At 54.9% G+C, this 114,719-nt stretch carries 106 protein-coding genes, 1 tRNA gene and 2 pseudogenes (2 of these 109 cut by a window edge); 73 read left to right on the top strand and 36 right to left on the bottom strand.

The window, feature by feature from the left end; translation table 11 throughout:
* Window positions 1-304 carry the start of a carbohydrate ABC transporter permease gene (locus tag BCF11_RS01285; protein WP_098493142.1) on the bottom strand. Its footprint begins 650 nt before the window's first position, so the window shows 304 of its 954 coding nt (coding positions 1-304); the start codon lies at window positions 302-304; its stop codon lies off the left edge, out of view.
* Window positions 305-482: 178 nt separating this feature from the next.
* Window positions 483-1,736 (bottom strand): ABC transporter substrate-binding protein, encoded by a 1,254-nt coding sequence (locus BCF11_RS01280; protein WP_098493141.1) that lies wholly within the window; start codon window positions 1,734-1,736, stop codon window positions 483-485.
* A gap of 383 nt (window positions 1,737-2,119) precedes the next feature.
* On the opposite strand from BCF11_RS01280, the gene zwf (BCF11_RS01275) reads away from it, so the two are divergent.
* Together zwf (BCF11_RS01275) and BCF11_RS01270 are read left to right on the top strand one after the other, a co-directional pair.
* Window positions 2,120-3,589 (top strand): glucose-6-phosphate dehydrogenase, encoded by a 1,470-nt coding sequence (gene zwf / locus BCF11_RS01275; RefSeq protein WP_098493140.1) that lies wholly within the window; start codon window positions 2,120-2,122, stop codon window positions 3,587-3,589.
* 112 nt (window positions 3,590-3,701) lie between these two features.
* Window positions 3,702-5,687 (top strand): glucokinase, encoded by a 1,986-nt coding sequence (locus tag BCF11_RS01270; RefSeq protein WP_098493139.1) that lies wholly within the window; start codon window positions 3,702-3,704, stop codon window positions 5,685-5,687.
* Window positions 5,688-5,739: 52 nt separating this feature from the next.
* On the opposite strand, the gene BCF11_RS01265 is transcribed toward BCF11_RS01270, so the two are convergent.
* From BCF11_RS01265 to pgi, 7 genes are all read right to left on the bottom strand, one after another.
* Window positions 5,740-6,267 carry a cytochrome b gene (locus tag BCF11_RS01265; protein WP_098497266.1) on the bottom strand — a complete coding sequence of 176 codons (528 nt, stop codon included), beginning with the start codon at window positions 6,265-6,267 and terminating at the stop codon, window positions 5,740-5,742.
* A gap of 259 nt (window positions 6,268-6,526) precedes the next feature.
* Window positions 6,527-7,654, bottom strand: coding sequence for a porin (locus tag BCF11_RS01260; protein WP_098493138.1), 1,128 nt, complete (start codon window positions 7,652-7,654; stop codon window positions 6,527-6,529).
* A gap of 403 nt (window positions 7,655-8,057) precedes the next feature.
* Window positions 8,058-9,014, bottom strand: a complete 957-nt coding sequence (locus BCF11_RS01255) for a carbohydrate kinase (RefSeq protein ID WP_233212329.1) — start codon at window positions 9,012-9,014, stop codon at window positions 8,058-8,060.
* A 38-nt stretch (window positions 9,015-9,052) separates the two neighbouring features.
* A complete protein-coding gene (locus BCF11_RS01250; RefSeq protein ID WP_098493136.1) occupies window positions 9,053-10,273 on the bottom strand; it encodes an AGE family epimerase/isomerase in 1,221 nt (406 codons plus the stop codon).
* 46 nt (window positions 10,274-10,319) lie between these two features.
* On the bottom strand, window positions 10,320-11,174 hold the full coding sequence (locus BCF11_RS01245; RefSeq protein WP_061946325.1) for an SIS domain-containing protein: 855 nt from the start codon (window positions 11,172-11,174) through the stop codon (window positions 10,320-10,322).
* Window positions 11,175-11,189: 15 nt separating this feature from the next.
* Entirely contained in the window at window positions 11,190-12,662 is a 1,473-nt protein-coding gene (gene zwf, locus BCF11_RS01240; RefSeq protein WP_098493135.1) for a glucose-6-phosphate dehydrogenase, read from the bottom strand.
* Between the two features lie 122 nt (window positions 12,663-12,784).
* Window positions 12,785-14,446, bottom strand: coding sequence for a glucose-6-phosphate isomerase (gene pgi, locus BCF11_RS01235; RefSeq protein ID WP_098493134.1), 1,662 nt, complete (start codon window positions 14,444-14,446; stop codon window positions 12,785-12,787).
* 313 nt (window positions 14,447-14,759) lie between these two features.
* Between pgi and edd the strand changes: the two genes are divergently transcribed.
* The 7 genes from edd to BCF11_RS01200 all read left to right on the top strand — a co-directional run bounded on the left by edd (window position 14,760) and on the right by BCF11_RS01200 (window position 22,388).
* Window positions 14,760-16,649 (top strand): phosphogluconate dehydratase, encoded by a 1,890-nt coding sequence (edd, locus tag BCF11_RS01230; RefSeq protein ID WP_098493133.1) that lies wholly within the window; start codon window positions 14,760-14,762, stop codon window positions 16,647-16,649.
* A complete protein-coding gene (locus tag BCF11_RS01225; protein WP_098493132.1) occupies window positions 16,646-17,302 on the top strand; it encodes a bifunctional 4-hydroxy-2-oxoglutarate aldolase/2-dehydro-3-deoxy-phosphogluconate aldolase in 657 nt (218 codons plus the stop codon). The genes edd and BCF11_RS01225 overlap by 4 nt, the downstream gene beginning before the upstream one ends.
* 591 nt (window positions 17,303-17,893) lie before the next feature.
* Window positions 17,894-18,610 carry an ABC transporter permease gene (locus BCF11_RS01220; RefSeq protein WP_098493131.1) on the top strand — a complete coding sequence of 239 codons (717 nt, stop codon included), beginning with the start codon at window positions 17,894-17,896 and terminating at the stop codon, window positions 18,608-18,610.
* A 29-nt stretch (window positions 18,611-18,639) separates the two neighbouring features.
* Window positions 18,640-19,554 (top strand): glycine betaine ABC transporter substrate-binding protein, encoded by a 915-nt coding sequence (locus BCF11_RS01215; RefSeq protein WP_098493130.1) that lies wholly within the window; start codon window positions 18,640-18,642, stop codon window positions 19,552-19,554.
* A gap of 10 nt (window positions 19,555-19,564) precedes the next feature.
* Window positions 19,565-20,218: an ABC transporter permease gene (locus BCF11_RS01210; RefSeq protein ID WP_098493129.1), complete on the top strand. Its 654-nt coding sequence runs from the start codon at window positions 19,565-19,567 to the stop codon at window positions 20,216-20,218.
* Window positions 20,215-21,345 (top strand): ABC transporter ATP-binding protein, encoded by a 1,131-nt coding sequence (locus BCF11_RS01205; protein ID WP_098493128.1) that lies wholly within the window; start codon window positions 20,215-20,217, stop codon window positions 21,343-21,345. The genes BCF11_RS01210 and BCF11_RS01205 overlap by 4 nt, the downstream gene beginning before the upstream one ends.
* Before the next feature lie 179 nt (window positions 21,346-21,524).
* Window positions 21,525-22,388, top strand: a complete 864-nt coding sequence (locus BCF11_RS01200) for a DMT family transporter (protein ID WP_098493127.1) — start codon at window positions 21,525-21,527, stop codon at window positions 22,386-22,388.
* Window positions 22,389-22,494: 106 nt separating this feature from the next.
* Here BCF11_RS01200 and BCF11_RS01195 read toward each other — a convergent pair whose 3' ends face one another.
* Window positions 22,495-23,904, bottom strand: coding sequence for a DEAD/DEAH box helicase (locus tag BCF11_RS01195; RefSeq protein ID WP_098493126.1), 1,410 nt, complete (start codon window positions 23,902-23,904; stop codon window positions 22,495-22,497).
* A 503-nt stretch (window positions 23,905-24,407) separates the two neighbouring features.
* Here BCF11_RS01195 and BCF11_RS01185 point away from each other — a divergent pair.
* A complete protein-coding gene (locus BCF11_RS01185) occupies window positions 24,408-24,938 on the top strand; it encodes an OmpA family protein (protein ID WP_098493124.1) in 531 nt (176 codons plus the stop codon).
* A gap of 91 nt (window positions 24,939-25,029) precedes the next feature.
* Here the strand turns inward: BCF11_RS01185 and fabI are convergent, their stop codons facing one another.
* From fabI to gloB, 3 genes are all read right to left on the bottom strand, one after another.
* Entirely contained in the window at window positions 25,030-25,812 is a 783-nt protein-coding gene (fabI, locus tag BCF11_RS01180; protein WP_098493123.1) for an enoyl-ACP reductase FabI, read from the bottom strand.
* A 220-nt stretch (window positions 25,813-26,032) separates the two neighbouring features.
* A complete protein-coding gene (locus BCF11_RS01170) occupies window positions 26,033-27,541 on the bottom strand; it encodes a transglycosylase SLT domain-containing protein (protein ID WP_098493121.1) in 1,509 nt (502 codons plus the stop codon).
* 224 nt (window positions 27,542-27,765) lie between these two features.
* On the bottom strand, window positions 27,766-28,581 hold the full coding sequence (gene gloB / locus BCF11_RS01165; protein ID WP_098493120.1) for a hydroxyacylglutathione hydrolase: 816 nt from the start codon (window positions 28,579-28,581) through the stop codon (window positions 27,766-27,768).
* Between gloB and BCF11_RS01160 the strand changes: the two genes are divergently transcribed.
* From BCF11_RS01160 to BCF11_RS01145, 4 genes are all read left to right on the top strand, one after another.
* Window positions 28,580-29,365, top strand: a complete 786-nt coding sequence (locus tag BCF11_RS01160; protein WP_098493119.1) for a class I SAM-dependent methyltransferase — start codon at window positions 28,580-28,582, stop codon at window positions 29,363-29,365. The genes gloB and BCF11_RS01160 overlap by 2 nt on opposite strands.
* A 107-nt stretch (window positions 29,366-29,472) precedes the next feature.
* Entirely contained in the window at window positions 29,473-29,907 is a 435-nt protein-coding gene (rnhA, locus tag BCF11_RS01155) for a ribonuclease HI (protein ID WP_098493118.1), read from the top strand.
* An 85-nt stretch (window positions 29,908-29,992) separates the two neighbouring features.
* Window positions 29,993-30,730, top strand: coding sequence for a DNA polymerase III subunit epsilon (dnaQ, locus tag BCF11_RS01150; protein ID WP_098493117.1), 738 nt, complete (start codon window positions 29,993-29,995; stop codon window positions 30,728-30,730).
* A gap of 66 nt (window positions 30,731-30,796) precedes the next feature.
* Window positions 30,797-30,873: transfer RNA gene (locus BCF11_RS01145), tRNA-Val, on the top strand.
* A gap of 80 nt (window positions 30,874-30,953) precedes the next feature.
* On the opposite strand, the gene BCF11_RS01140 is transcribed toward BCF11_RS01145, so the two are convergent.
* Complete coding sequence (locus tag BCF11_RS01140) at window positions 30,954-32,087, bottom strand: site-specific integrase (RefSeq protein ID WP_098493116.1); 1,134 nt, start codon at window positions 32,085-32,087, stop codon at window positions 30,954-30,956.
* Between the two features lie 133 nt (window positions 32,088-32,220).
* Between BCF11_RS01140 and BCF11_RS01135 the strand changes: the two genes are divergently transcribed.
* From BCF11_RS01135 to BCF11_RS01125, 3 genes are all read left to right on the top strand, one after another.
* The gene (locus BCF11_RS01135) at window positions 32,221-32,622 is read left to right on the top strand and encodes a hypothetical protein (RefSeq protein WP_098493115.1); all 402 of its coding nucleotides are present in this window, start codon (window positions 32,221-32,223) and stop codon (window positions 32,620-32,622) included.
* A gap of 30 nt (window positions 32,623-32,652) precedes the next feature.
* Window positions 32,653-33,321, top strand: coding sequence for a helix-turn-helix domain-containing protein (locus BCF11_RS01130; RefSeq protein WP_158229122.1), 669 nt, complete (start codon window positions 32,653-32,655; stop codon window positions 33,319-33,321).
* A 457-nt stretch (window positions 33,322-33,778) separates the two neighbouring features.
* On the top strand, window positions 33,779-34,462 hold the full coding sequence (locus BCF11_RS01125; RefSeq protein WP_098493113.1) for a hypothetical protein: 684 nt from the start codon (window positions 33,779-33,781) through the stop codon (window positions 34,460-34,462).
* 245 nt (window positions 34,463-34,707) lie between these two features.
* Here BCF11_RS01125 and BCF11_RS01115 read toward each other — a convergent pair whose 3' ends face one another.
* Window positions 34,708-34,929: a hypothetical protein gene (locus tag BCF11_RS01115; RefSeq protein WP_143751225.1), complete on the bottom strand. Its 222-nt coding sequence runs from the start codon at window positions 34,927-34,929 to the stop codon at window positions 34,708-34,710.
* Window positions 34,930-35,171: 242 nt separating this feature from the next.
* On the opposite strand from BCF11_RS01115, the gene BCF11_RS01110 reads away from it, so the two are divergent.
* From BCF11_RS01110 to BCF11_RS28565, 3 genes are all read left to right on the top strand, one after another.
* Entirely contained in the window at window positions 35,172-36,278 is a 1,107-nt protein-coding gene (locus BCF11_RS01110) for a hypothetical protein (RefSeq protein ID WP_143751224.1), read from the top strand.
* 27 nt (window positions 36,279-36,305) lie between these two features.
* Window positions 36,306-37,514 carry an FAD-binding oxidoreductase gene (locus BCF11_RS01105; RefSeq protein WP_158229121.1) on the top strand — a complete coding sequence of 403 codons (1,209 nt, stop codon included), beginning with the start codon at window positions 36,306-36,308 and terminating at the stop codon, window positions 37,512-37,514.
* A gap of 578 nt (window positions 37,515-38,092) precedes the next feature.
* Window positions 38,093-38,515, top strand: coding sequence for a CVNH domain-containing protein (locus BCF11_RS28565; protein WP_369827719.1), 423 nt, complete (start codon window positions 38,093-38,095; stop codon window positions 38,513-38,515).
* A 446-nt stretch (window positions 38,516-38,961) separates the two neighbouring features.
* On the opposite strand, the gene BCF11_RS01100 is transcribed toward BCF11_RS28565, so the two are convergent.
* Window positions 38,962-40,386 (bottom strand): MFS transporter, encoded by a 1,425-nt coding sequence (locus BCF11_RS01100; RefSeq protein ID WP_233212328.1) that lies wholly within the window; start codon window positions 40,384-40,386, stop codon window positions 38,962-38,964.
* A 141-nt stretch (window positions 40,387-40,527) separates the two neighbouring features.
* On the opposite strand from BCF11_RS01100, the gene BCF11_RS01095 reads away from it, so the two are divergent.
* Both BCF11_RS01095 and BCF11_RS01090 read left to right on the top strand, forming a co-directional pair.
* The gene (locus BCF11_RS01095) at window positions 40,528-41,436 is read left to right on the top strand and encodes a LysR family transcriptional regulator (protein WP_199110699.1); all 909 of its coding nucleotides are present in this window, start codon (window positions 40,528-40,530) and stop codon (window positions 41,434-41,436) included.
* Between the two features lie 374 nt (window positions 41,437-41,810).
* The gene (locus BCF11_RS01090) at window positions 41,811-43,349 is read left to right on the top strand and encodes an IS3 family transposase (protein ID WP_098493107.1); all 1,539 of its coding nucleotides are present in this window, start codon (window positions 41,811-41,813) and stop codon (window positions 43,347-43,349) included.
* An 86-nt stretch (window positions 43,350-43,435) separates the two neighbouring features.
* On the opposite strand, the gene BCF11_RS01085 is transcribed toward BCF11_RS01090, so the two are convergent.
* Complete coding sequence (locus tag BCF11_RS01085) at window positions 43,436-44,188, bottom strand: SDR family oxidoreductase (protein ID WP_098493106.1); 753 nt, start codon at window positions 44,186-44,188, stop codon at window positions 43,436-43,438.
* 141 nt (window positions 44,189-44,329) lie between these two features.
* Between BCF11_RS01085 and BCF11_RS01080 the strand changes: the two genes are divergently transcribed.
* From BCF11_RS01080 to BCF11_RS01055, 6 genes are all read left to right on the top strand, one after another.
* Window positions 44,330-45,241 (top strand): LysR family transcriptional regulator, encoded by a 912-nt coding sequence (locus tag BCF11_RS01080; RefSeq protein WP_098493105.1) that lies wholly within the window; start codon window positions 44,330-44,332, stop codon window positions 45,239-45,241.
* A 6-nt stretch (window positions 45,242-45,247) separates the two neighbouring features.
* Window positions 45,248-45,538 carry a hypothetical protein gene (locus BCF11_RS01075; RefSeq protein ID WP_098493104.1) on the top strand — a complete coding sequence of 97 codons (291 nt, stop codon included), beginning with the start codon at window positions 45,248-45,250 and terminating at the stop codon, window positions 45,536-45,538.
* The gene (locus tag BCF11_RS01070) at window positions 45,538-46,044 is read left to right on the top strand and encodes a hypothetical protein (RefSeq protein ID WP_098493103.1); all 507 of its coding nucleotides are present in this window, start codon (window positions 45,538-45,540) and stop codon (window positions 46,042-46,044) included. The genes BCF11_RS01075 and BCF11_RS01070 overlap by 1 nt, the downstream gene beginning before the upstream one ends.
* A gap of 226 nt (window positions 46,045-46,270) precedes the next feature.
* On the top strand, window positions 46,271-47,821 hold the full coding sequence (locus BCF11_RS01065; protein WP_098493102.1) for a glycoside hydrolase family 18 protein: 1,551 nt from the start codon (window positions 46,271-46,273) through the stop codon (window positions 47,819-47,821).
* 322 nt (window positions 47,822-48,143) lie between these two features.
* A complete protein-coding gene (locus BCF11_RS01060; RefSeq protein ID WP_098493101.1) occupies window positions 48,144-48,344 on the top strand; it encodes a hypothetical protein in 201 nt (66 codons plus the stop codon).
* Window positions 48,341-49,378 (top strand): LPD1 domain-containing protein, encoded by a 1,038-nt coding sequence (locus BCF11_RS01055; protein WP_098493100.1) that lies wholly within the window; start codon window positions 48,341-48,343, stop codon window positions 49,376-49,378. The genes BCF11_RS01060 and BCF11_RS01055 overlap by 4 nt, the downstream gene beginning before the upstream one ends.
* Here the strand turns inward: BCF11_RS01055 and BCF11_RS01050 are convergent.
* Both BCF11_RS01050 and BCF11_RS01045 read right to left on the bottom strand, forming a co-directional pair.
* Complete coding sequence (locus BCF11_RS01050) at window positions 49,326-49,697, bottom strand: type II toxin-antitoxin system VapC family toxin (RefSeq protein WP_098493099.1); 372 nt, start codon at window positions 49,695-49,697, stop codon at window positions 49,326-49,328. The two genes, BCF11_RS01055 and BCF11_RS01050, sit on opposite strands and share 53 nt — an antisense overlap.
* Complete coding sequence (locus tag BCF11_RS01045) at window positions 49,694-49,891, bottom strand: type II toxin-antitoxin system VapB family antitoxin (RefSeq protein ID WP_098493098.1); 198 nt, start codon at window positions 49,889-49,891, stop codon at window positions 49,694-49,696. The genes BCF11_RS01050 and BCF11_RS01045 overlap by 4 nt, the downstream gene beginning before the upstream one ends.
* Before the next feature lie 542 nt (window positions 49,892-50,433).
* On the opposite strand from BCF11_RS01045, the gene BCF11_RS01040 reads away from it, so the two are divergent.
* The 9 genes from BCF11_RS01040 (at window position 50,434) to BCF11_RS01010 (ending at window position 63,473) form a co-directional block, all read left to right on the top strand.
* Window positions 50,434-53,163 carry a type VI secretion system Vgr family protein gene (locus tag BCF11_RS01040; RefSeq protein ID WP_143751223.1) on the top strand — a complete coding sequence of 910 codons (2,730 nt, stop codon included), beginning with the start codon at window positions 50,434-50,436 and terminating at the stop codon, window positions 53,161-53,163.
* Window positions 53,160-54,995 carry a DUF3274 domain-containing protein gene (locus BCF11_RS01035; protein ID WP_158229120.1) on the top strand — a complete coding sequence of 612 codons (1,836 nt, stop codon included), beginning with the start codon at window positions 53,160-53,162 and terminating at the stop codon, window positions 54,993-54,995. Before BCF11_RS01040 ends, BCF11_RS01035 begins: the two co-directional genes overlap by 4 nt.
* A 297-nt stretch (window positions 54,996-55,292) precedes the next feature.
* A complete protein-coding gene (locus tag BCF11_RS01030) occupies window positions 55,293-56,651 on the top strand; it encodes a DUF2875 family protein (protein WP_158229119.1) in 1,359 nt (452 codons plus the stop codon).
* Window positions 56,652-56,927: 276 nt separating this feature from the next.
* Window positions 56,928-57,194 carry a PAAR domain-containing protein gene (locus tag BCF11_RS01025; protein ID WP_098493094.1) on the top strand — a complete coding sequence of 89 codons (267 nt, stop codon included), beginning with the start codon at window positions 56,928-56,930 and terminating at the stop codon, window positions 57,192-57,194.
* Between the two features lie 20 nt (window positions 57,195-57,214).
* A complete protein-coding gene (locus BCF11_RS27345; RefSeq protein WP_143751222.1) occupies window positions 57,215-57,484 on the top strand; it encodes a hypothetical protein in 270 nt (89 codons plus the stop codon).
* A 141-nt stretch (window positions 57,485-57,625) separates the two neighbouring features.
* On the top strand, window positions 57,626-58,627 hold the full coding sequence (locus BCF11_RS27340; RefSeq protein WP_143751221.1) for a hypothetical protein: 1,002 nt from the start codon (window positions 57,626-57,628) through the stop codon (window positions 58,625-58,627).
* Between the two features lie 125 nt (window positions 58,628-58,752).
* A complete protein-coding gene (locus BCF11_RS01020; protein ID WP_098493093.1) occupies window positions 58,753-60,291 on the top strand; it encodes a hypothetical protein in 1,539 nt (512 codons plus the stop codon).
* Window positions 60,278-61,108, top strand: coding sequence for a hypothetical protein (locus BCF11_RS01015; protein WP_098493092.1), 831 nt, complete (start codon window positions 60,278-60,280; stop codon window positions 61,106-61,108). The genes BCF11_RS01020 and BCF11_RS01015 overlap by 14 nt, the downstream gene beginning before the upstream one ends.
* 1 nt (window position 61,109) lies before the next feature.
* Window positions 61,110-63,473: a hypothetical protein gene (locus BCF11_RS01010; protein WP_098493091.1), complete on the top strand. Its 2,364-nt coding sequence runs from the start codon at window positions 61,110-61,112 to the stop codon at window positions 63,471-63,473.
* A gap of 27 nt (window positions 63,474-63,500) precedes the next feature.
* Here the strand turns inward: BCF11_RS01010 and BCF11_RS01005 are convergent, their stop codons facing one another.
* Entirely contained in the window at window positions 63,501-64,739 is a 1,239-nt protein-coding gene (locus BCF11_RS01005) for a patatin-like phospholipase family protein (protein WP_098493090.1), read from the bottom strand.
* 320 nt (window positions 64,740-65,059) lie between these two features.
* Between BCF11_RS01005 and BCF11_RS01000 the strand changes: the two genes are divergently transcribed.
* The 5 genes from BCF11_RS01000 to BCF11_RS00980 are packed head-to-tail and all read left to right on the top strand — an operon-like array spanning window position 65,060 to window position 68,033.
* Window positions 65,060-65,548, top strand: coding sequence for a hypothetical protein (locus BCF11_RS01000; RefSeq protein WP_098493089.1), 489 nt, complete (start codon window positions 65,060-65,062; stop codon window positions 65,546-65,548).
* 5 nt (window positions 65,549-65,553) lie between these two features.
* Entirely contained in the window at window positions 65,554-66,039 is a 486-nt protein-coding gene (locus BCF11_RS00995) for a hypothetical protein (RefSeq protein ID WP_098493088.1), read from the top strand.
* 3 nt (window positions 66,040-66,042) lie between these two features.
* Window positions 66,043-66,936 (top strand): hypothetical protein, encoded by an 894-nt coding sequence (locus BCF11_RS00990; RefSeq protein ID WP_098493087.1) that lies wholly within the window; start codon window positions 66,043-66,045, stop codon window positions 66,934-66,936.
* Window positions 66,937-66,938: 2 nt separating this feature from the next.
* A complete protein-coding gene (locus BCF11_RS00985; protein ID WP_098493086.1) occupies window positions 66,939-67,532 on the top strand; it encodes a hypothetical protein in 594 nt (197 codons plus the stop codon).
* Between the two features lie 21 nt (window positions 67,533-67,553).
* Window positions 67,554-68,033, top strand: coding sequence for a hypothetical protein (locus BCF11_RS00980; RefSeq protein ID WP_098493085.1), 480 nt, complete (start codon window positions 67,554-67,556; stop codon window positions 68,031-68,033).
* A 22-nt stretch (window positions 68,034-68,055) separates the two neighbouring features.
* Here BCF11_RS00980 and BCF11_RS00975 read toward each other — a convergent pair whose 3' ends face one another.
* Window positions 68,056-68,730, bottom strand: a complete 675-nt coding sequence (locus BCF11_RS00975; RefSeq protein ID WP_098493084.1) for an ImmA/IrrE family metallo-endopeptidase — start codon at window positions 68,728-68,730, stop codon at window positions 68,056-68,058.
* 257 nt (window positions 68,731-68,987) lie between these two features.
* Between BCF11_RS00975 and BCF11_RS00970 the strand changes: the two genes are divergently transcribed.
* The 11 genes from BCF11_RS00970 (at window position 68,988) to BCF11_RS00920 (ending at window position 77,229) form a co-directional block, all read left to right on the top strand.
* Complete coding sequence (locus BCF11_RS00970) at window positions 68,988-70,661, top strand: hypothetical protein (protein WP_098493083.1); 1,674 nt, start codon at window positions 68,988-68,990, stop codon at window positions 70,659-70,661.
* A 27-nt stretch (window positions 70,662-70,688) separates the two neighbouring features.
* Window positions 70,689-71,117 (top strand): hypothetical protein, encoded by a 429-nt coding sequence (locus tag BCF11_RS00965; protein WP_098493082.1) that lies wholly within the window; start codon window positions 70,689-70,691, stop codon window positions 71,115-71,117.
* A 9-nt stretch (window positions 71,118-71,126) separates the two neighbouring features.
* Window positions 71,127-72,746, top strand: a complete 1,620-nt coding sequence (locus tag BCF11_RS00960; protein WP_143751220.1) for a hypothetical protein — start codon at window positions 71,127-71,129, stop codon at window positions 72,744-72,746.
* A gap of 28 nt (window positions 72,747-72,774) precedes the next feature.
* Entirely contained in the window at window positions 72,775-73,476 is a 702-nt protein-coding gene (locus BCF11_RS00955) for a hypothetical protein (protein WP_233212327.1), read from the top strand.
* Between the two features lie 82 nt (window positions 73,477-73,558).
* Complete coding sequence (locus BCF11_RS00950) at window positions 73,559-74,377, top strand: hypothetical protein (RefSeq protein WP_098493080.1); 819 nt, start codon at window positions 73,559-73,561, stop codon at window positions 74,375-74,377.
* A 19-nt stretch (window positions 74,378-74,396) separates the two neighbouring features.
* The gene (locus BCF11_RS00945) at window positions 74,397-75,188 is read left to right on the top strand and encodes a hypothetical protein (protein WP_098493079.1); all 792 of its coding nucleotides are present in this window, start codon (window positions 74,397-74,399) and stop codon (window positions 75,186-75,188) included.
* A 1-nt stretch (window position 75,189) separates the two neighbouring features.
* On the top strand, window positions 75,190-75,390 hold the full coding sequence (locus BCF11_RS00940; RefSeq protein ID WP_199110697.1) for a hypothetical protein: 201 nt from the start codon (window positions 75,190-75,192) through the stop codon (window positions 75,388-75,390).
* A gap of 58 nt (window positions 75,391-75,448) precedes the next feature.
* A complete protein-coding gene (locus BCF11_RS00935; protein ID WP_098493078.1) occupies window positions 75,449-75,808 on the top strand; it encodes a holin in 360 nt (119 codons plus the stop codon).
* Window positions 75,792-76,058, top strand: coding sequence for a hypothetical protein (locus BCF11_RS00930; protein WP_098493077.1), 267 nt, complete (start codon window positions 75,792-75,794; stop codon window positions 76,056-76,058). The genes BCF11_RS00935 and BCF11_RS00930 overlap by 17 nt, the downstream gene beginning before the upstream one ends.
* Window positions 76,055-76,711 (top strand): glycoside hydrolase family 19 protein, encoded by a 657-nt coding sequence (locus BCF11_RS00925; protein ID WP_233212326.1) that lies wholly within the window; start codon window positions 76,055-76,057, stop codon window positions 76,709-76,711. The genes BCF11_RS00930 and BCF11_RS00925 overlap by 4 nt, the downstream gene beginning before the upstream one ends.
* On the top strand, window positions 76,708-77,229 hold the full coding sequence (locus BCF11_RS00920; protein WP_098493075.1) for a hypothetical protein: 522 nt from the start codon (window positions 76,708-76,710) through the stop codon (window positions 77,227-77,229). The genes BCF11_RS00925 and BCF11_RS00920 overlap by 4 nt, the downstream gene beginning before the upstream one ends.
* Before the next feature lie 10 nt (window positions 77,230-77,239).
* Here the strand turns inward: BCF11_RS00920 and BCF11_RS00915 are convergent, their stop codons facing one another.
* The gene (locus BCF11_RS00915; RefSeq protein WP_098493074.1) at window positions 77,240-78,274 is read right to left on the bottom strand and encodes an AraC family transcriptional regulator; all 1,035 of its coding nucleotides are present in this window, start codon (window positions 78,272-78,274) and stop codon (window positions 77,240-77,242) included.
* 784 nt (window positions 78,275-79,058) lie between these two features.
* Here BCF11_RS00915 and BCF11_RS28560 point away from each other — a divergent pair.
* Window positions 79,059-83,516 (top strand): YadA-like family protein, encoded by a 4,458-nt coding sequence (locus BCF11_RS28560; protein ID WP_098497262.1) that lies wholly within the window; start codon window positions 79,059-79,061, stop codon window positions 83,514-83,516.
* Between the two features lie 193 nt (window positions 83,517-83,709).
* On the opposite strand, the gene BCF11_RS00900 is transcribed toward BCF11_RS28560, so the two are convergent.
* The gene (locus BCF11_RS00900) at window positions 83,710-84,693 is read right to left on the bottom strand and encodes an IS5 family transposase (protein ID WP_098493072.1); all 984 of its coding nucleotides are present in this window, start codon (window positions 84,691-84,693) and stop codon (window positions 83,710-83,712) included.
* A 354-nt stretch (window positions 84,694-85,047) separates the two neighbouring features.
* Here BCF11_RS00900 and BCF11_RS00895 point away from each other — a divergent pair, with 354 nt between their 5' ends.
* The 3 genes from BCF11_RS00895 (at window position 85,048) to BCF11_RS00885 (ending at window position 87,462) form a co-directional block, all read left to right on the top strand.
* Window positions 85,048-85,545: a transposase gene (locus BCF11_RS00895; RefSeq protein ID WP_098493071.1), complete on the top strand. Its 498-nt coding sequence runs from the start codon at window positions 85,048-85,050 to the stop codon at window positions 85,543-85,545.
* Window positions 85,546-85,598: 53 nt separating this feature from the next.
* Window positions 85,599-86,834 carry an AraC family transcriptional regulator gene (locus tag BCF11_RS00890; RefSeq protein WP_143751219.1) on the top strand — a complete coding sequence of 412 codons (1,236 nt, stop codon included), beginning with the start codon at window positions 85,599-85,601 and terminating at the stop codon, window positions 86,832-86,834.
* Between the two features lie 355 nt (window positions 86,835-87,189).
* Window positions 87,190-87,462 carry a hypothetical protein gene (locus tag BCF11_RS00885; RefSeq protein WP_098493069.1) on the top strand — a complete coding sequence of 91 codons (273 nt, stop codon included), beginning with the start codon at window positions 87,190-87,192 and terminating at the stop codon, window positions 87,460-87,462.
* A 640-nt stretch (window positions 87,463-88,102) separates the two neighbouring features.
* Here BCF11_RS00885 and BCF11_RS00880 read toward each other — a convergent pair.
* Window positions 88,103-89,164: an Arm DNA-binding domain-containing protein gene (locus tag BCF11_RS00880; RefSeq protein ID WP_098493068.1), complete on the bottom strand. Its 1,062-nt coding sequence runs from the start codon at window positions 89,162-89,164 to the stop codon at window positions 88,103-88,105.
* 412 nt (window positions 89,165-89,576) lie between these two features.
* On the opposite strand from BCF11_RS00880, the gene BCF11_RS00875 reads away from it, so the two are divergent.
* Window positions 89,577-89,909: a hypothetical protein gene (locus BCF11_RS00875; protein WP_143751218.1), complete on the top strand. Its 333-nt coding sequence runs from the start codon at window positions 89,577-89,579 to the stop codon at window positions 89,907-89,909.
* Here the strand turns inward: BCF11_RS00875 and BCF11_RS00870 are convergent.
* The gene (locus BCF11_RS00870; protein ID WP_369827717.1) at window positions 89,906-90,223 is read right to left on the bottom strand and encodes a winged helix-turn-helix transcriptional regulator; all 318 of its coding nucleotides are present in this window, start codon (window positions 90,221-90,223) and stop codon (window positions 89,906-89,908) included. The genes BCF11_RS00875 and BCF11_RS00870 overlap by 4 nt on opposite strands.
* A gap of 182 nt (window positions 90,224-90,405) precedes the next feature.
* Between BCF11_RS00870 and BCF11_RS00865 the strand changes: the two genes are divergently transcribed.
* From BCF11_RS00865 to BCF11_RS00850, 4 genes are all read left to right on the top strand, one after another.
* On the top strand, window positions 90,406-91,266 hold the full coding sequence (locus tag BCF11_RS00865; RefSeq protein ID WP_098493065.1) for an SDR family oxidoreductase: 861 nt from the start codon (window positions 90,406-90,408) through the stop codon (window positions 91,264-91,266).
* A gap of 176 nt (window positions 91,267-91,442) precedes the next feature.
* A complete protein-coding gene (locus BCF11_RS00860; RefSeq protein ID WP_098493064.1) occupies window positions 91,443-91,823 on the top strand; it encodes a cytochrome-c oxidase in 381 nt (126 codons plus the stop codon).
* A gap of 88 nt (window positions 91,824-91,911) precedes the next feature.
* On the top strand, window positions 91,912-92,559 hold the full coding sequence (locus BCF11_RS00855) for an NAD(P)-dependent oxidoreductase (protein ID WP_098493063.1): 648 nt from the start codon (window positions 91,912-91,914) through the stop codon (window positions 92,557-92,559).
* Window positions 92,560-92,589: 30 nt separating this feature from the next.
* Window positions 92,590-94,440 carry a peptidase M61 gene (locus BCF11_RS00850; RefSeq protein WP_098493062.1) on the top strand — a complete coding sequence of 617 codons (1,851 nt, stop codon included), beginning with the start codon at window positions 92,590-92,592 and terminating at the stop codon, window positions 94,438-94,440.
* Between the two features lie 346 nt (window positions 94,441-94,786).
* Here the strand turns inward: BCF11_RS00850 and BCF11_RS00845 are convergent, their stop codons facing one another.
* The 6 genes and pseudogenes from BCF11_RS00845 to BCF11_RS00820 all read right to left on the bottom strand — a co-directional run bounded on the left by BCF11_RS00845 (window position 94,787) and on the right by BCF11_RS00820 (window position 100,025).
* Window positions 94,787-95,239, bottom strand: a complete 453-nt coding sequence (locus BCF11_RS00845) for a hypothetical protein (protein ID WP_143751217.1) — start codon at window positions 95,237-95,239, stop codon at window positions 94,787-94,789.
* A gap of 131 nt (window positions 95,240-95,370) precedes the next feature.
* A pseudogene (locus tag BCF11_RS00840) lies at window positions 95,371-95,739 on the bottom strand (helix-turn-helix domain-containing protein); the annotation flags it as partial.
* A gap of 194 nt (window positions 95,740-95,933) precedes the next feature.
* A complete protein-coding gene (locus BCF11_RS00835) occupies window positions 95,934-96,791 on the bottom strand; it encodes a cytolethal distending toxin subunit B family protein (protein WP_158229118.1) in 858 nt (285 codons plus the stop codon).
* Window positions 96,792-96,802: 11 nt separating this feature from the next.
* Window positions 96,803-97,378 carry a hypothetical protein gene (locus tag BCF11_RS00830; RefSeq protein WP_098493059.1) on the bottom strand — a complete coding sequence of 192 codons (576 nt, stop codon included), beginning with the start codon at window positions 97,376-97,378 and terminating at the stop codon, window positions 96,803-96,805.
* A 216-nt stretch (window positions 97,379-97,594) separates the two neighbouring features.
* Entirely contained in the window at window positions 97,595-98,266 is a 672-nt protein-coding gene (locus tag BCF11_RS28535; RefSeq protein WP_098493058.1) for a response regulator transcription factor, read from the bottom strand.
* Window positions 98,267-98,937: 671 nt separating this feature from the next.
* A protein-coding gene (locus BCF11_RS00820) for an IS3 family transposase (protein ID WP_098493057.1) occupies window positions 98,938-100,025 on the bottom strand; the annotation gives its coding sequence in 2 pieces (ribosomal slippage) (window positions 98,938-99,773 and window positions 99,773-100,025; 1,089 coding nt in all).
* Between the two features lie 708 nt (window positions 100,026-100,733).
* Between BCF11_RS00820 and BCF11_RS00815 the strand changes: the two genes are divergently transcribed.
* Window positions 100,734-100,979 (top strand): hypothetical protein, encoded by a 246-nt coding sequence (locus BCF11_RS00815; protein ID WP_098493056.1) that lies wholly within the window; start codon window positions 100,734-100,736, stop codon window positions 100,977-100,979.
* A gap of 196 nt (window positions 100,980-101,175) precedes the next feature.
* Here the strand turns inward: BCF11_RS00815 and BCF11_RS00810 are convergent, their stop codons facing one another.
* Both BCF11_RS00810 and BCF11_RS00805 read right to left on the bottom strand, forming a co-directional pair.
* Window positions 101,176-101,604: a hypothetical protein gene (locus BCF11_RS00810; RefSeq protein ID WP_098493055.1), complete on the bottom strand. Its 429-nt coding sequence runs from the start codon at window positions 101,602-101,604 to the stop codon at window positions 101,176-101,178.
* 1,082 nt (window positions 101,605-102,686) lie between these two features.
* On the bottom strand, window positions 102,687-103,640 hold the full coding sequence (locus BCF11_RS00805; protein ID WP_098493054.1) for a LysR family transcriptional regulator: 954 nt from the start codon (window positions 103,638-103,640) through the stop codon (window positions 102,687-102,689).
* 124 nt (window positions 103,641-103,764) lie between these two features.
* Here BCF11_RS00805 and BCF11_RS00800 point away from each other — a divergent pair, with 124 nt between their 5' ends.
* Window positions 103,765-104,757 (top strand): MBL fold metallo-hydrolase, encoded by a 993-nt coding sequence (locus BCF11_RS00800; protein WP_233212324.1) that lies wholly within the window; start codon window positions 103,765-103,767, stop codon window positions 104,755-104,757.
* A gap of 146 nt (window positions 104,758-104,903) precedes the next feature.
* Here BCF11_RS00800 and BCF11_RS00795 read toward each other — a convergent pair whose 3' ends face one another.
* Window positions 104,904-105,740 carry an IclR family transcriptional regulator gene (locus tag BCF11_RS00795; RefSeq protein WP_098493053.1) on the bottom strand — a complete coding sequence of 279 codons (837 nt, stop codon included), beginning with the start codon at window positions 105,738-105,740 and terminating at the stop codon, window positions 104,904-104,906.
* Between the two features lie 185 nt (window positions 105,741-105,925).
* Between BCF11_RS00795 and BCF11_RS00790 the strand changes: the two genes are divergently transcribed.
* The 8 genes from BCF11_RS00790 to BCF11_RS00755 all read left to right on the top strand — a co-directional run bounded on the left by BCF11_RS00790 (window position 105,926) and on the right by BCF11_RS00755 (window position 113,448).
* Entirely contained in the window at window positions 105,926-107,002 is a 1,077-nt protein-coding gene (locus tag BCF11_RS00790) for an ABC transporter ATP-binding protein (RefSeq protein WP_098497260.1), read from the top strand.
* Entirely contained in the window at window positions 106,995-107,870 is an 876-nt protein-coding gene (locus tag BCF11_RS00785; RefSeq protein WP_098493052.1) for an ABC transporter permease, read from the top strand. The genes BCF11_RS00790 and BCF11_RS00785 overlap by 8 nt, the downstream gene beginning before the upstream one ends.
* A 17-nt stretch (window positions 107,871-107,887) precedes the next feature.
* The gene (locus tag BCF11_RS00780) at window positions 107,888-108,685 is read left to right on the top strand and encodes an ABC transporter permease (protein ID WP_098493051.1); all 798 of its coding nucleotides are present in this window, start codon (window positions 107,888-107,890) and stop codon (window positions 108,683-108,685) included.
* Window positions 108,686-108,713: 28 nt separating this feature from the next.
* The gene (locus tag BCF11_RS00775; protein WP_098493050.1) at window positions 108,714-109,010 is read left to right on the top strand and encodes a (2Fe-2S)-binding protein; all 297 of its coding nucleotides are present in this window, start codon (window positions 108,714-108,716) and stop codon (window positions 109,008-109,010) included.
* Window positions 109,003-110,400, top strand: coding sequence for an FAD/NAD(P)-binding oxidoreductase (locus tag BCF11_RS00770; protein WP_098493049.1), 1,398 nt, complete (start codon window positions 109,003-109,005; stop codon window positions 110,398-110,400). The genes BCF11_RS00775 and BCF11_RS00770 overlap by 8 nt, the downstream gene beginning before the upstream one ends.
* Window positions 110,397-111,518: an FAD-binding oxidoreductase gene (locus tag BCF11_RS00765; protein ID WP_098493048.1), complete on the top strand. Its 1,122-nt coding sequence runs from the start codon at window positions 110,397-110,399 to the stop codon at window positions 111,516-111,518. Before BCF11_RS00770 ends, BCF11_RS00765 begins: the two co-directional genes overlap by 4 nt.
* An 88-nt stretch (window positions 111,519-111,606) precedes the next feature.
* A complete protein-coding gene (locus tag BCF11_RS00760) occupies window positions 111,607-112,653 on the top strand; it encodes an ABC transporter substrate-binding protein (RefSeq protein ID WP_233212323.1) in 1,047 nt (348 codons plus the stop codon).
* 387 nt (window positions 112,654-113,040) lie between these two features.
* Window positions 113,041-113,448 carry a hypothetical protein gene (locus tag BCF11_RS00755; RefSeq protein ID WP_098493046.1) on the top strand — a complete coding sequence of 136 codons (408 nt, stop codon included), beginning with the start codon at window positions 113,041-113,043 and terminating at the stop codon, window positions 113,446-113,448.
* A 21-nt stretch (window positions 113,449-113,469) separates the two neighbouring features.
* On the opposite strand, the gene BCF11_RS00750 is transcribed toward BCF11_RS00755, so the two are convergent.
* Both BCF11_RS00750 and BCF11_RS00745 read right to left on the bottom strand, forming a co-directional pair.
* Window positions 113,470-113,898, bottom strand: a complete 429-nt coding sequence (locus BCF11_RS00750; RefSeq protein ID WP_098493045.1) for a hypothetical protein — start codon at window positions 113,896-113,898, stop codon at window positions 113,470-113,472.
* Between the two features lie 72 nt (window positions 113,899-113,970).
* Window positions 113,971-114,231 (bottom strand): hypothetical protein, encoded by a 261-nt coding sequence (locus BCF11_RS00745; RefSeq protein ID WP_098493044.1) that lies wholly within the window; start codon window positions 114,229-114,231, stop codon window positions 113,971-113,973.
* A 378-nt stretch (window positions 114,232-114,609) separates the two neighbouring features.
* On the opposite strand from BCF11_RS00745, the pseudogene BCF11_RS28555 reads away from it, so the two are divergent.
* Window positions 114,610-114,719, top strand: a pseudogene (locus BCF11_RS28555) (RusA family crossover junction endodeoxyribonuclease); it runs 291 nt beyond the window's last position.

The following is a 114,719-nucleotide window of genomic DNA, read 5'->3' as shown; positions in this document are numbered from 1 at the left end:
ACAGGCCGCCAAAGATGCCCAGGTTGGCGGCAGCTACCCACCAGCGGTCCAGGCCGAACAGCGTGACATATTGATTGAAGCCGGAAATTTCGTAATTCGGCAGCATCCGCGAATTGGTCAGCGACAGCCAAGCGGTGACGGCGATGAAGCCGTATACGAAGACCAGCGAGAGGATGATAGTGGGTGACAATACCAGGCGTGGCAGCCAGGCATCGGCGATTGCCGCAATCCGCCCTTGCTGCTTGGGCGTGTGGCTTGGACTCCCGACAGCGGCGGCTGTATAGGGGAGGGTGTGATCGGACATGCAAGTCTCCTGAAGCAGGATCAAAACCGTGTCCGGCAATGCGGTGCTAGCCATTGCCGGACAGGGCGGGGGCCGGGATCGATCTTACTCGCTCCGGCCCCTGTTCTCATTTACGATGCTTATTTACGTTGCTAATTTACGTTAATCAAGTAACAAAACTAAGCAATAAAATAACGGCTTATTGTGTCTTTGCTGCTTTTGCCAGCGCCTGTACCGCGGCCTGCGAAGTCATGTTGGAGTTCATGAACTTCGAAACCACGTCCAGGATAGCGCCTTGTACGGCAGAGTTGACCGCCATGCCGTGCGCCATGCTTGGCTCCAGCGTGCCGGCTTTGCTGGAGGCAGCCATGTCATCCATCGACTTGGTGGCGCAGCTGTCGAACTTGGTGCGCGGGATATCAGGACGGACCGGGATCGAACCCTTGTTCAGGTTGAAGACTTCCTGGAATTCCGGGCTCATGATGGCGGTGGCCAGAGTCAGCTGCGCTTTTTGCGAATCAGGATTCTTGACCTTGAACATGGCGATCGAGTCGATGTTGTAGGTATACGACTTGTCGGTGCCAGGAGCTGCGACGCACAGGAAGTCCTTGCCTGGCTGTTTGCCGGCGGCAGTGAATTCGCCCTTGGCCCAGTCGCCCATGAACTGCATGCCGGCCTTGCCGTTGATGACCATGGCGGTCGCCAGATTCCAGTCGCGGCCGGCGGCGTTCTTGTCGATATAGCCCTTGATCTTGCCCAGCGTGTCGAAGGTCTTGACCATGGTCGGGCCGGTCAGGGTGGCCGGATCGAGCTTGACCAGCGCCTTGTTGTAGAAGTCGGCGCCGCCTACGCCCAGCGCGACGGTTTCAAACATGGTCGCGTCTTGCCAAGGCTGGCCGCCTTGGGCGACAGCGATAAAGCCTGCTTTCTGGATCTTGTCTGCGGCGTCGAAGAATTCAGGCCATGTGGTCGGCACTTTGGCGCCAGCCTTTTTCAAGACTTCAGGATTGATCCAGATCCAGTTGACGCGATGGACGTTGACCGGCGCTGCCACGTAGTGGCCCTGGTACTTCATGGTGTTGGAGACAACCTTAGGCAGCAGCGAGTCCCATTTGCCGGCAGTGGCAGCGGCATCGATGTTGGCCAGCACGCCTTCCTGACCCCATTCCTGGATCGAAGGTCCCTTGATCTGCGCCGCTGTCGGAGGGCTGCCGGCGATGACGCGGGCTTTCAGCGCGGTGGTCGCGTTTTCACCGGCGCCGCCAGCGACTGCGAAGTCCTTCCAGGTCACGCCCTTGGCTTCCATGATCTTTTTCAGCTCGGCGACCGATTTGGCTTCGCCGCCGGATGTCCAGTAATGGAGTACTTCAACTTCAGCCGCGTGGACTGCCGCGGCGCTGGACAGCAATGCAGTGGTGGCGAATACCGATTTTATTATTTGACTCAGTTTCATTCTTGTCTCCTGTGTTGAAAAAATGCATGTGATGCATGTGATTAAGCGCTTGGTCATTGCTGCCTGATCCGCACGCCTGATCTGATTGTCGCCCTGCCTGCCTCTCTCCGGGAGCGGTCATGCCTGGCTGCCTTTGTTGCTCCTACCTGAAAATCCGTTCCAATGTGCTGCGGAACGCCAAACCGTCGCAGCACCAGCTGTTTGCGCAAAGCCGGGCTCTGCGAACATGCCCGTCCATGTGTATCATGTGAAAACTAGTAAAACTACATGCGATCTTGAGTTTACCTGCAAATATCGGGGTTTTACTCTCTTCGCCGCTTGTAATTGTAGTAATGCTACATTAATATTGCAATATAAGTTTTTTATTTATTACAAAAATTTTGATGCAACCTAATATTCCTTTTACATTCACCTTATTTGGCGCTACCGGCGATTTGTCGATGCGGAAGATTCTTCCTGCGTTGTTTGTTGCTCATAGGGAAGGAAAGTTGCATCAGGACGGGCACATCATCTGCGTCGCCAAACAGGATTTCAGCCAGGACGACTATCTGGCCTGGGTCAGCAAGAGCGCCGCGCCCTATGTCAAGGGCGGCGGCGTGCAGGATGAGGCCGTATGGCAGGCTTTCCTGGCGCGCCTGACTTATCTGCCGCTGGACCTGCTGGACAGCGACGGTTACCAGGTCCTGGCGCAGAAGCTGGCCGCCGGCAACGCGGTTTCGGTGTTTTATCTGGCGACCGCACCCGCGCTGTTTGAACCGATTTGCGCCAACCTGGCTGCCAGCAAGATCGATCTGTCGCAAGCCCGGGTGGTGCTGGAAAAGCCGCTCGGCCACGATTTGCTGTCTTCGCGCGCAATCAACGACGCGGTAGCGCGCGTATTCGCCGAAGAACAGATTTACCGCATCGATCATTACCTGGGCAAGGAGGCGGTGCAAAACCTGCTGGCCCTGCGCTTTGCCAATTCGCTGTTCGAGCCTTTGTGGCGGCGCGAGTCGGTGGCCCATGTGCAGCTGACGATCGCCGAGCAGCTGGGCGTCGAAGGACGCGGCGATTTTTATGAAGGCACCGGCGCCCTGCGCGACATGGTGCAAAACCATCTGCTGCAATTATTGTGCATGGTGGCGATGGAGCCGCCGACGTCGATGGATGCCGATGCGGTGCGCGACGAGAAGCTGCGGGTATTGCGCGCCCTCAAGCCGTTCTCGCCGGAAGACATGGAGCTCAAGGCGGTGCGCGGCCAGTACGCTTCCGGCGCGGTGGAAGGGCAGTCGGTGGCCGGCTACCAGCAGGAACCGGGTGTGGCGCCGCAGTCGCGGACCGAAACCTTCGTCGCCCTGCATGCCGAGATCAACAACTGGCGCTGGGCCGGCGTGCCGTTCTTTTTGCGCACCGGCAAGCGCCTGGCGCAGCGTACAGCGGAAATCATCATTACCTTCCGGCCTATCCCGCACGCCATCCTGCCGATGCCAGGCGGCCAGGCCGGGGTCAGCAGCAATCGGCTGGTGATCCGGCTGCAGCCGGACGAATCGATCCAGCTGCATTGCCTGGCAAAACAGCCGGGCGACGGCATGACGGTGCAGCCGGTGGCGCTTGACCTGGCGTTCGACCAGGCTTTCAAGCAGCGCCGGGCAGAAGCCTATGAGCGCTTGCTGGTGGATGCGATCCGCGGCAATTTGTCGCTGTTCGTGCGGCGTGACGAGCAGGAAGCCGCCTGGCGCTGGGTCGAGCCTTTGCAGCGCTACTGGCAGACCAGCAGTGCGGCGCCCAAGCCTTATATGGCCGGCAGCTGGGGGCCGACCGCATCGTTTGCGATGATGGAGCGGGCCGGCGCCCAATGGCCGGAAGACCGTTGAAGAGCGCATCCTGATTGAAGATTTTGACGAATCGAGAAACAAATTTAGAAGCGAGCAGAAATCTTGCCATCGCCTCGTCCTACTAACAGTATTTAAGTGAAAGTTTTACACCATGTCTTCATCCACGATCATGAACGCTAGCGAGATTTCGGCGACTAGCTATCTGGATGGTCCGCGCCTGCTGGCGGATGTCGGCGGCACCAATGCGCGCTTTGCACTGGAGCGTGCGCCGGGCCAGATCGACACGATACAGACCTTGCGCTGCGCCGATTACGCGGAGTTCGCGCAGGCGGTAGAGGCTTACCTGGCTTATAGCGCGACACAAGGCGCTCGCGCCCAAGTGCGTCATGCCGCCATCGCGATCGCCAACCCGGTGCAGGGCGACGACATCAAGATGACCAATCACCATTGGGAATTCTCGATTGAAAACACACGGCGCCGCCTGAACCTGGACACGCTGCTGGTAGTCAACGATTTCACCGCATTGTCGATGTCATTGCCGCATCTGGAACAATCGCATTGTGTCCAGATCGGCAGCGGCAGGGCGCTCAGCGGCGGCGTGGTCGGGCTGGTTGGCGCTGGCACCGGGCTTGGCGTCGGCGGCCTGATCCCTACCGAAGGGCGCTGGATTGCGCTGGGCAGCGAAGGCGGCCACGTCACCTTCGCCCCCGGCGATGCGCGCGAGGCGGCGGTGCTGGCTTACTGCTGGCGTACTTATTCGCACGTCTCGGCGGAACGCCTGGTGTCCGGCCCCGGTATCGAAATGATTTATCAGGCATTGGCCGAGCTGCAAGGCGTCGTCAAGCCCGAGCCACTGCAGACGGCGCAAATCGTCGAGCGCGCCTTGCAGGGCCAGGACGGCTTGTGCATGGAAGTGGTCGAATGCTTCTGCGCCATGCTGGGTACGGTGGCGGCCGACGTCGCCGTCACCCTGGGCACCTTGGGCGGCTTGTACATCGGCGGCGGCGTGGTGCCGCGCCTGGGCGATTACTTCGCGCGTTCGCCGTTTCGCGCCCGTTTTGAAAACAAGGGACGTTTCAGCAGCTATCTGGCGAAAATCCCGACCTTTGTCATTACCGCTCCGTATCCGGCGTTTGTCGGCGTCGCCGCGATTCTTTCCGAGCACCTGGGCGGCGGCAACGCCGTGCCCATCCTGGAAAAGATCCGCAAGGCGCGCGACCAGTTTTCACCGGCCGAGCAGAAGGTCGCCAGCCTGATCCTGGCGCATCCGCGCGCCGTGATGAGCGAGCCGATTTCGGAAATCGCCCGCCGTGCCGATGTCAGCCAGCCGACCGTGATCCGTTTCTGCCGTACCATGGGCTGCCAGGGGCTGGCCGATTTCAAGCTGAAGCTGGCCTCGGGCGTCACCGGCACGGTGCCGGTCGCGCATAGCCAGGTGCATGTGGGCGATTCTTCGCTCGACGTCGGCGTGAAAGTGGTCGACAACACCATTTCCGCCATGATGGAAGTGCGCGATAACCTCAACGCCGATACCCTGTCGCGCGTGATCGAAGTGCTGAGCCAGGCTCGCCGCATCGAATTCTACGGTTTCGGCAGCTGCGGCCTGGTGGCGGAAGACGCCCAGCAAAAATTCTTCCGCCTTGGCATCCCGTCCTCGGCCTACACCGACCCGCAGCTGCAGGAAGTGTCTGCCGCCATGCTGAAGAGCAGCGATGTGGTGGTGGTGATTTCGAATTCCGGACGCCTGCGTCATCTGGCGCCGGCGGTGGAGGTGGCGGTGCATTCCGGCGCCACCATCATTGCGCTGGCGCCAAGCAATTCGCAGCTGGCCAAGCGAGCCCATTACACGCTGGCGGTCGAGCACGATGAAAGCAGCATGATGCATATCCCGATGGTGTCGCGGATCTTGCTGCTGCTCTTGATCGACGTGCTGGCGGTCGGCGTCTCGCTTAACCGTTCCAGTCCTTTTGCCGAACTGCAGCGCCAGGCCAAGCGCGGCATCCTGACTCACATCGCCTCGTTGGGCGAGTCGGACAGCGACAAGATCGCCGCCGAAGGCGACGGCAAATCGGCGCAATCGGCGCGCGGCAACCAGGAAGTGACCCTGTCGCCAAACGTCATCTCGCACATCAAGTAAATCGCCATGCGGCTGCCGGGCCTCTTTCTTGAAGGAGGCAGGCCATGCCTGCCTAGATGATCCGGCGCAAGGTATTGTCGCGTTTGACAAAGTGATGCCATAGCGCCGCCAAGGCATGCAAGCCGATCACCCAGTAAAAAACATTTCCCAACGTCTCGTGAATGTCCTTTACTGATTTACCCAGATCATGATCGGGGCCGACTACCGTAAACGAACCCAGCCCCGCCAGGTTTATCGGATGGCCGGCGAGGTTGACGGTCAGAATGCCGAGTATGGGCTGGGCGATAATGAATATATATAGCAATAGATGCGAAGCCGTGGACAGGAATTGCAGGATAGGCGGAGCCGTCACGGGCGCCGGCGGCGATTTATAGCTGCGCCAGGCGACGCGCGCAAGCGACAGTATCAGCACGCTACAGCCGGCCCAGAAATGGGTCGCAGTCCAGAATGCGCGCGAGTCGCTGCCTTTGGGGCCGCGCATTTCAATCGCCAGGTAAGCCAGGGCAACCAGCAGGAAAATAGCCCAGTGCAACAGGATTGCCGGCCGTGAGAAGCGTTCTTGCTGGGAGGGGATTGGCATGGTCGCCATTCTGTAGAATTTGCGAGCGGTGATTCTGGCACACGGGGTTGGCAAAAACAATGCTGCCTGGCGATTGCCTGCCGCAACAAAGCTGTCGCCCACAAAAAATGCCCATTCGCACGCGAATGGGCAAAGTCTGGGAGTTACCCAGGGACGTCTTTCACTAATGCCACTCTTCGCAGCAAGCACTACAAGGCAGTACTAACAAGAACGATTGACGCGCCGAGCTCAAGCGGCGCGCCAACCATGCTTGCTATCTTTAGAACGAGTGGCTGATACCAGTGTAGAACGTGTTTTGGTTCTGTCCAGTCAGGCCAGTGCTGTCGCCGGTTTGCACTTGGAAGTCTGTATTGGAACCATTGCGGATGGTACCGATGCTCGCGTACAGCAGAGTGCGTTTGGACAGGCTGTAGTTGGTGCCCAGCATGAACAGGTTTGCGCTGCCGACGTCGTGGTTAAGCTTGACGTGATATGCCGCGCCGATCAGTGTCAGGGCCGGTGTCACTTGGTAGTTTGCGCCGAGCCAGAATTGATTGGCTTTATTGGCTGCGCCTATGCCGCTAGTCGTCAGAGGTTGTGCCGGCGCCGACAGATTTTGCCAGCCAGCGTACAGTTTCGCTGGACCGAAGGTCACGTTGCCGCCGACAGTGATTTCCTTGGAGCGCGAGAACAAGTTGTCGAAAGTGCCGTTTTCGTCGCGCGCGGTGTCATACATCGCCAGCAATTCATAGGTAGGCTGTACGAAACCGATTGCGAGGCCGGTGCTGTTGCCGATCCCTGAACCAGCTGGTCCGCGGGTAGTCGATCCTGCTGCTTCGCCGGCGCCGTACATGGCGTGGACGTAGAGGCCACCCATGGTATCAGGTGTGACGTACTGAATCTGGTTGCTGGTTTGCGGCCAGTTGCGGCCTTTGAACAGAGTCGAAGTGCTCATGTTCTGTTGGCCGGTCGGGTCGATGCTCCATACGCGGTCGCTTGGCAGTGCCAGATCGCGGCCGATTTTGACGGTACCGAAGCCACCGTTCAAACCAACGGTCGAACGACGATTAAACAGGCCAGTGCCGTTGAAGCGGCCAGTGTCGGCCTGGAATCCGCTTTCCAGGGTGAAAATCGCTTTCAAGCCGCCGCCCAGATCTTCGGTGCCCTTGAAGCCGATCATGCTGGTGCCCCATTCGTTGCCGCCAACACCCCATTGACCGCCACGGATGGTGTTGCCGTTAGCGTCTTTGCCTACTTGATTGCTTTGATAGTTGATGCCTGCGTCAACACGACCGTAGATGATCACATTGGTTTGCGCTTGGGCCTGGCCGACTAGGGCGCATGCCAGGGCAGCTGCAACCGCGAGTGGCTTGGCCAACGGCATGGCTTTCAGAACAGATTTTCTCATTTCATCTCCTAAGTAAAAATGTGGCGTTGACCACTGCTTTCCGAGTCTTGTGTAGCTCGAAATTCTTGAATCGGACTTTGCTTATTGCTGGTACTTGCTTGCTGTACTTTGCGTTCAATTGATGCCGATTTCTTTGTTGGTAAGAATGGTAAACCGATTTATGAAATTTTTGTTTTATTTGTGTAGTTTTACTATATTTCTGTTGCTAATTTACAGCACTGTTTGATTTTCCATGCGTGCAGCGGCTAGCTGTGGCAACCAGGAGGTCTATCAAGAGTGCCAGGATTTTGTGGTTTTTTATTTTGTTTTCTTATGGAAACGTTTTTTACTGTATTTTTACTACAAGTAATTTTGATACATTTGCGCGCATCGGGACGTCCTTGCTGCTGCGGCTATAGTAATCCTAGGTTTTTCCCAGCAAGGCATGCACCTGCGCCAGTTGCGGCGGCTTGGCGCCGGCATTCAGGCAGGCGGCCGAACCGCAGGCGACCGAAAATTGCAGATGCTGCAACCAGTCGGGGCCGGTGGCGCGGGCGGCAGGAGCTGCATTGGATTCCTGTATCAGCGAATAGATCAGTCCGGCGATGCCGGCGTCGCCGGCGCCCACCGTGTCGACCACGGTGATGGGCGGCGGCGCCACCTGCCAGTACTCGGCGCCGGCATGGATCGCCGCGCCCTTGGCGCCCAGTGTCAGCAGCACAGTGGCTGAGGGGTTGTAGTTGCGCAGGGTCGCCAGGGCAGCTTCGGTATCGTCATTGCGGAACAGGCCGGCCAGGTCTTCGTCCGAAACCTTGATCACATCCGCCAGCTGCGCCATTTTTTTCAGTACGCTGTCGTAGCGCTGGTCCATCACATTACGGAAATTCGGGTCGTAGCTGATCTTGACGCCGCGCCCGTGCAGGTCCTCGGCCAGTTCGATCAGGTGCCCGGCCAGCGGCGCGCGGGTCAGGCTGATGCCGCCGAAATGCACCCACTGCGCCGCCTGCTGCCAGCCTTCGGGCAGCAGCGCGGGATCGAAGGCAAGGTCGGCGCTGTTGTCGCCGATGAAATTGTATTGTGGCGGCGTGGTTTCATAGACCACCGCCAGCAAGGGTGAACGTGCGGCGCGCTGCAGGAAGCGCAGGTCGAGCCCGGCGGCCTGGCTGGCGGCGTACAGCTCGTCGCCGAACCAGTCCTGGCTGATGGCGCCGGCAAAGGCGGAAGGCGCGCCCAGGCTGGCGGCGGCGCGCGCCACGTTCCAGGTCGAGCCGCCGGTCTTGCTCAGCCATTGGTCGGCGCCGACCCGTATCAGGTCGGTGAGCGCTTCGCCGGCGCTGACGAATTGGGGCAGGGAGTGTGCGGGTTTGCTTGTTTCAGACATGACGGCATCCATGCAATGTGAGGTGTGATTTATATTATTTATTCAAGCGGGCTGCCGACAGCTGCTAGTGCTTCCAGGTAGGCGCCCATCGGATGATAGAAATCGGTCTTGCCGTGCGGCGGTTTTTCCGGGCCGTAGCGCCGGTTGTCGCGGTGGAGGATGCGATACCAGCCGCCGCGCTCCTGGTCGATCAGATGCGCGTCGCTGTAGGTCCATAATTTTTCGTAGCTGACCCAGTACGCGGCGTCGCCGCTGCGCTGGGCCAGCAGGGCGGCAGTCGCCAGCGATTCGGCTTGCACCCAGAAGTACTTGTCGCTGTCGCAAACGCTGCCGTCCGGCGCCAGGCCATACACCAGGCCGCCGGATTCCTGATCCCAGGCGGCCGGCATGGTGAGGTCGAACAGCGCGCACGCACGCGGTAGCAGCCAGCCGGCATCGCCTTGCAAGTGCTGGCTATGGCGTTCTAGCAGCAACAACAGTTTCGACCATTCCGTCATGTGGCCGGGCTGGAAACCCCATGGGCGGAACATATTGCTGCTGTCATGCCGGTTGTATTCCCAGTCTATGCTCCAGTCGGCATGATAGTGCTCCCAGATCCAGCCGTCCGCCATGGCGGCTTGCCGCACGGTGATGTTACGCGCCAGCAGTTCGGCGCGCAGCAGATAGCGCCGCTCGCCGGTTGCTTCAAAGGCGGCGATCAGGGCTTCGCAACTGTGCATGTTGGCATTTTGGCCGCGGTAGGGCGACAGCACGCCGTCCGGCGTCGCTTCATCGGCATACAAGCCGTCGGCTTCCGACCAGAACAGCTTTTCCATCAGTTCAAAGGTGGCGCTTATGCCGTCGGCCGCTTCGCTGATGCCGATGCGTGCCGCGTGCGCATGCGCCAGCAGCACGAACGCCAAGCCGTAGCAATGCTGGGTGCGGTCAACGGCGACGCCGTTTTCCAGCACCCAGGCATAGCCGCCGTACGACGGCCGCCAATGCTGTTGCTGCAGGAAGCGCAGGCCATGCCGCGCGGCTTCACGATATTCTTCCTTGCCGTCCAGGCGGCAGGCCAGCGCATAGCAGAACACCATGCGGCTGCTGTTCACCAGATGGCGGCTGGCGCTGTCGTAGACGCTGCCGTCGTCATTCAGGTAATGGAAGAAGCCGCCATGCGGGTCAATCGCGCGCGGATGGAAAAAAGCAATGTCGCGCCGCATGCGGTCGCGCAGGAATTCAGGATCGCGATAGTCAGGTGCGGAAGAAACTGGTCTCATGTCTGTGTTTTGTAGGCGCTTGCAGATGAGGGCTGGCTGCGGGCCGTCAGCGGAAAAACGAATCGAACTGCATGTCGAACTGCTGCAGGGCTTTTTGGGCGTTCTGCATTTTCTTGCGGAATTCCGGGCCGCGCTTGAGCGCCAGGCCGACCGCCAGGATGTCGATCACCACCAGGTGCGCCAGCCGCGCCGAGATCGGTGTATAGGGATCGATATTGAAGCTGAGGTCGATCGGCACCAGCACCGTCGCCAGTTCCGCCAGCGGCGTGCCGCTCGGTCCCAGCACGATGATGTCGGCGCCGCCCTTCTTGGCCAGCTGCACGCTGCGCAGCAAGGCGGCATTGCCGCCGCGCTGCGAGATGGCGACCACCGCATCGCCCGGCTGCAGCAGCGAGGCGGCGATACTGTGGATATGCGGATCGGAGTAGGCGACCGTGGGAACGCCAGAACGGAAAAACTTGTGCTGAGCGTCGGCCGCGACTATCCCGGAGGTGCCCTGGCCGTAGAATTCGATCTTGTTGGCCTTGAGCAGGACGTCCAGCGCTTTCTGGATGGCGTCGGCGCTCAGATGGTTGCGCAGGTCGAGCAGGGTGTTGATGGAGCGGCTGCAGATCTTGTTAACCAGGTCGGCGGCGATATCGTCCTGCGCCAGCATCTCGTTGGCGCCCGGCAGCGCCACCGCCAGGCTCTGCGCCAGCTTCAGCTTGAAGTCGTGCCAGCCTTCGTAGCCGATGGCGCGGCAAAAACGCACCACCGTCGGCTCCGATACCTGAGCATTTTTCGCCAGGGCGGTGATGTTTTCCGCCAGCGCCAGCTGCGGGTTGTCGAGAATGGTCAGGGCGACCTTTTTCTCCGACTTCGAGAGCAGGTCGATCTGGGTCTTGATCGCGTCCAGCAGCATTGTCATGCCGTGTCCTTAAAGCTCAGGCAGCGCTTCTTCGCGCCATTGCAAGCCATCGCGCGCAATCAGGGCGCTGGCCGCGGCCGGGCCCCAGGTACCGGCGGTGTAAGGAATCGGGTCGTCTTCTTCCTGGTCCCAGAATTCCAGGATAGGCTCGACCCATTCCCATGCCGCTTCCAGTTCGTCGCTGCGCATGAACAGGGTCAACTGGCCGCGCAAGACGTCCAGCAGCAGACGCTCGTAGGCTTCCATGCGTGGCGACTTGAAGCTTTCACGGAAATTCAGTTCCAGCTCAACCGGCTTCAGGCGCATGCCGTCGCCCGGCGTCTTGGCCATCAGGTTCAAGGTCAGGCCTTCGTCCGGCTGCAGGCGGATCACCAGGCAATTTGGCTCGAAACTGCTGTTCGGCTGGGCAAAAATCGAATGCGGAATGGTCTTGAAGCGGATCACGATTTCCGCCAGCGAATCGGCCATGCGTTTGCCGGTGCGCAGATAAAACGGCACGCCGGCCCAGCGCCAGGTGTCGACTTCGGCTTTCAACGCGACAAAGGTTTCAGTGCGCGAATGCGGATTGGCGTCGGTTTCCTTGCGGTAGCCGGGTACGGCAACGCCTTCGACGTGGCCGGAACGATATTGTCCGCGCACCACGTTTTGCGCCAGCGTGGTGGGCGTGAAGCGTTTCAGCGAGCGCAGCACCTTGAGCTTTTCATCGCGCACCGCATCCGGCGTGATCGATACCGGCGGTTCCATGGCGACGATGCACAACAGCTGCAGCAAATGGTTTTGCAGCATGTCGCGCAAGGCGCCGGAGGTCTCGTAATAGCCCATGCGGTTGCCGACGCCGAGTTCTTCGGCGATGGTGATCTGGACGTCGGAAATCCATTCGCGGCGCCACAGCGGTTCGAACAGCACATTGCCAAAGCGCAGCGCCAGCAGGTTTTGCACGGTCTCTTTGCCGAGGTAGTGGTCGATGCGGAAAATCTGCGATTCGGCAAACACCTGGCCGACTTCGGCATTGATTTGCTTGGCGCTGGCGAGGTCGCGGCCAAGAGGCTTTTCCAGCACTACGCGCGAGTTGGAGGTGGCCAGGCCGCTGGCAGCCAGGTTCTTGCAGATTTTCGAGAACAGGCTGGGCGGGGTCGCCAGGTAAAACACATTGGTGATCGCGTGGTCGGGCCGCATGGCTTCCACCAGCGCTTTGTAGGACGAGGCATCGGTGGCGTCCATGCCGACGTACTTGATGCGCTGGCAGAAGCGCGCCCAGACGGCGGCGTCGAAGCTGTCCTTGCTGATATGCGGCTTGGCGTCCTGTTCCACGTGCTTGAGGAAGTCGGCGTCGCTGCTGTCGTGACGGCCTATGCACAGGATGCGGGCCTCCGGCGGCAGGTCGTTGGCGCGGTCGCGCGCATACATTGCCGGCAGCAATTTGCGCATTGCCAGGTCGCCGGTACCGCCAAAGATTGCCAAATCAAATTCTGCAAGAGCCATTGTTTTCCTTTGCGGGGCAGCGTTCAAGAGCTGCCATGCGTGGCAGATTGCGCCGTCCTCAACTATTTAAGTGAAACTGAGTGAAATATTAAACTGCAACTGAATTGTTTAAACCTGCGTGGCTACAGGGCCGCACGCGCCATCGCGATCAAGCCGTTGGTCGAGCTGTCGTGGCTGTTGTTCTGGTGTAGCGCCGGCGTGCCGGTCAGTTCGCCGAGGATATTGCTGGCCAGGACCTTGCCCAGTTCGACACCCCATTGGTCGAAGCTGTTGACGCCCCAGATTACACCTTGTACGAATACCTTGTGCTCATACAAGGCGATCAGCGCGCCAAGGTTTGCGGGTGTCAGCGCATCCATCAGGATGGTGTTGCTGGGACGGTTGCCGGGGAAGGTGCGGTGCGGCAGCAGGGCGGCGATCTGCTCCGCCGGCATGCCCTTGGCCTGCATTTCCGCTTGCACTTCATTCGCACTCTTGCCGCGCATGAAGGCCTCCGACTGGGCGAAGCAGTTCGCCAGCAGCGCGGCCTGGTGGCCGGGCAGCCGATGGCTGGCGTTCAAGGTAGCAATGAAGTCGACCGGCGTGATGTCGCTGCCCTGGTGCAGCAGCTGGAAATAGGCGTGCTGGCCGTTGGTGCCGACATTACCCCAGATGATAGGGCAGGAGGCCACTTCCAGCGGGCTGCCGTCCAGCGCGACGCGCTTGCCGTTGCTTTCCATTTCCAGCTGTTGCAGGTAGGAAGGGAAATTGCCCAGGTCCTGGTGGTAGGGCGCAATCGAGATCGAGCGATAGTCGAAGAAGTCGCGGTACCAGATGCCCAGCAAGGCCATGATGACAGGCATGTTCTGTTCCAGCGGTGCGCTCTCGAAGTGGCGGTCCATGGCGTGGGCGCCGGCCAGGAATTCGCTGAAGCGTTCAAAGCCGACCGCCAGCGCCACCGACAGGCCGATCGACGACCACACCGAGTAGCGGCCGCCGACCCAGTCCCAGAATGGGAACATATTGGCCGTATCGATGCCGAACGCAGTGACGCCTTCGACATTGGTGGAGACCGCGGCAAAATGCCTGGCCAGGTCGGACTCGCTCGCTGCGGCGCCGTTTTGCAGGAACCAGTTGCGCGCGGAGTGCGCGTTCATCATGGTTTCCGCGGTGGTGAAGGTTTTGGAGGCGATCACAAACAGCGTTGTTTGCGGATTGACTTGCTGTAGCACGGCGTCGAGGTCATCGCCATCCACGTTGGAGACGAAATGCAGATGCAGGCCGGCCTGCTGGTAAGGGCGCAGCGCCTGGCACACCATCTTGGGGCCGAGGTCGGAGCCGCCGATGCCGATGTTGACGATGTCGGTGATCGGCTTGCCGCTATATCCCAGCCAGGCGCCGGAACGCACCGCTGTTGTGAAAGTCTGGATCCTGTGCAGCACCGCGTGCACATCGGCGCTGACCTGCTGGCCGTCGACTACCAGCGCCGGCAGGGGCGGTGCGCGCAGGGCGGTGTGCAATACGGCACGCTGTTCGGTGGTGTTGATCTTTTCACCAGCAAACATCGCCGCGCGCCGGCTTTCGACCTGGCGTTCGCGCGCCAGGGCAAACAGCTGCGCCATGGTGTCCGCCGTCACATTGTTCTTTGCGTAATCCAGGAACAGGCCGGCGGCCTTGAGCGAGAATTGTTCAAAGCGGGAAGGGGCGGCAGCGAACAGCTCGCGCAACGGCCGCTCTTTGACGGTTGCGTAATGTTCATGCAAGGCTTGAAAGCTGGCGGTAGTATTGAGCGCTGTCTGTGGCATATCCGGAGTCTTCATGGTAGGTCAGGAATTTATATGACTATACAACGTTGAAGGTAATTTCACTACAAATTATTTTGTAGTTTGCTGAAACCGGGATAATTTACGCTGGCCGGGCGAGTTTTTCCCTGATTACTGTCTTGCCTGTTTCTGCGCCATTGCTATTGTCCGTCGTGAGGCTAAACTGGTTGTTTCATGCAGGTGCCGCCTGCTTTCAAAAAACCACAACGGCAGCAGGAATGGGTTTGCAAATTAGCGTCGAACTGCTATTTTGTAGTAAAATTTCAATTCGTCTACTGTTTCAAGGATTTTAATCATGTCTGTTCAAGCCAGCGTAGCCAAAGTCACCGAGCGTATTGTTGCACGCAGCCAACCTTACCGCAGCGCCTACCTGGCGCGCCTGGAACATGCGCGCCGCCAGGATGTGCAGCGTGGCGCGCTGTCCTGCACCAACCTTGCACACGGTTTTGCCGCATTTCCAGTCAATGACAAGTTGAAGCTGAAACAGGACAAAAGTTCATCGATTGCGATTGTATCTTCCTATAACGACATGCTGTCGGCGCACCAGCCGTTCGAGCATTATCCGCAGATCATCAAGGAAGCAGTGCGCGCCGCCGGCGGCGTCGCCCAGTTTGCCGGCGGCACGCCAGCCATGTGCGATGGCGTGACGCAGGGCCAGCCGGGCATGGAGCTGTCCCTTTTTTCGCGCGATGCGATCGCCATGGCGACCGCGATTGCGCTGTCGCACAATATGTTCGATGCCGCGGTCTATCTCGGCATCTGCGACAAGATCGTTCCCGGCCTGCTGATCGGCGCCCTGCATTTCGGCCACCTGCCGGCAGTGTTCATTCCCGGCGGCCCGATGACTAGCGGCATGAGCAACAAGGAAAAAGTGCGGATTCGCCAACTCTATGCGGAAGGCAAGGTCGGCCGCGCGGAACTGCTGGAGGCGGAGGCGCAGTCGTATCACAGCGCCGGCACCTGCACTTTCTACGGCACCGCCAACAGCAACCAGATGCTGATGGAAGCGTTGGGCCTGCATTTGCCGGGCTCGGCCTTCATCACTCCTAACACGCCATTGCGCGATGCCCTGACCGCGGAAGCCGCGCGCCAGGCTTTGCGGATTACTGATCGCGGTAATCAGTACCTGCCGGTCGGCCATGTCGTCAGCGAAAAGAGCATCGTCAACGCTATCGTCACCTTGCTGGCCACCGGCGGCTCCACCAATCACACCTTGCACCTGGTGGCGATTGCCAAGGCCGCCGGCATCGTCATCGACTGGAACGATTTCGATGCATTGTCGGCCGTGGTGCCGCTGGTCACTCGCATCTATCCGAACGGCGACGCCGACGTCAATCACTTCCATGCCGCCGGCGGCACCGGTTTCGTGATCCGCGAACTGCTGGATGCCGGCCTGATGCATGAAGATGTCAAAACCATTTTGGGCGACAGCCTGCGCGCGCATTGCGCCGAACCGTTCCTGCAAGGCGAGACAGTAGTGTTCAAGCCAGCGCCGGAAAAGAGCGGCGACGATTCTGTGCTGCGCACTGCCGGTGCGCCGTTCTCGGCGGACGGCGGCTTGCGCCTGCTGTCCGGCAACCTGGGCCGTTCGGTGATCAAGATTTCCGCCGTCAAGCAGCAGCACTGGGTGGTGCAGGCGCCAGCCATCGTCTTCCATTCGCAGGAAGCATTCATGGCGGCGTTCCGCGCCGGCGAGCTGGACCGCGATTTCATCGCCGTACTGAGCCATCAGGGGCCGCGCGCCAACGGCATGCCCGAACTGCACGCGTTGACGCCGGCGCTCGGCATCCTGCAAGATGCCGGCCGCCACGTGGCGCTGGTCACCGACGGCCGCATGTCGGGCGCTTCCGGCAAGGTGCCGGCGGCGATCCACGTCACTCCGGAAGTGCTGGCCGGTGGTCCGCTGGGCCTGGTGCGTAACGGCGACATGATCCGCCTCGATGCCGAGAAAGGTATACTGGAAGCCTTGGTGCCGGCCGAAGAATGGGCGCAGCGCCAGCCGCAGGCAACCGACCTGTCAGCCAACCATGTCGGCATGGGGCGCGAACTGTTTGCCATGTTTCGCACCACGGTCAGCGCGGCGGAAGAGGGCGCCACCTGCTTCGGCCTGCCGCCAGCGATGCCGACGGCGGCAGAAGCCGCAGAGTCGGCACATTCAGAACAACCACAGAAAGCAACGATATGACATCCTCAAATCTCCTATACGGTAATCAGTTGTTAGACATCATGCGCGCTTCGCCGGTGATTCCGGTGATCGCCATCGACGACATTGAGCATGCAGTGCCGCTGGCCAAGGCGCTGGTGGCAGGCGGCATCCGCGTGCTGGAAGTGACTTTGCGCACTGCGCATGGCTTGCCGGCCATCCGCGCGATCGCAGAGCAGGTGCCGGGCGCCATCGTCGGCGTCGGCACGCTGACCCAGGCCGATGAATTCGTCGCCGCGCGCGATGCCGGTGCGGTATTCGGTGTCTCGCCAGGACTGACGCCAGCGCTGATCGCCGCCGCCAAATCCAGCGGCTTGCCGCTGTTGCCCGGCGTCATGACGCCGTCCGAAGTGATGGCGGCGCGCGAAGCCGGCTTCCGCCAGCTGAAGCTGTTCCCGGCGGTGCCGGCCGGCGGCGTCGGCATGCTGAATGCGATTGCCGGTCCCCTGGGCGACGTGACCTTCTGCCCGACCGGCGGCATTTCGCTAGAAACGGCGCCGGATTTCCTGGCCTGTAAAAACGTCGCTTGCGTCGGCGGCTCCTGGCTGACCCCGAAAGACTTGCTGAAGGCGGGTGACTGGGCTCGTATTACCGCGCTGGCCGCTGCCGCAAGCAAGCTGCGCAAGGCGCTCTGATCGGATTTCCCCTCCTGAGCCTGCCGGCATGGTTTTTCAGCCATGCCGGCAGGTTCGACCAGGCCTTGCGCCATCTTTTCTACAAACTCTTCCGTCGCATTTCTTCTCGGATTAATCCTATATTTTTTAGTAAAAAGCCATGTTATTCTGGCCTTCAGACATTCCGGTAATAGCTTTTGCGAATCCCATTACTGGACGTCATCAAGAAAAGTTGTTAGAATAGCTGGCTCTCAACAACATCGTGCTTTCTCAACGGCACATTTTTGGGTTTCGTGGCTCGCGTCAGCGGGTTGTCTCATGCTTCGGCAGCGCCGGAGTTTCATCAAGCGTCGGGGAATTCATCCTCGCATTCTGTACCGCCCCATGCGGTAGTCGGCTCGTTCAATGTCCTCCCCGCGGGAAGACCGGACGGGATCATAAAAAATTGTTTGTATGTCGCGCTGACAGGTTCCGGCTATTCCGGTACGTGCTCGGCGGTCATTCAATATGCATCGCCAGACAAAGTCGGATTCGCGGTCACGGGCTAGCGCCTGCGCCAGGCTCTTGCGCACCGCAGACTTTTTCCGGCCATGCTTATGGAAGGAAAAAAGCATGACAAATCGCTATCGCAGCGCCGTGATAGGCGCTGTCGCTACCGTGCTGGTGGTGGCTGCCATTGGCTGGGCTATCGGCCCCGCGGTGATCCGTCAATATCAGGGCGACCTGATCTACTACACCGGCCGTCACCTGGTACTGGTGGGGTGGTCGCTGTCACTGTCTCTGCTGTGCGGCATCCCGGCTGGCATCTTGCTGAGCCGGCCTTACTTTGCCCGTCATGCGGAAAAGTGGATGCAGCTTTTCAACATCGGCAACACCATTCCTTCGATGGCGGTGCTGGCGCTGGCGCTGGCCTTGTTCGGCATCGGCGACAAGCCGGCCATCATCGCCTTGTGGCTGGCGGCGCTGCTGCCCATCGTGCGCAATACCTATGAAGGCCTGAAGCAGGTGTCGCCGTCCATGAAAGAGGCGGCCAAAGGCATCGGCATGAAGCCGCTGCAGGTGCTGTTCCGGGTCGAGCTGCCGAACGCCTTGCCGATCATTGTCGGCGGCGTCCGCACCGCGCTGGCGATTATTGTCGGCACTGCGCCATTGTCGATCCTGATCGGCGGCGAAAGCCTGGGCGGCCTGATCTTCCCCGGCATCTACTTGAACAACCAGGGCCAGCTGCTGCTGGGCGCTGCCGCCACCGCGGTGCTGGCCTTGCTGCTGGATGCGATCGTCTCGCTGGGCAGCAATGCTTACCTGAGCAAGCGCGGACTGCTGCGCTGATCTATCCCAACCGGACAAGGAAAAACCAAATGCAGAATTTATCTCAAGCCGCATCGCGCATCGCTGCGCTGCTGGCCGTGGCGCTGGGCTTCATGGCGCCGGCCGGCGCCAGCGACCTGGTGGTCGGCGGCAAGAACTTCACCGAACAGTTGATCCTGTCGTCGATGACCCAGCAATACCTGAGCGCCAAAGGTTACAAGGTCGATCTCAAGAACGGTCTCGGCACCACCATCATGCGCCAGGCGCTGGAAAGCGGCCAGGTCGATATCGTCTGGGATTACACCGGCACCGCGCTGATCGTCTATAACAAGATCGATGAAAAGCTGGACCAGGATCAATCCTATGAGCGCGTCAAGCAACTGGACGCCGCCAGGAATCTGATCTGGCTCAAGCCGTCGGCCTTGAACAATACCTACGCCTTAGCGGTGCCGCAAAAGCGCGCTGAGGAGGATGGGCTTCACACGATCGAGGATCTGGCCAACAAAATCAACCAGAGCCGCCAGCAGGATCCTGATAAAAAATACCTGATCGGGGTCGATTTTGAATTCGCCTCGCGCCCTGACGGCCTGGAGCCATTGCTGGCTCTATATGGTTTCGCTTTCGAACGCAGCGAAGTGAAGCAGATGGACCCTGGTCTGGTCTACACCGCCTTGCATAACGACCAGCTAAATGTCGGTCTGACCTATTCGTCCGACGGCCGGGTGCAGGGTTTCAACCTGAAGCTGCTGGAAGACAGCAAAGGCTTCTTTCCGTTCTACAGCGCCACGCCTATCGTGCGCAAGGAAATCCTCGACGCTAATCCGCATCTGGCCGAACAGTTGAATGTGCTGTCGGCCAAGATCGACACCGCAAAGATGACCGAGATGAATAAAAAAGTGGATATCGACCAGTTGCCGATCGCCCAGGTTGCCGCGGATTTCCTGCGCGCCGAAGGCTTGCTATGAGAGGCGCACCATGACATTTTTTAACTACCTGTTAAGCGCCTGGCCGGAAATCCTGCATCTCACCATCCAGCACCTGATGCTGGTGGGGATAGCGGTGGGCATGGCGATCCTGATCGGCGTGCCGCTGGGCATAGTGATGATCCGTCACCGCTGGCTGGCCAGCCCGCTGATGGGCCTGGCGACTGTGATCCTGACCTTGCCCTCGATTGCTTTGTTCGGCCTGATGATCCCGCTGTTTTCTCGCTTTGGCCAGGGGCTAGGCCCGCTGCCGGCGATCACCGCGGTGTTCCTGTACTCGCTGCTGCCTATCATGCGCAATACCTATCTGGCGCTGGACGGCATTGAACACGGCATCAAGGAGGCTGGCATCGGTATTGGCATGACATTCTGGCAGCGCCTGCGGCTGGTCGACTTGCCCTTGTCGGTGCCGGTGATCCTGGGCGGCGTGCGCACCGCGGTCGTCATGAATATCGGCGTGATGGCGGTAGCGGCGATTATCGGCGCCGGCGGCCTGGGCGTGCTGATCCTGCATGCCATCAGCCAAAGCAATATGCAAAAACTCGTTATCGGCGCGGTACTGATCAGCTTGCTGGCGATTGTCGCCGACCTGCTGCTGCAATGGCTGCAGCGCCTGCTTACACCGAAAGGAATGCAAAAATCATGATTCAACTCGACCAGCTCAGTAAAGTATTCACACAAAAAGACGGCGCCAAGGTGAAGGCGGTGGATCAGGTTGACCTGACGGTTGCCGAAGGCGAGATCTGCGTTTTCCTCGGGCCTTCCGGCTGCGGCAAGACCACCACCCTGAAGATGATCAACCGTTTGATTGCGCCGACCTCCGGCCGCGTCTTGTTAAACGGCGAAGATACCACCGATATCGATGAAGTCAGCTTGCGGCGCCAGATCGGCTATGTGATCCAGCAGGTCGGCCTGTTCCCCAACATGACGATCGAAGAAAACATTACCGTGGTGCCGCGTTTGCTGGGCTGGGACAAGAAGCGTTGCCACGAACGCGCCACTGAACTGATGGCGATGGTCGCGCTCGATCCGAAGCGTTTCCTGAGCCGCTATCCACGCGAGATGTCGGGCGGCCAGCAGCAGCGCATCGGCGTGATCCGCGCGCTGGCGGCCGATCCGCCGGTGCTGTTGATGGATGAGCCATTCGGCGCGGTCGATCCGATCAACCGCGAATCGATACAGAACGAATTCTTCCAGATGCAGCGGGCGCTCAACAAGACTGTCATCATGGTCAGCCACGATATCGACGAAGCTATCAAGCTGGGCGACAAGATTGCGATCTTCCGCGCCGGCAAGCTGGTGCAAGTGGATCATCCGGATACCTTGCTGGCGCGGCCCAAGGATGAGTTCGTTGCTTCTTTCGTCGGCCAGGACGCCACCTTGAAACGTCTGCTGCTGGTGCGTGCCGGCGATGCCGCCGCCAACTCGGCCACCGTGCTGGAAGACGCCAGCCTGGCGGCGGCCTATGGCGTCATGGATGACAACGACTACCGCTACGTCACCGTGACGAATGCCGCCAATCATGCGCTGGGGTATGTGGCGCGGCGCGATGCGCGCGGCGGGCAGGGCGCCTGCAGCGACAAGATGAAGCCGTTTACGGTCAGCGCGGCGCCGGATGAAAATCTGCGCGTGGTGCTGTCCAAGATGTACAAGCACAGCACCAGCTGGATGCCGGTGATCGGCCAGGACAACAGCTACCTCGGCGAGGTTACCCAGGATTCGATCGCCGATTATCTCAGTTCCGGCCGCACGCGCAGCAGGGTAGGCATGTAAGCCCACCTGCGACCGCTGCTTCACCAACGGCGCTGTCGTTGTCGCAGCGCGTCGGCAATAAGACTCGTCCACCCTGTCGCGCGAACCCCGCTTAGCATTTACAATAGACGGTTTTAGCACTTAGCGCCGTCATATATCTCTATGCGTGGTTACTCAAGGTGGTTCAGCGGGGCTAGCGCATGACGGCTGGCGTGATTGCTCTGGTGCTGTGCGCGGCCTTGCTGCATGCATCCTGGAACGCCATGCTGAAAAGCAGCGGTGACCGTTTATGGGCCATCACCCTGATGACCATAGGCTCCGCGGTGGCCGCCGTGCCTATCGTCCTGTGGGCGCCGCTGCCGGCGGCGGCCAGCTGGCCCTATATCCTGATGTCGGTGGCGCTGCATGCCGGCTACAATCTGTTCCTGGTACGCGCTTACCGGGCCGGCGATTTCGGCCAGTCCTATCCAATCGCGCGCGGCTCCTCGCCTTTGCTGGTGTCGCTGGGAGCGGCATTCTTCGCCGGCGAACAGCTGGGGACCCTGACCCTGATCGGAGTCGCCCTGATCTCGGCCGGTATTGTCAGCCTGGCGCAGATCAAATTCAAACGAAACGGCAACGCCGCTGGCGGCTACCGCCAATGGGATGCGCCTCTGTCGGCATTTACCACAGGCGTGTTCATCGCCGGCTATACCATCGTCGACGGCCTCGGTTCGCGTCTGGCCGGCAGCGCCGCATCTTACGCCGGCTGGATGTTCCTGCTGGATGGCTTACCCTTGCTGGTGATTTACCTGTCGCTGCATGGCCGGCTGTCGCTAGCGCTGAATACCCGCGCCAGCTGGAATGCGCTGGGCGGCGGCATGATGTCGCTGCTGGCGTATGGCATTGTGATCTGGGCGATTACCCTGGCGCCGATGGGGCCGGTGTCGGCCTTGCGCGAAACCTCGGTGCTGTTTGCGGCATTGATCGCCCGCATGTTCCTGGGAGAAGCCCTGACCCTGCGCCGGCTATTGTCGTGCTCGGTGATTGCAGCGGGGGCTGTGATGCTGGGATGGGCGGCCTGAAGTGATATTGAGAGCCTGTCCCAATGAAAAAGGCCACTGGAACTCTTCCAGTGGCCTTTTTATTTGTTACGTGGCGATCATGCGATCGCCCGACTTGCCTGGCTGATTAACGGTCGCCAAACGAGCGACGCGCGCCGCTGTCGTTGGAACGGTTGCCCTTGTAGCCACCGCCGCCGCCTTCTTTGCGCGGTGCTGCACCTGGCTTGCTGAAAGTACGGCCGCCCGGCTTTGCGCCGCCACGGTTGTCGCCTGGTTTCCAGCCGCCTGGTTTGTGGTTCGAGCGCGGAGCCGAAGCCGAACGCTTTGGTTCGAAGCCTTCAACTACATCGACCGGGATCAGTTGCTTGGTGAAACGTTCGATACGCTTGACGTTGACGCCTTCAGCGTGGTTCACCAGCGATACCGCAACACCGTTACGGCCGGCACGGCCGGTACGGCCGATACGGTGGACGTAGTCTTCCGGGAATTTCGGCAGATCGTAGTTGAATACGTGGGTGATTGCCGGGACGTCGATACCGCGGGCGGCAACGTCGGTAGCAACCAGCACACGGACTTGGCCGCGACGCAGGCTGTCCAGGGTGCGGTTACGCGCGCCTTGATGCATGTCGCCATGCAGGGCGGCAGCAGCGAAACCGGCGATGTTCAGACGGTCAGCGATGGTGTCGGCATCACGCTTGGTAGCAGTAAACACAACTGCCTGGTCCATGGTGACGTCGCGCAGCAGGTGGTCCAGCAGGCGATTCTTGTGCGACAGGTCGTCGACGAAGTGAACCTTCTGTTGAATGTTTTCGTGCTTGGTGGCGGAACCGGCGATCTGGATGATCATCGGGTTCTTGGTGATGCGCTTTGCCATGTTGCCGACAACGCCGTCCAGAGTAGCCGAGAACAGCATGGTTTGACGCGACTCAGGAGTAGCGTCGACGATCTTTTCGATGTCGTCGATGAAACCCATGTCCAGCATGCGGTCAGCTTCGTCCAGCACCAGGATCTGCAGTTGCGAGAAATCGATCTTGCCCGATTCCATGTGGTCGATCAGACGGCCAGGCGTGGCAACCAGGATTTCCGGGTTCTTGGCCAGCAATTGCATCTGCTTTGGATAAGGCATGCCGCCCAGGATCGAGATCGCCTTGACGCGCTTCATGTGCGAACCGTACTTGTCGGTCGCGGTGGTTACTTGCAAAGCCAGTTCACGGGTCGGTGTCAATACCAGCATCTTAGGCTGTGCTGGCTTGAAACGTGGACGCTCGCCACGTGAACGGGAGGCTTGCATTTCTTGATTCGGGGTCTTGCCGACTGCAGGAGCAGGGGCAGCTGGTTGCTCGGAAGCGAATTTGTGCAGCGCTGGCAGCATGAATGCCGCAGTCTTGCCGGAACCGGTTTGCGAGGAAACCAGCAGGTCACGGCCTTCGATTGCGGCAGGGATAGCTTGTTCTTGAACGCTAGTCGGCTTGGTGTAGCCAGCCTCGGTCAGTGCTTTGATAACGGACGTGTGGAGGCCAAGTGATTCAAAAGTCATTTTTCTTCTTTCGTAAAGTGCAGCGTCATAAGCTACAAATAATCGCGCAAACAATCGACCATGCGATGAATGCAGCGAACGCAAAAAAGCAACGCCAACCAACGAAATGACTAAGAGACAAATACAAAGAAATTTCGGCACAAAAGCTTTGCGCCGGGACGGTGTCAGGATCGACACACAAGGCGGGAGGGCTTTTACAATGCAATGTCCTACAGAGATCAGGACACGCCTAGGCTTGCGCAGCTACATATTATTTTTACAGCAGGTTTTTACAGAGCACCAGAAACTGGATATGATCGTGAAGCAGTGCACTGTCCGCGTCCGTTATTGCAACGCAGCACAGAATAATACAATACTTTCAGACTTGGTGCAGCATATTCATGTAATTGCTGGGAATATGTCGTTGATTTGTCGCTATATCGTTGTTTGCAGGTAGTACGTTTTGGTCTTTTGCAAATTCGGATACAATAAAATATTTACTAATTAACAATAGGAGTGCTTGCATGGAAAATAACGATAGCGAACAAAAGGCAGCATTGGGAATCGTCTGGACCATCGTTGGCGTGGTCGTGGTGGCAATGCTGTTCCTGGCAGGCTACTTTGGCCTTACCTCAGGCAAGGGCGGCAGCAAGCCGGCGACAACGGTGTCGGCGCCCCAGAGTGCGGATGCCCCGGCTGTCGCTAGCGTTGCAGCGAGTGCGGAGCAGGCCGCTGCCGGCGTTCCTGGCGCTGTCAAAATCTTCTTTGAAACAGGCAAGTCCGAAGCGCCGGCCAGCGCAGGCACCGACGTCGCCCCCATCGTCATGTACCTGAAGGCGAATAGCGCCGCGACCATCGCCGTCTCCGGCTACCATGACGCCAGCGGCAACGCCGATGTCAATGCAGACGTGTCGAAAGAGCGCGCCAAGGCAGTGCGCGCCGTGCTGATCGCCGCCGGCGTCGAAGAAAACCGCGTCGTGCTGGACAAGCCGCAAGTCTCGTTGGGTGGCAACGACGCCGATGCGCGCCGGGTGGAAGTGACTGTGCATCAGTAAAACGCGCAGTACGGTTCTCCAAAAAAAATCCCGGCATGCGCTGCCGGGATTTTTTTCGGCCTCGCATTTCTGCGCAGCCCTGTTTCCAGAATTACTCGGCGATGCCGCCCACCACGTGCGAGAAGCCGCCGTCGACGTAGGTGATTTCGCCAGTGATGCCGCTAGACAGGTCGGACAGCAGGAAAGCTGCCGCATTGCCGACATCTTCCACGGTCACGTTGCGGCGCAGCGGCGCGTGCTCGGCGACGAAGCCCAGGATCTTGCCGAAGCCCTTGATGCCGCTGGCGGCCAGGGTCTTGATCGGCCCCGCCGAAATGCCGTTGACGCGGATGCCTTTCGGGCCTAGGGAACCGGCCAGGTAACGCACGCTGGCTTCCAGCGACGCCTTGGCCAGGCCCATGGTGTTGTAGTTGGGGACAACCCGCTCCGAACCGAGGTAGGTCAGGGTCAGCAGCGCCGAATTCGGACGCAGCAGCGGGATCGCCGCCTTTGCCATGGCCGGGAAGCTGTAGGCGGAAATGTCATGCGCGATCTTGAAGCCTTCACGCGACAAGCCGTCCAGGAAATCGCCGGCAATCGCATCGGCGGGGGCGAAGCCGATCGCGTGCACCAGGCCGTCCAGATGGTCCCAGGATTTGCCGAGGTCGGCAAACAGCGCATTGATCTGCTCGTCGCTGCCGACGTCGCAGTCGAAAATCAATTCGCTGCCGAATTCTTTCGCAAAATTGGTGATGCGTTCCTTGAAGCGCTCGCCGACATAGGTGAACGCCAGTTCGGCGCCTTCGCGTTTGCAGGCTCGTGCGATGCCATAAGCGATCGAGCGGTTAGACAGCAAACCGGTGATCAGAATTTTTTTGCCTTGCAGGAATGCCATATTGACTCCAGATGTGCGCGCCGTTTGTAGTGCGGGCGGGTGTGTGCTTGAGGTTGTTAGCGAACAGGGCAAGATTGTAGGGGTTCGGCGGGCGGAGGGCAACCATGTCGCTGCCCAGTCCGATATTGCATTTTCGATAATTTCCGGGATTTTAAAAAAGACCCCTGCCGCTGGCAGGCCAGCGGCAGGGGTCTTTTGGCAGCAGCGCTGAAGATAAATATCAGCTACGCGAGCCGCGGGATGAGGCCAGCACCACCGGCTTGCCGTTCTTTTTCACGGCCACCTTGTTTTTGCTGCTGCCGCGGCTGGCGACGGCAGTGTGATAGCGCACATTGTGGCCGGCTTTCTTGCCGCCGGAGCTGGACGCCACCATGCGGTTAGGCACTTGCAGCTGCAGACTCTGGCCGCGGCTGACGCCGTCGTGATACAGGCCGTTCCAGGCCTTCACCTGGCTGACGCTGACGCGATAACGCGCGGCGATCGAGGCCAGCGTATCGCGCTTGCCGACCTTGACATAGATGCGGCGGCTTTCGGGCGCATCCGGCGTCACCGCCATGGTGGCGTTGTCGGCGACTTCGGCCGTGATGTCGCTGTTGGCTTCTTCGGTTTTCGGCACCAGGATGGTGGAGCCGGCTTTCAGCAGCATTCTTGGCGGGATATGGTTGACTTCGCGGATCACGGCCGGCGTGGTGTCGAACTTGGCGGCGATGGTTTCAATCCGTTCGCGCGCGCTGCCGACGGTGTGGGAGGTCCAGGATGACAGCGTGTGGGTCCACTTGGTCAGGTTGTTCTTGAATTTCTCGGCATTGCTTTCCGGCAGCAGGATCTTGGTGTCGGAGCTGCCGATGATGACCGGGCGGTTGAACTGCGGGTTAAGCGCCTTGAATTCGTCCAGCGACAATTCCGCCAGCTGCGCGGCGACCTTGACGTCGATGTCGCGGGTCTTGCCGATGGTGACGAAGTAAGGCTGGTTGTCGATCTTCGGCAAGGCGATGCTATACATGTCCGGCGCTGCGACGATGTTCTTGACCGCTTGCAGCTTGGGGACGTAATTGCGGGTTTCGGCCGGCATCAGCGGCGCCAGGCTGTTGAAGTCAGTTGGCAGGCCGGCGGCCTGGTTCTTGTTGATGGCGCGCTGCACCGAGCCTTCGCCCCAGTTATAGGCAGCCAGCGCCAGTTGCCAGTCGCCGAACATGCCATACAGTTTCTGCAGGTAGGTCAGCGCCGCATCGGTCGAGGCCAGGACATCGCGGCGCTCATCCTTGAACATGTTTTGCTTGAGATTGTAGTCGCGCCCGGTGGACGGCACGAACTGCCACATGCCGGCCGCCTTGGCGCTGGAATAGGCTTGTGGATTGAAAGAGGATTCGATGAACGGCAGCAGCGCCAGCTCGGTCGGCATGCCGCGTTTTTCCAGCTCTTGGACTACGTGAAACAGATAGGGCGAGGCGCGCAAGGTGGTGCGCTCAAAATATTCCGGCCGGGCGCTGTAGAAATCGGTCTGGTTGACCACCTGCTGGTTATCCAGGTCCGGGATGCCAAAACCCTTGCGTATGCGCGCCCAGATGTCGACTTGCTCCATGCCAAGCATGCCGGCGCTGGGGTCGTTCGGGTCGATCAGGCTGAAAGTGGGGGTGTAGATGGAAATGTCGTTGGCTTGAGCCAAGAGCGGAGTGCCGAAAAAAGCGAACGCGGCAAAGGCGAATGTCTTGAGTTTTAGCTGGTACATGGGTTCAATTTATGTAACCGGGATGTCATCGACCGGTAATAATGGATTAGACGCAGTGTACGTAAGGCGGTTTTCTCCCGTCAAGCAGAAATTGCACTGTTACATGCGATAAGTGATTGATTTATTAGGTATTACTATCTGGAAGTCGATATGCGGAGACTATCTGACAATCTCCAACGATCGATCACTATCAATCTTTGCGGCAGGCATTGCGCTCTGCCGGATTATTTGAAAGTGTTTTTCCATTCTCGCAGTGCGGCGAAAGCCGCCACCGGCCCGTCTTTTTCAGCGAGGCGGCCGCTGTCTTGCAGGTTGGCAACGATGGTTGGCTGCCGATAGCGCAGGAACGGGTTTGTGGCGTTTTCCAGTGCGATGGTCGACGGTACGGTCGCTTGCTGACGGGCGCGCTTGGCTTGCTCGTTGGCCATGCGTTCGACCAGTCGGGCATTGTCCGGCTCGACCGCCAAGGCGAAGCGCAGGTTCGAGATGGTATATTCATGGGCGCAATAGACCAGGGTGTCGCCCGGCAAGCCGCTCAGCTTTGCCAAGGAGGCGACCATCTGCCCCGGGCTGCCTTCAAACAGGCGTCCGCAGCCGCCGGCGAACAGGGTGTCGCCGCAAAACAGCCAGGGCTGGCCCTGCGCCACATAGGCGATATGGCCGCTGGTGTGGCCTGGCACATCCAGCACCGACAAGCTCAAGTTCAACTCGGGCAGGGCGGCGATATCGCCTTCGCGCAGCGGCCTGGTGACGCCGGCGATGGCTTCTCCGGCGGGGCCGAACACCGGCACCTTATAATGCTGCAGCAAAGTTTGTACGCCGCCGACATGGTCAGCATGGTGATGAGTCAGTAAAATAGCGGCAAGAGTCAGTCCATGCGCGGCCAGTGCGGCCAGGATCGGCTGGGCGTCGCCGGGGTCGACTGCGGCGGCCAGGCGGCCATCGTGGATCAGCCAAAGATAATTGTCGTTAAAAGCCGGCACCGCCAATACACTTAGCGACTTATTTTCATCCAGTGGTTTATCGAACAAGGCAGGCATGGCAAATCCGTCAGCAGAAAAGTCCATTATAGCGCTCGGCCCCTGGCTGCAGACGCCCACCGGCAGTTACATGCTGGAATGGGAGCAGGCGCGCCTGGATGCGATGACGGCGGATATCTTCGGCTTCAACGCGATGCAGATCGGCGTGCCGCAGATCAAGGCCTTGCAGGCCAATCGCATGCGCCATAAATGGCTGACCGACAGCCGCTTGCCTGAAGTGGGCGGGGCGCAGTCCAGGGTGGTGGTGACCCACGATTTCGCCGAACTGCCGTTCGCCTCGCAAAGCCTGGACCTGGTGGTGCTGCCGCATGTGCTGGAATTTGCCGCCGAGCCGCACCAGATCCTGCGCGAGGTGGAGCGGGTGCTGATTCCGGAAGGGCAGGTCATCATCTGCGGCTTCAATCCAGCCAGCCTGTGGGGCATCCGGCAAACCATGGGGCGCATGTCGGGCGCGCATTTCCTGCCGCAGAACGCCGAATTCATCAGCTTGCTGCGGCTGAAGGACTGGCTGAAGCTGCTGAACATGGAAGTCAACCGCGGCCATTTCGGCTGCTATGCGCCGCCGTACGCCAGCAGCAAATGGCTGCATCGTTCCGCTTTCATGGAGAAGGCAGGCAACCGCTGGTGGCCATATTTCGGCGCGGTATATATTGTGCAGGCGATCAAGCGGGTCAAGGGCATGCACCTGATCGGCCCGGCGTTCAGCAAGCAGGCGATCAAGGCCGGGCGCGGCGTGCCGGCCACCAACAAGATCCACAAGGCGGATCAGAGCGGCGCGGAGTAGGCGCGCAATAAGAACTCAATTAAGTACTCAATTAAGCATACAACCACGATTTCCAGAGAATGGCCTGCGCTGCAGGCTATCCCGATAACAGAGTAATGAAAGACAGCATGGATAAAGTAGAAATTTTTGCCGACGGCGCCTGCAAAGGTAATCCTGGCACCGGCGGCTGGGGTGCGCTGCTGGTAGCGGACGGCAAGGAAAAAGAATTGTTCGGCGGCGAGCGCAACACCACCAACAACCGCATGGAGTTGAAAGCCGTGATCGAGGCGCTGACCGCCTTGACCCGGCCTTGCGAAGTCATCGTGTTTACCGACAGCCAGTACGTGCAAAAAGGCATCAGCGAATGGATACACGGCTGGAAAGCGCGCGGCTGGAAAACCGCGGCGCGCGAGCCGGTGAAAAATGTCGACCTGTGGCAGGCGCTGGACGCCGCCCAGGCCCGGCACAAGATCGAATGGCGCTGGGTCAAGGGGCATGCCGGCCACGTCGGCAACGAGCGCGCCGACCAGCTCGCCAATCGCGGCGTCGCCACGGTTGTATAAGCGCGATGAGGGCGTCGGCAGCATTGCCTGAGGCGCCGTTGCCTCAAGTATTTTTTTTAGTAATTGTTTGTATTGAAGAGTGACCATGCGACAAATTGTTCTGGATACCGAAACCACCGGCCTCAACCCGCGCACCGGCGACCGCATCATCGAAATCGGCTGCGTCGAGCTGCTGAACCGCCGCCTGACCGGCAATAATTTTCATCGCTACATCAATCCCGAGCGCGATTCGGAAGAGGGCGCGCTGGCAGTCCATGGCTTGACCACCGCCTTCCTGAGCGACAAGCCGAAGTTCGCCGAGATTTTCGAGGAGCTGCGCGAATACACCCGCGGCGCCCAGGTCATCATCCATAACGCCCCCTTCGACCTGGGTTTCCTGGACGCCGAATACAAGCACCTGGGCAAGGGGCTGTTCTCGGCTGATATCGCCGGCGTCATCGACACGCTGGTGCAAGCCAAGGAAATGTACCCCGGCAAGCGCAACTCGCTGGACGCCTTGTGCGACCGCTACGGCATCTCCAACGCCCACCGCACCTTGCACGGCGCGCTGCTGGACTCGGAATTGCTGGCCGAGGTATACCTGGCCATGACCCGCGGCCAGAACAGCTTCAGCATCGATGTCGGCGGCAGCCACGGCGATGCCGATGGCAGCGGCGCAGCGCTGGAACTGCTGCCGCTGGCGGAAATCGTGGTGCGCAGCGCCAGCGAGGACGAGCTGGCGGCGCATGAGTTGCTGCTGAACGGCCTGGACAAGGATGCCCGCGGCACTTGCATATGGCGCCAGACTTCCGTCGAACCGGCGGAAAACACGCCGCAAAAGTAATCTTGTAAAAAATATTCACAAGACACTAGCCACGAATCAAAAATGCCCTTATAATTTCGCTTCTTTAGGCGCGTAGCTCAGCTGGTTAGAGCACTACCTTGACATGGTAGGGGTCGTTGGTTCGAGTCCAATCGTGCCTACCAGTATTCTCGATGTTTGCGGGGGTGCTGGGATAAATTTGGGTTAACTCCGAATTTATTTTATGAAAATTGTTGATAGCAAATTATGAATGGAAGCGCAGTACGGCTTCCATTTTTGCTTTTTCCCTTCCGCGATCTGCGGCATCAATCCACTTGGCATAGACCGTAAATAACATTTTGGCATTTGCATGGCCAAGCTGTCTAGCGATGTAAGCCGGATTTACGCCGGCCATTAGTGCGGTCGTCGCATAGGTGTGCCGGGTCTGATAGGCTCGCCTGGTTCGTATCCCCAATTTTTTAAGACATGGCTTCCAGTAATGGTCCCGTTGTGAACGTTCGTCGTGCCATGGCTTGCGCGTGACCGGATTTTCAAAAATCTCCGCTCGTTTCATATAAGTAAACCGTTTTTGGGCTTGAAGCATATTAACGGCCCGATCAACCAGGTCGACGTCGCGGACCTCGCTCGTTTTCAGATCCTTGAATCCGCCTTTGAACGTTTTTGCTCGTGCGACCCTAATTGTTCGATTGTTCCAATCGACGTCATCCCACCGTAGGGCAATGATTTCCTCAGGGCGCATACCTGTAAGGAACGCAAAAGTGAAATAGTGAGCCACCTGCACGTGGAATCGCTCAATCATATCGGCTAGGACGCGCTCCATCTCCGCGATCGTTAGTGGATCAGGCGGCGTTTTCTGGTGCTTTGAATTGTTGATCCCATCTAGTGGATTGAGCAATTCCTGCATATCACGGCCGGCAAGTATAAAAGTGCCGCGTAACGGTATAAGATAATTGTTGCACAGCTTCGCCGATGGCCAGGGATGAGATCCGACGGCTGCTGCGATTTTTCCATGCGTGATCAAGTCAATCCGCGTTTCAGTGCCAAATTTCAATTTCCAGAATTCAAGTGCGTTTTTGTACTGGGATTGCGTCGCAGCGGCCAGACGTCCTTTAGTCTCAAGCCAAAGAGCGCATGCGGAACTAAAAGTAGGGACTTCGCTGGGAGTTTCCGTCGCATTTGTAGAATTTGGGAAGTAGAACCGGTAGTCGAAAGCTCCTACAGAGATTTTGACTTTTATTTCAGCCGCCAAACGCTCGGCATAGCGCACGTTCGCCGGTGTTGGTTCCAAATCCAACCGTTCCTTCCGCTGTTTACCTCTCCACATAAAGAGAATTCGGATACTTTTTTTCCGAATTTCTATGCCCCTTGCTCGACCCATTTGTAATATTCCTCAACGTTCATTGTTATATGCCCATCCGGCGCGCGCCGGTAGTGCGGATAGTCGCTAGTAAGCATTACGCCGGGCGCCCGTTCGCCGCGGTTGGCGTTGCTCCCGTGGGAGCGGAATCGTAATGGCCGGCACCAAGCGTCCCCGCAAGGCATACAAGCCGAGAGGAGCATTCGTTCCGATGATGCGATGCACGCGCAACGACTTGGCGCTGGAGCTGCGGCTGGCAATCGAACTGCTGATTGCAGAACCCAGCCCAGATGCCTACAACCAGCTCTCGAAGATGCTCCTGGCTATGGGGAATACTGGCGCCCGCGGCGAGTCGCTGGCACGAGCGAACAACACCATGCTGGCAATCTGTGATCGCTTCGATAGGGTTGGGAAGGTTGGCCTGTCTGCTGATGAGGCGGCATCGCTGCGTTGTGCCGCCGGCGGGCTGGATGAAATGCTCAGTCACATCCCGATCAACGTATTTAGCGCCGCAGTCGCTGTAGTGACTGCGCAGTGCATAGAGCTGGGCGTATGAACGAATTGCAAAATGAAGGCGGAGGGCACTATGGGATACGTTAATGACATTGCGGCGTTTTCGGCGTCAGCGGAAAGGCGTGCTGGTGCGGGCGCCCAGGTCAGCGATAGAGGAGAAGAGATCTGCCGCCGGCTTATTTTGGCCAGAAAGCTCAACCACCTCGACCAGCGCGAGGCGGCCAAGACTTTAGGCTATAGCAATTCGTCGCAGCTATCCAAGATTGAAGCCGGCCAGGCCAGCGTATCGAGAGAGTTCATTGTGCGTGCGGCAATCGCCTATGGAGTGAGTACCGATTACCTGTTGGGCTTATCGAATGAGCCGGAGAGGGATCCGCGCACCGCTGAGCAGGTGGCAGTGTTGCGGTCGGTGCAGGGAACGGTTGAGCAGAACGTCGCGGCGATGGTCACGGTCCTGCTGAAGAACGCGGGAGAGGTGGCACCATTGCGTTCGCACCTGGAGAGTTTGACCCAACGAATCAGCCAGCTGCAAGAGGCGTACGACAAGGTATGTCGCAAGAACGAGGCATTCCAGAACGATGTCCTGGCCGGTTCCATTCTGGAGAGTGCGGTAACCGCTGCCGGTGACGCCGCGTGCAAGGCAAAGCAGTTTGTAGAGCGACGTTCGATGATTGCGGATTTCCGCGCAAAAGCGGCAACGGACGACGGTAGCTATCCATTATTTGTGTTGGCTCAAACTTGACTTGACAACTGCGAACGTCATATCGGGGAATGTCAGATCCGATCGCGACTACTAGACATTAACATGCAATAGTTTCATTCTGTTCTTGAAATCGCGCATGTCGTCGCTTTGAAAAAGACACTTTGAGCGCAAATAACGTCGCGATTTGCGTGGTGTTCTTCACCAAGCGCCGGTAGTGGGTCTTGAGGAAATTGAACTGACAATTGCCTTATGGAAATTCTAAAACATTTGTCCTATAGTTCACTCGTGGTTTGGGTTCGACTTCGTCCGACCCCCTTTTGCGCTGCAAAAATGCAAGTGTGTTGCTGGGCAATAAGGGGCCGCTTGCGGTGATTATGCCCCCGGCCCAGCTCGTCATCGGATTTTGATTTGGATTGCGACGGTATCTCGGTGCGTTTATGTTTTGCTCTAGCACCGCCTATTGAATGGAATATGAAAGCTGCACATCGGAGGAACGATGATGGAAAGCGAGAGAAAATTCCTGAGTCTTGAATCGCGTCTGGCCGCATATAATCTTCGAGATCGGATTGACCGACTGCCCGATCTCCGGGTTGAGCCAAATGAAACAGTTGTACTCACCGCGGATGAAGAGGAACTACACCCGCACCTGGTTCGCTTGCGACCAGACTCAGCCCACGATCTCAAACGGTGGCTGGGAGTTCCCGACCATGCTGCCAGATCGACCCTCTCGCCGAGTACGGAAAACATCGGAATAGGGGCGGCAGCATCCGTGCCCGGCCAAATCTTTATTCCGCGTCCGCCAATCGATCGGATTGACCCTGAAATGCAAACGAATCTCTATAATTTTTTATTTAACAATACACGTGGAGTGAGCGACGAGAGTCTCCAAGTTTTCAAAAAGTACATTGACCGTGTTCAAATGCTCGTTAGTCTATTTCTCTTTCACGATATTTATGTCTCGCGTCACTCGCGGCTTGTAATAGATAGAAAGGTTCAGGTGTTGTTTGCGCGATATATCACGGTTGAACACACAGGCATCCTCGAGATGCAAGCGCCTTACGCCAGAATCGATTGCGCAGGCATCCGGACCGCGAGCGCTTTTAACATCGGTGAAAACCTTACGGCTGCTGTGACAATCTCAAGCGGTGCAACGAGTAAGGTCAAATCACTAAAAAATTAGCACGAGGAGAAATTGAAATGGCAGATCCTGCAGTTTTAGGTAAAGCACCGGATGTACCAAAGCAACCGGCGGCGCCTCCTACTCCGTTCGACTTTTCAGGCCCCTCACAGGATGGACGACCCGCTACTTGCACAGGAGCTTGGAACCCGATTCCAGATACGAAACCGGACGGTGGGTCGGATGGCGGTCAGGGAGCCCAAGGAGGGGATGGAATCCCTGGTCTTTCGGGTGACAATGGCAATATCCTAAGTATTGCTGTCAGTGAGTTTCTTGATGGTGTAACAGTACTTCTGCCTGGTGGTCAAGGTGGACAGGGCGCGGATGGCGCGGTAGGTGGTAGGGGGCAGGATGGTGGACAGGGTGGTTCGGGACGTGACTGCGAGGACGATGCCGATGGCGGCAAAGGTGGCAAAGGCGGCACAGGTGGCAGAGGTGGTGATGGCGGCAAAGGTGGGAATGGCGGACACTTGATCATCGCATACCATACTCCCATCAAAGCGAGCGATCTCAAATTTCAGATTCTGGGCAGTCGTGGCCGGGGAGGTGATCCCGGCAATGGAGGTGCCGGCGGACCGGGCGGACTAGGCGGTCAGCGCGGCGGAACGGGTGCGCGAAGAGAGGGTGGGCAAACGGGCGATCCGGGCGCTATTAATCCAAGCCACGGTCCCGACGGGGACAAAGATGCAGATTACGTTCTTTATGAAATTAAATGAGCCGTGCAACCATGGGACAAGGTGCGGTGGAGGCAGTTGCATCTCCCGCCATTCCATCTGCGAATGGATATCAAGTCGTATTCAAACAGGCGGAGACCCTTTTAGATGCGCAGTCTATTCCGCGACAACCGGCGCTTGGTCTGATCCACACTTTCTCTGCTGAAGGACTTGAGGGGCCGTTCAAAAAACCAAGACGATTCTCTGCGATAAATGGGGACGGTTTTCCCTTCCAATGGTCGGTTTCGTTAGGTAGGCAGACCGCAAGCTTGCGTTTCCTTACTGATTGTGGAGTTCCTGGAAGTCGTATCTCAGAACGGATAAAGCACACACGAGCCAGACTTGGAGATGTGGCGGTACAGCTCGGACTTACGGATTCCCTTCCTCATCTGGATTCTGCTCTGGCGCAGCTTTTACCCGAAGCATCTGCGCTGGATGCCTCGTTAATGGGTCTTTGTCTCGCGGTTGAATTGGATTCCAGTGGTGGGGTTGGGATAAAGGTCTATGTGAATAGTGAGGTGGGAGACGTAGGAGAACGCTATGACCGTTTCGAACGTTGTCTTGATTTCCTAGGGCGGCCTGGCGCGGTCAAGCGCTTACGAACATTACAAATGACCTTTGGGGGATCTATTGCACCTGCTTTTTCCGCGCTTGATCTAGTTCCTAAGGGGATCGGACGGATCAAGCTCTACTTTCGTCCCACGGATGGTAACGCCCGCTTTGCTGCGCTCGCCGCTCAAGCGGTAGGATGCGACCAAGCCGAGTCGCAGCTGTTGCCGCTACATCGAGCGTTCTGCAATGGTGAGGGTTATCCTGCACAAGCAGTAGACTTTTCAGTGGAGTTTCCTCCGGAGGGTCTTGCAACAGGATTCAAATTGGACCTCAATACCGGTCTCCTTTTTGGGAGCGATGCTGAGGTGGATGAACGTGTGTTGAACTTGCTGAATGAATTAAGCTTCGATTCCCAACCTTATGCGCTGGTTCGTGAAATTGTCGCGGGCAGTTGTTCCAACGAACATGTACGTTCCATTCTCTTTGTAGGATTAGCTGTGCGTGGGTTGGAGCGCAAGGTAAATGTCTATTTCCATCCCTTTCCGGCACACTAACCCGCGGGCGGTTTGAAAGGAAATACCTTGCAGGATACCTTGCCCACAGCGGAGCGCAGCCCACAATCTCTCAGTGCTCTTTTTTTTGAATATACACCCCAAGTGGTTACCGAGCCGCTCACCGATTTTTCAGGAATCAAGAGGGGTACCGCGCCGTTTTGCCAGGTTGCGCCTGGGTCACTCCAGGAGGTTCTCGGAATCATAGACCTTGCCGCTCAAGAGAGTATCCCACTGCGAGTGCGCGGGATGGGGCATGCACTTAACGGATCGAGTTTGTCTCAAGCCGGCGAACTGACTGTGTCTACGGCCTGCTTGAATTGGGTCCGGTATGAAGAGGTGGGAACAGTGACCGCGGGGGGAGGGATTGACTTGTGGTCGCTCCGCGATCTTGTCCAAGGTACGCATTTCACGTTACCCGTAGTCAATGATGGCTATGCCGGACCTTCGGTCGGAGGATTTGTGGCAGCTGGCGGGTTTGGACCGGGATCGGCAGATTTTGGCGGATTTTGGGAGAATGTGGCCGAAATCAGTCTCGTCGCTACCACTGGCTTGAAACGAATCAGGCGGCAGGACGAGCTTTTCCCGTGGCTATTTGGTTCCATGGGACAACTCGGAATCATAGTTGAGGCACGCTTGGACTTGGTCCCCTATGCTGTCGATAAAACACCCGCTTATCCATTAGGCAGATCCATTTCTATGTCTGCCATCGAGGACGCGTCCAGACGTGTAATGACGGCTCCCCCCGAAGAGATTGGAACACGGTTGTACTGGTTTACCTTGTTTGTTGCACAAGAACGCCTTGATGACGCGCTTGCGCATCTTGCAACGTTAGAGACAAAGCACAGCGGAGTTTTTCACTACCGCGAACGATACCGTTACCTGATCCGGCATCGCAATCTCGTCGTCGCCCCATTGATTTATCCTCATGCTTCTTCGTTCTTTGCGGTAGGGACGTGGGGTTTCCAACAAGATCAAACTCCCGCTGGTTTGGCACAACTAAACGCGTTTGAGCAAGATTTTATGCAGCTTGCACTGGATCATGGTTTTCAGCGCTATATTCAAAGTGAACTTGCGTCAGGTGTTTCGTTGTACCGTCGGTATTTCGCACCCGATATCTTTGCCCGATTCGGGGCGGCAAAGCTCTCCGTTGATCCTCAATCCATTTTCAATCGGGGTTGGGTATTCCCTTTCGATACTGGAATCACAGGTCTCTCTGTCCTTCCCCCGGTTTTGTAGGCACCTGTTAAGGGCTAAACTGAACTGGAGAGTGAGATGCGAGCCAACGACCGGTCTTGTGAGTACAGCGGACGTGGTCAATCAAAAGGCCGTTGTCACCTTTGGCCAAACATCGGACGTTCGACTGCCTCGGCGTGTATGACCGCACAGGGTCGTAAGCCATCCATCATCAATGACTGCTATCGGCAAAAGCTGCCGATGGCCATTACATTCCACTTGTATATTGTTGCCGTATGGCTACACTTAACCAACCACATGTTCACACGGCGTGCACTATTTTCAGTGCCAATGCATTGGTCATCAAAACACCGTATGAATTTGTAGAAGTTCAGTGGCAGGGGAACTGCATGCGGATCTCCAAAAAAAATGACGTCGCCAAGTTGTTCAACAAACGCGCCCGTTATACGTCATTATATGTTGTGTAAAAATCATTGGAAATCAGGAACAACCTCTCTTTGTGCGATGCAGATAAATTTAAGCTACAGCAAGCTTCCTGAGGCATCTTCAAGCGATCGTAATGGAAGCAATCGTGGCCTCTGTCGAGGCTCTCGGGAACAGTCACGTACGAAGGAATTGTTATGATCCGCAAACTAGGAATCGTCGCCCTGATTTTTCTTCACGCAGCAGCCGCCCACGCGGAACCAGCTCCTGGAGGGTCATATCTGCAAACCTGTCACAACATCCAACGGTCTGGGAATTTTGTGTCAGCGCGATGCGCGTCGGAGAGGTGGGGAGATAAGAATACGCAGATTGATCTGAGAAGGTGCGCCAGAAATCACACTGGACTTTCAAATCTGAACGGGGGCTTGGTTTGCGAAGGCCCGCTGCCTCCAGGCAGCTACCTAAAGACGTGCCATGCAGTCTTCATTATGGATAACCGCCTGCAGGCGAGTTGCAAGACCGAAGGCGGTGCAGGCGACTACCGAAGCAACTCCATCGTATTCAAAGGATGTAATCAGGGATTTCGAAATGCAGACGGGCGTCTCGTTTGCGGGCAATGATTGTTCGAAAAGATGGCAGCGTAATAGGGTGCCCTCAAACGTGAAGGTCTGCTTTTCGGAATTATCACGGGCATCTAAGGATCGGAAGCCGTCATCGTGTGCGCATGCACTTTAGAACTTGTTCTGCAAAAAACGTGATTGCGGAGCAAAAGAAAAGGCCCACCGAACGATGGGCCTTTTAAACATTGGTGCTGGCTGCAGGACTTGAACCCGCCACCCCCTGATTACAAGTCCAGCGACAAAATCAATACTTTCAATAACTTACTGAGTTTTCAGTTCCGCAATTTAGCAACTCCCGTAGTCTGCGAACGCAATGTCGGCGCGGGTTCATATGAAATTGCGGAACCATGAGGTCACCTATTTTTTTATATTTTAGATGCTGCGCGAATCACATCGGCCAGCACCATCGCAGCATACCCTCTGAACAGGCATTCGAACTCAAACCTTCAATTGGTTTCGCCCTTGGTAATCATTTCAACGGGGAGTGAATTTGATTTCGTAATCAATCGTACCTTGATGCTTACAAAACTGATGATGGCGCCAATGCCGAGTGCGAGACCTGCCAGGATTAGCGCGACATGCATACCCGCAAGGAGTTTTTCCGCCCCTCCTGCGACCAACGATCCGAATACCCCGACGCCGATGACGCCCCCCGTCTGGCGCGAGGCGTTTAACGCTCCAGAGGTAATACCTGTGCGTTGCCTATCGGCGTTGGCGAGAACGGCGGCCGTCATTGCGGGGACCGTCAGCGCCACACCGATGCCCGCCGCTAGTAGAGGGCCGACGATGACGCTATAGGGGGTTCTGCCGTCGATGCCAGCCAGCGCTAGGTAACCGCAAGCGGCTAGCGCCTGCCCCATCACCATGGGTAGCCGCGGCCCGAACCGCGCGGTCAGCAGACCAGAAATCAAATTGGCGACGGTTACTAGTGCCGTCATCGGGAGAAAAGCTAGTCCGGTCATCAACGGTGAATACCCCTTCGTCGCCTGGAAGAATAGGCTAAGCACAAACATCAGCCCGTAGTAGGCGAAGTTGGTGAGGAGTCCAACGACGCAGGACGCGCTCACCACTGACGAGCGGAACAATGACAGCGGCAGCATAGGATCCGCGCCATGGGCTTCGGCCAATAGGAACAACGCGCCGGCCACCAGGAAACAGGTAAAACCTGACAGGACTAGCGGATGCGTCCAGCCGAGTGAGCCGGCCTCGACGAAGCCGAGGGTGAGCCCACCTAGCGCGAGAATCGCCAATACTTGCCCAGCGAGGTCCAATCCACGGTTGGGCGTCTTTGAACCCGACGGCGCATAGGATAAAGTCAACCAGATGCCTAAGAGCCCAAGTGGCAGGTTGAGGAAGAAGATGCTCGGCCAACCTAAGCGATCCACCATGATGCCGCCAACAACTGGCCCGGCCGCAAGCGCCAAGCCGCCAACGCCAGCCCATATGCTCACGGCTCGGGCACGAGAGGCCGCTTCCGGAAAGCTGGCGCTAAGTAACGCCAACGAGGCTGGTACACAAAGTGCCGCACCCACTCCTTGGACGACGCGGCCGGCAATGAGGGTACTGATAGTGCCCGCCATGCCGCAGGCCAGTGACGCAATGGTAAACAACGCAAAACCTATGACGAAGATTCGTTTGGCACCGAAGCGGTCACCAATGGCACCTGCCGTTAACAGCAGACTCGCAAAGACCAGCGTGTAGGCGTTAATGATCCATTGCAAACCGGTCACGTTGGTGCTGAGCGACGCTTGGATCCTTTCCAGCGCAACGTTCACGACTGTGACGTCGAGAGTGACAAGGACTAAGCCTAGACTGGTGGCTATCAAAGTCAGGCGTGGCGATGTTGATTGATTCGGTTTCAGATAAGACATGAGAAGAGAGTCCCAGAGATTGTTTTCTTGTTGAAAAACGGTCGTCACGAAAACCGCTGACTAATTCCAATCTCATTGTATTGCCCTGAAAAATTATATAAACTGCCATTTTGTTTGATGACTACCCAGGAAATATTGGTAATGGACATCTTCAAGGCTATGGCTATCTTCATCCGTGTCGTTGACACGGGGAGTCTGACGGCGGCAGCAGCGGAATGCGACCTTTCGCCAACCATGGTGGGCAACCATTTGCAGGCGCTAGAGGATCATCTCGGTACACGCCTCATCAATCGGACCACACGGCGGCAAAATCTGACCGAATTCGGCAAGGCCTATTACGAACGATGCATTGAGATCCTCGGTCTCGTTGGGGATGCCGATGCCCTCGCACTCGAAACGCAGACCAGTCCCAAAGGGCGGCTTCGTGTTACAGCATCTGCGACTTTCGGCACGGAACGATTGGTACCTGCGCTCGCCGACTATACGGCGCGTTATCCCAAAGTGGATCTCGACGTGGTCATCACCGACACTGTCGTGGATTTGGCTGAGGACGGATTCGAGGCGGCGATCCGCCTTGGCAACCTTCAGGGTTCCGACCTGATTGCCCGCCCGCTTGCACCGTATAGATTGATGATTTGCGCCGCACCGAGTTATCTGGCGAAACGCGGCGAACCGCGGCGACCGGAGGATCTTGCGCAGCACGATTGTTTAGCCTATACCTATTCCTCGCGGTCCGAGTGGCGATCGGCACAGGCATCCTGGCGCATGACCGGTCCAGAGGGCGAAATCAGCGTGCCGATTTCGGGCCGGATGCAGGTCGACAGCGCTCAAGGGTTACGCCAGGCTGCGCTCGCTGGCATGGGCATTGTCATGTTGCCTGAGATAATGCTGTCAAAGGATATCGAGGAAGGCCATCTCGTTCGCTTACTCCCTGGATACACGCCGCCGATCCGGCCGTTGAACCTCATCTACCTACGTGATCACCGTATGTCGCCCAAGCTGCGCAGCTTCGTTGATTTCGTGGTGGAGCGCTTTAGCTTAAAGTTGTGATTTACGGGTAAAAACAGGGACCGACAAAGAGGAAATTGATGGCATTTCTGCGGCACAGAATCAGCTAAGACATGCAACCGCGACAATGACTGCGCACCATGTTCGACATCGCAGGGGGAAGCTAGTTTTCATTCCGCAATCCCCATTCAGCGCATGCCTGCAAAACCTTACCAGGCCTTGCGGACTAATTCTTGCGGAACAAGGGGCAGCCTCAGATAGATTTCGAGAAAACTCAAATATTTCTGACAAAGTCACCCAATTTGAAAGGCCGCAGTCGCCAAAAGCGGACGATAGCCCAGTAATGATTCGCCGACTGCTTCAGGCTGGAAGCAGTGGGGGTGCGGACAATAACTTGGACTACTTGGAGGTAGTTCATGTATTCATACGAAGACCGCATTCGAGCAGTCAAGCTTTATATCAAGCTTGGGAAACGCACTGGTCCGACCATTCGGCAGTTGGGCTATCCAACAAAGAATGCGCTCAAGAGCTGGTATCGAGAATACGAACAAAGTCGCGATTTACAGGTAGGCTATGTGCGCTCAAGGCAGAGGTATTCTGACGAACAAAAACAGGCGGCGGTTCAACATTACCTAGACCACGATCGCTGTATTGCTTCAACTATGAAGGCACTGGGATATCCCAGCCGTGCAACGCTCACTGCGTGGATTGATGAACTGCACCCCGAAGTACGCCATCGCGTTGTCGGCGGAGCTGCAAACGTGCAGCACTCCCCTGAGTTCAAGAATGCGGCAATCATTGATCTATGCACCAGGAAGACAAGTGCACAAACAATTGCTCAAAAACTAGCAGTGTGCAGGCCGACGTTGTATAACTGGAAGAATCAATTACTCGGTCGCGAGGCACCCCCATCCATGAAACGCCAGAACGATTCAAAGCCAGTTCCTGAGCAGACAGAACTGCAACGGCAAGTCGAATCGCTTCAACGAGACATCCGGCGATTACAGCTTGAACATGACCTATTGAAGAAGGCCAATGAACTGTTAAAAAAAGGCCTGGGCGTCGATCTGCAGATCCTGAGCAACCGGGAGAAGACGCTGCTGGTTGACGCCTTGAAGCAAACCTATTCGCTGTCAGAACTCTTTGTCGAACTTGATCTTGCCCGCAGTTCCTATTTTTATCATCGGGTCCAACTCCGGGGCGCTGACAAATATGCTGATGCGCGTCTTGCCATCACCGAAGTCTTCGAGTGCAATCACCGTTGCTACGGTTATCGGCGGATGCGTGCGGCACTTGGCAGGCGCCAGGTGTTTATCTCGGAGAAAGTCGTACAACGTTTGATGAAGCAGGAACGTTTGGTCGTCACCGCTAACAGAAGGCGTCGGTATGGATCCTATTTGGGCGAAATCAGCCCAGCGCCAGAGAATCTCATCAACCGGGACTTCCAGGCTGCCACCCCGAATGAAAAATGGCTTACCGACATCACGGAGTTCCAGATCCCGGCTGGGAAGGTGTATTTATCGCCCATGATCGATTGCTTCGATGGCCTGGTTATCAGTTGGTCCATCGGCACGCGTCCAGATGCCGATCTAGTGAACACGATGTTGGATGCAGCCATCGAGACGGTAGCCAATGGCGGAGGTCGGCCTGTCGTTCACTCTGATCGTGGCGCCCACTATCGCTGGCCTGGGTGGCTCTCAAGGATACACAACGCAAAGCTGATTCGTTCGATGTCGCACAAAGGATGCTCACCCGACAATGCCGCCTGTGAGGGCTTCTTCGGGCGGCTGAAGACGGAGTTGTTCTACCCTCGGGACTGGCAGGCTACAACCGTTGAGCAATTCATTCAGGTAGTTGATTCTTACATTCGCTGGTATAACGAAAAACGCATCAAGATATCCCTTGGCTCACGCAGTCCCCTCGAATATCGAGAAAGCCTCGGATTTACGACATAAACCAGTCCAAGTTTTACGCCGCACCCCCAGTCCGTCAATTTTCACCGGCAAGCTACAGAAGCCATCCCTAAACGGTTATTCTTCTTTCACCCGTTGAGCGTGCGACCGCCATCGATGATGATTTCAGAGCCGACTGTCCACTTGGACTCATCGGAAGCGAAGTACAGTACTGCCTTGGCTATTTCTTCCGGCGTTCCAAAGCGTCCGAACGGAATGGTTGCGGCAATTTCCTTGTTGACCTGCTCGCGATAGGCGGCGGGGATGCCGAGCTTGTCGTACAGCGGGGTTTCGACTGGACCAGGGCTGACCGCATTGACGCGGACGCCGCGTCCGAGCAATTCGCTCGACAGTGTCTTCGACATATTCAGGAACGCGGCCTTGGTCGCGGCATAGACCGACGAACGCGCGACACCGACGTGCGCGTTGATGGACGTGTTAAGCACCACTGAAGCCGGGTTAGCAAACACTGGCAGCAACGCCTGGATCAGGAAGTATGGCCCCTTGACGTTGATATCGAAGGAACGATTAAACATCTCCTCCGTCCATTCCTCGATCGGCACCCAAACGGAAACGCCAGCGTTGAGGAAAGCGACGTCGAGCTGGCCGTAGTGATCTTTCACAGCTTGCGCCAATCCTTTCTGCGCGGCCACGCTGGCCGAGTCAGCACGCAACACGAGCACTTCGGAACCGAGTTCAGCCTTTGCCTTCTCAATGGAATCGGGATTGACGCCGGTCACTACGACGCGGGCTCCTTCAATCAGGAATTGCTTGGCGGTTTCGAGGCCGATACCGCTAGTACCGCCGGTGATGAGAGTACGTTTGCCTTGTAAGCGAGACATGGAAATTTTCCTGGGTAGGTGGAGGCAACGACAGCGGGAGTCGTCGTATACCGGACCTGAATAATGAACCTATGCAACAGAATCGATAAGTATGTATATTTGTATATAATTCATGCTCCTATTGCATGAATAGAGAACAGAATGGATCGCTTTCTACTGATGACTTGCTTTGTCCGTGCGGTTGAGACGGGCAGTTTGTCTGCAGCGGGGCGCGATCTGGGACTGAGTCAGCCCAACGTGAGCCGGTATGTGGCGGCGCTGGAAGATCATTTGCAGACCCGGCTTCTGCATCGGTCCACGCGCAAGCTTGTTCTCACACCGGAAGGCGAACGCTACTATGCGGAGGTCCGGCGCATACTTGATGCTGTCACAGAGTCGGAATCTTCTGTCCGGGACAATGTAGAGCCGTCAGGCCTCTTGCGTGTCGCATGTCCGACTACCTTGACTCATGCTTTTGTGTTGCCGCATGTGCCAGCGTTCCTTGAGCGCTATCCCAGACTCGAGCTCGACCTCCAGATCAGTGATCGCTACGTCAACCTGGTCGATGAGGGGGTCGAGCTGGCAATCCGCATTGGTCATCTCGAAGACAGCGCGTTACGTGCGCGGCGCATCGGATTGTTCGAGCGAGTATGCGTCGCCAGCAATGGCTATCTCGCCAAGCACGGCATTCCGCGAGATCCGGATGACCTGCGCGACCATCACTGCGTCATCTTTACACTGCTGTCATCAGGTAGCACTTGGCGCTTCAGGAATGCCGAGGTTCCGGTCTCAGGCAGGTTTCGCGTCAATTCACCTGAAGCTGTGCGTGAAGCGGTGACCGCCGGCCTTGGCATCGGACATGGTCCACAATGGTTATTCGAAGCGGGATTAAAAGACGGCAGCTTGCGGTTGCTGCTAGGCGAGTATGCTGCGCCGCCTGTGCCTATCCAGATCCTGTACGTGGCAAACCGTCTCATGCCGAAGCGCGCCATTGTGTTCATGGACTTCATCACGCAGAAATTTTCCCTAATCCCTGCGCTGAACGTCGATGTAGCAACGACCTCGGCGTCGTGATCGGATATGGTCGAGCGCGGGCAAAAGGGTGCTATCAAACAGTCCGCGGTGATTGCGCAGACCAAGGCACGCGAAATCGCAGCAGCACAAGCACGTAAAAATCGCGCTATCAACGTCAAACAGCCGAACAAATCGACCGTGAGCCTTAAAAGCGCTGTGCTGGCTGTGGCCAAGAGGGCGGATAAGGCAGCGGGCATGGCGGTCATTGAAGCGCAAAAGACACTGCAAAAGCTCAAGAATGCCGGCCAGATCTCTCAGGCCGACTTTGATGTCATCACGATGAAACTAAAGGGTTAATGATGCTGCATTCCGTACCAACACAAATCAACAAGGCGGCGCGTAGTGTCACGTTGCGCCATCCGAATGGCATTCCGTGTCACGCTTTCCGGCAGCGGGTATTGCGCCAGGCTGACGGCGGTATGGGCGGCATGCCAATACTGGGCGGCCTCGGTGTGTTGGATTCGTCGGATGAGTCGGATGTCGGATGGGAGCTGTTGGGTGACGCCAAACTGCTGATCGTAGAAAATTTCCAGCCATCGACGGTTGTCGATCGCGGCGACGCGCTGGACAACACCGAGCCGCAAATTGTTGCGTTGATCGAAGCATTGAGGCCGGAGGAGAATCCCGCGCACTTTACAGCGAAGACCAAGGATGTGTTGTACATGCTGCTGCATGCCGATGTGAAGATCGCCTATGAAGTGGTGGCGATCGATGGTGACATCAATATCGCACCGTACAGCAGAAAATATATATTGCATAAGCGCGATGATCTAACTTACATCGATGGATTTAGAAATGGGTAACGATCCAACTAAGTTGACTACGCGCTGGAGATATGAACGCCAACCGCGACAAGTGTCTCCGCAGTGAGTGTGGAGTAAAAATGCCATATGGGGGATGAGGTGGAACTCTACCTATTAACATTGACAGGTATTTTCTCATTCACAGAAATACTATATTCAGACACCCGCATGTGATGTTTTTTGTCATGGTGGGAAACAGCCATTTTATTTCTATACAGGAGAATTAATGTCTACGCTCAAACCGTCCGCAACAAAAAAGCGACATGACAAACAAGTCATTGGTTATCTAACCCAGTATGACGCCTGGAAAGATGTCCCAGGCCTGGTGCCCAAGGGCGGTTATAACCAATTGAACGTGGATTTCAGTAAGTACACTATTCTCAATTTTTCTTTTTTTGGCCTGGCGCGTGACGGCACCTTGCATAGTGGCGATTATCGTAATACGGACATTTGGCAAGCAGGAACAGTGCAAGAACCGGCGCCACTCATCCACAAGGATATTTACAGCAGCTTTGATATGTATATCTTGTATGGTGAACTGGAGACTATCCACTGGATTAACGCGGGTACTCCTGCCTACAACCAGGGCTATCGCAATGACGAAGTGAATGGCGTTGTCGTAGGTTGGAAAAACGTCACTCCAGGCAAAGAAGAAAGAGGCCCTTGGCCACTATTACTTCCCGTGGCGGAAGGGAAACCCGGCTTGCTGCAAAAGGCCAAAGATGAAGGTGTCAAGGCTATGGCGTCGCTGGGCGGGTGGAGCATGTCCAAACATTTTTGTGAAGTGGCGGCGGATACCGGCATGCGAAAAGCCCTTGTCAATGAGTGCATCAATCTGATCAAGATGGGATTTGATGGCATCGATTTCGACTGGGAATATCCAAATGCCAAGGGCATGAATATCGAGAACTATTCTCCGGCCGACTACGGGAATTTTGCAACCCTGATGGAGGATGTTCGCGAGGCCATTGGTTCCGATAAGCTCATTACCGCGGCCATGTCCGCGTCCCCCGCGTATCTAGAAGGATTTGACTGGGCCCGGCTACAGAGAAGCATGGATTATTTCAATATCATGACCTACGACATCAACGGCGGCTGGTCTGATACAGCAGGGCACAATTCGCCGCTGTTCAATTATCCGGGCGCAAAATCGTATTCGTGTGTATCGGATTCGCGTAAAAATGTGTCAGATCCGACTGAAAAGGAAGCGTCGCCTGTCTCTCTGGATAGCACGACCCGTTTTTTGTTGGACAAGGGTGTGGCGCCGGAGAGAATCAATCTGGGAGTGGCGTTTTATGGCCGTGGCGTCATCACAGAAGATGCAGCGGCGCTCAACGGCCGCACGGTCAAAAAAGACGTTTTCGTGCAGCCGGACGGACCAATATCCAGTTGCGGCGATTTCGACAACTGGGCGTTGGGATTGTGGGACGCCACTCCGCTATATAGCGTGATTTTGCAAAAAACCGGAAGCGACGGAATTGGCGGAGCCGATGGCTGGAAATATAACTGGGACGTGAATGCGAAGGTTCCGTATCTGACCAAAGACAAGTATTTCCTCAGTTATGACAATGAGCGCTCAATCAAAGCGAAAGCGGAATACATCAAGGAGAAAGGGTTGGCGGGTGTCATTATCTGGCACACCTATGGTGATTTGCTGGACATGACGAAGAAAGTCGAGAATGTTGGTACGACTAGTCTCAAATATTGCCCGGAAGCGAGATCGCCGCTGGTTGATGTCATCAATGAGGTATTTGCCAGCGATAAAGTCGGTTTCTAGCCCAGATAGACGACTGATGTTTGAAGACTCGATGAATCTCCTCCGGTGCTTGTGATCACTGTACTGTGAATGGCGAGGGATTCGAACTGCCTGTATCGATCCCTATTGTGAGGACGAGGCGTAACGGCTTGCAGGCTTCGTTCAGACAGATTTGCTAAAGGGAATTGGCCATCAAGCCATTGCTCCGCGTTAGGCTCTGACACAGAGCAATGGTCCCGTTGCAGCCAAGGCATCTGTGGCGGCAGCTGGTCTTTCATCAAGGAAAACACCTCAAAAATCGTGCTCCCGTTCCCCCTATCATTGGCTGCAATGAAGGGGATACATGGACGAATTCACGCGCATCGAAGCCGATGCCCATGGTGGCGCAATGGGCAACAATCACCTGCGAGAGCCGACTCAGGCGCAAAAACTGGCAGGCAACTACAAAGTAGGCAGAACCATCCTTTATGGCATGGCAATCGCCATTGAACAGCCGCGCGGATCGTTCCGTTCCGTGACGTGCAGTCTGGGAATTGGGTGTTGAAAGATCCCAACAGTGCCAAGTTTCACGTCGAGCAAACAGCCGCAGCGATGTCTGATCTCGCCGATATGCTGGGTATTGACCAAGAGTTACTGGGCTTTAGGGGGCGTCTAGGGATGGTATTTGGCGCGCGCGGATCTGGCGGCAAGAACGCAGCTCGCGCGCACTATGAACCGATACATCGCGTCATTAATTTAACCAAGATGGGAGGTGGTGGATCGCTTGGTCACGAGTATTTCCATGCTTTGGACAATGTAATGCATGAATTGGTCAACGCACAATCTTCGGGAAAGAAAAATGAATTCGTGACAGCGAATCCTAATTTGTTGCCGGAAGGAGAGTTACGTGACGCTGTCAAAGCACTTAGCAGGGCCATTATGGATGGAGATCTGCGTGCACCGGAAGTGATTAAATTTACAGAGAAGGACGTAAATACCGCCAAATACAATATTGATGCGCCGCGCAATCGAATCGCACGTGCTATCAAAGACGCAGGCAGCGCCACGGCGGGCATCCTCGCCGTTGATGCGTTCTTGGCGCCGAGTTCGACGGGAAATTCGCGTATTGCCAAACAGAGAAATCAGTGGCGCAAACTTGCTGTAGCTTATTACGCGAGCGAAGGAAAAACGATGGCAACGCTAGCTGTCGGGAAGGGCGTTTCAAGCTTTGCTTTTGAGGCGGCCACGTTGGATAAGGGGCAGTTGGGGAGCTACTGGTCTCAGCTTGAAGAACTGTCCGCGAGGGGATTTCAGGCGTGGATCGAAGATCGAATGGCGCAGCAAGAGCGTCAGAATGATTATTTAAGCGCTTTCGCTGACAACAAATATCGCTATGATCCACTGTTGGACATCCAGTACAAGCCCTTTCCAGAAGGGGATGAGCGAATCAAAATTAATGCAGCATTCGACAATCTGTTCGAGGTGATCCGCAAAAATCAAGTATTCGAGAAGGCGAATGCTAATGAGGCCTTGTTAGATTCGATCTTTAATGCGTCACAGGTTGATAGTCCAGCCCCATCTCTTCAGCGATGGTCTTGAGGCGCTTGTCTCGGGTCCATAGGCGGGCGGCATGGATTGCCGTGCTGGCCAGCAGATGCGTATCAATATACCCAATGCCACGCCCCATGAGCTTGTGTTGTTCGATAAAGAACAATGCTTCCTCGTTGGTGGCGGGGGGTAATTGCGGTAGCGATTGCAATAAATTTAAGATTTCGTTCCGGTTGCCGAGGCTGCCGCATGCGAGTTCGCCGATGACGAAAGGGTGACAATAACCCAGTCCTGTTTCAAGCAGTCCGGCGAGTGCTGGGCTGCCGGCGCGCAAATGGTCAATCCAGATGGATGTATCGACCAAAATCATTGCGTCTCGCCTTTGCGACGTGAAATTTCCTGCAATTGTGGTTCGCTGCCGCCTAAACGCGCCAGGCGACGCGCGCTTTCACGCTGAATCAATGCATTCAACGCTTCCTTCAGCAGGGCATTGCGTTCTTCCAGGCCACACAGCGTTTGCGCGCGGGCAAGAAGAGCATCATCTAAATTAACTGTTGTACGCATAACGTGCTCCTTGAGAATTGATGAATCAATTATAGCATCAAATGATGCTTTAATTGGTTCATGCCCTGCCTTGGGGATGGAAGCCGCCGAAAAGTCATGATGTTCTTTTGCCTGACAATGCTGAATACAGACGATTCAGAGCGGATATGGCAAAAGACACTGAGAAGAATGCGCCCGGTCTCTTCAGCAAAATGGGAACGTCGAGAAGGTGGGCGATCTTGGCAAAGACGATCCCTATGCCTTTGATTACGGAGCGACCTCGCAGCTGTTGCTGGGTACTGGCCATCGTACCGCCCGTATGTACGCGCAGATTTCTAGCCATCAGATGTTAATTCGGGATGTGCTGTAACTCTGAGTTTGCTGAAATGTACGACGCTACCCAATTTCAAGGCGTGCGGCAGTTCGACCTTTTCGGCAATGGCGAGTTTTACGTGCTGATGGATGAAAGTGTTGAGTTTGGGGCAAGCATGCTGTAAGCGCGGCTTGGTAAGTCAAAGAAAATATCCAGATCTGCGGGTCTGGATATTTTTTTGTATACGCAAATGATGAATTTTGTTAAATCGTCAAATAGTTGTTGTATTTCAATATTTATTGAGCTCACAATAACGGCTTGTGGCAAAATAAGACTTATCAAATTGAAAACGCAGGGGTATCCGATGGGAAATGCGCAAGCTTTGTTCGAGGCAATACGACTTGGTGGTGATCGGCAAAATGCTCGCATCCTGCGCCTCCGTTTTCCCCACGACGACGGTCCAAGCGCTACTTTGTTGGCGAACCGCCTGGAGGCCGATGAGGGCCTGTCCCGCGATTTTACGTACACGCTAGAAATCCTCGCCGAGGACGCGCATATACCGCTCGAAGATGTGATGGGCAAGATGGTCACGATCTCCCTGGTAAGGGCGGACGGCAGTGTGCGCTTTTTCAACGGTTACGTTTTCCAGTTCCAACTCGTAAAAACCGACGGTAGCTTGGCGTTTTACTCGATGGTATTGAAACCGTGGTTAGCGTATTTGCACATCCGCAAAGATAATTTTCTGTTCCATGGTAAGACGCTACGGGAACAGACGGAAAGCGTTTTCAAAGATTATGGCACGCATGCCGACTGGGATTACCAGGTCAAAGCTGCTGAAACACCAGTCACGATGGCCTGCCAGTTTCAAGAATCCGATCACAACTATCTGCATCGTCACTGGGAAGCTGCCGGCTTACATTATTGGTACGAACACAGTGAGAAGGGCCACAAGCTCGTCTTGAGTGATGATTCGACTCAAGCCGCACCTATCGATGGCGGCAGCGCCGAGATTCCTTTTCAGCGTCATGCCGGTGCGAAGGAAGAAGACGCCATCGGCGAGTGGAGTCGCGTGCGCGACATTCATGCCAGCAAAGTCGCGCTATCGGGATTCAATTTTAAGAGCCCTGTGCCGGCCAATGTCAATATGCCGACGTTGGCGAAACAAGGCGACGTACTCAATGTCGAATCCTACGAATACGCGGGCGCCTACGGTTTCAAGGACGGTCAGGATGGTGACGGCCTGGCACGCCGGCGGATTGAAGAAATTGAGGCCGGTGGCGAGCAAATGCAAGCCGCAGGGAATAATCGCAACATGCAGCCTAGACGATCTTTTCATTTGACCGGACATTTTAATGCCGGTGCTTCGGGCTCTGCTTCTGAGAGCAATGAATACCAGATCGTCAGCGTCATCCATAGCGCCAGCAATAATTACTTGCAACAAGCCGATGCTCCCGCGAACTACAGCAATCATGCGATCTGTATCAGCAAAAATGTTCCGTGGCGGCCGGGTCGCAATTTCAGTAGCGTCGACACCAAAATCACGACATTGCAAACTGCTACGGTTGTAACCCCAGATGGGCAGGACGTCTATGTCGACAAATATGGACGAGTACGTGTGCAGCTGCATTGGGACCGCGTAGGGGAAAACAATGAGCGCAGCTCTGCGTGGTTGCGGGTGATGAGCCCCATCGCCGGCGCACAGCTGGGGGCGGAATTCCCTTTGCGTAAAGGGATGGAAGTCGTGGTGGCCTGTTTGGACGGGAATCCTGACCGCATGGTTATCACCGGTGCCGTTTATAACGAACGGAATATGCCGCCGTGGAAGCTGCCTGACCAACAGGCGCTGTCCGGTTTTCGTACGCGCGAGTTGACACCCGATGGCGGCAATGTCGCCGGCGGGCGCAGCAACCACCTAGTTTTCGACGACTCCAATTCGAAGATACAAACACAGCTAAAAAGCGATCATCTCCATTCTTCTATATCGCTGGGGTACATCACGCGCATCGAAGACAATGCGGGCCGCAAGGATGCACGCGGCGAAGGACTTGCTCTGGAAACTGGCGGCGCGGCCGCGCTTCGCGCCGATAGGGGATTGTTGCTCAGTACCGATGGTCGAGCCAAAGCGGTCGGCGGCATTCTTAGTCGTGACGAACTGATCAAATGCCTGGAAAAGGCGCTTGACCTTGCAAAAGGCCTTGGCCAAGCTGCAACACAGCACCAGGGCGGGGAGCGCGACTCTAAACCGCAGCAAGACTTGACCGCTGCAATTGATGCGCTTGGCCATGGTGCGGGCGACGAAGCTGACAGCAAAGGGGCGACTGCTGGCGGCCAGCCTGTGATGGCGTTTAGTTCGCCTGCAGGCATTGCCAGCGCCACCCCTCAAGACCAGACCCACTACGCTGGGCAGAACATCGATACAGTGGCGGGTAGCAACCAACAGCACTACGCGGCTAAGTCGATTCTACATACAGCTGGCAAAGACATCGAACAGTTCGCACTTGATGGCGACATCCGCACCATCGCCAACAAAGGTAAAATTATTCAGCAGGCGCAGCAGAACATGATCGAAATTACTGCAGACAAAAGCGTGTCAATCATGTCGACCGAAGATCACATTCTGATGTCCGCCAGCAAGCACATCACCATGACCAGTGGCGGTGCTTATATCAAGATCGCAGACGGCAATATCGAAATCGTTTGCCCTGGAAATCTGGTCTTCAAATCGGCGAGCCGCTCATTTACTGGGCCGGGTAGCATGGCGGCCAATATGCCTACTTTCGATAGCGGCAATACAGGGCGCAAGTTCGCGCTATACCAGCACGGCGACAAGGCAAACGCCGTAGCGGATCACAACTACAAGATCAAGCTTGACGACGGCCAAACCATCGAAGGGGTGACCGGAGCAGACGGCTTGACAAAATTGGCTGAAAAAGACGCAATGCGCATTGCAAACATTCAAGTATGGAAGGCCCCAGCATGACTGAACCGGATGAAAATCTCGTAGTTGTGGGCGATGAATTGCACTGGCTATTACCCAGTCAATCGACCGCTTATGTCGAAGTTAAAACGCCGATGCCGTGTATCACAATTCTGGTTCACGGAGTAAATGATGTCGGCGAGGCCTTTCCGAATCAAGAGAAAGGCTTGTGTGCGGGGTTAAACAAGCGGCTGTTCCGCAAGGATCTCGCCTGTCCAGATTGGACAGTACCGCCGCCACCAAAGGATGGCAAAAAATTTACGGCCGAAGAGGTCAGCGCTGATCCCGACAAAGTGTACTATCAACGCCCACCCGACAAAGCCACATCGTCAATTATTCCGTTTTATTGGGGATTTCGAGAAATAACCAGTTTGGCCAAAACCACAGCGACACATGGTCAATATCTGGATCGTTTTGGCAATCGGATAGATAAACGGTATGGCAAAAATGGCGGTCCATTTGCCAATGCAACAACGAATATACCGGACATGTTTGGTCCAGGTTTTAATCGCAATTGGGGCGTTCGACGAGCTGACCCAGAGAGTGGAACACATCCATTGCTTAGCGCACCGCCCCGAACATATATGGTGTTGGCAGCACAACGGCTGGCGGCGTTAATTAGAGTCATCCGGAAAAAATCACCCAATGAGCCAATCAATGTCGTCGCACATAGCCAAGGATGTTTTGTGACGCTGCTGGCGCACGCCATGCTTGCCAAGGAAGGTAAGAACATGAAGGCTGATGTCTTCATTATGAACAACCCGCCGTACAGCGTTGATGAACCTCTGTTAGAACAAGTTCAAACTGGGAACGAGCAGCAGACATCATATGCTCGTGAGGAGACGTTGCGGCAGATTATTGCTGAGTACATTACAAAAGGCCCAGCTGTAGTCCCCGCGTTCGCCGACCTTAAAAAACTTGGATCCACTGGCGCAGATTGGGCGCCAAACGCCAATAAGGAACGAGATAACAGAGGCAAGGTTTACCTTTATTTTAGCCCTGACGATGCCACGGTTGGGCTACCGAATATTCAAGGTATTGGTTGGTGGGGCGTCTACGATGGCATGCGAGAAAAATTGGGGAGTCGTTTTTTTCAACGTATGTTTGCTTCGCCCGATGGCAAGAATGCCGACGCTGCGAAAGTAGGAGAAGACCCAAAAGAATACACCATTAGTTTCAAATGGAATTCGGGTTTCACCTTTCGCCGTCATAGACTGATCAATGCGGAAGCATTGCCGCAACCGTTTGTACCCGATCTTGGAGCTGCGAGGCTAATGAACGGCCCTATTGACGCCGCGATTGCTGTAGCCAATCCTTACAAAAAAAAGGGAGAAGAAGGAGTCCTGCCTACTGACAAGACACCGGAGGAGGCGCAAGCTCGATGGCTCAATAAAGACGATGCAAACTCTCATCACTCAAGTATCGTCAGCAGTATTGAACACTCACAAAAAGCGACTGCATATGATCTTTGTGTTGGCGTCAGCGGCATCCTGAAAAACAATGATGTGACGTGGATTTCCTTTCTGCGTGCGGCGGCTGATTGGCGTACCAATTGGCGAGGAACAGTTACAGATATTACTAGCAATAATAAAGATGCTTCATTTCCACCTCCTTCGCAAGGAGTCGTAGGTGTATTGGACAAAAATATAGATGCTGAGGAACGCGATATTTTTCTTGGTAATTGCAAATATTACTGTCCTTCGGGCGAAGCCGGATTGCTGCCGGGGTTTACCAGAGCTTGCACGGTTGCGAGCCTGAACCCATATGTAACAAGTCAAACTGTAGATCAGGTTATAGAGGAGCAAAATGAATATCGTACTCAAAGTCGTCACTAGTAGCGCCTTGCTGGCCGTGTCCTTAACAAGTGTTCTCGCGCTGTCTGGTTGTATCACTGCGTTTGCTCCAGCAAGTGATCCGTGTACCCGTGATCCAAAGGACACATCCGTTCGACTCTGTACTCCCGAAGAATTACGTCAGTCTCAAGCGACGCAAGATGCAATGAGGCGACAAAGTAGCAACTGATGCGGCGAATGACAATCTTTCAACCGCTGGCCCGTTGTGCCATGGTAATAGGTGCACTTTTAAGTGCGCATGTTCTGGCCACTCCGATAGTTAACAAGATGGATTCCTCTATGCCACAGACACAAGTACCTGCCACCAATTTTCCTGCTGTTGATTCGCTCGAATTGGTCGGCGTCGGCGTCAGCGTAGAAACCTGGCGCAATCATCCGAGCTTTCCTAAATTTAATTTGTGGAACGCGGTTGTAGAAAGCAACGGCAGCTATCTCGTATCGCAAGACCCCAAACAATACCCAAAGAATCTCGACGAATCGCAAATGATGAGCGCTAAGCGCAAAGAGGATGCGGTAGATGTCGCGATGCGTGATTTCATGGATCGCTACCCGCTACCAATAGCGGTAGTAGGACCAGCCTGGCATGGACCAGATGAAGAGGCTGCAAGGGAAAAGCAACGTTATGCAAATGCAGATAGTTTTGTAATAACCAAAGACGACACTCCATATACATCCAGGGGGGAGTTTTCTGGATTGCTGACTCAAAGCGGACAAGTAATGAACTCTTACTTGAACGATGAGCCCGATAAGCTTTGGCAGACTATCTTCAGCACGTTCGACCAGCATACTGATCTTCCGGCTGTCGGTGTAGCGGCAAAAGATGGGGTCATTCAGCGAGCAGCTGGAACATATGTTAGTGACCGTCCGCATTTTAACAAGATGGCAGAGCAAGCTTATCGTCCTAAGCAGGCCCGTACGATCAGCGATAGTTGGACGTTTTTGACCCTTGTCCGTCGCGGCCGCATTGACTGGCTGCGTCCTTTCGCTCCGTTGGTAAAAGATACGATGAAGGTTGAGAGTTTCGACGGCGAAGGTCCCGCTCGTAACTGGTCCGAGTTTGACGGCTGGAAGAAAAATCCTCCGCAAGCATTTGTTTCGACCCCCTTTATCGCCGAACCATGGACCCCGTTCCAAATTGAGCAATACGATCATCTGGAGAACCTCGGTACTCTGCATCGTCCGCAAGTGGTGTCGTATCTTGACGAGCAAGGAAAGCCGCTCAAAGCAGCAGAGCGCCAGGTGCGCATGGAAACTGCTTTGCGTCTGGCGTTGGCGCCGTTGAAGGGAGCTCTGCCTGCTCGTATCTTCTACGACTACGGCAGTGTCTGGGATGATCGTACAAGTTCGACGCGTTTTTTGCCGCTGGTACAAAGCTTTCACGCTATCGACCCTGAATTCGATTTGCTTGATCCCAAATATGGATATGATCTAGCGCGAATATTGGGTGACACTGGCGCGGGTAGCCCCTTCGTAGCTGTTGCATTGGCGTCGATGGCAGGCAGGCAATCGGGTGGCGCGACACTGGTTGCGAATTTGCGCCGAAATGATGGGGCTACGCTTTTGCTGGTAACTCCTCCTAGTGCGGAACAGATCAAAAAGGACGCCGCCATCAAGCGCCCATACTTTCCCCACAAATGATAAACCATTGCAAGGAACATCGAAGTGAGCCGTCCGCTTATTGCTTTCAACCGCTGACCCGCAGTGCCATGGTAATAGGCTCACTCTCGTTCATGCTTTCCGGTTGCGTTACAGCCTTTGCACCAGCTACGGATCCATGCACACTTGATCCACAAAACAATCAAGGGCTCCGCGCTTGTACCCAAGATGAATTACAAGGTATTAATAGCTGGCAAGAAAGAACGAAACTTAAAAATTGAACCTCACGATTGATAACCCATTTTAAGGAATGTTCTGATGAGCCGTCCGATTTGTTGTGAAGGTGATGCCACGACCCACGGCGGTAAGGTGATCAAGGCAAGTGGCAGTTTTACAATCGATGATCGCCGCGTCGTCCGCGTAGGCGATTTGGTGACTTGTCCAATTCCAGGGCACGCGATTAATCCGATAATTGAGGGTGACGGCACTATGCTGGATGAAGGTATTCCGGTCGTGCTGCATGGGCATCGCAGCGCATGTGGTTGCGCGGTGATCTGTACTGCAAATGCGACGGTTGCAGCGTAATTCTTTTTTATATATTTCTCATGCCATTGACTTCAAATATAAATATTCATGCGCAAGATGGTGTTGACGGCATATTGAACGTGCCACTTGGCAGGGAGAACATTGCGCCAGTTCTGGCCGTAAGTAGTGCTCCCTCAATTTTCCCGCAGAACTCCAAAATTAATGAAGCGGCACCTGGCGGTCCATCTGTAGAAGATCCGGTTCCTAAGGGGCGCTCTGTGCTGGCGATTTCGATTTATGCATTAATTGCGCTCGCCGCCGCCGCATTGGTCTGGGTCAAATATTCCTAGTTGTGAAAATCAACGTTGCACGCTTGAGTTCGGTTATATACTTGTCATTTTATAGTTGTATTTTGTGCAATGTTTGTTGGTGAGTGTCCATGCGCAGCGAATGTTTGTATGCGACGACGGGCAGATTTCGGGAATTTGCGATTGATGGTTAAGGGTAACTACAGACGCCTCACAATTGAAGAGATGCAGCGCCTCGCCAGCGAGCGAGGTGGATTGTGTTTGTCTAAAAACTACATTAATTCCACGACCAATTTGCTGTGGCAATGCGCTAAAGAGCATCAATGGAATGCGACTCCGGCAACTGTTCGAAGAGGGAGTTGGTGCCGGCAATGCTGGCTGAACGGCAGACGCCTTACCCTAGATGAAATGCAGCGGATTGCGCTCAGTCATGATGGCCAATGTCTGTCAAAAACCTACGTTAATCTTGAGACCCAGTTGCGCTGGCAATGCGCCAAGAAGCATAAGTGGTTCAGTACCCCCTCTAGCGTAAAAAGTGGTAGTTGGTGTCCAATTTGCGCATATTCCCACATACGTTCGAGCTTGGAGGATGTGCAGCGAATAGCGAAAGAGCGCGGCGGCGAGTTTTTGCCAAAAACCTATCGCAACGGCAAAGTACCGGTGAGTTGGCGCTGCGCTAAAGGTCATGTATGGAAGGCGACAGGTCACAGCGTCATTTCCGGTAGCTGGTGCATGAAATGCGTTCACCAAGGACGACGCGGCACTATTGAGGAAATGCAAGCGATTGCGGTTTCCAGGAAGGGGCGCTGTGTATCCAGCACTTATGTCGATTCCTCAACTAATTTGGAATGGCAATGTGCGGGAGGCCATACCTGGCTCAGTACTCCCAGGCGGATCAAACAGCATTGGTGCCGAGAATGCGCGCTTGTAAGCCGGCGGTTGGGTATAGAAACGATGCAGAAATTGGCTGCACAGCATGGTGGGAGTTGCTTGTCAGAGGTGTATAAAGACCTTGAAACGCCGTTGACATGGCAGTGTATTGAGGGGCATCGCTGGGAGGCTAAGCCAGCGGCAATTAAGGTAGGTACCTGGTGCCGTGAATGTCGTCGTATTGCGCAAGATCAGCAAAAGAAGCTGAACAATAGTAAGAAGATAAAACGATTCTCAATGCCAAAAGTTCTTTAAGTCGTGGACTGAATATCCCGCGGGTATTCTGATCTGCCTTTGTTCCCACCGCAGATGGAAATCACGAAAAATTTGCCCTGAGTTTGTGTCCGACAATACTGAATACAGACTATTCAGAGCGGCACATGGCAAAAGACACTGAGAAGAATGCGCCCGGCCTCTTCGGCAAAATGGGCACGTCGGCAAAGAAATGGTTTTCTGGGAACGTCGAGAAGGTGGACGACTTGGGTAAGGACGATCCCTATGCGTTTGACTTCGGGGCCGCATCGCAGTCTCTCCTGGGAACCGGTCGTCGCGCCGCCCGCATGCGCGCACAGATCTATCAAAAATGGTCGTTCATGGAAGGCGACCCGATTGTGTCCGGCGCGCTGTCGCTGATTGTCACGTCCGCGCTCGGCGGTCATGAGACAACGGGCAATACGGTGTTCATCGAGAAAAAAGCCGAGACCATCAAAAATATCAAACTCGCCAAGATGGTCGATGAGATCGACGCCGCCCTGACGCCGAAACTCAACCAAATGGCGCATTGCATGGCCTATAACGGGGCGACCTTTGGCGATAGTTACGCGCGCCCCTACGTCGATAGCAGCGGCATCCGTGAATTATATTTCGGGGAGATTGTCCGGCCGCCTATGGTGCAAGCCTACGAGAAAGGCAATCGCACCGTGGGATATATGGTGTATTCCGGCGCCAAGGCGATCGAGCGACTGGATACAACGCAACTGCTGCGCCTCAAAATGCCGCGGCAGATCTGGGTGCCGCAGTTTGCGGTGCAGGACAAGGTCATCAAAATGGCCTTGTCGGAGAATGACCTGGATGAACTGCCGATATTGCCGTCGATGGTGGGCGGCTCCTTCTTGCACCAGGCGGAAGAGGCTTACGACCACCTGTATGCGTCACTGCTTGGCCTGATTGGCCAGCGCTTCGCCGATTCGATTGATGAGCGCGTGCTGGGGTTCAATGGCGATGGCATGACGGCGGACCAGAAGAAGAAATTCGGCGAGGGCGTCATGACCATGCTGAAGCAGGCCAAGCAGCGCGCGCAGTGGGCGATTGAGCATGGACAGCCGATACTGGAGAAATTCACCACCGTGCTGCCGTACCACGGTGACAAACAGCTCACGAATTTATCCCAGCTGGTCGGCGACTCGGGTCGCAATGGCGAGCTGTCGATCGAGGATGTGATGATGCACGCGCGCTTGCTGGGCGGTGCGCTGGGGGTGGATCTGTCGATGCTGGGCTTCGCTGATCAATTGTCTGGCGGCCTGGGCGATGGCGGCTTCTTCCGCGTCAGCGCCCAGGTGGCGGAAAAGTCACGGATCATCCGTGGCGCACTGTCCGACTTCTTCAATTCCGTCATTGATCTGCACACGATGCATCGCTACGGCATCGTGTTTTCGGAAGAAGAGCGTCCCTGGAACATTAATTTCTACGGTTCGATTTCGGCCATGGAAGCCGAGAAGCAGAGAACACGTCTGGAGTCGGCAAACTCCGCCGCTATGCTGGCGCAGGTCATGTCTCAAATCAAAGAGATGGGTCTGGATGAAAAGACGACCGCCATGTTCCTGGCGAAGCAGATGCTGCTAGACGAAGATGAGGCGGCCGCCTATGCCAAGGCCATGGTCGCCAAAGCTGCCGAGGAGAGCGATATTGGGGCTGTTTGATAACGTTGCCAGCAGCATTGCCTTGCCGAAGAGCGCGGGCGCCATTGCGGCCATTGGTCAAGCCAAGAAATATCTGCCACCACGCTTAGGGGCGCTGGTCAATACCGGCCTAGGTGTCGGCAATAAGCTGCTGAGCGGCGATCTGGGAGGTGCTGCGCTCTCTGTACTGGATTCGGGGCTACTCGCGAATTATTTCCCGCGCGTGGATGGCCTGGCCGCATTGGCAGCCTATTGGGCCACGCCGACACCGCTATTGGGCGGCATTACTCCGGCAGAAGCCAAGGCGATTTTTGACGAATGTTCCGCAACCCGGTATGCCAAGAAAAACCTGTTTCTGATTGAAGTCACCGATCTCATGCCGTCCAGTATGGATTCGTTGGTGTCGAAGCTGATGGCCGGCGACGGCGCCAGCATGTTCAACCTGTTTGCAACTGAAGTAAATTATTCGCCCTGGACGATTACAGGGGACAAGATGCGGGTCGGGTCAGCGTCGATAGATTCGGTGCATAGTTTGGAATCTGTCGACCTGCGACTCACGACTATGGACGATTCGGTGGGTACGCTCAAAAAATGGTTTGAATCGAAAGCGGCAGCGGCGACCAAGCGGGACGGCTGCGTCGGCGTACCCATCGAATACCTGGTCAAGATCCGTATCTTGCATTCCTTTATTACCGATGCGAGCAATCGCGGTGGCTACGAGAGCGTTCTATATATGCGCCCGGCCAGCATTGAATTTGACCTGTCGCGGCGAGACGACACGGTGCAGGAAATTCAAATGACGTTCTCGCAGTTCGATTCCTTCTTTCCGGTAGCCTGACATGACCATTCAATCCGATAGCTTTGGCTTCCTGGTAGGTGATCCTGCTGATTGGGGCGAAGCGCTGAAATTATGGGCGGCTATTCAGGATGACGTGCGTGGCATCCGCCAGGCGCTCACCTCAAGCGTTGCTGCCGCTAAACGGGCCACTCAGAGCAGTACGGCCCCAGTTCTTGCATTACCACGCCGTCAAAGCGCCGCGGCTGCGAAGGTGGTACAGATCACCTCCAGGACGGTTGTGCAGCCTACGTCGTTGCTGAAGACGGCTGTTGTCAGCAAGGATGTGCTGCGGGCGGCCTTTCCTACAACTGTGCGCCGCGATGCCAATGGCAGGTTCGTGCGGACAGATAGGGCGATTACGCCAAATGCGCCGCGCGCCGGGCAAGATCAGCCGAGTGAACGCAATGGAAAGGGCGAAAGCACCGATGGCCGCTCGGCTGTTTCGGGAAGAATCGGCGCGGTGGGAGCCATGGCATCGAATGCGATCGACCGCGCGCCGGATGTGGATCCTGCCATCGCCGCCGCCAAGGAACTCAGTGCGATTGTGACGCCGATCGGACGTGGTTTCGGCAAGATGCTTGGCCGTGACGGGGAAGAAAAGAAGAAGGTTATTTGGTTCAAGCGACTCTGGACCGAGTTACGGGGATTACGCCGGGATGAGACGGAATTCAGCAAGGCGCAACTGCGCAAGCTGGCCGCGATTGAGAAGAAGCCCGCCGCCGGCAGCAGCTCCGGGGGATTGCTGAGCCGTTTGGCGCCAAAAATTCCGGGACTCGGGATGCTGGGAAATTTGCTTGGAAAGGGTGGTAAGGGGTTGTTCGGGCTCGGCAAGGGCTTGTTCCAGCGCCTACCATTGCTGGGCGCAATGCTGGCGGGCGGTTCTGCGCTGGCCAGTATGTTCGGTAGCGATGATCCTGACAAAACGCCGGCAGAAAATCGGAAAGACCGCTTTGCAGGGGGCGGCAGTGGCATCGGTGCGTTGATTGGCGGCGGCATTGGGCTGGTTTTTGGCGGTCCGATTGGCGCGATGATCGGCGGTTTTATCGGCGACAAGCTAGGTGAAGTCACCGGCGAATGGCTATCCACCTTTGACTGGAAAGAGATTGGCGACAAGATCACGGCAACCTGGGACGCTGGCGTTCAGAAATTCAGTGACGGGTGGGATGCGATTACGGGTTTTTTTAGAGATAAATTTGAGATTGCCAGGAATGCCGCCAATGTGGTGAAGGATCTCGCCGTTCAGGCGGGAAACGCAGCTAACGATGTCGTCAAAGAAAAAACTGGTGTTGATGTCAAAGCGAACGTGACCAATGCCGCTGCGACAGTCAAGAATACGGCTATCACTGCTGTAGAGGCTGTCGATCAGCATGTGGTCAAGCCAGTGACGGCCGCCGCTGGCGCTGCTGCCAATTATGGGCAGGAACGTGTTGCCAAGATGGCGGCACCGATTGGCCGCGTGGTCAATGGGCGCTGGCAGGCGGCAAAGGGCTATCTGGTCGACGGAGCGAGTTCTGCCGGCGTCGATCCTGGCGTAGTGGCGCAGATTGCGCACTTCGAGAGCGGTTTCAATAAGGATGCCGCGCCGATCCAGAAAAACGGCAAGAAACTGTCGAGTGCCTATGGCTACGGCCAGTTTCTGGATGGGACTTGGACCGACAAGATCAATAAATATGGTGGCAAGTATGGGGTTGATGGCGCCGGGAAATTGTCGACGCAAGATGCGGAGAAATATCGAAGGGATCCTAAAATTCAGGCCGGCATGCTGGCTGAGTTCACCCGAGAGAATATTGAAAAGGGGAGGAAGCTCGGCGGTACGGACGACGCGGCGAACGTGTACGCGTATCACAATCTCGGCGATGGTGACGCCGGCCGCATCCTGAAAGCGGTGAAAAATAATCCAGAAACCTCTGTGCGGGATGCGCTGGTGGGTGGTCGTGAGGTCAGTGATGGCGAGCGCTTGCGGATTGAGGCCGTAATCAAAAACAATAAAAGCCTGTATGGTGACGGGACGATCTCTGCTGGTGCCGCTTATAAAAATATGGGCAACAAGATGCGCATGGGCGAGTTCTTTGCGCAGGATGCGAGAGCGATGCAGGCGAAGAGTGCCATTCCATCGCTAGCCGGGACGTCGCAAGCAGCAGCGGTACCGAATATCACAGCTGTCCCGAATATACCGACCGCGTCTATTGTTGCGAAGATGCCGGATATTCCTGAGATCGCGTCAATCGCGCCGGCGACGCAACTCAATGCCAGGCCGTCGAGTACGTCGGTGACGGTCGTGGCGTCGAAGTTTGATGTTGGTCAAGACTTACGTGATCGGAAGATTGCTCATGTGGTGACTGGAGGAATGTCTGCAGGAATCTAGCGACATGCTGTTCTCACATATCCTTTGTTACTTAATCTTTGCCCACGTAGCGATAGCATCTGAGAACAGCGCATGCCCTATAAGAGGGCTCAAATCGGAGTCGGTCTTGATCGCCTGGTTTGGGACCTTGTTTGCTATCCATGCATCGCAAAAGAATAGGATTAAGTCCACTTCATTCTGCTTAACCGCCGCCAAGCTGATTTTTAAGAGATCTGCAAACTGTACGTCGTTGAGTCCCGCTGGCAACATCCATGTTTGGCTTGCTCTATCAAGCACAGGCTGAATTAAAGGATTCAGGCGAACTAAATTTCCATCGACGATAGGCTTCCCGGACACTGAAGGGAGATGGCCGCCAAGCACCACGTGAGAGATGAAGCTGGCGGCATCTGGAGGATCATCTAGGATGCTCGTTGCCAGTTCACGAATATCATTCTTCAGTCCTGGCGCGACTTGATGGTGGACGAGATTGGCATATTGTGTTTTTTTGAACTGCGCGTCTTGTATTGGTAGCACAGTATTGCCATTCCCGATACTGAGCGCGCGAATCGATCCAAGAGAATCTGGATACCGAGGCACCCCAATATTGGCAACAGCCTCAATAATTCCGGCCAGTACAGGATTGTTATAACCACCCACGCCGCCGTCCCAGAAATTCTGTGTCACATTGCTGCCTTGGATATTGAGTTGAGCAGGTTGATCGAAGTAGTTAACAGGAGCAGTGCTCGACGCGTGAATCGCTTGCGCTAATGTCGGTGCAGGTGAACCCGGTGAGCTATTTGACAAAGATGAGAGATCTGAGCGGAAAAATACCGCACGCTGTCGGTCGTAGTCGAAAGCCGGGATAAGAAATTCAGGGCTTCGTCCTCCCTTGCCCTTAATACATTTAGGAATTTTGTCCAGAGACATATCCCCATAATTCGTTAGCAGATTTCGAAGACCTACAAACTTGCGTGATGTAGAAAATTTTGGACCAAGTCCAACCAGAGCTTCCAGCACCGCATCAATTGGATGCTCGAAGGGGTTGAGCGGCACGAATATCTTGCTTCGCTCAGAGCTGTCCAAAAACAATTGAAGGATCTTGGAAGGAGACCAATTTTCAATCAACCCTCCCAAAACAAGATTTCCACCGGAGTTCGCCGTCACCAAATCAAAATGGGACAAAATTTCATGTCCCGATATATCTGGGCCGAATATTTTCTGGAGCGCGCGCGCCTGGATGAGTGCCCACGTGCCGCCACCATCAAGCGACAAGATGCGAAAAGTCATGACGTCTCCCTCCCATTTTTTGTGAGTAGTTGGTATGGACTGAGACTGCGGTGACGCCTTGCGGCAATCCTATCCTGGCGCAAGCTGGGATTATTTTTCACTTTAGCAGCTTCCCTGATGGAAACAAGTTTACATTTTTGATATGTGAAATTATTTCTGGTGGGAATTGTTGGGGAGCCGTAATGATTTGCATATGGCGATGTTGGGGTAAATGCGACAAACGGCGCCGAAAAGGTTGAACGTGGAAAACTCCCCCGGTTTGTACCTTCATCGACCGGTAAAGTTAGGCGCATCATCTAACTTACCCCCATGAGGGAACCATGACCGTATCCAATCCCGCCTACCTACAGAGCCTCTACAACACCACTCGGGCGATGGGCGACAAAGCCATCTCCAGCGATGCCGCCTTCGAAATCGAGGGCTTTGAGCAAATGTGGCTGCTGACCAAGCAGTTTCCGTGGCCTGAGCTCTCCAGCGCCGGCGAAATTGAAATCCCCATGCCGCTCGGCGCGGCGAAGTGGGAGGCGCAGCAGGCCAAAATCAACCAGCAAGGCCAAATTACCTTGATGGAGACCAAGGCCGGCCACGTCTCCAAAATGATGCTGAACCTGATCCGTACCGGCGGCAAATTCAATGCCAAGGTGTACGAAGGTACACCGTCCAAGTTCTCCGTCGCTAAGCCGATTTATGATTGCTTCATCCAGCTGGATAACCCGGATCGTGATTGGGAAAACCGTTCGCAGGTACTCAATATCTCGGGCACGCTGTTTTTCCACTACTTCAACGAAGAAATTCCGGGCAATACTTAAGCGCCATGGGGGAGCTTTCTAAAACACTGAAGGTGCTGGCATTGCTCTTTTGCGAAAAAGAACGGCCGGTGGGTATTGTGCTGGAAGAAGAAACGGTACTTGCCCAGGCGCTGGCCGCCGCCAGATATTGCGGTGGCTACGGGACGTTTGACGCTTTGCTGTCGGCGACCACTAGCGCACTGACGCTTCCTGAGGTGCGTAACCCGTGGGAGTCTTCATCGTCGTATCCACGTTTTCCTGTTCCGGACAACCTATATCCGACGAGCGATTTTGTCGAGATCGACACGCCGCTGACGCAGAGCGAATGGGCAATCGTGCGCCCGCTGTTCATACTCTACGTCGAGCGAGAAAACGCCGTCTACCTGGAGGCGTCGCGCTCTCTGGGCGTGGACGTCTATGGCCGCTCGGCATCCGAGATTGCCCAGGATATCGTCCAAAAAGAGACGGACGTGCAGCGCTTGATGTTCTGCATGCCGATTGTGACGGTCTAGCCGATGCAGATGATTTTGTCATCCGGCACGGTGCTGCGCGGCGATCTGCTGCTGAGCGTCTGCCTGCATTCCGATCTGGCGCCGGTGCCGATGACGCTAGAGGCGGTTGTCAGGGCGACAGAGGCAATGGTCGCGGGGCTGCAGCAAGGCGAAACCATCAGCGTAGCCAGCGAGGGGTACGTATTTCGCATCGTTCAGGTTCAGCGCAGCAAGGTGTCTGCGAACGTCCAGGGTAACGAGCAGATGGCAGCGTTGCACATTGTGGCGCTGTTTGAGCCTTGTCATCAGATCGCGTTCCGCCGCAAGACAGCCGTGATCAAAGAGGGCGCGACGCTGGGCAGTATCTATGGCGCCTCTGGTGCGCGCGTCAAAATCAATGCGGATTGTCCGATCGCACGCTTTGCCTGTTACGCCGGCGGCGTGCCGAGCTATGAAGTCGCCAAGGTGCTGCAGGAAGAGGGCGGCGCGATTTATACAGACGGCCGTGAAGTCACGTTCATTCGCCTGCAGGATATTTTTAAGCAAGAGCCGATTCTGTGCCTGGAACAAGATACGACCGAGAATATCGATAGCGGCTTCATGGAGCGCCACGAGGTGCCGTCTTTCTTTTCGACTGACGCATCCGGTGCATTTGTCTATGGCAATCGTTCCAAGGTGCGCGCTATTGGCTATCAGCCAAGAACCGATACCCGCATGCTGTGGAACATGACCCGCGCGCTGATTCAGAAAAAAATCTTGAAATCGGACTATTTACCTACCGTCAATGCTGGCAAGGTCATTCAGATAGAGCGCGTCAACTACGCCATCATCACCGCTGCACATGCCTTTGAGAGCGGATCGGACGGCGGCGATAGCCGCCTGTATTCCAAGTTCTGGCTTGGCACGTTGGAAGAATAACTATGCTGCCTTCCCGTATTCCCGGCATCGTCCGATCCTACCTGGCGGCCTCGCGCGAGTGCCGTGTCGAGATTCCAGGTCTGACAGATGGCGCCGATGTGCTGCCGTTGGCGGAGATTGAATATCCGATTGGCGACAAGAGCAAGGCGGCCAGTCACGCGACTGAGATCGAGATAGTTGCAGGTGATCTTGTCTGGTTGGCATTCGAGGGCGGCGACCCGCGCTACCCGATCATTACCGGCTTTCGAAATGCTAGGGCCGGCAACGCGATTGACTGGCGGCGTTGGCACCACGCGAACATTGAGCTGACCGCGGACGGGATATTCCGTGTCAACTGCGCGCGCTACGAGATCAATGCTAGCGAAATGGTCGACGTTAAAACGCCGCAGGCAACGTTTTCCGAAAAGGTTACTTCCGTTGGACTGCTCACGTATCAAGGCGGGTTGGCAGGTTCCGGCAGCAGCAGCGGGGCATCGGCCAAGATACAAGGCGGTATTGAGAATACCGGTGGCGAGATTGTCAGCAACGGCATCGGAGTGGAATCGCACCATCACGAAGAACACGATGGCCCGCCTACTGGCCGCGCAAAAGCATAATTAACTTCACTTAGGAAAGAAATGGCAAAGAATCTCATTTTCAGCTTTGACGACATGGGCAGCAAGAAAGATGCGGCAACCCGGACGGTAGTACGCTATTTCGCGCGTGCGGGTTCCCATATCGTCCAGGGCGATATATCTCCCAATATCAAGCGCTCATCCGGCGTGTCCTACCGGGAAATGATGCTGACGTTCGCCGACAGCCAAGTGGTGACGTTCTCCATAAAACAATCGGGGGATATTTTTCAAGTGAAATTGAACGGGAGGGTTGTACCGCTCAAACATCAGGACGACCAGGTGGCGGCCATTGGTGAGATGGTCGGCATGATGGATGCAGGCCGTTCCAAGTTTCAGGTTGCGATGGCGAAGGTGCGTATCCAGTTGCCGGATAGCATACGGACTGCTGCGCCAAGAATGGAGATCGCCTTGCAAGAAAAATCGATGGCATTGGACACCGCCATTGCTATGATCAAGGACAATATTGCTGCCTTGAGCGTTTGATTCTAATACTGATACCGCTGATTTACGCTACGAGGCCAAGCTCAATGAGACGTATTGCCATGGCAGAAATCGACACTCGAAACTCATCACATAGCTTAGGAAACAAAACTCCTCCGTAACGCGTAGCCGTCGCCAGAATTGCAGCCTGCTCATCAATATTAGAATTGAAGACGCTTTCAGGGTCGTGTGGCCTCAACCAGTAGGCCGCGTTGTCCCCAAATTCGAATGGTTTTCGCGATCCGAATCGAATCTCGAAAGCTTTGAATACCAATTTTTCTGGCATTAGAAAACAAGCAGCAAAGTGATCCGCTTGCCATTCTTTTGCTGTTCGTTTTATTTGCGCAAGACTTCCACCGACAATTGGGCGATCACGATGCATCACTTCGTCATCGTGGAGAATGTAGTGACCGAGCTCGTGAGCTCCAGTGAACCTCTGGGTTGTCTCACAGAAAAGATCACTAACTTGGATTAGTCCCTGCGGTCGATTGAGAAGCCCGGCAACGGCAAAGTGTTCTCCCCGGTGACCAAACCGTCCAAGGTCGGTACAAGCTTCATACCTGATCCCATGAGCAGCAGCTCCAATTGAAGGATGTAACATTTCCACAAGGGGACCAGAGTCAATGTTGAGTTTGACCCGATTACGCCAAATAATCTTATGGGTGTCGTAGGCTAGTGATGCAATTTCATCTTTTTCCATGACAACCCACTATATGTAGTGTTTGTGAATTTTATATTACTAGATATTGCGGATTAAGACAATGGCAACTTCTGAGAGAGACGCTATGGAAGCAAGGATATTAAATACCACTAGAATACCAATTATAAATCACGTAAACATGGAAAACCTTCAAAAGTAGCACTACGTCACCGCGTAATAATGGAATTGCACATACCGCGTGGGTACTTCACCTGCGCCGACATTGGGGCAAATCTTAATTACGACAAGGGTGATCTATGCCAAAGCAACATGCGGAATATAACAACGCAAAAACAGAAAAAGTCAGTACGTTTTACACGAAATTGAAGGAAACTGCGGTCAGCAGCACCGGCGTGTTTGATTCTGCCAGTGCCGGTGCATTCATTGCTGATGCCCAAAGCCTATCCGTATCGATTACTGGCGTCGAGGTCCCAGAGGATCTGCAGATCCTCTTTGATGAGTCGGGCGATGGCCGTGCCGGCATCGCTGGCGCCATACTGGACGGTGCGGCCTTCTACGAGGCCGAACACGGCGTCGAGCCAACCGCCGACGTGCTGCAATGGGCCATCCACCAAGCCTATGCGACGTCGGAAAGCGCGCGTTCCAAGTACAAGCTCGACTCGGCCTCCAACCTGGCGCACGATCCGATGTCCTTGCAACAGAACCGCGCCGTAATCTCGATCACGGCGGCCATGGCCGAAGCCATTCCGGTGGCGAACTACCTGCCGGCCGATATCGGCTCTAACGAAGCGCCGCTGGTGATCGTCTCGCATGAAGCTGGTAGCACCTTCGGTCATTATGGCGCCGGCGACCTGATGGATGGTGTCTTGAGCGGTCGAGCCTATACCTCGGCACAGCGCACCCACTTGCTGAAGCGCACCGGTGACGACTTCGGCGGTAAGGTGACGCCGATTCAACTGACCGCGGATACCTGCGACCAGGATGCGCCGTCGGCCAAGTTGCTCAAGGGCCGCACCATCATCTACATCAACGGCTTGCCAGTGGCGAAAGAGACCAGCGCGGACGCGCCGGCTTCTGCCTCGCCGATCAGCGGCTATGTGCGCCTGGGCAGTACGCTCTTTACCGTGTCCGGTTCGATGAATTCTGATACCGGCGCGGTGAAAGTCACGACCGTGCCGGCCTTGCCAGCGAATACCCCGGTGATAGCTGAAGCGGTGATCGATTTCGAGAACAACAAGGGCATTATCCCGATCGTCAATACCATTGCGACGCGCTTTATCTTGCGTGCTTCGCCATGGAAGGCCAACGCCTTTGTGTCGACCGATAGTCAAACGCAGATGGCGAATGAAATCGGCTTGAATCCCATGGGCGAATCCATGCTGGCCATTCGCAATCAATTTGCCAACGAGCGTCATTACCAGGTGCTGGAGAAGGCCGCCCGCATTGGTGCCAACAACGCCATGGTTTGGGATTTCAAGTGGGATACCCAAGGCTTGGAAAAGACCCGTGCGCAGATCTGGCAGGACGGCACCTGCATCCTCGGTGCGGCCAGCCAGCAGATGGCGGAAGACACCATGGATCACGGCATCACGCACTTGTACGTCTCGAAGAAGATGGCGGCGATGCTCCTGGGCCTGCCTAGCACGCTGTTTACGCCATCCGGTGTGACTGCACGTCCTGGCATCTATCGCGTCGGTCGGCTGTTTGGCCTGTACGAGGTGTATTACTCGCCGCGTATCGTGGATGTGGACCATAAAACATCGCGGATCATCTGTATCGGCCGTTCGACCCAGGTGGCGCGCAACCCGTTCGTCCTCGGCGACGCCGTGGCGCCGATGTTGATCAACATGAACGCCGACGAAGACCAACGCTACAAGCAGGGCTTCTATGCGCGCAATTTCACGGCGGTAAATCCACATCTCCCGTCCGCGATGGGATGTGCTGTCATCGAAGTGATCAATCTCGACTAATCCACCCACACTGAAGGAGCAGCACAAATGGCAAACACATTACATTTGGGCGCTTCTTCCCTGACGGGGAAGAGCGTCAATGCATTGGTCGAAGAGGCATTCGGGAAATCCGAGTTTCCTCTTGCTTTGCGACTTACGAATAACACACCGCGCAACCTGGTGTTTCCGGACGTCCGGGCCGAGCTGAAACCCAATTTCAGCGCGCCAGACAACCAAATTGAGGTCACGTTCAAGGATCACGCCCAGCTGACGCGCTTTGCGTCGGACGTGGATTCTCTGTCGGAACTGAACCAATGGGGCGATGCGATGGCACTGGATACGTTGGAAGACGGTCGGCCTGATGAGGTGGCCGCCAAGGTTCCAGCTACCGGTAAAAGCCAGAAAAAGGCTACCGCTGAGCCTAGGTCGCCGGCGGACACGCCAGCGGACGACGCGGCCAATACCGACAAAAAATAAGGAAATTCTATGTCTACTGCTTTTAACCGGCAGCTTGGATCCCAGTCGGGCGTGCAACTGAACCCCTTGCGGGATATGACCGATGGCTATGCGCCGGATAACTCCGATCAGGTGTTTGGCATCATCATGCGCGCCACGCGCGGGCGCATCGATAAGCCGTTCCGTGTGAATCGTGGCAATTTCCAAAAGAAGCTAGGCCGCGGCGAGTCATTGCGTGCGTCGGCGCTGAACGAGGCGCATATCCACGTCTATGAGGCTTTGCAAAAGGGCGCGGCTTCAGCGGTGGTACAGCGTCTGACGACCAGCACCGCCGTGCTGTCGACTATCATCGTGGCCCAACCGGAGGCCCCAGCGATGGACTTGCAATTTACGGTTGCGGCTGATGTGCCGACCGACAAGCCATTCTTGTTGTCTGTAAAGCATCTTGAATGCTACAACGACGGCGTAGTGGTCGAGCTGCATGCTGACGCGGTGACAGAGAACGGCGCACCCGTTGCTAATCGGCAGGTGACGCTGCGCTTGCGCGATAAAGACCGCAATACCCTCTACGAATTTGTCGGGTCGCTCAATCCGGACGCCCTGGACGACTATCAGCAAAGCGCCTATTTGCCGGATGTGGTGGAGCGCACGACAGAAAACGTTGAAGTGCTGGTGGGCAGTGGTGCCAAGATTGCGCCGACATCGAATGCCTACGGACGGGATGCCAATGGCCGGCCCAAGTTCGCCATCTCTCCTGTGATGACCTATTTTACCGAGGGCAGCACCGCCTACGGGGTATCGGACTTTGCACGCGCGCGGGATTTGCTGCAGAAAACGGAGCACGACTACGCCTATATTGTCAGCGGCGGTTCGCATGCGTCGGCGCTGCTGTCGGCGTTGGCCCAGCTGGCCTATGACACCAACCGGCAATTTGCCTGGGACGTGCCAGGCACACTGTCGCCGGAAGCGGCGATGGCCTTCATTGCGCAACTGAACTTCGATTCTCACTACTGCCAGGCATTCTGGGCGCCGTTGAAGTCAGACGACCCGCTAGGTCTGAATGGCAAAGTGGTGCTCGGCACCTCGGCTTACAACGTGGCCCGTCGTTGTTTGCGCAATGCCCAGACGGACGCCAATGGCTTTGCGCCTAAAAACTACCCCATTGCCGGTAAAAACTGGCCGCTGGATAGAACGGGCATTGTTCAGATCTACTCGCCTGACGACGATTTGAGCGATCTGGCCGATGCCAAAATTAATCCGGTGATCTACGTCAAATACAACGGCGGCGGCAAATACGTGTTCAGCGATTCGCTGACCTGCGCTAAGACGGCGGTGTCGATGAAGAAACTGATCTCGGTGGCGGATATGTCCAGCTCGATCGATGATTGGGTCACGCGCTTTGCCAAAGAGGCTTTACAGCTCCCCATGGAAGTGTCCGTCAAAAAGACCGATGCCTTTCTTAAAAAGCTGTTTAAGGATGCCAAGACCGCTAAATGGATCGTGCCCAGCACTGAGATGGACGGGGAAGCGTTTCAGTATGTGGTGCAGCCCAATGCGCTGCGGCCGGCAGATCGTATGGACGTGTCCTATTCATTGAAATACGACGGCACCAATCGCCAAACCTTTGTTACCCAAACACTATCCCGCTAATCGGGCTTTACAAAATGAAAGGAAAAAGATGAGTCATTTAGCTGCAACAGCGATTCGCAATACCTTGCATAGCAAGGATGTTGCGCATAAAGGCCGGCAGGCGGTGCTGGATTCCGCGTCTGATGCTGAAGACAGCAATGCCGCGGCGGACTATGCCGCTACGCATATCGCACTGGGTACGGCATCAACCATCCAGGAGTGGATCGAAACCGATGATCTGGATGAAGATGAAACTCTGGCTGATCGCCTCCTGGCGAATATGGTCGGTCTGGTCGATGCGAACAAAGACGGTGAGCTGAGCGACGACGAAGCCGACGTGCTGGAAACAGCGCTCGAATTCGCCTGGGACTACCTGGCCGAGAAGGGTGTCTCGGATGAGGATTGTAGCAAGCTCCTGAACGATTGGGACGAAGCAGCCGCAGACCGGATCCGGGATCTTCTGGCCGCTAGCTTGCCGGATGGCGACGATGCGTCGAGCGCCGATATCGACAATTTTGTTTTTGGCGACGAGGGCAGCGATGCAGTGCTGGACGCCACCTACAAGAAGCGCATGGTGATCCGCAAGGGCAAGAAGGTGCGGATCAATAAGCGGATCTCGGGCCGGGTTCGCCTGACTGCCAAGCAGAAAGTCAGTATTCGCAAGGCGCAGATGAAGGCGCACACGGCCAGCGCCACCATGCGCCGCATGAAGTCGATGCGGCTGAATCGGAAGATGGGCTTGAGCAAGTAATCGTTCTCAACTTGAATTAACACTTCAATACAGCGGGCAGCCAGGTGAATCGGCTGCCCGCAATTTTATGTAAGGTGGAAATATGGCAGCACCTGGGCAGGGCACGACGGCAGACCAGCAGATCCTCGGTTCCCAGTGGTTAGGACTCTCGGATCATTTGATTGCCAAGATTTATCCAGTTGACAATAAGGGGCTGCGCGCGGGGCAAGAGCAGATAGAGGTGCATGCACCGGTGACTGCCGGCGGCAATATGGAAGCAACCCTGAATTGGCAGTCGCCATTCGAGCAAAGCAGCCCGGATAGCAAAGCGCCGGCCTTGATTGCCATGCTGCAGTCGGGCGTGCTCGTACCAGGGATGAACGATTTTTACTCGTTCTTCGGTTGGAAGTCGAAGTCGACGTCGGGAAATGCCGATGTTGGCACCATAGAACGCAATATCAAGAAATTTGAGGGACGCACCGGCATCACCAAGTTGAACTCGACGCAGATTTTTACTGGGATGCCACCCATCAAAATCAATGTATCACTGGTGTTCCGCGCGTTTAGCGACCCAAAAAGGGAGGTTGCGGCACCGTTGCAGCAACTATGGGCCTGGGCGTTGCCGCAGAAACTCAGTGGCGATAGCCTGGTTGCGCGCGCCGCCGGAGGTGGCGAGGGCATCGACGGGGCCATCAACAGCATGTTCCCGTCCGTCGCGCCGCAGTTGATCGGTTTTCAGTATAAGCAGCGGACCTTGGCGCCCATGGTGATTGAGACGATAGGCGAGCCCATCGACGCGCCTATCGATCAGGATGGCTATTACACCGAAATTACTATTCCTCTGACGCTGGCGACCCTCACCGCGCTGGACCGCGACGATCTGAAGAAGATCATGGGGCCAAGTTCCTATTCGTCCAATTAACTAAGGATTCTCGAATCATATGATTGCTTTTTCACCTCTCAGAACACGCCGCCTCGCCGTCAAGCTGCGCGAGCTTTCCATCGTGAATGCCGGCGCACTGGCCGCGGTGCCGCCCGAGCGTTTCGAAGAATCGACAACGACTTTCTTGCAGATGGTCATCGAGTCAGCCGATGCGCCGACGGAACGCCATGTCACCGATCCGAAAAACTGGACGGTGCAGGAGCGCATGCTGGTCGTCGGCCACTACCTGGCCCACACCACAGGGGAAGAGGGTGGTGGCGCCAATTTCATGCTGGGCGACGGCTGTTACATGGACTACCTGAATGTCAGCCGCGACATACCTGATTTTCCCATCGCTCTGGGCAGTCATGGTGGCGACGAATGGCAGATCTCACCGGTGACGGGCGCAATGGCGGAAGCCATCGAACAGCTACACGGTCATATTCCGAAAGTCGCCGGCCAGTTGCATTGGATGCTGGGCGCCATGGCCGCGCAACTGTCACGGGTGGGCGAGCTGGCGCCGGACCCGGCATCGGACTCATTGAATTACCTGGAGTGGCTGAAAATCCGTATGCAGATCATCAGCGAATACCCAGAGTCCGAATTTCTAGGGCTGTACGCGATGCGCCATCGCGGTAGCAAGATGCTGACTCACTTCTTCGAGACGGTCGAAATTGACGAGGGCTTCGTTGCATTAGCACATGAGGGATCGGAGGCGGAGTCGTTGCCTCCGGCGCGATTTCCAGTTTCAGCCTGCGTCAGTGAGTTCGCGAAGAGAGTTACTGGAAAACCTGCGCAATATGGCGGTTAGCTTGAGTTTATATTCAAGCACCTCGTACCCGGAGGCGATGCGCATGGGGATTTCGGATGCGCGGGATTTCCTGGAATCCAAGGCGTTTGATACCTGGGTGAAGAATCGGGAGCTGGAGCAGAAAGTGCAGCTTGCCCTAGTTGGCCGCCTGGACGGAGTCATCAAGGCGATAGGGGGACTGGGCAAGGCAATCAGTCGATAGGGGAAGGATGGTGTGTGTCATCGTTCCTAACGGCATACATCATTTCATTGGAAGAAGAATGGCAGAACCAACGAGCACGCTAGCGGCGGTATGGCTGGCAATCACGAAATACCTGCTGCCCCTATTGCCTGGTGCGGTTGGGTCGGCTGTTGCCCTCAAGTTTCTCGGGGATGGCTTGAACTGGTGGCAGAAATTGTCTAGTTTCACCGCCGGCCTGGCCTGTGCTGTCTACATTGCGCCAGTGCTGATCGACTGGCTCGCCATTACCGGTGCGCGGACCCATTCCGGTATCGAGTTCCTGGTTGGTTTATTTGCGCTGGCCACTGCGCGCGAGGTATTTAAGGAAATTAATGAAGCGGACATTATCGGCACGCTCAAGCGCCGCTATTTGGGAGGGAAAAATGATCCAACTAATTAATACGCTGGCTAACCTGGTGCTGCTGGTGTTTTGTTTGTGGGCGGTGCTGAACAAACACCTGGAAACCCAAGTGTTCGGTACGGCTGCACTCTCTCTGGTCGCGATCACGTCCTTTGTGAACGTCATGCGGCCGGATGCCTTTGGCTTCTGGAGCGAGCAGTCTGAGGTGGTGTCGAATGTGGCTGTCGCCATTCTGGCAGTCTGGTTCTGGCGCCGCTGGTATCTATGCAATTGTCTGGGGAAGCGATGAATCTGTCCGCTCCCCAGCTCTCAACGGCTTTGCTTATTCCTAGCATGCGTGCAACGGACTGGGCGGCACCGATCAATGCGGCGATGATCGAATTCAGCATCAGCACGCCGGCGCGGTGTGCGGCTTTCATTGCGCAGATCGGCCACGAAAGTGCCGGGCTGTCCCGCTTGACCGAATCGTTTGATTACTCGGTGCAAGGGCTGATTGCCACATTTGGCAAGCGTATTGCGGCGCATGCGGCTGCTCTTGGTCGCCAACAAGGAGAAAAGATGGTTCCACCAGAACGCCAGATTCGGATTGCCAACATCGTCTACGCAAATCGCTACGGTAATGGTGATGTCGCTTCCGGCGATGGCTGGCGCTATCGTGGCGGCGGTCTGAAGCAAATCACGTTTCGCGATAACTACGCCGCGTGCGCGGCGGCGCTGGGTGTTGATTGCGTCACTGTCCCACAATGGCTATCCACCGACAAGGTACTGGCGGCTCGCTCGGCAGGATGGTTCTGGCACTCGATAGGCGGCAGCGCTTACGCCGATAGAGGGGATTTTGATGGACTGTCGATGCGGATTAACGGTGCCGGCATTACTGTTGAGAGCCTTGCCGCGCGGCGCGTGCGCTGGGTGGCGTGCAAAATTTCCTTGGGGGTCGTATGAGCCTTTTGAAAGAGGTGTTGCCATGGTGGGCACGCTGGCTGGCCCTCGCTTCGGCTGCTGCTGTGTTCGGGACGATCTGCTACAACAAAGGCAAGCAGGACGAGGGAGAAAGACACATTGCCTACATCAATCAACAGGTCGAGCGCGCAACCAAAATCGCCAAAGCGCAACAGGCCGTTGTTGCGCAAGCACAGATCAAATATGTCGACCGGATTCGTACCATTTACGTCAAAGGAGAAACCATTGAAAAACAAGTGCCAATCTACATCACACAAGCGGATAACGTTCGCTTTGCTGTTAATGCAGGCTTTGTGCGCTTGTACGACGCCGCCTGGTCAGGTGAGGATCCCGGACCTGCCGCCGATTCTGATCGAAAACCCGTCGGAATTTCGCTTGCTCAGGTTGCTGAAGTCGATGCCTTCAACGCCACTGCTTGTCGCGCCTGGCGCGAAATAGCACTAGGGCAGCGCGAATATTATCTACAACTACAAATGACAACCAATGGAATGAAGTGGTAAAACTTGCTACTTAGAGTTGGATACTTCGTCGATATGTGTTTGGTGTTGATCCTGTCCAGCGCAAAAATGCACGATTAAATGTGCTTTGCTCGGAGTAACCAAGTAATTGAGCGATATCGGAAAGTTGTAACGCGGGATCTAACAAGTATTGTTGTGCCAAGTGCTGACGAATTGCGTCAAGCAGCGCTCGGAAACTTGTGTCGCATTGGTCGAGGCGGCGGCGTAATGTTCTTGGCGTCATATTAAGTCTGCTCGCGACGCTATCTAACTCTGGTTCGCCTTCATGAATTAAGCTTGTTACGCAACGTCGAACTGACATCACGAACTCGTTTTCTGTAGGTAGCTGATTTAGGAATTCATTTGCTTGCTTCTCTAACAGAGCTATCAATATAGGCTCTGGTTTCTTTACAGGCACAGTCAACGAATGCAGTGGTAGGCGTACGCTAGTTACCGCTTGATTAAAAAGAACTTCACATTTGAAGAAATCTCTATAGGCATTTAGAGACGACGGCTCGGGATTAATAAAACACACTTGCTTTAGCTCGACATCCTGGCTGGCTATGGACCTCGAAAATTGGAAAAATGTAGCAATGCTAAATTCGTGATTCAGTCGCCCATAGCCCCCGGAACTTCCCCCGGGCCATTTAACCACAAGATCGCTTCCGTCAAAAATAGGAGCCTCCATGGGATGTTGATCTATCTCGTGCACAAGGCGCTCGTATGCTTGCAGACGCAACAACGTTGCGCCAAGAGTGGGGCACGACGCCATTATGTAGCCAACTACTCCAAAGTGCGCAGGCGTAACTGTTTTCCCCAAGTGCAAGCCTAAGAGGGGGTCTCCTAAGCGAGCTGCGGCAGATTGTAAGTGAGAGACCCAGCGTTGCAGCGGGTAGCGGATTAGAACTCGATCGACTTCGTCCGGTGTTGGCTCATTTAATAGCTCTGAGGCATCAATTCCCTGATTTTTTAAATATTCAAAAAGCACGCGCATATAGGCACTAGATACAAAGCCTTGTGCAATTGTATTTAATTCAGATGTTCCCATAATTTGGATTATTTGGCCCGATCGGTATCGGTTAAATCGTCGCTTAGTTTTACATTGAAAATACAACAAATTTCTTGCGGTAACTATTTTACGCCAAATTTAACAATTGTTTGCGATTGATTCTGAGGTGCATTTATATTTCCGCGCGGAAATTAAAAATGTGTTTTGTGAAATGATATAAACGATTGTTTTAAAAGTAATTCGCTGGTTTAAGTTTCGCCACTTCCTCTATGAATTCCTTCCTTGAGTTGACATTATTTATAATTTTTCCCTGAATTTTTTGTAATCGTCGAGAGTTGTAATTTTCTATTTCCGTCCGACTACGGAAGACTAAAAAAATTTCAAGCAGGAAGCTAGTGGCCATAAATGCTAATTTATTGTCCATTACTGCCAATATTTTCCATTTTGCCCTCGCCTACCATCCGACTCGTAAGCCAATGTGATTTTTAGTCAAATTTAAGATGTTTGTATTTTTCATTTCGATGGGCATCAGCATCAATGCCTACAACATCTTTTGGCTGTCGATCGAGTTGAGCATGACTAACAATCATTGAATGTCGGTTGCTTGCTAATTCTGGTGAAAATCCGGAACCGAGCACCCTCGTGCTGAACATTGCTGCCTACGATGGTCAACAAATATTGAATGCAATGCAAAGAGCCGTCAGAAAAGGTGACGGGGAAACCTATTGGTCATTGACGCAATGGCTTATGGAAGCAGACTGCTGTTTTTTATTTAAAAATATTTAATCAAAAACAAATATACACGGGGGTAAAAATAAACAAAATGCATCGGGTGATTTGGAGCAAAACTACGGGGAAATTATGCGTGGTTGGGGAGACGGTCAAAAGTCACGGGAAGAGCAAGAGTCAGTGTAGCGTGATTCATGAGACATTGATTGCCGCAACTTTCATTGTGGTGGGATTGGGGGCGGGGAGCGACGCTTTGGCTGGTATAGCGGGTTCGCAAAATGGCGTAAGTGCCACGAATAGCAACACGAGTTCTTCTGCTACTTCGGGGAGCGTCGCTGTCTCTCAGAGCGGTGTTGCCTTTTCCGGCTCGTCGGCCTGCGCCACTATTAACGCCATGAACGCTGCGGGCGTCTACGGATCGGGGGCAAGCTATACGGGTGGCTTCTACGGCTTCGGCGCGCAGACGTCTGCTCTAAGCTACGGTGTGAACTACAACATTGGTGCCGGTCAGACAAGTGGTATCAACAATTGGGTGAATTCTACGCAGACACTGGGCAACGTCACGGTCTCCAATCCGTACAGCGCTGGCGCCAGCCAATATACGACGGCGTACGGCATGAACTCCTTCGCGACCGGTTGCGGCTCGCAGGCAACCGGCATTGGCGCATCGGCCATTGGGTGGGGCGCCATAAGCAGTGGCGCTGGCGCCGTCGCGATGGGTGTGAATACCACGGCCTCGGGGCAGGGGAGTCTCGCGTTCGGGACCCAGGCATCCGCCACCGCGACGGATTCTCTGGCTTTCGGTGCCCTAGCCAATGCAAGTTCAACGGGCGCGATCGCCCTGGGAGCGCAATCCACGGCGTCGGGCGCCAACGCCCTGGCCCTGGGAGTGCAATCTACGGCGTCGGCCGTCAACGCCCTGGCACTGGGAGCGCAATCCACGGCGTCGGCCGTCAATACCCTGGCACTGGGATCCGGCAGCAGCGCGACGCTGACCAGTTCGGTAGCACTGGGTTCGGGCTCCAGCGCCACGGCCACCACTCCGACGACCAACTGGACCACCGCTAACGGCGTGGTGCCGGGCACGACCTTTATCGTCAATCAGGCGCCGACCAATGGCGTGGTGGCCGTAGGCAACCGCCAGATCCAGGGTGTTGCGGACGGTGAAGTGTCGGCGACATCGACGAATGCGGTGAATGGCAGCCAGTTGTATACAACGGCTTCCGCTATCAGCTCGAATCTTACGTCGCTTTCCACATCGGCCTCGACCGGCGTCGCGTCATTGTCGACTGGCCTGAGCACGACCAATAGCAACGTGACATCGCTGTCGACGTCGGCTTCAACAGGTCTGAGCACGACCAACAGCAATGTGACATCGCTGTCGACTTCGACCTCAACCGGAATCAGCACCAACGCTAGCAACATCGGTTCGCTGTCGACTGGTCTGAGCACGACCAACAGCAATGTGTCGTCGCTGTCGACTTCGACTTCAACAGGTCTGAGTACGACGAACAGCAACGTCACTTCACTTTCCAGCGGTCTGAGCACGACCAATAGCAACGTGACATCGCTGTCGACCTTGACTTCGACGGGTCTGAGTTCGACGAACAGCAACGTTACTTCGTTGTCCAGCGGCTTGAGCACGACTAACAGCAGCGTGTCGTCACTGTCGACATCGACTTCGACCGGCTTGAGCGCGACGAATAGCAGCGTGTCGTCGCTGTCGACGTCGACCTCGACTGGTCTGAGCAGCACGAACAGCAACGTCACTTCGTTGTCCAGCGGCCTGAGCACCACCAACAGCAGCGTATCGTCGCTGTCGACCTCGACTTCGACGGGGCTAAGTTCGACAAACAGTAACGTCACTTCGCTGTCCAGCGGCCTCAGCACTACCAACAGCAGCGTATCGTCGCTGTCGACCTCGACTTCGACCGGCACCAGCACGAACGCTAGCAACATCGGTTCGCTGTCGACTTCGACTTCGACCGGTATCAGCACCAACGCCAGCAACATCGGTTCGTTGTCGACTGGCCTGAGCACGACCAACAGCAATGTGACATCGCTGTCGACTTCGACCTCAACCGGCATCAGCACCAACGCCAGCAACATCGGTTCGCTGTCGACTGGTCTGAGCACGACCAACAGCAATGTGACATCGCTGTCGACTTCGACCTCAACCGGAATCAGCACCAACGCTAGCAACATCGGTTCGCTGTCGACTGGTCTGAGCACGACCAACAGCAATGTGACATCGCTGTCGACTTCGACTTCGACCGGCATCAGCACGAACGCCAGCAACATCGGTTCGTTGTCGACCGGCTTGAGCTCCACCAACAGCAACGTGACGTCGCTGTCGACTTCGACCTCGACTGGTATCAGCACGAACGCCAGTAACATCGGTTCGCTGTCAACAGGTCTGAGCACGACCAACAGCAACGTGACGTCGCTGTCGACCTCGACCTCGACTGGCATTAGTACGAACGCCAGCAACATCGGTTCGCTGTCGACAGGTCTGAGCACGACCAACAGCAATGTGACATCGCTGTCGACTTCGACCTCAACCGGCATTAGCACCAACGCCAGCAACATCGGCTCTTTGTCAACTGGCCTGAGCACAACTAACAGCAATGTGACTTCGTTGTCGACCTCGACTTCGACCGGCATCAGTACCGCGCAAAGTGGTGTGAACTCACTGTCCACTGGCCTGAGTACAACGAATAGCAATGTGGGTTCGTTGTCGACCGGCTTGAGCTCCACCAACAGCAACGTGACGTCGCTGTCGACTTCGACCTCGACTGGCATCAGTACGAACGCCAGTAGCATCGGTTCGCTGTCGACTGGTCTGAGCACGACCAACAGCAATGTGACTTCGCTGTCGACTTCAACCTCAACCGGCATTAGCACCAACGCTAGCAACATCGGTTCGCTGTCGACGGGTCTGAGCACGACCAACAGCAATGTGACATCGCTGTCGACTTCGACCTCAACCGGCATCAGCACCAACGCCAGCAACATCGGTTCGTTGTCGACCGGCTTGAGCACAACCAACAGCAACGTGACCTCACTGTCGACCTCGACTTCAACCGGTATCAGCACCAACACCAGCAACATCAGCTCGTTGTCAACAGGACTGAGCACGACCAACAACAATGTGTCGTCGCTGTCGACAGGGGTTGCCAACTCGGTTCAATATGACAATCCAGGTCACACCAGCGTTACTTTGGGAGGTCTTGGCGCGACAACGCCAGTGACTCTTACCAATGTGGCTGCTGGTGTGAAGCCAACCGATGCTGTCAATTTCAGTCAGTTATCGTCTTTGTCTACTTCAACGTCGGCTGGCATCAATTCGCTGTCAACCGGCTTGAGCTCGACGAACAGCAACGTGACATCGCTGTCGACCTCAACGTCGACCGGGATCAGTACGGCGCAAAGCGGGGTAAACTCACTGTCAACGGGGTTGAGTACAACCAACAGCAATGTGTCGGCGTTATCGACATCGACTTCGACGGGCTTGAGCACAGCCACAAGCGGCATCAATTCGCTGTCAACCGGCCTGAGCACCACGAACAGTAGCGTATCGTCGCTGTCGACCTCAACTTCAAGCGGCTTGAGCGTGGCGACGAGCGGTATCAATTCCTTGTCAACCGGTGTTGCGTCAATATCAACCGGGTTGGGGCAATTGACCACGCTCTCAACAAGCCTGGTCGGTGTCGGTTCATTGTCGACATCGTTGAAACCGCTGGCGGACGCGTCTACTGCCGCTGCCGCGAATGGTTCGACGATTGGCGCCACTACGATCGGCGGCGTCAACAGCGACGGCACGGTACAGACGCGTGGCACTAACGGCACGGTAATCAACAATGTGACGCCGGCAACGTGCAGCACGGTGAAGGGTGTCGATGCGACCGGTTCCGGTTTGTGCGCGCAGGCCACCAAAGATGGCGCAACGGCATTCGGTTCCAACGCACAGGCAACCGATGCCAATACCACTGCTGTGGGCTTCCGTGCCTTGGCTTCGCAGGCCGGATCGGTGGCGATCGGTAATAACGCCCAGGCGACTGGCGATCCTACTGTCGCGATTGGTCAGAATTCGCTGGCCTCGGGGAATAATTCGGTCGCCACGGGTGCAGGGGCGCAAGCCACCGGGAACAATTCGGTGGCCTTGGGCGCCGGTTCGATAGCGGATCAAGCCAATACCGTATCTGTGGGATCTCCTGGCAGTGAGCGCCGTATCACCAACGTGGCGGCCGGTGTCAATCCAACCGATGCCGTGAATGTCTCGCAATTGTCGACTGTGCAAAGCCAGGTTGGAGATGTGCAGCGTATCGCCTACAGCGGGGTAGCGATGGCAGGGGCTCTGGCAGGTCTTCCACAGGTTGATAGCGGCAAGACGTTCGCGTTAGGTGCGGGAATCGGCAGTTATGCTGGTTATACGGCTCTGGCGATCGGCGCCAGCGCCCGTGTCAGTCAGAATGCCGTTGTCAAATTCGGCGTTAGCACGACCTCCGGTACGCGCACGTTGATCAATGCGGGCGTGGGGTATTCCTGGTAGGGACAAGAGTAAATTTGATCAGATGCAGATTGGAACGTAGATAGCGCTAGGGAAGCACTGATCAATTCATAATTTCTGCCGCGCGGTCGAATTTTTGGCGACGATTTTTGTCGTCACGGGAATTGCGGCCGAAAGCTGCTCGAAAATTGCATTTTGGGGCGAAATTGCCCCTGTATTTCACGCCTTTCGGCGTTCAGGACGCACTTCGGGTTTCAGTGATCGTAAATCGCCTGCCGGCCAGCACCAAATTTGCAAAGCCGAACAACGTGAACAACTGGGCGGTGTTCTTCGCCAAGCCACGGTAACGGGTCTTCTGATGACGGAACAGGTTCTTGATGACATGAAATGGATGCTCGACTTTGGCGCGTACGCTCGCCTTGAGATGCTCAAGTTTTTCAGTCATGCGACCCAGCTTGTTCTTCGGCAGGGCTTTGCGTTTGGCGCGCTTCATCGCCACGTGCCACGTCACGGCTTTGCCAATATTCTCAATGCGCTTTTCCACACCCTGATAGCCCGCATCGCCGAACGCCGCCACTTCATCGCCGTGCAGCAGCGCGTGCGCCTGCGTGACATCGGAGACATTGCCAGCAGTGCCCACAACGGTATGGACCAAGCCGGAAGCAGCGTCCACGCCGATATGCGCCTTCATGCCGAAATGCCAGTCATTACCCTTCTTCGATTGGTGCATTTCCGGATCGCGCTCACCGTCCTTATTCTTGGTCGATGGTGGTGCAGCGATCAAGGTTGCATCGACGATGGTCCCTTCGCGCATCATCAAGCCCTTGGCAGCGAGGTGCGCATTGATCGCCTCGAAAATCTTTTGTGTCAGGCCTTTCGCCTCAAGCAGGTGACGGAACTTGAGCAGCGTCGTCGCATCCGGCGCCGACTCGCGGCTCAAGTCAATGCCGACAAAAGCCCGAATGGCCTGGCTGTCGTAGATCGCATCTTCAATACCTTCGTCAGACAGGCCAAAGCACTGCTGGGCTACGTACATTCGCAACATACGCGCCAATCCAATCGGCGGACGCCCGGCGCCGGCGACCTTCGGGTAGTGTGGCTCGATCAGCTTATGCAGCTTGCCCCACGGCGTCGCCACATCAATCGCCGCAAGGAAGCGGTCACGCCGCGTCAGTTTCTTTTTGGCAGCGTACTCAAGGTCAGAAAAACTCTTTTGCATGATCGATTCCAGCGCCGGTGAAAGTGCCAATATTGTCTCAGGTATGAGCATGCTCGGAAACGGTCGCGATGGAATAAATCAGTGCTTCCCTAGGGCAAATTTGAAAATAATTTGGCTTTGCAAAATTTATTCTTTAATTTGAAAAAGATCAATTTCTGTAGATTGTATAGTTGGGCTTCGGTTCGAAGCCCACTTTCATTTACATGTAACGTTTCTTCTCATTTAAGAAATGTAGAGGTTTAACGTAGTCTTTTGAATCCCTCTTTTGACTATTGTGCTGTGATACCAATTCATTTCTGGTTAATGAGTTGCAAGACATGAGATGAGTTTGAAAAAGTGAAAGTGAGATTGCTAATGATTAATTCTAAATGTGAATCAGGCACAAAAATTAGAGACGATCAATGGAAAAAACTGGAGTTTCAGATGTTGGGAAAAATCGGGGATCCTGGGAGTCGTGCCAGTAACAATAGATTGTTTATTGAAGCTGTACTGTGGTTTGTGTCTGATACGAATGTTTGGGCGGATTTGCCGCCAAAATTTGGAAAATGGACCGCTGTCTATATGCGTGTTAGACGATGGTACGTAAGTGGGCACTGGCAGCAACTGGCTGAAAATTTACGTAATGATCGAGATTTGTATATGTTGGTAGGGAAAATTATTGCGTATTGTGATCGTCAAAAAAAAATGCGAGAAGAAAGAAGTAGTAGGAAAGCGAAGCGAGAAATCTATCGTAGATCTCGTGCCATGCCGCGAATTAGCGCGAAGGAGTCTGCTTCTTTGATGGAGGACTCGACATCGCATTGGCTTTCATTGATTGGAATGAGCGAGGAATCGCCAGTTGAGAAAAAATGAGGATCACTGTAATTCCTGGTTCCGGGATAGTCGCAAGGATACTCAACCCATAATTGAGGTCATCTGAGGATAAATTCCACTATGACGGATTGCCCATCGTTACCGAATTAGGATTTTGCGGAGCAGGCGGTAGATTGCGGAGCACAACAAAAAATACCCTCATCACTGAAAGCCTTTTAGTAATTGGTGCCCGAGGCCAGACTTTAACTGGCACATCCCGTCACCTATGCTTTGTTTCATACGTTGCTCGTTTTTTGAACATAAAAGCAGTGAAATTAAATACATTTGCACAGGGCTTTGTGTCCAGCGCCTATATGCGCATACTTTTTGAATATTTAAAAAATCAGGGAATTGATGCCTCAAAGCTATTAAATGAGCCAACACCGGACGAAGTCGATCGAGTTCTAATCCGCTACCCGCTGCAACGCTGGGTCTCTCACTTGCAATGTGCCGCAGCTCGCTTAGGGGACCCCCTCTTAGGCTTGCACTTGGGGAAAACAGTTACACCTGCGCACTTTGGAGTCATTGGCTACATATTCGCGTCGTGCCCCACTCTTGGCGCATCGCTGCTACGTCTGCAAGCATATCAACGCCTTATACAAGAGGTGGAGCAAGGCGCCTTAGAAGCTCCTATTATTGACGGAAGCGATCTTGTGCTTAAATGGCCTGCAGGAAGCTCCGGGGAGCACGGGCGACTACACCTTGAATTTAGCATGGCGACACTTCTCCAATTTTCCAAGTGCATATCTAGCAAGGATGTCGAGTGGAAGCAAGTGAGCTTTATCAATCCGGGGCCGTCTTCTCCAAATGGTTATAGAGATTTTTTTAAATGTGAAGTTCTTTTTAATCAAGCCGTAACTAGCATACGCGTACCGCTGCATTCGTTGACTGTTCCCCTAAAAAACCCTGAGCCTATATTGGTAGCTCTGTTAGAGAGGCAAGCAAATGAATTCCTAAATCAGCTACCTACAGAAAACGAGTTCGTGATGTCAGTTCGACGTTGCATCACAAGCCAAATTCATGAGGGCGAGCCAGAATTGGATAGTGTCGCGAGCAAATTTAATATAACGCCTAGAACACTGCGCCGCCGCTTAGACCAGTGCGATACCAGTTTCCGGGTGCTGCTCGAAAAAATTCGTCAGCAATTGGCAAAACAATACTTGCTAGATCCAACACTGCAACTTTCTGATGTCGCTCAATTACTTGGTTATTCTGAGCAAAGCACATTTCAACGTGCATTTTTGCGCTGGACAGGATTAACCCCCAACGCTTATAAACGAAGCGTTTGATCCTGAGTAACAATGTGCGTTATTGTTAGATCGATCCATTGCAGGGAGGGGCCTCGGAGCCTTCGATGGAACGAAATTTTGGCGTTTTTAAAAGCAGTGTATTTGACTCGGCAAGTAGACGTAGTGAAATACTTGCCGCAGAAGATAGTGGTCAAGCTATTTTCTATTTGAATCGTCGAGCGAGAGATTTTAAGTCTCTTGTTTAGGCCCTTGTACCCCACGCAAGTATGCTAAAGGCGAATATGCAACCAGTTGGAAAAAAATGAGGATCGCTGCAATTCCTGGTTAATTCTTGCCAAGAGAAGTTGTCGTTTGGCGTAATTTCTCATTTGACTTATTCGCAAAAGGAGGAATCATGACGTGTTGTATTAAGTTGAGTGTTGCAGCTGTAAGCGAAAGTAAGCGAATTGAATATGACGATGGCTATTCAATTTCTGTACACGCATTCTTGGAGTCGGAAATTGGTTCCAGTGAAGGGGCTGGAGACATATCTATTGCATTTCATCTTAACAGCCCAAGCGCCGACGACGTTGTGACCTTTTATATAGATGGTGAGCGCAATGTCGAAACTTTGAAGGCGTATTGCGAAATGGCGCTGATGCATTATAAAGCTAAGATTTTACTATAGATGGATACGTTGAACCATGTAGGGTGTTTTCTCTTAAAGCATTCAAAGATGCTGTGAACAAGCAGAAGAAGTGATCTAAGCGTATGCGATGAAGCGAGAGAGTTTGTTGTTCGTTTGAGCGTCGAATTGACTTACTCAGTTTTGATCCTCTCTCCATTGTCTAGCGAACGCTGCCACTCTGTCGTAAGACCCCTTGAAAACCAATTCCAGTAGATCTTCGTGAAGCTGTGCCAGCTAGTCATCTTCGAATGTTTGGGTTCTTCCCCTCGGTGCCCCTATGAAATCGTGGGTTTTTTTGTGGGTTTTTCTAGGGTATTTCAGGGAAATGAGGGGATATGCCATCCTATAACACCTCGGCGAAAGCGCATGAAATCGAGGCCTTAAATTGGTTCGAGTCCAATCGTGCCTACCAGTATTCTTGAAGTTGTGGGGATGCTGGGATAGTTCTGGATTAACTTCAGGATTGATCAAAGAAAATCTGTTGTAAGCAATGCTGAATGGAAGCCCGATATGGCTTCCATTTTTGCTTTCCGGGCGCCGTGTTCTTCGGTGTCAATCTGCTTGGCATAAATTGTAAATAACATTTTGGCATTTGCATGGCCAAGCTACCGAGCAATGTAAGCCGGATTTACGCTGGTCATCAGCGCGGGCGTCGCATGGGTGTGCCGGGTCTGATAGCCCGCCTGCTTCTTATCCCCAATTTTTTAAGACATGGTTTCCAATAATGGTCGCGTTGTGACCACTCGTCGTGCCATGGCCTGCCGGTGACAGGGTTTTCAAAGATCTCTGCCCGTTTCATATAAGTAAACCGTTTTTGGGCTTGAAGCATATTAATGGCCCGATCAACCAGGTGGACGTCGCGGACCTTGCTCGTTTTCAGATCCTTGAGGCCACCCTTGAACGTTTTTGCGCGCGAAACGCAAATCGTGCGATTGTTCCAGTCAATGTCATCCCAGCGCAGCGCGATTATTTCCTCGGGCCTCATGCCGGTCAGGAAAGCGAAAGTGAAATAATGAGCAACTTGCCGGTGGAACCGCTCAGTCATATCAGCCAGAATCCGCTCCATATCCGCAATAGTCAGTGGGTCAGATGGTGTTTTCTGATGCTTTGAATTCTCAATACCCACAATCGGATTGACCACGTCCCGCATTTCACGACCAGCAAGATTGAAAGTTCCGCGCAACGGGATCAGGTAGTTATTGCACAGTTTCGCCGATGGCCATGGATGACCTCCGACAGCCGCGGCGATTTTTCCATGAGTAATAAGGTTGATTCGCGTGTCGGCGCCAAACTTTCCCTTCCAGAACTCTAAGGCATTCCTGTACTGTGATTGAGTGGCATCGGCCAGTCTCCCTTTTGTTTCAAGATACAACTCACAAGCGTCGGCGAAAGTAGGCGTGTCAGTCGCACTCTCCGCCGCATGCGGTGAGTTTGGAAAAGTGGCGGCGTAGTCGAATGTACCAACTGAAATTTTAGATTTTATTTCAGCAACCAGACGCTCAGCGTACTTAATGTTCGCTGGCGTTGGTCGTAAATCCAGTTTCTCGCGCCGCTGCTTCCCTTGCCAGATGAAAACGACACGGATGCTCTTGTCGCGAAGCTCTACCCCCCTTGCTCTATCCATCCCATTCTGAAGCTGCAGAGCGCTGGCACGTTGCGTATCACGCGCGCCAGAAGGAGCTACGTGAAATGGCGGCTGCATGATTCCTGTGTCTGTCGGTGATCCACGGCATGCTGCAGATCGCTATGTCGAACGCACGGCGAAGATGGTCATTTTCAATCATGCCAAGCGAGTCTGCAAAGGGGCATGTCGCAAGAGGAAAAGTGTCGGGCAGTTCGCGCGCGGGGACGATTGGTGCAGGACGTGCAGGTTGCGTACATGAAGCGTTCGGCGGAGCCAATGCGTCGAACGGCAATGTCCCATGGCCTCACCGGCGTTCTGTCCTCCTCATCCTTTCAGCGATCAAAGAAGCCCAAGAAGTGCATTAAGTCCAGTCATAAGCCTTTGACCAAGATACGCGCCTCCGCGCGCGACCAGGAATGCGCATTGCGCTTACCTGCTGGGGTTGTCCAATGAGCCAGAGCGGGATCCGCGCACAGCTGAGCAAGTAGCAGTGTTGCGGTCGGTGCAGGGCACGGTCGAGCAGAACGTCGCGGCGATGGTCACCGTTTTGCTGAAGAGCGCGGGAGAGGTGGCGCCATTGCGTTCGCACCTGGAGAGCTTGACCCAGCGCGTCAGTCAGCTGCAGGAGGCGTACGACAAAGTATGTCGCAAGAACGAGGCATTCCAGAACGATGTCCTGGCGGGTTCGATTCTGGAAACGGCGGTTGATGCCGCCGGCGACGCCGCGTGCAAAGCTAAGCAGTTTGTAGAACGTCGTTCGATGATTGCCGATTTCCGCGCGAAGGCGGCAACGGACGACGGCAGCTATCCGTTATTTACTTAGACGGGTTTTGGCGAAGAGGGGCGCCGTGCATCTAAACTGTCGGGAAGCATGGTATCGATACAATCGGCCAATGCTTCAACTCTCTCGCCCAGAATTCTTCCTCGTGGAGTCAAGGAATATTCCACGTGGGGCGGTACAGTCCCATAAGACTTCCGATGAACCAACCCGTGTGCTTCCAGGCGCTTCAGGGTTTGCGATAACATTTTTTCACTCACACCACCGACCATTCTGCGCAGCTCGCTGAAACGCCGAACTTCGCCCATCAGCACGATAAGCAGCAATATGCCCCAAGGACTTGTGACGTCTTTAAGCATCTCACGACATGGGCATTCAGTTGATGGGAGCCCCTCGCGTCGGACTTGTGCGGAAAAGGAGTCAGATGCGATCAGTTTGGGTTGCGTTGTCATCTCTGCACTAACCTTTCGGTGCGTACTTACGGAAAGTAAGGTAATGCCTTATTGTAAGTGCCTTACTCAAGCAAACCAAGGAATTTGTCATGATAGTTGTTACAGGGGCCACAGGTCAGCTCGGTCGTCTGGTAATTGAAAACCTTTTACGCACGGAATCTGCATCAGGCATCGTCGCTGTAGTTCGCGATCCAGCGAAGGCAACCGATTTATCGAATCGCGGCGTTCAAGTCCGTCAGGCGGATTACACGCAACCAGCGTCGCTTAGGACAGCGCTTGCTGGTGCGAATAAGCTACTGCTTATATCTTCGAGCGAGCTTGGGCCCGGACAGCGCGCCTCTCACCACCGCGCCGTAATTGACGCGGCGATTGATTGTGAAGTCAAGTTGATCGGATACACGAGCGTTCTACACGCCAGCACGTCTCCGTTGGGGTTGGCGGCTGACCACGTTCAAACCGAGGCGATGCTTAAAGCTTCAGCCATCCCATTCGTTGTGTTGCGCAATGGTTGGTACACCGAAAATTACACGATTTCAATTCCAACGGCGCTGGCTCATGGTGCGCTGATGGGTAGCGCCGGCGACGGACGAATTGCTTCGGCTTCGCGGGCTGACTATGCCGCCGCGGCTGCTTTGGGGATGACGCTTCCCGATCAAGCCGGGCGGGTCTACGAACTGGCGGGGGATACTGCCTACACCTTGTCGGAGTTCGCGGCCGAAATCTCGCGGCTGTCAGGCAAGGCAGTCAACTACATGAACCTGCCGCGTGCTGACTACAAAGCGGCGCTCGTGGGCTTTGGTCTGCCCGAACCAGTCGCGGATCTGCTTGCAGATTCTGATAGCGGCGCTTCGCAAGGTGGCCTTTTCGACAATACGCACCAGCTCAGTACATTGATCGGCCGGCCAACAACGCCGATGGCCGAGACGATTGCAATGGAACTTAAGGCGTAGATAACTGTTGGCGCTGCCGCCAAGTCAATGCTTTATCAACCAACGTGGTGCGCTGCATTGTGCTGAGTTGTTGATTGCGCTCAGCCTCTGTAGCGTCGAAGCTTGGCCGCTGACGACCCGCTTGATTTAGCTGGCGGTATCAACAATCAGTTGTTTGTTTTTTACAGGAGGTTTCAATGGGTATTCGATTTCTCAAAATCGCCGTGATCTATCTATTCGTCGGCGCGTTACTTGGCGGCTTTATGGGGGCGACCGACAACTTTGTTTTGGCTCCAGTCCATGCGCATCTCGCTTTGCTAGGCTGGGCTTCGCTCGCGCTTGCGGGATTGATTTATCACCTTTACCCGGCTGCAGCGCTGACGCTGCTCGCGCGAATTCATTTTTGGTTGCACAACATCGGCCTGCCATTTTTCATGCTCGGTCTCGGTTTGGTGCTTACCGGTCATACAGCTGCAGTTCCCATCGTATCCATCTCTGCCGGCTGCGTCACTATTGGCTTGGCAGCGTTCACCGCAAACGTTCTGATGAACGTGAAGGTTACTGCCGGCCGACAGTAATCTGGTGGAGAACCGCATCGTCAAATTTACCCCAGGAGTTGACCATGGAAATTGCATTTTTTAATTCTAAATTAAGGAGAAATTAACAATGAAATACGGAATCGTGGGTGCCACCGGATTAACAGGGCTTGAGATTCTCAAACAGCTTCCTTCCCATGACGTTTCGGTATTTGTAAGGCAACCTGACAAATTGCCTAAAGAAATGAAGTTGGAGGTTATTCGCGGCGAAGTTTCGGATCAAGAAGCCCTGACAGCATGGGCGTCAAAACAAGAAACCGTGTTTGTTGCCTTGGGTCATCCCATGTCTTGGAATCTTGTCCGATACAATATTGGCCTCTCGCAAGACTACCCAATTAAGGGAATTTTAAAGGATTCGCTTTCGGCCGTTATGAAAGGAAAGCCAAAACGAATCATCTACATGAGTGCCTACGGCACTCATGAGACTCGATCCGATTTGCCATTTGTGGTTGGAAAAATATTTTTGCCAATATTTATTGGTGAGACTTATCGCGATCATGAAGAGGCTGAAACACTTTTAAGATCCTACTCCGAAGAATGGGTGGTAGTGCGCCCAGCTCAATTGACGAACGATGCTGCCCGCAAGCAGTACCGCACGGAAGAAAGATTAAATCCTTGGGGTACCGGAAAAATTTCGCGAGCGGACGTTGCTCATTTTATGATTCGCTTGGCTAAAGATACTTCATGGATCGGTCAAAAGGTCGGGCTATCTTATTAACTCGCTATATTTTTTATAGAGATAATTGACATGAGCCTGCGCACTTCGCTGATCATTTTACTGCTCCCCCTATCCGCAGCCGCCGCCGAACCGATACAACTGGCTGTCGACATGCGCGACGTGCCACGCAAGATCATTCACGCTACACTGACCATTCCAGTGCGGCCTGGTCCTTTGACTCTGGCTTATCCGAAGTGGATGCCGAATGCGCATGAGGTGGCACCGATCGCTCAGCAGGTCGGGCTGACGATCAGCGCCAACGGCAAGCGGCTCGCTTGGCGGCGCGATCCGCTTGACCTCTACGCCTACCGCATCACGGTTCCCAACGGTGCGCACAGCATCGAAGTCAGGACCGACTTTATCACCGCGTCGGCGGGAGGCACGGCCGGAGGCTCGACCAGCGACAAGTTGGCGGTGCTGAGCTGGAACGACGTGCTGCTTTATCCTTACGCCGGCCCAGCCACGCGTGTGGACCGCATCAAAGTAACGCCGTCGCTGTTGCTACCCACGGAATGGCGGCATGCCAGCTCACTGCATCCAGTTGACAACGCCGCCGTCGGCACTGCCGGCCCGATCGCATTCCAGACAGTGTCATTGGAACAGCTGGTCGATTCGCCTCTGATCGCAGGCCGCTACTTTCGTGAGATACCACTGGCGTTGGGAATCACTCCTCCCCACTATCTCGACATGGTGGCCGACGCGCCGGAGAACCTGGAAGTCAATCAGGCCTACATTGACAAGCTGTCCGAACTGATAAGCCAAAGCAGTAAAATGTTCCGCAGTCACCACTACGATGCCTTCCGCATGCTCGTCACCCTGTCAGACGAGATTGAAGGATACGCGGCCGACCATCACCAGTCACTAGATAACCGCCGCCCCGCGCGATTTCTGACCGATGAAGGAATGATGTCGCGCTATGCTAATTTTATGCCGCATGATTTGGTCCATAGCTGGAACGGTAAATACCGTCGGCCCGACGGCATGACCACGCCGAATTTCCAAGTGCCGGTCGACAACAGCGGCTTGTGGGCCTACGAAGGACTGACCGAATATCTGGGTGCCGTGCTCACGGCCCGCGCTGGTCTGTGGAATCGTGAACAATATTTTGGCATGCTAGGCGCAAGCGCAGCCCTCGTCAGCCACCGTAGCGGACGCCAGTGGCGCGATCTGCAAGACACAGCGGTGGCGGCGCTGGCTTTGTGGGACAAAGGCGGTGGCGCCTACGACAACTGGCGTCGCAACGGTTTCGAGTTTTACGGCGAGGGCACCCTGATATGGCTGGATGTGGATGTCACAATGCGCAATCGCAGCGACGGCCGCAAATCGCTGGACGACTTCCTGGCGATGTTCAACGGTGGCGACAATCTTGGCGCGCAAGTGAAGCCTTACTCGTTCACCCAATTGGTCGCCGCGCTGAACAGTGTGGTGCCGAACGACTGGGCGAGCTTTCTCAACGAGCGCCTACATTCGCACAGCGGCGATGGTCCGATGGGTGGAATCACCGGCAGCGGCTACCGGCTGGTGTACCGAGACCGGCCCAGCGACTGGTCCAAGTCTAACGGCAGCAAGGCATTTGAATATTCGATCGGTTTGAATATCAGCGGCGCCGGTGTGGTTGGCGACGTCCTTCCTGATAGCGCTGGTGCCAAGGCGGGCTTCGTGCCTGGTATGTCGATCACCGCGGTCAATGGGCAGCCGTACAGCAACGACGTTATGCAGGAAGCGATACGGGATGCGAAAACCAGCATCGCCGCCATCGAAGTTTCGTTGCGGGCCGCAGCACCGCTGCGATTGGACTATCACGACGGCGAACGTTTTCCGGTACTGGAACGTGTGCCCGGAACTCCGGATCGGTTGTCCGAGATCCTGCAGGCGCGCTGACATGTTGTGCTAATCGATCGTTCGGCCAGCTGCAGGAAACGTACGACAAAGTATGTCGCAAGAACGAGGCGTTCCAGAGTGATGTTTTAGCTGGCAAAGAGCGCAGTAGATGCCGCCGGCGACGCTGCATGCAAGGCAAAGCAGTTTGTAGAGCGCAGGTCGATGATTGCCGATTTCCGCGCGAAGGCGGCGACGGACGATGGCAGCTATCCATTATTTGTATGAATCGTGATTTGATCTGACTCGAATGTGCCGCTTGACCGGCAGCATCCGACCCCAAGCCGTCGAACTGTGCTTTGGGGCGGGGAGCACAGCTTCGGAAGCCGTGCGCTTCGGTAACGAATTATTAGCTCAGATCGCTCGGGCGCTGCACAGCCTCCAGTGCAACAATCTCTAGTTCAAACTTGCGCAGCTCCGCCTTGAGTTTCGCTTCCTGAAGCGCCGCGAAACGGTCCTCGCGGACTTCTATCTCCATCTTCCACCCTCGGAAGCCGCGCACGCTTAATGCAACGCCAATACCTAGGACGGCGACTGCGGCAAACCAGGTCGCTCCTAGGTCTTTGTTCACAGCGTCCAACATTTGCCGATGCAGTTTTAACCGCTTGGCACCTATAGTAGTTGATTCGTATCCGTCGACCGCTTCTTCCACCATGATTTTCTCGGTATAGGACGCCTTCCTATCCAAGAGAGTGCTCGTGGTCGTGATAAAACCGACCATTGCCGTAATGATCAACGTTAGTCCAAATATCGCCAGAAATTTACGTCGACTATCGGTGGGTGGCGTTAAGAAGGGTGACATATGCGACTGCTCCTGGGTCGAGAAAGGCAGAGAGTATGCCGGTTCCGTGCCCGTGCCGGTGAACTCTAGGCACGTAACAAACATGCGCCGGGCAGGCCTGTCAATACTGATGATACGCGCAAATCGTCCACTGTTCCTTTGCTTGCAGAATTGACCCTATCCAACTGATCCAGGCGCCACTGTCGCGCAAAGGCGGCAACCCGGTCGTACGATCCCTCAAAGCCTAACGCACATAGATCTGCATGGATCTGTTTCAAGCTGCGGCGCTGCTTTCGAGATTTGGTCGCTTCGGTTTTAAGCCAGGATGAAAGTTTGAAGGCGTACTGATCAAGAGCACTGGGAGTGCGTCGATCCCTGTAAGCCGGCTCTATGATTTCAGAGCGCAGATAACGTCTGACGGTGTTTCTGGAGATGCCTAAGCGCCTGGCGATCTCCCTCAGGGAGACCTGGTCACGAAGGTGCCAGCGTCGAATAATGCCTAATAATGCCACGTCGATCACTCCAATCTCCCACTCACTATATTGAGTAGGATTGTGGTCTATACGTGGGTCAATTTTCGATGCAAATTATCCCGCTAAGTTGGTTACCTTATTGTTGATATTGAACGCGATCTACTCGGATCACGCAACCCCATGGCTCCTAATTCTGAAATGTTTCCTTGACGGGGAATTTTCTGAATAACCGCTGATAGAATTTATCGCTTAGAGAACCTCACGGGAGTATGGTCTGATGCAAGTTGCCCATGTAATTGAGCGACAAACATAACGGCCGCTAACAATGTTGCTAAGCTCCCTGCAGAAAGATTCTGACCAGCCACAGCATAATCAAGATTATGACCGCCAGCGTGAGTAGCTGATGGCTGTCTAACTATGGTGATATCTGGGACAACTAGAGGATAACGATTAATTCGTGTTGTCAGTATGTCAGGATCTACGTTGTAATCTCCCATAACGAGCCATTGGTCACGAGGGTCTTGTTGAGTAAAGTGGTTGTGAATTGCGTTGATAGATGGAGCGGCATCACCTCCGCCTGTAGCGAAAGCATGAAGTGTGAAAAAATAATCCCGCCCGCCTACTGGTGTTCTGTTGAATCCAATACCCAGCAAAGGCCTTCCTCCCTGAGGTTGTGATGGGTTTGCGAGTGCGACTATATTATCTGCTCTCCTTCTAGTAACTACTGCGGTGTTTACCCTGTGCGCACCCAAATCATTTTCCGCGAAATATATGTAGCGAATGTTCGGGCGGCCTCTTGTTCCCAAGTTCCATTCATATTCTCGTATTGGAATAGTTGTGCCCGGTGGAGAAGGTATAACTCGATTCGTTAGTACCGCAGTGCTAGGTACAGCTCCGGCTTCTTGTATTGCCAAAACATCTACTTCGCCATCTCCGGAGACCATTTGTCTAATATTTACGTTCCATTTGCTTTCTGTTGCCGCAGATGCGCCTTGTAAATTCCAAGTGGCAGTTCGATAATCTTCCAAGCCTGCAAAAGCGGTATTTGGCAGGTAGATGATTAAAAAAATTATGAGAGCTGGTAATATTTTGGTTCTCATTTTGTTCTCCATTATTGCTCATCATGAGAAGATACTTTAGCCTTGGATGTCGCAGGATTTAATGCCCAAAGCTGTTTACTATCTGCTTCCTCTCCTTGAGAAGCACAATTGGTAAAATTCAGACCAAATGCGTATTTATAATCACTAGATTCAAAGGTTGTAATGCATTTATTTTGCAAGCTGACGCTTTTGAGTTGGATGGCTCCACTATCGGTTAAGATAGGTTGAAATTGTTGATTTGTGGCCCCAGCTTCACAACTATTATGAGTAAGCCCACTTGTGCTATATGCTGTCATACAAGTGTTTTGCTGCACATTTTTAAAAGTAAAAGTTGAATTATTATTATATTGAATACTCCAATTATTGTTTTGCCCGAATGATTGGGCGTCATAGGGAGTATAACCCCATAACCAACTGTTTCCTCCCGTTGCCCAGACCACAATAATTGCACCACTCCATACATTGGAAATAGAAATTTTAGTGAAAGATTCAGGCGATGCTGCAATGGCAGAATGACTTACCCACAATGTCATTATAAAAATTGAAAATAATTTCTTAATATTTGGAAAAGGTGTAAATTTTTTCATTCTTAGCTCCTGATTTTTATCTAAAGATTGACTCAATCGGATTGAATAGATGCGCTGTTAATCGATGTAAATTTAATTTATGCAATCTAAATAACTTCATTAATTAAATACATTTTCATGTAGGATATTAATTTCAAGAAGTATTTTTTAATTAATGTCGCTAACGTAGTTTATTTAAAATAAAGTAAAAAGTAAGATGAAATTGGACACGTGAATTTAGTCACTTTTTGTAATGACAACATCGCGAATTTGATAGCCGTTTTCTCTCAATTTCATCGCCATTTCAAGACGTGACCTGGCTGACATCATTTGCATGAGGGTGGACATATAGTTTTTGACTGTGCCGTAGCTCAGATTGAGAGCATGAGCGATTTTTTTATTGGAATATCCCTGTAGCAATAGATCGATCAAATCTTTCTGGCGGGCGGTGAGGTATGAAAAGGGCTGTGTTGGTTTCTGCAGCAAGCATTTTCTTGCTCTAGGTATATTGGAAATAAGAGTCTGTATGGTTTCAACCATACGGCGGGCGTGGTCATTTTTAAAAACAAAATCATTCACGTTATGTCTTCGACAAAGGTCAATTGTTTTCTGGTTGTCTACGCCAAAAACAATGGTGGCTGGTATTGCATCTGTTTGTCCGCCGGTTTGATACGCGATGAGTGATTCTAAATTTGGTTGCTCAATCAACAATAAATGTGATTCTGTCAATGTGGCTAGTGACCTATCCTTCTCGCCCCATTGTTTAAGCGTCTCTTGTATGCTGGTCTCCCTAATTATTTCGCAGACGGGGAAGTTTTTTTCGATCAATGTACTAAGGCCCAGTACCAGAAGTGGATCGTGACTGATAATTGCTATATACATATCGACCTCGATGGGGAATGTGATCATGGCTGAGTTACCAGATCGATGCTCACGCGAGACCGTCGCGTAACTATCAAATGATTTGTTTACGGGCGTATGCCCACGCGATAACGGAAATTAGCTGGGGAGGCAAGCGGCGCGACGGTTCCGGTTTGTTCCCTGCCGGACGCCCTGCACTATAATCGGCTCGCCATAGCCTTGCTGGTGACTTATTTGCTTAGAAAAACGTTGCATCGAGCATCGCCATACCTTTGTCAGTAGTGAGATCTTCGATGTTCAATGGGAGCTCTGCATATACATAGGACGAGACGCCAGATAGAGAAGTGCCGCGGCGACGTACTAATGGAAAGTTCACATGATTGCGAATGTAGTTACAAATAGTTACAACGTCAAGTTATTTGTTGAAATAACAATAAATGTTAAGCAATGTTAAATATTTTTAGCTCCGACGGAAATAGTGTTCCCCGACTGGATGGCCGGTCGGACAAAATCAGTGAGATTACCGCCACCGCGCCTTACAGTTGCTCAATCCTATACCTACAGTTATCGGGGAACTACAAACGATGCGTCGGAAATTCTACGTCACGCTTGTCCGCTAAATTGGTAGGTATCGACTCAAATTTTTTATAGTAGTACATAGAAAAAACATAGCGTCGTAGGGTAATCCCCCCGTTTTTAAGCAAAGCTAAAAGTAGAGGCTAAGCCGCAAGGGCCAATTTCTGCTTCGGGGTGATACCGCCGAGCGCCATGTTCGGGCGTTCGTGATTGTAGGTCCAGAGCCATTTTGTGGCAAATTCCTGGACCTCGCTGATTGATTCAAACAGGTAGTGGGCTAGCCAGTCATAGCGAACAGTTCTGTTGTAGCGCTCGATATAAGCATTTTGTTGCGGCTGTCCTAGTTGAATAAAACTGATCTGGATGCCGCGCTTTTCTGCCCACGTGGCCAGTGTCGAACTGATGTATTCGGGTCCGTTGTCACAGCGAATCGTCGTCGGCTTTCCCCGCCATTCGATAATTTGGTCAAGCGACCGAACGACGCGAACTGCCGGCAGGGAGAAATCGACGTCGATGCCTAAGCCTTCCCGATTAAAGTCATCAATCACGTTGAACAGGCGGATGCTACTCCCGTCTGACAACTGATCGTGCATGAAATCCATGGACCAGACATCGTTGATCGACGTAGGCACTGACAACGGTTCAGGCTTTGCTCTGGTAAGCCGCTTTTTGGGTTTGATTCGCAAATTCAACTCCAGCTCTCGATATATCCGATAGACGCGCTTGTGGTTCCAACCGAATCCTTTGACGTTGCGCAGATACAGGAAGCAAAGGCCAAAGCCCCAGTTTCGCTGGTTCGCGGTCAGCCGGATTAACCAGTCCGCGACATGCTCGTTATCTTCCGATAGCTTTGCCTTGTAGCGATAACAGGTCTGGCTGATCGCGAAAGTCGCACATGCGCTGCTTACGCTGATGCCATGCGCTTTGACTGCCGCGTGTGCCATCTCACGTCGGTGAGATGGCTTCACCACTTTTTTTGCATTGCCTCCGAAATGATCTCGGCCTTCAGCTTCTCTTCGGCGTACATCTTCTTGAGCCGACGGTTCTCGTCTTCCAACTCCTTCATCCGCGTCATCATCGACGCGTCCATGCCGCCGTATTTGCTACGCCACTTGTAGAACGAGGCCGAACTCATCCCGTGCTCACGGCAAAGCTCCGGCACTGGCGTGCCGGCCTCGGCCTGCTTCAAGATGTTGATGATCTGACTTTCGGTAAAGCGTGATGTCTTCATGTAAAACTTCCTCAAAATCGCATTTAAGAAAATTCTACTTTTAACTGATACTTTTTTGTGGGGGGATTACCCTCTGCAACGAGAAGAAAAATAATCAGATCGTCGCGAATTTGTTTTGACGCTTTTGCGATGGGCGACGCAAGCATATCTTGTCGCCGGTTTTTGTTCGTTGTGAAGATCTCGTTGCCGGATGATTCGCCCACTTGACTCGGGGTCTCCGCCAGATTTGACGAAAAATGCATATTGCAATGAATGGGTTGGTAGTTCAACGATGTCCTGTGACTGTAATCAGCCTAATATCGTCCTCGAACGATCGCGCGCCACCCCCAGCGAGGAAAGCGTCTTACGCCGAGAGGTGACGATTCCGACGGGCTGATTTGAGACGTTGGGGGCGGCCGGTATGAAGCACCTGGGTGACCCAATCTTCTGTAACTGCATATCCGTAAAGACTTGCGCCGCACAAAATGTGTGCGGTAATATCTCTTCTCATATACACGCCATTGCTGCAACTAGATAAATTGATGGTGGATATTTGAGTAGATTCTTTCGCGGCGTGGTCACTTTGCAGATAGCACTGGAATGCGCGAATCTCCTCAAGTATCAGAAGTTTGCAAAGCCTCGTACCTTTACTGGTCCGGGGCTTTTAACGTTTTTGGCTGAATTGGACTAGAATCAAATTCTTCCAAAGCCAGAAATGTGAGTGAGACCATGATCATCCTTACCAGCGCAGACGATGAGCGGCCCGCCTGGGGCGGCATTGTTCGACCCAGAGGCTGGGACGAGGATATGTTTGTTCTCAATGGTGGGATCGACGGCGTATTTGAAGGAATCTATAACCCCGTTTTGGTCGAGTGGACCAATGAACATGGTTATTACATAGAAGTTTTTAGTCGTATTGGCATGACGACCGTAAAGTTCGCTGATCCATGCGATCATAGATTGCAACGAAAGTAGATTCGCTCACGGCACGGTCACTTTGCAGATAACAGCGGAGTACGCGAATCCCCTCAAGTATCAGAAATTTGCAAAGCCTCGCGCCGTCATCGGCACGGGGCTTTTTGCATTCTCACCATGCAGACTGCAGCCAATAGAGCCGTGCCGAAGGGGAGATGTGCGAATTGAGACAGCCAATGATCAAGATGGGAGTTTGCTATCGTACAATCTTCTCCCCGTGTTTATTGTAATCTTGTTGAAAGATCGGGGCATCGCCGATAGTCATGAAAACTTCGATAGCCAACTTCATCATGAGACAAACGGCCTTGTCATTTGTAATGTTTATCCCGAGCGCATATGCATCGGAAAATTCGGCAGACAGAAAGTCCATAGCGGATTTCTTGTTCGCACTAAGCTGATTGAGATTGCAACCATGATTCAAACAGTGGTCGCGGCCTGGTAGTCGCGCACCGCACATTTCCTGCAACACTGTCTTAGCTTGGTGCAGATTCATTCCACCTCCGCCTCCAGCAATTTTACGTAAGTTTTCCGTCGCCTTTCTGGCGCCAACCTCTAACTGCCTGCCATCGACAAGCTTGATTTTTTGAAACGCCTCAATTTGAGCCTGAAACAAATAATCTGACATGAAAGCCTCCATATTAAGAATAAGAAAAGCACTAGACGTTGACCGATACCCTGGTACAGCAGTCACTTAAAGCTTACTCATGTATGGGCAGCTAACCCTGACTGATTCTGACGTCAACTAGGTGTGAAGGCGGTCGAAATCGGCGTAAATATGGCGGCAAGCAGTTGACATTTTCTGAATCGACGCATGCAGGCCTCTAGGGAAGAACTAGGCAGATGGGAAGGTTCTTAGCCTGATAGCGCGTCACGCGGATGAGTGGTTGGTCGAAGCCCCGCTCGTTCATCGGCTCGGGGCTCTTTGCATCTTGCTGAAATAAATAACGGTAAATGGGTATTGAAAATTGGTTTGGTGACGCAATATTGTTTTTGCCTCCTCCAATTCTCCCTAAGTTTTGGATTTAGCCCGCAGCCCAAGGTTCGCGGGCTTTTTTTCGTCCCAAGACAATAATTCCCGAACGCTCACAGCGTCAGAGACTTTTAAATTCAACGCTGTGTCGTTGGTGGAAAACAGAACATGGATGGGTTTGCAAAATGCATTTAACAGTTCAACTTGATGCGCGATCTTTAGGAAAATTCGCTGCGATAGTTGGCATTTTCCACCTCGTCGCAGCCATTGGCGTTGCTTGTACCGGAGCTGCTGGGCTCATTTGGGCTATTCGTTGGTGGTGATGCCGCATGCCGCGGCGTCCGCGTAAGCCATGTGGGATTTCAGGGGCATGGTCAGAATCCCGTCCTAGGCAAATCAGTCCCACGGTACCCCGAGATACCCCTATCTACTTGGTTCGAGTCCAATCGTGCCTACCAGTATTCTTGAAGTTGTGGGAATGCTGGGATAGTTCTGGATTAACTTCAGGATTGATCAAAGAAAATCTGTTGTAAGCAATGCTGAATGGAAGCCCGATACGGCTTCCATTTTTGCTTTCCGGGCGCCGTGTTCTTCGGTGTCAATCTGCTTGGCATAAATTGTAAATAACATTTTGGCATTTGCATGGCCAAGCTACCGAGCAATGTAAGCTGGATTTACGCTGGTCATCAGCGCGGGCGTCGCATAGGTGTGCCGAGTCTGGCAGGCCCGTCTGGTTCTTATCCCTCATTTTTAGACATGCTTCCAATAATGGTCCCGTTGTGACTGCTCGTGGCGCCTTGTAGCGGTTCGCGCAAGAATGAAACCAGCGCGTGCAAGGATGCGCTCATATTCCGGCGACTGGAGTAGTAGAGGAAAAATCCAGCGCGGGACCAACTGTAGTCTTCAAGCATTTCAACCAGACGGCCACTTTGCAAATAGGGGCGCACGTGATCTTCCGCCAGCAAGGCTACGCCTGCACCGCTTAGCGCGGCGGCCAATGCGAGATTGGCGTCATTGACGAGTAAGTGTCCGGCGACGGAGATTTCGAGCGTGTGTCCTTTGTCCATGAAGCCCCACGGTCTGTTGACCCCAGTAGTTGGGCGCTTGATGCGTATGCATTCGTGCTTTTGCAAATCGTGCGGGGAGTGCGGCACGCCATGTTTTGCCAGGTAACTGCGGGACGCGACTGCGGCAAAGCGCCGGTCGGGGCCGATGCGGCTTGCGATCATATCCTTGGCCAGCAGCTCGCCTAGGCGAATTCCGGCATCGAATCCATGCTTTGCGAGGTCGACAAATTTATCTTCTACCGAAATATCCAGGACGATCTCCGGATAGCACGTACGGAATTCGGCAAGCCGCGGTGCAATCAATAGCTCCGTTGCGATACGCGGCGCGGTCAGGCGTACCGTGCCGGACGGCGTTTCGCGAAAATCATTGATCGCTTCCGCCGCTCTGGCCAGCCCATCCAATGCGGGACGCAAATGGTCCAGCAATTGCCTACCCGCTTCGGTGAGCGAAACGCTGCGCGTGGTGCGATGCAGAAGCCGCACACCCAGCCGCGTTTCCAGCTGCCGCATCGACTGGCTCAGCGCCGACGGTGTAACTTTCAAAAATGCCGCTGCTTTAACAAAGCTCTCGCGCTCGGCAATCGCTACAAAAGCATTGAATTCCGCAAATTCATTTCCACGCATTAATTAGCCCTGCTACATAGTTCAATAAGTAATTGATGCATTATTAGATCATAATTTCTGGCTACACTGGAGTCCTGATTTCATTGCGTCAAGCGCAATTTCAACTTCAAAATAGGAAACTGCCATGAAAGTCGATTCAACCAGGGTGATCAAGCAAGTCGGAAAAGTTGCAATAATCGTCGCGACCGCTTTGGTCGCCATGACTACCGTCACACAAAACAGCTATGCCCAGGCACCGATGGCGAAGTTTCAGGCGCCGGGCTTTTACCGGACGATGCTTGGCGATTTCGAGGTCACCGTCGTGTCCGACGGCACCGCGCTGCGCCACGTCGACGAGATCATGAGCAAACCGGAGAAAGTCAGGGAAGCCTATTCCCGCAATGGCGAAGAACTGCCGACCGAGCTTTCGATCAACACCTTCCTGATCAATACGGGATCGAAACTGATCCTGGTCGACACCGGCGCCGGTGAACTGTTCGGCGGCGGAAGCAGCGGCCGCCTGGTGAACAACTTGCGTGCTGCCGGTTACCAGCCGGAGCAGGTTGACGCCATCTTGCTGACCCACATCCACGGCGATCATTCCGGCGGGTTAAGCGTTGGCGGCAAACGCGTTTTCCCGAACGCGGACGTGTATGTCGACAAGAACGATTCCGACTATTGGCTGAGCGAGGAAAAAGCGAATGCCGCTCCGTCGTCAAAGCGGACCACCTTTATGCAATCGCGCGCAACAGTCAACCCTTATGTGGATGCAAAAAAACTGAAACCATTCGTCGGCGCGCAAGAATTGTTTCCTGGGATAAGCAGCATTCCAGCCTACGGACATACCCCCGGTCATACCGCTTACCTGATCGGTAGTCGAGGCAAGAAATTGCTGCTGTGGGGCGACGTAATCCATGCTGGCGACGTGCAGTTCAAGGACCCGGACGTGACGATCGCATACGATTTTGATCCGGTTGCGGCAGTGAAATCGCGTCAGCATTTATTCCAGCTAGCGGCGACAAATGCTTATCTGGTCGGCGGCGCGCACATCTCATTCCCCGGCCTCGGCCACGTTGCAAGCACCTCGACGGGATATGAATGGGTGACTGCGCCGTATCAAATACAAGGGACGTTATAACGCGCGAAAGCGACGCCGGCAAACATCGACCATCGCGCTCGGCGCTCAGAACGGCCTGCTCATCAGCTTGGGCCGCCCACCCCTTGCCCATGTCGGGGTTTGACAGTGGAGGGTGCTCCTGATCTGGGCTTCCATACTTCCATATATTATTTGGGGGCTTCGATCGGCAAGCCGCCCAGTATTTGCGCGGGTCGGCGCAAGACCGGATCGAACGGGTTGAGCTGCGCGCCGACGCTTGCCGCTTCTTTTTTCAATATCTGCACCACGGTCGGCAAGCGATCGGCATTCAGTCTTTCTGCCAGTGTGGCGACGCTCAGGGCGGCCACTGCGCGGCCCTGGCGATCCAGTACCGGCACCGCGATGCCAGCCATGCCAGGCAGCAGCCCGACGCCGTGGCTGGCGGCGTAGCCACGTTCGAGCGAGCGCTTGATTTCGGTGCGCAAATACACCTCGTCGTACAAGCCCAGGTCCAGCAGGCGCGGCAGGTTGAAGCGGATGATTTCTTCCCGTTCTGCTTCCGGCAGGAACGCCAGGATCACCAATGCTCCCTGGCCGACCCCGAGCGCGACCCTGCCGCCTACGTCTCCCGTGAATGAACGGATCGGGAACGGTCCCTCGCTGCGGTCCAGGCACATGGCGTCGTAGCCGCTGCGCACCAGCAGGAACATGGTGTCGCCCAGCGCTGCCGACAGCCGTAGCAGGATAGGCCGGCAGATATCGCGCAAGTTGCCGCGCTGGCCGGCGCGCGCGGCGAGTGCAAAAAAATCCACGCTCAAGCGATAGGCTTTGCTGCGTTCATCCTGTTCGACCACGCCTTCGCCCACCAGTGCGCGCAGGATGCGGTGCGCAGTGGGCTGGGCCAGGCCGGTGGCCTGGGCGACATGGGTCAGCTTGGCGCCGTCGCCGCTGCTTGCGGCCAGGGCTCGAATAATCGCGAAGCCGCGCTGCAGGCTGGTTCCGGTGGAAACATCTTGATCCTTCATCAATTTCTCCAGGTGGAATATATTTATCTATACATTCAATAATATATTCATTTAATGGAGTAAATCAAATAATTAGTCTGGTATATGGAATATTGAATTGACCCTGATTTTTCTTTTCACTATATTTCGGAAAAGGCTTTGGCAAGGTATTGGATGCAAAACCGACCGTCATGGGAGACAAGTCGATGTCGTTTCTACAGCTGGAAAACCTATCCAAGCACTACGGTGACTTCACCGCGGTGGAGCAACTCAACCTGACGGTGGAGAAGGGCGAGTTCGTTTCGCTGCTCGGCCCTTCCGGCTGCGGCAAGACCACTACCTTGCAAATGATCGCCGGCTTTGTCGAGGCGAGCGCGGGCCGCGTGTTGCTGGATGGACGCGACATCACCCACGAAAAGCCGAACCGCCGCGGCCTTGGCATCGTGTTCCAGAGTTATGCCTTGTTTCCGCACATGACGGTAAGCGCCAATGTCGCCTTCGGCCTGGAAATGCGCCAGGTTGCAGCGGACGAGTGCGCGCAGCGGGTACGCAAGGCGCTGGCGCTGGTGCACCTGGAAAAATTCAGCCATCGCTATCCGCGCGAGCTGTCCGGCGGCCAGCGCCAGCGGGTGGCCCTGGCGCGTGCGCTGGTGATCGAACCGCCGGTGCTGCTGCTCGATGAGCCGATGTCGAATCTCGACGCCAAGCTGCGCGAGGACATGCAGGTCGAGCTGCGCGAGATCCAGCGCAAGGTCGGCACCACCACCATCATGGTCACCCATGACCAGTCGGAAGCCTTGTCGATGAGCGACCGCGTGGTGGTGATGGATGCCGGCCGCGCGATCCAGATCGCCAAGCCTTTCGATGCCTATGAGTCGCCGGTCAACCAGTTCGTCTCGCAGTTCGTCGGCAAGGCCAATCTGTTCGAAGGGCAGGTGGCGTCGGTCAGCCAGCAAGGATCGGCGCTGAATGTTCACGGACATTTGCTGAACACCAGCGACGCCACCTTGCAGATCGGCGAACAGGTCACGCTCTGCCTGCGCCCGGAAAAACTCGAACGCTGCAGCCCGCAGGATGAAATCATCCGCGGCCGGGTGCGCTCGGGCGTATTCCTTGGCAACCAATGGCTGTATCACATCGACACCGGGCTGGGCGATTTGCTGGCCACCTGGCAGAACTGCGGCAATGCCGCATGCAGCGACGGCCAGGAGGTTTCCTTGCGCTGGCCGGCGGACGCGCTGCACATAGTCAAGCGCGGACAGCCTGAGGTCAGGCATGGCTAAGGCGCCCGCGCTGTCTTCGCTATCCTCGCCATCGCTGCCGTACCTGCTGACGGCACCGGGCGTGATCCTTTTTTTCACGATGGTGCTGGCGCCGCTGCTGCTGACCTTGCTGCTGTCTTTCTACGGTTTCGATGCCGGCGCCGGCATCGTCGCAAAATTCAGCCTGAACAACTACTGGCAGGTTGTCAGCGACGAATATTTTCATTCCATCTTCTTGCGCACATTCTGGATAGCGGGACTGACCACGCTCATCTGCATACTGATCGGCGCGCCGGAAGCCTATGTGCTGAGCCGCATGGGAAAACCGTGGCGCTCGATTTTCCTGATCGTCATTCTCGGGCCCCTGCTGGTGTCGGTAGTGGTGCGCGCTTTCGGCTGGAGCATGCTGCTCAGCGCCAACGGCCTGGTTAACTCGGCTATCGCCTGGCTCGGTTTTGCGCCGCTCAAACTGCTCTACACCACTGGCGCAATCGTGATCGCCCTGGTGCACGTGATGCTGCCGTTCATGGTGATTCCGGTATGGACCTCCCTGCAAAGGCTCGATCCTACTGTCGCCCAGGCAGCCTTGTCCCTGAACGCTTCGCCGGCGACAGTGCTGCGGCGGATCGTGCTGCCGCAGGTCTTGCCCGGCATCCTGTCCGGCAGCCTGATCGTGTTCGGCCTCAGCGCCAGCGCCTTTGCGATTCCGGGCTTGCTGGGCGGACGCCGCCTGAAAGTGGTAGCGACCACCGTCTACGACGAGTTCCTCGGCTCGCTCAACTGGCCGCTGGGGGCGTCGATAGCCATCATCCTGCTGCTGGCGAACCTGCTCATCATGCTGAGCTACAACCGGGTCCTGGAGCGCAAGTATTCCAGGACGCTGGGCTAACCGGGGAAAACTATCGTATGCGCAACAATGGTCCGATTGCCTTGATATTCCATGCGCTGGTGGTGGCGTTCGTGCTGGCGCCGCTGCTGGTGGTGTGCCTGGTCGCGTTTACGCCGGAAGACACGCTGTCCTTGCCGACCCACGGTGTTTCATTACGCTGGTTCAAGGCCATCTTCGAGCATCCCGACTTCGTGCAATCGTTCTACAACAGCCTGCTGCTGGCTCTGCTGTCTGCCACGTTCTCGCTGTGCGTGGCGCTGCCGGCAGGATTGGCGATCGGGCGCCTGAGCTTTGCCGGCCGCGATTTCCTGAATGCCTTGTTCCTGTCGCCGCTGATCATTCCCACTCTGGTGCTAGGGGTGGCGTTGATGCGTCTGTTCGCCAGCATGGGCGTTAGCGGATCGTTCGGCTGGTTGGTGGTGGCCCACGTGGTGGTGATCAGTCCCTATGTATTGCGGCTGGTGCTGGCAGCCGTGGTCGGCATGGACAGAAGCGCCGAGCAGGCGGCGCAGTCGCTCGGCGCCGGACCCTGGACGGTATTCCGGCGCGTCACGCTGCCGATGATCTTGCCTGGCATTACCGGCGGCTGGCTGCTGGCGTTCATCAACAGTTTCGACGAGCTGACCATGTCGATTTTCGTCACCACGCCGGCCACTGTCACGCTGCCGGTGCGCATGTATATGTACGCCACCGAATCGATCGATCCGATGATGGCTTCGGTGTCGGCATTGATGATCCTGGTTACCGGCGCCGCGATGCTGATCCTGGATCGCGTCTACGGGCTGGACAAGGTATTGATCGGCCAGCAGGGATGAACTCATGCCGGCAACTGGAAAGCAAGCAATGACGTTATTTACCAGAATCGCAGAGACACAACGCGAACCCGTCAGCTTTTCGCTGGATGGCCGCAGCGTCACCGCGTTGGCAGGCGACACCGTCTTGACGGCGGTACTGACGCAGGCGGACCGCTTGCGCATGTCTGAATTCAGCGGCAAGCCGCGCGCCGGCTTTTGCCTGATCGGCGCTTGCCAGGATTGCTGGATGCGCACCGAAGACGGGCAGCCGCTGCGCGCTTGCAGCACCGAAATCCAGGCCGGCATGCGGCTGCTGACTGCGGTTCCGGGAGCCTCGCATGAGTGAGCCGCGGATCGTGATTGTCGGCGCCGGCCCGGCTGGCGTGCGTGCTGCCGAGGTGCTGGTGGCTGCCGGCTTGCGGCCCGTGCTTGTCGATGAAAACCAGCGTGCCGGCGGCCAGATATATCGCCAGCCGCCTGCCGGCTTCGTGCGCTCGGCAAAACAGCTGTACGGTTTCGAATCGGCCAAGGCGGATGCGCTGCATCGAACATTCAACAAACTGCGCAGCCATATCAATTATCTGCCCGATACCCTGGTGTGGAATTGCGACGGCCGCCAGCTGGACCTGCTGGGCCATGGCCAGCACCAGTCTTTACCTTATTCTTTGCCCTATTCGCATCTGATCTTATGCACCGGCGCCATCGATCGGGTTTTGCCTTTCCCCGGCTGGCTTTTACCCGGCGTGTATACCCTGGGGGCAGCCCAGGTTGCGCTGAAAGCGCAGGGCTGCGTGATCGGCAGCCGTATCGTCCTGGTCGGCTCCGGACCCTTGCTTTACCTGCTTGCCTATCAATATGCGAAAGCCGGCGCCAGCATTGCGGCAGTGCTGGATACTTCTTCTTTTTCCGGCAAGCTGCGGGCGACAGCCGATCTGTTGAAACAACCGCTCACTTTAGCCAAGGGTTTGTATTTTCTCGCGTGGCTGCGCTGTCATGGCGTCAAGGTGGTGGAGGGCGTGGAAAAAATTGCTGTCTCGGGCGAGCAAAAAGTAAAAACCATTTCCTGGCATAAGAATGGCCGGGAACAAACGCTGGAGTGCGACGCGGTTGCCAGCGGTTTCGGCCTGCGTTCGGAAACCCAGCTGGCCGACCTGGCGGGCTGCGCGTTCGAATTCAGCCAGCTTAATCAGCAATGGCTGCCGCAGCGCGACTTGGCCGGGCGCAGCAGCGTCAAGAGGGTATATCTTGCGGGCGACGGCGGCGGTATCGCCGGCGCCGACGCCGCTGAACTGGCGGGAAAGCGCGCCGCCCTGGCTTTACTTGAAGATTTGGGAAAGACCATCGACCGGAGCGAGAGCAGGCGTCTTGATCGTGCATTGCAACGCATGCAGGGGTTTCGGCGCGGACTGGAGCGCGCATTTCCGGCCCCTGTCGCGTGGGCGCGCGAGTGCGCCGATGAAGAAATCATTTGCCGCTGCGAAGAAATCACAGCGGGCGAGTTGCGCCGTGCCGTGAACCATGCCGGCACGCTTGAAATGAACCGCCTGAAAGCGCTGACCCGGGTTGGCATGGGGCGCTGCCAGGGGCGGGTTTGCGGTGCCGCCGCCGCTGAAATCCTGGCTTGCAGCGCCGGCAAATCGCTGGCGGAAATTGGACGCCTGCGCGGGCAGCCGCCGATCAAGCCGTTTCCGGTGGCGGTCGGCGTGGCGCTGAGTCCGGCACGGGAAACCTCATGAACGAGCGGCTGACAGCCGACGTCGCCATCATCGGCGGCGGCCTGATGGGCTGTTCTGCGGCGCTGGCCTTGCGTCGCATGAACCTGTCGGTGGTGTTGCTGGAACAGGGCTGGTGCGGTGCGCAAGCCAGCGGCGTCAATTATGGCGGAGTGCGGCGCCAGGGGCGGCCCGTGGTGCAGCTGCCCTTGTCCCAGCGGGCTTATGCGATCTGGCAGCATTTGCCGCAACTGATAGGCAGCGACTGCGAATATACGGTTTCAGGCCATCTGAAACTGGCGCGTAACGAGGCGGAGCTGGCGTCGCTCGAAGACTACCGAGGACAAGCCGACGGCTTCGGCTTGCAGCTTGAAATCCTCGGGCGGGCAGCACTGCGCCAGCGCTATCCCTGGCTCGGCGAGAAGGTCGCCGGCGGTTCCTTGTGCCCGGGCGATGGTCACGCCAATCCACGTCTGGTGGCCGCTGCTTTTGCGATGGCGGCAAGGAAGCACGGCGCCGACCTGCGCGAAGGGACGACAGTAGAAAGCGCCGTCTTCGAGGGTGGGAAATTTGCGGTTTGCGCTACCGATGGACTGGAAGTAAAAGCGAAATTCCTGCTTAACTGCGCCGGTGCATGGGGCGCAAAATTTGCCGAACAATTTGGCGAGCAGGTGCCGGAATATCCTATTTTTCCAAACATGTGGGTGACCGAACCGATGCCGAAGCTGGTTGAACCCAACGTCGGCATCGTCGGCGGCGGCTTTTATGTGCGGCAGGTGGCAAGAGGAAATTTCGTGTTGGGAGGCGGACGAGGCATGGGGCAACTGGCGATTGCATCGACGCGGCCGGACAGCGCTGCCATGTTTGCCTCGATGAGGATGGCCTGCGAATTCATTCCTGCATTGCGAAACGCACTGGTGATTCGCAACTGGACCGGCGTCGAGGGCGCATTGCCTGACCATCAGCCGGTCCTCGGACCGAGCGTGACGACTCCTGGCTTGTTTCATGCTTTTGGCTTTTCCGGCGCCGGCTTCCAGCTGGCGCCGGCAGTGGGGGAAGTCCTGGCGGATCTGGTGGTCCATGGGGCGACGGCAACGCCTATCGAGGCTTTCAGCATCGCTAGATTCAGCGCAACAAGTTGAAAATAAGTTGAAAACAAGCTGAAGCCGGTGCATCAGGAAATTATGTGGCAGGCATATCGGGGTGTTTAATCTTTGAGGAGGCGGGACCGTGAAATTCAAACAAATTCTCCTGGCAACAGGATTCATTTCTGCATTAGGCGTCGCAGCGGCAAGCAGCGCTGAGACGCGCACGCTTTATGTCGGCATGAACGGCGGCAGCATGGAAAAAAATTACACCAGTTATATATTCCCGGAATTTGAAAAAGCCAATAACGTCAAGATCGTGGTGGTTCCCGGCACCTCCGCCGACATCATGGCCAAGATGTCGGCGCAAAAGGACAAGCCGCAAATGCACCTGGTGTTTCTCGACGATGGCGTCATGTACCGCGCGATCGGCATGGGTCTGTGCCAGAAACTGAAAGACGCTCCGGTATTCAAGGAAATCTATCCATTCGCGCGCATGGCCAATGACCAGGCGGTGGGGATAGAACTGGGCACCGTCGGCATCGGATACAACAAGAAGATGTTCGATGAAAAAGGCTGGGCCGCGCCGACGTCCTGGATGGATTTCGCCGATCCGAAATACAAGGGGAAAGTGGTGTTCCAGTCGATCCAGAGCAGCACCTTCGGCCTGCACAGCTTCCTGATGTTCAACCGCCTGGTCGGCGGCACCGACAAGAATGTCGAACCAGGTTTCCAGAAATGGGGTAGCACCGTCGGTCCCAACGTGCTTGAGTACCTGTCCAGCTCGGCGAAAATCTCGGAAATGGTGCAAACCGGCGAAACCGCCATTTTTCCGCTGACGCCGACCGCAATCGCGAATCTGAAGGCCAAGGGCATTCCGGCGGAATTCGCCACGCCGAAAGAGGGGGCTGTGATGCTGATGGTCGGCGCCTGCGCCCTGAAAAACAATTCCGAGCCGGAGCTGTCGCAGAAACTGGTGGAATACCTGCTGAGCGCTGGTTCACAGGGCAAGGCGGTGGAATATGCCAACGCCATACCGATCAACAAGGGCGTCAAGATCCCGGAATCGGTGCAAGCCAAAATCGGCAATGTCGACAAGCTGATGAAAAACATCAACACGGTCGACTGGGATGTCATCAACAAGGAACGGGCCGCCTGGAACGATCGCTGGGGCCGTTTGATCGAACGCTAAATGCTGGCATTATCAAATGATGCGCCACTGTGTAGCACTCGCCACGTATCGTGGATTGGACTGAACTCCGCATAAATGTGTGTGACCCACAAGGGGTAATGAATCTAACAACACCTAATTGGATTTATTGCCCTGAGCACATTCGTTCTTGCAATGAAAATTAAATAATCTATTTTTTATATCCCCTTGTATTTCATATCACTTTTGATAGGTTTCAGGTGGGAGCATATAGCCACTAACGAAGATGGCGTTGCCGCCCAACGGTGATCGCATCGATTCTGATCCGCGGCGCGTAGATATCATGGACGTGCCTATTTTCTCGAACGCACCGGATTGGCAGCACATCGCCGGAGAGGTGCTTCACTACACGCAGCGCCTAGCGAGCGCTTGCGGATTGAGGCCGTCATCAAAAACAATAAAAGCCTGTATGGTGAAGGGACGATCTCTGCTGGTGCCGCTTATAAAAACATGGGCAACAAGATGCGCATGGGCGTGTTCTTCGCGCAGGATGCGAGAGCAATGCAGGCGAAGAGCGTCATGCCGTCGCTAGCGGTGACGCCGCAAACGCCGGCGGTGCCGAATATCTCAACCGTCCCGAATATACCGACCGCGCCTATTGTTGCGAAGATGTCGGATATTCCTGAGATCGCTGCAATCGCGCCGGCGATGCAACTCAATGCCAGGCCGTCAAGCGCGTCAGTGACGGTCGTGGCACCAAAGTCTGATGTCGGCCAGGATTTACGTGACCGCAAAATAACCCATGTGGTGATGGGAGGAATGTCTGCAGGAGTCTAGGCTTGGATGATTTTCTCTGGTTCATGCCTTCAGAAAAGTCGATATATCTTTGTCTTTCCAGTACGCCCACATCTCAGACACGTAAAGGAAAAAATCATCAGATTCCTCGTCAATTGAATCGTAAGTTGGGTCAATATTCGACGAAAACGCGCCAGTAAACAGGTATTTCAGAGTGAACGTGACCTGGCCATCTTCACAAATTTTAAACTGCCTAAGAAAACCTCGCGTGACACTGAACTCATGATCGCTTCGTAAGCGCCACTGCTTAGTGCCATGTTGAAAAATCAGAGACTCGCGGTCCTTTCTAATTGCAAACCACTTTCCGCGCTGATGCCATAAAAACCCCCAATCGGCGCTCTCACGTGAAACTGACATTTGGATGCCAACAACGCCTGTCAGTTCGTCGAAGTGCCTAACGCCGCCGGCATGCCAGTAATGTGCAAGTAGCATCTCTTGACTTCTAAAATGAACGTTTTGAGGGACGTTTCACCGCATATTCCGCTGAATCTGAACTAATACTACTTAGTGCAAATTTTGATTGCGGGCAGCGTCAAGCTTGGTAATTAATTCGTCCATTTTGCGTTCGAGCTTCAAATTCGCTGCACCCGCAAAATACCAAATGCATACGAAATTTACCATTGGGATTATCCCGAGAATCGTCCAAGTCATGACGTTTCGCTCCTTCTCCTTTGCCAACAAATTCGCTGTTACTCCAAAGAAGATTGACATTACTATCAATGGAAGGAAAGAAATGAAAGTGGTCGCTGCAGTATGGTTTTCCATGGTTATGGTCCTATTGAGTTCGAGTGATATTGTCGTTGGATCTTGATTCAGAAATTTCGGATTCGCATATGGGTTTAATTGTCGCAGTCGTCCTCTTTCGTTGACATATTGCAATACTATTCTATTGTACTGTTGTTAACGTTGAGCGTCACTAAAACCTATGGGCTGTTGAAATCAACGCTAATTTTCCCCTGGGTGGCTGAATATGGAAAACGACCCCGGTTCGTGCCGACTTAAGCCGCTAAAGTTAACGGCGGCCACGCGCCACCTCCGTCGCCAAGCAGAATCGCCGCAGTCCGTAGAAAACCGACGATGAGCGCGGCACTAAGCCGAATGGATTGAATTTGAAGGCATTGATAAAATCGAAAGGCCAGCTAGATGATTTGCACTGAAGGCGCCAAATTGGACTTGAGGTCATCGAGCCCACCTGTGACCGTGATCAATTTCGTTGTGGACGGTCAACCGGTGACGAAAGGTCGCCCGCGCTT

Origin of the sequence: Collimonas sp. PA-H2 (genome assembly GCF_002564105.1) — a bacterium.
Lineage (GTDB): Bacteria > Pseudomonadota > Gammaproteobacteria > Burkholderiales > Burkholderiaceae_D > Collimonas.
The sequence above is the reverse complement of the archived record's forward strand: the minus strand, read 5'-3'. Positions and strand labels throughout refer to the sequence as shown.

Excerpts from the sequence above, each read along its gene's own strand:
- BCF11_RS01255 (WP_233212329.1), bottom strand. The coding sequence starts at position 9,014 with ATGTCTGAAACAAGCAAACCCGCACACTCCCTGCCCCAATTCGTCAGC.
- BCF11_RS00810 (WP_098493055.1), bottom strand. The coding sequence starts at position 101,604 with ATGTCAGATTATTTGTTTCAGGCTCAAATTGAGGCGTTTCAAAAAATC.
- BCF11_RS01195 (WP_098493126.1), bottom strand. The coding sequence starts at position 23,904 with ATGACTTTTGAATCACTTGGCCTCCACACGTCCGTTATCAAAGCACTG.
- BCF11_RS01085 (WP_098493106.1), bottom strand. The coding sequence starts at position 44,188 with ATGTCTCGCTTACAAGGCAAACGTACTCTCATCACCGGCGGTACTAGC.
- BCF11_RS01110 (WP_143751224.1), top strand. The coding sequence starts at position 35,172 with ATGAGCCGTGCAACCATGGGACAAGGTGCGGTGGAGGCAGTTGCATCT.
- BCF11_RS00985 (WP_098493086.1), top strand. The coding sequence starts at position 66,939 with ATGCTGCCTTCCCGTATTCCCGGCATCGTCCGATCCTACCTGGCGGCC.
- BCF11_RS00790 (WP_098497260.1), top strand. The coding sequence starts at position 105,926 with ATGTCGTTTCTACAGCTGGAAAACCTATCCAAGCACTACGGTGACTTC.
- edd (WP_098493133.1), top strand. The coding sequence starts at position 14,760 with ATGTCTGTTCAAGCCAGCGTAGCCAAAGTCACCGAGCGTATTGTTGCA.
- zwf (WP_098493140.1), top strand. The coding sequence starts at position 2,120 with ATGCAACCTAATATTCCTTTTACATTCACCTTATTTGGCGCTACCGGC.
- BCF11_RS01000 (WP_098493089.1), top strand. The coding sequence starts at position 65,060 with ATGACCGTATCCAATCCCGCCTACCTACAGAGCCTCTACAACACCACT.
- dnaQ (WP_098493117.1), top strand. The coding sequence starts at position 29,993 with ATGCGACAAATTGTTCTGGATACCGAAACCACCGGCCTCAACCCGCGC.
- BCF11_RS00870 (WP_369827717.1), bottom strand. The coding sequence starts at position 90,223 with ATGCTTAAAGACGTCACAAGTCCTTGGGGCATATTGCTGCTTATCGTG.
- BCF11_RS00830 (WP_098493059.1), bottom strand. The coding sequence starts at position 97,378 with ATGAAAAAATTTACACCTTTTCCAAATATTAAGAAATTATTTTCAATT.
- BCF11_RS00960 (WP_143751220.1), top strand. The coding sequence starts at position 71,127 with ATGTCTACTGCTTTTAACCGGCAGCTTGGATCCCAGTCGGGCGTGCAA.
- BCF11_RS01200 (WP_098493127.1), top strand. The coding sequence starts at position 21,525 with ATGACGGCTGGCGTGATTGCTCTGGTGCTGTGCGCGGCCTTGCTGCAT.
- BCF11_RS01065 (WP_098493102.1), top strand. The coding sequence starts at position 46,271 with ATGTCTACGCTCAAACCGTCCGCAACAAAAAAGCGACATGACAAACAA.
- BCF11_RS01260 (WP_098493138.1), bottom strand. The coding sequence starts at position 7,654 with ATGAGAAAATCTGTTCTGAAAGCCATGCCGTTGGCCAAGCCACTCGCG.
- BCF11_RS01280 (WP_098493141.1), bottom strand. The coding sequence starts at position 1,736 with ATGAAACTGAGTCAAATAATAAAATCGGTATTCGCCACCACTGCATTG.
- BCF11_RS00765 (WP_098493048.1), top strand. The coding sequence starts at position 110,397 with ATGAACGAGCGGCTGACAGCCGACGTCGCCATCATCGGCGGCGGCCTG.
- BCF11_RS00865 (WP_098493065.1), top strand. The coding sequence starts at position 90,406 with ATGATAGTTGTTACAGGGGCCACAGGTCAGCTCGGTCGTCTGGTAATT.
- BCF11_RS01210 (WP_098493129.1), top strand. The coding sequence starts at position 19,565 with ATGACATTTTTTAACTACCTGTTAAGCGCCTGGCCGGAAATCCTGCAT.
- BCF11_RS00835 (WP_158229118.1), bottom strand. The coding sequence starts at position 96,791 with ATGAGAACCAAAATATTACCAGCTCTCATAATTTTTTTAATCATCTAC.
- BCF11_RS01060 (WP_098493101.1), top strand. The coding sequence starts at position 48,144 with ATGGACGAATTCACGCGCATCGAAGCCGATGCCCATGGTGGCGCAATG.
- BCF11_RS00780 (WP_098493051.1), top strand. The coding sequence starts at position 107,888 with ATGCGCAACAATGGTCCGATTGCCTTGATATTCCATGCGCTGGTGGTG.
- BCF11_RS01265 (WP_098497266.1), bottom strand. The coding sequence starts at position 6,267 with ATGCCAATCCCCTCCCAGCAAGAACGCTTCTCACGGCCGGCAATCCTG.
- BCF11_RS00895 (WP_098493071.1), top strand. The coding sequence starts at position 85,048 with ATGATTAATTCTAAATGTGAATCAGGCACAAAAATTAGAGACGATCAA.
- BCF11_RS00775 (WP_098493050.1), top strand. The coding sequence starts at position 108,714 with ATGACGTTATTTACCAGAATCGCAGAGACACAACGCGAACCCGTCAGC.
- BCF11_RS01215 (WP_098493130.1), top strand. The coding sequence starts at position 18,640 with ATGCAGAATTTATCTCAAGCCGCATCGCGCATCGCTGCGCTGCTGGCC.
- BCF11_RS00930 (WP_098493077.1), top strand. The coding sequence starts at position 75,792 with ATGATCCAACTAATTAATACGCTGGCTAACCTGGTGCTGCTGGTGTTT.
- BCF11_RS01095 (WP_199110699.1), top strand. The coding sequence starts at position 40,528 with ATGGACATCTTCAAGGCTATGGCTATCTTCATCCGTGTCGTTGACACG.
- BCF11_RS00860 (WP_098493064.1), top strand. The coding sequence starts at position 91,443 with ATGGGTATTCGATTTCTCAAAATCGCCGTGATCTATCTATTCGTCGGC.
- BCF11_RS00990 (WP_098493087.1), top strand. The coding sequence starts at position 66,043 with ATGCAGATGATTTTGTCATCCGGCACGGTGCTGCGCGGCGATCTGCTG.
- BCF11_RS00885 (WP_098493069.1), top strand. The coding sequence starts at position 87,190 with ATGACGTGTTGTATTAAGTTGAGTGTTGCAGCTGTAAGCGAAAGTAAG.
- BCF11_RS01220 (WP_098493131.1), top strand. The coding sequence starts at position 17,894 with ATGACAAATCGCTATCGCAGCGCCGTGATAGGCGCTGTCGCTACCGTG.
- BCF11_RS00975 (WP_098493084.1), bottom strand. The coding sequence starts at position 68,730 with ATGGAAAAAGATGAAATTGCATCACTAGCCTACGACACCCATAAGATT.
- BCF11_RS00900 (WP_098493072.1), bottom strand. The coding sequence starts at position 84,693 with ATGCAAAAGAGTTTTTCTGACCTTGAGTACGCTGCCAAAAAGAAACTG.
- BCF11_RS00880 (WP_098493068.1), bottom strand. The coding sequence starts at position 89,164 with ATGCAGCCGCCATTTCACGTAGCTCCTTCTGGCGCGCGTGATACGCAA.
- BCF11_RS00805 (WP_098493054.1), bottom strand. The coding sequence starts at position 103,640 with ATGCGTGGAAATGAATTTGCGGAATTCAATGCTTTTGTAGCGATTGCC.
- BCF11_RS01160 (WP_098493119.1), top strand. The coding sequence starts at position 28,580 with ATGGCAAATCCGTCAGCAGAAAAGTCCATTATAGCGCTCGGCCCCTGG.
- BCF11_RS00965 (WP_098493082.1), top strand. The coding sequence starts at position 70,689 with ATGGCAAACACATTACATTTGGGCGCTTCTTCCCTGACGGGGAAGAGC.
- BCF11_RS01050 (WP_098493099.1), bottom strand. The coding sequence starts at position 49,697 with ATGATTTTGGTCGATACATCCATCTGGATTGACCATTTGCGCGCCGGC.
- BCF11_RS00800 (WP_233212324.1), top strand. The coding sequence starts at position 103,765 with ATGAAAGTCGATTCAACCAGGGTGATCAAGCAAGTCGGAAAAGTTGCA.
- BCF11_RS00815 (WP_098493056.1), top strand. The coding sequence starts at position 100,734 with ATGATCATCCTTACCAGCGCAGACGATGAGCGGCCCGCCTGGGGCGGC.
- BCF11_RS00970 (WP_098493083.1), top strand. The coding sequence starts at position 68,988 with ATGCCAAAGCAACATGCGGAATATAACAACGCAAAAACAGAAAAAGTC.
- BCF11_RS00980 (WP_098493085.1), top strand. The coding sequence starts at position 67,554 with ATGGCAAAGAATCTCATTTTCAGCTTTGACGACATGGGCAGCAAGAAA.
- gloB (WP_098493120.1), bottom strand. The coding sequence starts at position 28,581 with ATGCCTGCCTTGTTCGATAAACCACTGGATGAAAATAAGTCGCTAAGT.
- BCF11_RS01250 (WP_098493136.1), bottom strand. The coding sequence starts at position 10,273 with ATGAGACCAGTTTCTTCCGCACCTGACTATCGCGATCCTGAATTCCTG.
- BCF11_RS00920 (WP_098493075.1), top strand. The coding sequence starts at position 76,708 with ATGAGCCTTTTGAAAGAGGTGTTGCCATGGTGGGCACGCTGGCTGGCC.
- BCF11_RS00785 (WP_098493052.1), top strand. The coding sequence starts at position 106,995 with ATGGCTAAGGCGCCCGCGCTGTCTTCGCTATCCTCGCCATCGCTGCCG.
- BCF11_RS01135 (WP_098493115.1), top strand. The coding sequence starts at position 32,221 with ATGGCCGGCACCAAGCGTCCCCGCAAGGCATACAAGCCGAGAGGAGCA.
- BCF11_RS00950 (WP_098493080.1), top strand. The coding sequence starts at position 73,559 with ATGGCAGCACCTGGGCAGGGCACGACGGCAGACCAGCAGATCCTCGGT.
- BCF11_RS00935 (WP_098493078.1), top strand. The coding sequence starts at position 75,449 with ATGGCAGAACCAACGAGCACGCTAGCGGCGGTATGGCTGGCAATCACG.
- BCF11_RS01045 (WP_098493098.1), bottom strand. The coding sequence starts at position 49,891 with ATGCGTACAACAGTTAATTTAGATGATGCTCTTCTTGCCCGCGCGCAA.
- BCF11_RS00850 (WP_098493062.1), top strand. The coding sequence starts at position 92,590 with ATGAGCCTGCGCACTTCGCTGATCATTTTACTGCTCCCCCTATCCGCA.
- BCF11_RS01270 (WP_098493139.1), top strand. The coding sequence starts at position 3,702 with ATGTCTTCATCCACGATCATGAACGCTAGCGAGATTTCGGCGACTAGC.
- BCF11_RS00770 (WP_098493049.1), top strand. The coding sequence starts at position 109,003 with ATGAGTGAGCCGCGGATCGTGATTGTCGGCGCCGGCCCGGCTGGCGTG.
- BCF11_RS00945 (WP_098493079.1), top strand. The coding sequence starts at position 74,397 with ATGATTGCTTTTTCACCTCTCAGAACACGCCGCCTCGCCGTCAAGCTG.
- BCF11_RS00855 (WP_098493063.1), top strand. The coding sequence starts at position 91,912 with ATGAAATACGGAATCGTGGGTGCCACCGGATTAACAGGGCTTGAGATT.
- BCF11_RS27345 (WP_143751222.1), top strand. The coding sequence starts at position 57,215 with ATGCCATTGACTTCAAATATAAATATTCATGCGCAAGATGGTGTTGAC.
- BCF11_RS01225 (WP_098493132.1), top strand. The coding sequence starts at position 16,646 with ATGACATCCTCAAATCTCCTATACGGTAATCAGTTGTTAGACATCATG.
- BCF11_RS00845 (WP_143751217.1), bottom strand. The coding sequence starts at position 95,239 with ATGTCACCCTTCTTAACGCCACCCACCGATAGTCGACGTAAATTTCTG.
- BCF11_RS01130 (WP_158229122.1), top strand. The coding sequence starts at position 32,653 with ATGGGATACGTTAATGACATTGCGGCGTTTTCGGCGTCAGCGGAAAGG.
- BCF11_RS01025 (WP_098493094.1), top strand. The coding sequence starts at position 56,928 with ATGAGCCGTCCGATTTGTTGTGAAGGTGATGCCACGACCCACGGCGGT.
- BCF11_RS00745 (WP_098493044.1), bottom strand. The coding sequence starts at position 114,231 with ATGGAAAACCATACTGCAGCGACCACTTTCATTTCTTTCCTTCCATTG.
- pgi (WP_098493134.1), bottom strand. The coding sequence starts at position 14,446 with ATGCCACAGACAGCGCTCAATACTACCGCCAGCTTTCAAGCCTTGCAT.
- fabI (WP_098493123.1), bottom strand. The coding sequence starts at position 25,812 with ATGGCATTCCTGCAAGGCAAAAAAATTCTGATCACCGGTTTGCTGTCT.
- BCF11_RS01075 (WP_098493104.1), top strand. The coding sequence starts at position 45,248 with ATGGTCGAGCGCGGGCAAAAGGGTGCTATCAAACAGTCCGCGGTGATT.
- BCF11_RS01245 (WP_061946325.1), bottom strand. The coding sequence starts at position 11,174 with ATGCTGCTGGACGCGATCAAGACCCAGATCGACCTGCTCTCGAAGTCG.
- BCF11_RS01035 (WP_158229120.1), top strand. The coding sequence starts at position 53,160 with ATGACTGAACCGGATGAAAATCTCGTAGTTGTGGGCGATGAATTGCAC.
- BCF11_RS00915 (WP_098493074.1), bottom strand. The coding sequence starts at position 78,274 with ATGGGAACATCTGAATTAAATACAATTGCACAAGGCTTTGTATCTAGT.
- BCF11_RS01080 (WP_098493105.1), top strand. The coding sequence starts at position 44,330 with ATGGATCGCTTTCTACTGATGACTTGCTTTGTCCGTGCGGTTGAGACG.
- BCF11_RS00795 (WP_098493053.1), bottom strand. The coding sequence starts at position 105,740 with ATGAAGGATCAAGATGTTTCCACCGGAACCAGCCTGCAGCGCGGCTTC.
- zwf (WP_098493135.1), bottom strand. The coding sequence starts at position 12,662 with ATGGCTCTTGCAGAATTTGATTTGGCAATCTTTGGCGGTACCGGCGAC.
- BCF11_RS01090 (WP_098493107.1), top strand. The coding sequence starts at position 41,811 with ATGTATTCATACGAAGACCGCATTCGAGCAGTCAAGCTTTATATCAAG.
- BCF11_RS01020 (WP_098493093.1), top strand. The coding sequence starts at position 58,753 with ATGGCAAAAGACACTGAGAAGAATGCGCCCGGCCTCTTCGGCAAAATG.
- BCF11_RS01125 (WP_098493113.1), top strand. The coding sequence starts at position 33,779 with ATGATGGAAAGCGAGAGAAAATTCCTGAGTCTTGAATCGCGTCTGGCC.
- BCF11_RS00995 (WP_098493088.1), top strand. The coding sequence starts at position 65,554 with ATGGGGGAGCTTTCTAAAACACTGAAGGTGCTGGCATTGCTCTTTTGC.
- BCF11_RS00750 (WP_098493045.1), bottom strand. The coding sequence starts at position 113,898 with ATGCTACTTGCACATTACTGGCATGCCGGCGGCGTTAGGCACTTCGAC.
- BCF11_RS01140 (WP_098493116.1), bottom strand. The coding sequence starts at position 32,087 with ATGGGTCGAGCAAGGGGCATAGAAATTCGGAAAAAAAGTATCCGAATT.
- BCF11_RS01040 (WP_143751223.1), top strand. The coding sequence starts at position 50,434 with ATGATGAATTTTGTTAAATCGTCAAATAGTTGTTGTATTTCAATATTT.
- BCF11_RS01205 (WP_098493128.1), top strand. The coding sequence starts at position 20,215 with ATGATTCAACTCGACCAGCTCAGTAAAGTATTCACACAAAAAGACGGC.
- BCF11_RS01185 (WP_098493124.1), top strand. The coding sequence starts at position 24,408 with ATGGAAAATAACGATAGCGAACAAAAGGCAGCATTGGGAATCGTCTGG.
- BCF11_RS01030 (WP_158229119.1), top strand. The coding sequence starts at position 55,293 with ATGCCACAGACACAAGTACCTGCCACCAATTTTCCTGCTGTTGATTCG.
- BCF11_RS01010 (WP_098493091.1), top strand. The coding sequence starts at position 61,110 with ATGACCATTCAATCCGATAGCTTTGGCTTCCTGGTAGGTGATCCTGCT.
- BCF11_RS00955 (WP_233212327.1), top strand. The coding sequence starts at position 72,775 with ATGAGTCATTTAGCTGCAACAGCGATTCGCAATACCTTGCATAGCAAG.
- BCF11_RS01170 (WP_098493121.1), bottom strand. The coding sequence starts at position 27,541 with ATGTACCAGCTAAAACTCAAGACATTCGCCTTTGCCGCGTTCGCTTTT.
- BCF11_RS28560 (WP_098497262.1), top strand. The coding sequence starts at position 79,059 with ATGCATCGGGTGATTTGGAGCAAAACTACGGGGAAATTATGCGTGGTT.
- BCF11_RS28535 (WP_098493058.1), bottom strand. The coding sequence starts at position 98,266 with ATGATCACATTCCCCATCGAGGTCGATATGTATATAGCAATTATCAGT.
- BCF11_RS01100 (WP_233212328.1), bottom strand. The coding sequence starts at position 40,386 with ATGTCTTATCTGAAACCGAATCAATCAACATCGCCACGCCTGACTTTG.
- BCF11_RS01070 (WP_098493103.1), top strand. The coding sequence starts at position 45,538 with ATGATGCTGCATTCCGTACCAACACAAATCAACAAGGCGGCGCGTAGT.
- rnhA (WP_098493118.1), top strand. The coding sequence starts at position 29,473 with ATGGATAAAGTAGAAATTTTTGCCGACGGCGCCTGCAAAGGTAATCCT.
- BCF11_RS00925 (WP_233212326.1), top strand. The coding sequence starts at position 76,055 with ATGAATCTGTCCGCTCCCCAGCTCTCAACGGCTTTGCTTATTCCTAGC.
- BCF11_RS01005 (WP_098493090.1), bottom strand. The coding sequence starts at position 64,739 with ATGACTTTTCGCATCTTGTCGCTTGATGGTGGCGGCACGTGGGCACTC.
- BCF11_RS28565 (WP_369827719.1), top strand. The coding sequence starts at position 38,093 with ATGATCCGCAAACTAGGAATCGTCGCCCTGATTTTTCTTCACGCAGCA.